This is a genomic window from Mucilaginibacter litoreus (assembly GCF_042676805.1).
GTDB lineage: Bacteria > Bacteroidota > Bacteroidia > Sphingobacteriales > Sphingobacteriaceae > Mucilaginibacter > Mucilaginibacter litoreus.
The window spans coordinates 115,344-230,686 of the sequence record NZ_JBHTHZ010000013.1 but is presented as its reverse complement, the minus strand read 5'-3'; the positions used below and the strand labels follow the sequence as shown (position 1 = coordinate 230,686).

Genomic DNA, 115,343 nt, shown 5'->3' with positions numbered 1-115,343 from the left:
CTTGCATGCTGTTTACGTATATTATTTAAGGCTATTGCTTAAGCATATCCGGCAGCTTAAATTTTATCAACATAAATGAAAATAGGAATAGTTTGTTATCCTACCTTTGGCGGAAGCGGAGTTGTTGCCACAGAGTTGGGTAAGGCCCTTGCCGACAGAGGCCACCAAATACACTTTGTAACTTACAACCAACCGGCCCGGCTCGATTTTTTCTCTGAAAACCTTTTTTACCACGAAGTATCTGTTTCGCAATACCCGTTATTTGATTATCCTCCATACGAACTTGCCCTTGCAAGCCGCCTGGTGGATGTAGTAAGGTTTGAAAAACTGGATATCCTACATGTGCATTATGCTATTCCGCATGCTTCTGCAGCCTTTATGGCTAAGCAGATACTGGCTACTTACGGTATCAACATCCCTGTCATCACTACCTTGCATGGTACCGATATCACACTTGTTGGGCAGGATAGTACTTATAAGCCTGTAGTAACATTCTCCATCAATCAATCTGATGGAGTTACTGCTGTTTCAGACCATTTAAAACAGGATACCTATAAATATTTTAAAATAGAGAAAGACATACGCGTTATATCAAACTTTATTGATATGACCCGCTTTAGCCTTAAACCTAAAGATCACTTCAAAAAGGCAATAGCACCAAACGGCGAAAAAATACTGATACATACTTCAAACTTCCGTAAGGTAAAACGTACTGAAGATGTAATAAAAATGTTTGCTAAAGTCATTGAAAAAATACCGGCCAAACTGCTTATGGTTGGGGATGGTGGAGAAAGGTCGGGCTGCGAAAAGCTAAGCCGCAGCCTTGGTATTACCGAGCATGTGCGTTTTTTGGGTAAACAGGATGCAATAGAAGAAATACTATCTGTTTCAGATTTATTTTTGATGCCCTCTGTTTCAGAAAGTTTTGGCTTGGCCGCTTTAGAGGCAATGGCTTGTAAAGTACCGGTGATCAGCAGTAATGCAGGCGGTTTGCCCGAGTTGAATATTGAAGGGGTTACAGGTTTTTTGCTGGATGTAGGTGATGTAGACGGCATGGCCGAAAAGGCGGTTTACATTCTTGAGGATGAGCAAAGGTTAGAACAGTTTAAAGAAAACGCTCTTGAGCGCGCCAAGGAATTTGAGCTGAGCAAGATAATGCCGATATATGAAAGTTACTATAAAGAGGTTATTGAAAATAATAAACAGTAAATACAATAACCTTTTGGCTTGATTTGTGTTTATAGCCTAAATATTAGTAACAATAACATCTACTATGAAAAAGATATTTCAATCAGCAATTGCGGTTTTAGCTTTTACTTTCATCATTTCTGCCTGTTCAACACCGCAAAACACTACTTCCGGTGGCACATCTGCTGTAAATGTATCACGTGGAAAATTTGTGGGCACCTGGGTATGTAATAATGTAACTTATGATGGCCTTGTCCCCGGAGCTGTACAAAATGTATTTGACCAGGCTGCACCTGCCGCTTTTATAGGCAGTACCTGGAAACTTACTAATAGCGGTAATGGTATATATACACTAACCAACGGACAGTCACAAACCATCTTCTGGTCGGTTTTCAACGGCGGCAGTACCGGTACTCAATTTCAGTTTAAAAAGCTGTATGAAGGCGATAAAGCTAAAAATGTACAGGAAGGTTACCGTTTGAACATTGGCACCATTAGCGATACCAACATGACTTTAATGTCGCCAATTGCAATTGGCAGCGGTACAGGTTACATTGTGTATTCATTTACCAAGCAATAAGATAACTTAATTCAAAAAAAATCCCCTCGTCATAACAAGGGGATTTTTTTATTTATTCGGCCGGTGCAAACTTAATGCAAACCGGGTTGCCTATCTCTGCACGGCTTACCGCCTGTAAAAATCTTCCTGTATCAGGGTTTATCTTAAATACAACAATGCTGTTGCTGTTTTGATTTGCCACTAATATGAACCGCCCGGTGGGGTCTATAGCAAAATTTCGTGGCCCTTTGCCGCCGGTAGTATTCCGCTCAATAAAAGTTAGCTCACCGTTTTCCTGGTTTACAGCAAATACTGAAATATCATTTGCGTCGCCGCGATTACTTGCGTATAAAAATTTACCATTTGGGGATATATGGATATCTGCCGCGCCAGTTTGCCCAGTAAAGCCATCAGGCAACAAGGTAATTTCCTGCCGTTGCTTTAGCTTACCGTTGTCATAATCAAACACTACAACAGAGCTCCCCATCTCGGTTATCAGGTATAAGAACTTTTTATCGTTTGAAAATGCAAGGTGGCGCGGGCCGTCGCCAGGTTTTACAGTTACAAACGGCGGGTTAGCCACTACGATAGGATTATCTTTGCCGCCTTTATATTTGGTGATATTAATCTTATCTGTACCTAGGTCGGTATATAAAACATATTTTTCATCTGGTGATAACACGGCGGTGTGCACATGTGCTTTTTCCTGGCGCTCTTTATTAGGGCCATGGCCATCATCACGCCTTGTCATAGCAGCAGGTGCTATAGAACCATCTTCATTTAATGGCATAACGGCAATATTCCCTCCTGCGTAATTAGCGATAAAAAGATTTTTCCGTCTCTTATCTACCGATATATAGCAGGGTGCCCCACCTAAAGTAGATTGCTTGTTGATGAAATCAAGCTTGCCCGTTTTTGGCTCAAAATGAAATGCACTTACCTCACCCTGGTCATTTTCATTAACAGCGTAAACAAATTTATTGTCACTTGATACTGCTAAATATGATGGATTGCTTACATCATCTATCTGGTTTAAATAAGCAAGCTTTCCAGATTCTGTATAAAACCGGTATACGCTTATTCCTTTACTGGAACCGCTGGTATATGTGCCAACTACAACATCATAGCTTTTAGGATAGTCAGACTTTTTTTGGGCAACGCTCGTCATGGCAGACAGTATAGAAATAAATGTCAGAATTTTTTTCATTAGCTATTTCATTAGTTATATACGCAAGTTAGCAAATATGTTTGAATGAGTAACAGCCATACATTTACAATCAGTACTAAATAATGTTTAACAGAAAAAGCGCCGAAAGGCGCTTTTGGTTAAATGTTTTTAATTTATAATTTATATCAGATGCTTAAGTTGAATAACTTCTTTTTCATCCAAAAATCTCCAACGTCCGCGTGGAAGGTCCTTTTTGGTTAAGTTGGCATATACAGAGCGATCAAGTTTTACTACCTCATAGCCAAGCGATTCAAATATGCGGCGTACAATGCGGTTCTTGCCACTGTGTATCTGTATACCTACTTCCTTTTTGCTGGCACCAGTAACATACGATATACTGTCGGGCTTAATAAAACCGTCTTCCAGTTCCAGGCCAAAACCAATCTTATTCAGGTCACCCTGGGTAAGGCTTTTATTCAGCTCCACATTATACAGTTTTACAATATTATTACGTGGATGCGAAAGCTTATCGGCAAGGTCACCATCGTTGGTCATTAGCAGCAGCCCGGTTGTATTGCGGTCTAAACGGCCTACAGGATAAATACGTTCGCGGCTGGCCTTTTCAACCAGATGCATTACGGTACGGCGTTCCTGCGGGTCATCTGTGGTAGTGATATAATCTTTTGGTTTATTTAAAAGCACATACACCATTTTTTCACGCTTAAGCGGCTCGCCGTTATAACGCACAACATCCTTAAACGGATCAACCTTATGACCAAGCTCAGATACTACTTCGCCATTTACAGATATTACACCTGCTGCGATCAGCTCATCAGCCTTACGGCGGCTACAAATACCGGCGTTAGCTATGTAACGGTTTAATCTTATCAGATCACTTTGAGGTGCTTTTTCTTTAGGATTTTTACGACCGCGCATGGTACGTACAGGTTGCTCTTCTGCCCTGTCATCCCGCCTCTTAAAGCCCGATGTAGTGCTCTTAAAATCCTTTTTGCCTGTACTGTTTGAATAGCCGGAGCCACGCCCCTCACCAAAATTTCTTTTTGGGCTATCTCCGCTTTCAGGCCTGCCGCTGTATGGTTTACCTTTAGGTGCAAATCCCTTTTTGCCGCCTGTTGCCTGTTCACCGTATTTTCCTTTAGGGCGATCATCCCCTTCAGGGCGGCCTGTGTAAGGCTTACCTTTTGGGGCAAATGATTTTTTATCACCAGACGGTGCATTAAAACGCCTGCCCGGCCTTGCATCTTCAGACCCTGATTTTCTTGAAAATGGTTTTGGATTAGTTGGGGATGGCTTCCTGTCGCCATACGGTTTTTGATCGTTATCGCTGTTCCTGAAAGGAGCAGAAGATGATGTTCTTTTTGAGTTTTCGGCCCTGTTGTTTGAGCGGCCTGATGATCTGCCTGGCCTGTCGTCGCGACTACCTGCTGGTCGTTTAAATACCATAATTTTTTGTTTTGCGCTTTCTCAGCGTGAGGGTCAAAATTACAACTTTTAAGCCAAAAAAACAATTTTTTTGAACAGTCTAAAATCGCCGCTTACAGTACTTTAAACGCCGATTTTGCAGGTGTATTTAAATTCTCAAAACACTAAGCCCAAAGTAAGTGTTTGATAATCTGCTTTATATACAGTACCTTTGTGCCACATCTTACCAAATGTTTAATTAATGGATAAAAAGAAATGACTAAAAAACACTTAATTACGTGCTCCGTAATCGTAGTGCTGGTTATCATTTCCACACTTAACATTTTCAGTTCAGCGCCGGCTGCATCACCGGTTAAATACATCGCTTACACACCGCCTGCATTATTGTTACCCAAGCCTGCTGAAACAGGAGAAGCGTATAATTTTGCCGACGAAGCGTTACCGCTGGACGACAAGAAAGTAGATTACAAACTACAAAGATCAATAGCAAAACACCGGTACAAAATCATTCAATCCAATGTACTGCATGCTAAGGCCGATAAATTATTTCCAATTATCGAGCCAATTTTAAAGGCTTACGGCATTCCGGATGATTTTAAGTATGTGCCACTGGTTGAATCCGGCTTGCGCGGAGGCACATCGCCCAAAGGGGCACGTGGAATATGGCAATTTATGCCCGGCACAGCCCGCACTTATGGGCTACGTGTTAATCGTAAGATTGACGAGCGCCTGAATCTAAAAAAATCAACCGTAGCAGCCTGCAAGTACATCAAAGAGCTGTATCAGGAGTTCAATAGCTGGACACTGGCTGCGGCCGCTTACAACAACGGCTCGGTTAAGCTTGAGCGCGCAATTGACAGGCAGAATGAGGATAATTACTTCCGCATGAGCCTTAACCGCGAAACAGGCACCTACGTTTACAAACTTATTGCCATGAAGGAGATCATTAACAATCCCGAAAAATATGGCTATAAAAACTTCTACAGCTACAATCAAAGGCCATTGCCTTTCATGTTAGCATACAATTAGTAATTATATTACGGAGCACATTGAAAAGGCCATCCCGCGGGATGGCCTTTTTGTTTTTTCTTTAGCTAATTATTTTAAAATTATAATATATTGTATATTAGATAAACCTAAACATAATGGCAAACAAAGTTTTCTTAGCAACTTATAGTTTAAAAATAGAACATAAAAAAACGGCCACCATACTTAGCCAATTTGACGGTCAGAAAGATTTTTATGATTTTTTAAAAAAATTCCTGGACGAAGTCTTTGAAAACGTAAAAGCTACACCCTCCATAAATGACCGAAGCGTTTTACACTTGGCATTAGATGAACCGGTTAAGGCAGATTTGAATAAAAGAGCGCTTTATGGCTTTTTATCAAGTGGCGTAAATGAAGATAAGTTTATTGTTCGAGAGGGTGATGAAAAAAAATATATCTCAGATCCTGATAAAGATATTACTTATAGGAATCTCTTTTTTTATATTCAACTACCAATTGGGAAAACATCTGGCTATCTTATCATACAAAAGAAAAGAGACTTAGGTGCAAAGGGCCTACTAACAAAATCTCTTAATCTTTTTTTACGTGAAAAAGGATTTAATGAATACAAATTGAATGCATCAAATCTTTTGAATAAAAGAGTTTACGACACAATGATGTCGAAGGGAAGGTTAAAAAAAATTGACTTTATTAAACATAGTATTCCAGACACCATAGAAGAATTGTATGACAACCGAAATAAAGTCTATACACAACGGGGGACATTAACAACCACACTTAAGTCAAGAACATCTCTTTCTGATTATTGGAAAGTTTTAGTACACAATATTTTTATTGGTAAAAATCAAAATTCAGTTATTGAGTTGAATGATGGTAGCGATCAAGTTGATGAAATTGAGTTTGAATTAGAATTTAATGGGAAAATAAAAACTTTTCACGTTCAACAAAAGAGTAGAACTCAACCAGACATAGATGTTACCAGCGATATAAAATTTCAAAATAATGAGCCAACTATTGAATCATTAGTTGAAGTAGCTGAAGGCTTGATAGAAGAAATCTTAACATTAAAGCCAGTAAATGCTAAATAGAATAAACATCTTAAAAATAATAAGGGACCACTTTAAGACATTACGAAGTGTTAATTCAAATTCGCATTATATGTCAAGAGGAGACCTCATCCTTTTTATTTTGCTTCCTGTTATTCTTTCTATTTTTTTAACAGTTCATAAAATAGACCTTTCAAAACACTTAACTGATTTAATTACTGCCGTTTCAATACTTGGAGGATTTTTGTTTAACTTTTTAGCTATAATCTATGGACTAATGGACAAACTACAAGTAGACTCTCAAAACAACAACTTAAAAACACGATTCGTTAAAGAAATACATATAAACATTTCATTTAATATTTTACTTTCATTTATACTTATAACTTTACTAATTGCCTACTCCTATCATACAAGTGAACAAAAGAATTGGAATATTATAAATTACATTTTTAGTTTAACCATTTACTTCTTGTTGTTCATATTTACGCTCACTATGGTAATGATTTTAAATCGAGTTTATATTATTATGAAAAAGGAAGTTAATAATTAATCAGTTTTCTAAATAGTAACTATTACCTTAAATACTCTCGCCTTCTAACAGATTAACCTTTATAAAACGAATTACAAGCTATTGGTAAATAGGATAAAATTTGTCGATTAATAACTACAGCCATTGCTGCCTTAAGCTGCGCAACTGTTTAAATCACCGTAGGTTTTATGTATATTTGCGAAAATTTTTAGTAAAGATGAACGCTGGCAAACCAAGCCGCGTTTATACTGTTTCCCTGAATAATATATGAGCGAAAAAATAATAGATCTGGGCGAGCAAAGTGAGGTTGAGGTTTATGGCGCCCGGGTACATAATTTAAAAAATATCGATGTATCATTTCCGCGCAACAAACTGGTTGTTATTACCGGTTTAAGCGGCAGCGGCAAATCATCCCTTGCTTTTGATACCATTTATGCCGAAGGCCAGCGCCGTTATATGGAAACATTCTCGGCCTACTCTCGTCAGTTCATGGGCGGGATGGAGCGCCCGGATGTAGATAAAGTATCAGGCCTTAGCCCGGTAATTGCCATCGAACAAAAAACAACCAGCAAAAACCCACGCTCTACCGTTGGTACCATTACCGAGATATATGACTTTATGCGCTTACTTTTTGCCCGAGCAGGGGATGCTTACAGCTACACCACCGGCGAAAAGATGGAACGTATGAGCGAAGACCAGATCTTAAAAACCATCGCTCAGAAGTTTGATGGGCAACCCATAAATATAATGGCCCCTGTGGTAAAAGCCCGTAAAGGCCACTACCGGGAACTGTTTGAGCAGATACGCAAACAGGGCTATCTTAAAGTTTATGTAGACGGCCAGATAATGGACGTGGAACCAAAAATGCAGCTTGACCGTTATAAGATACACGATATTGATGTTGTGGTTGACCGCCTTGTTGTAAGCGAGGCAGACGGTAAACGCCTGTATGATTCTGTGCAATCTGCCCTTAAAATGGCTAAAGGCATTATACGGGTTGCCGACAGGGATAACAATGTAGCTTACTTCAGTAAGTTTTTAATGGACCCGGTATCAGGTATATCTTATGACGAACCGCAGCCCAACACCTTTTCATTTAACTCGCCATACGGCGCCTGCGAAAAGTGCAATGGCCTGGGCTATATTTTTGAGATAGATGAAGCTTCAGTGATCCCAAATCCAAAACTCAGTATAATTAATGGCGGCCTTGCCCCTATTGGCGAATACAGGGAAACCTGGCTATTCCAGGTGCTTAAGGCCCTTGCTAAAAAATATGAGTTTTCGTTATCGGCACCTATAGAAAAGCTTACCCGCGACCAACTGAATATCATTTTGAACGGTGCGCCGGATATGATAACCGTCGCTGTAGAATACAACAAGTGGAACGTACAAAGCTACCAGATAACTTTTGAAGGCATCATCCGTATGCTGGAAGAGCAGCAGGAACGCAGGGGCGACGAGGGCATGGACGACATGGAGAACTACCGTGTTTTACGTACCTGCCCTGTTTGTAATGGCGCACGCCTAAAAAAAGAATCTTTGCACTTTAAGGTTGATGAAAAGAACATCTTTGAGCTGGCCTGCATGGATATTACCACGCTTGATAAGTGGTTCACTAATCTGGAAGACCGGCTTAACGAGCGACAAAATGTTATTGCCAAAGAGATATTAAAAGAAATACGTGCCCGCATTGGCTTTTTGCTGGATGTGGGTTTAAGCTACCTTACCTTAGACCGCACAGCTAAAACTTTATCGGGTGGCGAAGCGCAGCGTATCAGGCTGGCTACACAAATAGGCTCACAACTGATGAATGTGATGTACATTCTGGATGAACCAAGCATCGGCCTGCACCAGCGTGATAATGAGCGACTGATCAACGCTCTTAAAAACCTGCGCGACCTGGGTAATACCGTTTTGGTTGTTGAGCACGACAAGGATATGATCCTGGAGGCCGACCATGTAATTGACATGGGGCCTGCAGCCGGGGTACACGGCGGCACCGTAGTAGCTGAAGGTACACCAGCTCAATTGATGAATGCTACCACCCTTACCACATCATATATCAACGGTAAAAAAGAAATTGCCATTCCCAAAAAAAGGCGCGAGGGCAACGGCAAAACGTTAAGTCTTAAAAAGGCCACCGGCCACAACCTTAAAAAGGTATCAGTTGATTTTCCGTTGGGTAAGCTTATAGGTATAACAGGGGTTTCGGGCAGTGGTAAGTCAAGTTTGATAACCGAGACACTTTATCCAATTCTCAATCATCATTTTTTCCGGGCAAAGAAGCACCCGCTTCCTTATGATAAAATTGAGGGATTGGAACATATTGATAAAGTTATTGAGATAGACCAGACACCTATAGGCCGTACACCCCGATCAAACCCGGCTACTTATACAGGTGTATTCTCAGACATCCGCAATTTGTTTGTTGCCCTTCCCGAGTCACGCATACGTGGTTATAAGCCCGGTCGGTTCTCTTTCAACGTAAAGGGCGGCCGTTGCGAAACTTGCCAGGGAGCCGGCATGAAGGTGATAGAAATGAATTTTTTGCCAGATGTGCAGGTACCATGCGAAGAGTGTCAGGGCCGTCGTTATAACCGCGAAACGCTGGAAGTGCGTTATCGTGGCAAATCCATCAGCGATGTGCTGGATATGAGTATTGAAGATGCTACGCCGTTTTTTGAGCATATACCGTCTATTTACCGTAAGGTTAAAACACTTAATGATGTGGGTTTGGGTTACATTACCTTAGGCCAGGCATCTACCACTTTATCCGGCGGTGAGGCACAACGTGTTAAACTGGCCACAGAACTTTCTAAAAAAGATACCGGTAATACTTTTTATATTTTGGATGAGCCTACAACGGGCCTGCACTTTGAAGACATCAATGTGCTTTTAGGCGTATTAAACCAACTTGTTGAAAAAGGCAATACGGTGCTGGTTATTGAGCACAACCTTGACGTAATTAAAGTAGTTGACCATGTGATTGATCTTGGCCCCGAAGGCGGCTCCGGCGGTGGTAAAATATTGTACAGTGGCACGCCCGAAGGTTTATGCAAAGTAAAGGAAAGCTTTACGGGTAGGTTCTTGAAAAAAGAGATGGGAATTAAGTAAGTACAGCAAGTTGTACAATGCGCTGTAATTTCGACGAGGTGCAATGAAGAAATCTTGTACAAAGCCTGTTTAAACTGGTAGAAGATTCTCTTTACTAAATTTCGTTTCGAAATGGTATTTGTTTTATCAGGCAAGCTCAAACAAAACCCACAAATCCTATCTTTAGGATTATATGCTGCCTTTACTTACATCTAAACAAATACACGAAGCGGACGCGTACACCATAACCCATGAACCCATCAGTTCTATCGATCTGATGGAACGGGCATCAAAGGCTTTTGTGGGCTGGTTTATTAATCACTTTCAGGATAAACAGCAAAGTATTGCTGTTTACTGTGGCACCGGTAATAATGGTGGCGATGGCCTGGCTATCGCCCGTTTACTGCATGAGCATGGCTATAAAAAATTGCAGATTAAAATCACCCGATTTTCAGAAAAGGCAAGTAACGATTTTAACACTAACCTGAAACGCGTAGTAAAAACCAATGTACCGATAGCCGAAATTCAGCCCGGGCAAGAACCATTGAAGGAAAGTGCTGATATAATTATTGATGCTATGCTCGGCAGTGGCTTAAACAAACCTTTGGAAGGCGACTATAAATATCTTGTCGACTACCTGAACAGCATTGATAAAACTGTTGTTGCTGTTGATATACCTACCGGATTTTTTACAGATGGTGAGATAACTAAAGATGCAACCGTCTTAAAGGCCGATCTGGCAATAACCTTTCAACAACCAAAGGTTAACTTTCTACTGCCTGAATCTGGGCAATACATCGGATGTTGTGAGGTAGTAAAGATCGGGCTTGATGAAACATTTCTTAACTCAATTGATACTCCATATTTTTATGTGGAAGAAAAGGATATACGGCGTATTATAAAGCCGCGTAAACGCTTTAGCAATAAAGGCACCTACGGCCATGCGCTTATTGTAGCCGGAAAAGAAAAAACCATGGGAGCTGCTTTGTTATGTGCCTCTGCTTGCGCACATACCGGCGCCGGACTTACAACCGCATGCATACCGCAAAGCGGGCTGATTGCCCTTAACACATCCATGCCCGAAATAATGGCTTTGTTACGTAATGCAGACGAACTTCCTGACATTGAATGGGATAAATTCAGCACAATGGGCATTGGCCCGGGTTTAGGAAAAGGAAATAGTATTTTAAAACTGCTAACGGCTATTTTTGAAAACTTTGATAAACCAGTTATAATAGATGCCGATGCATTAAATGTAATATCTGACAATCATCAATTAGTATCAAAAATAACTAAAGGAAGCATTCTGACACCACACATGAAAGAGTTTGACCGCCTTTTTGGCGAACATACCAGTTGGTGGCAAAGGCTGCAAACAGCAAAATTAAAGGCGAAAGAGCTGGGTATATATATCATTCTGAAAAATGATTATACCATTGTTGCAACGCCCGATGAGAAGCTATACTTTAATTCGACAAGCAATGCTGCAATGGCAAGCGGTGGCATGGGTGATGTGTTGACAGGTGTAATTACATCATTACTTGCACAAAAGTATTCACCGCTTGATGCTTGCCTGTTAGGTGTTTATATACATGGCAAAGCAGGCGATGAGTTGGCCTTACCAAGCCGTCTGCATGTGGTGCTTCCTTCTCGTTTAATCAGCCAAATACCAGTCACAATGGCAAAATTAAAAGCATAAAAAAAGCGAATGCAAGTATCAACATTCGCTTTTTAAACTATTAACTGATCTTATAAAGAACAAAATACTTCTAACTAACTGTATATATGACGCTCAAAATGGTCATTCGTTACAGTTAACAACGCGAAATATTTAATTGTTTGATAATAAGTGGCTCTTTTAACAAATATTTAACATATAAACCGCTTCTCTAATATGAAATGGCTTCTTATAAATATGTAATATTATCAGGAAGTTTATCAGAACTGACCAATAACAACCATTTGATCTAATGTTGGATTGATACTGCCTCCCGCTGGCTCAAGTGTTACAGCAAAACCCTGCGCAGAGGCTATGGTCTTCATTTCCTTTACGCCTGCAGTATCTGCCGTTGGGGTATCAATTACTCCCATATCAACAGGTTTGCCACCTACAAGCGCCCACAACTGATATTGATGCAGTTTATCGTGCCGGGGCAGTTGCATGCTTTTCATGTCTACCATCACTTTTTTATTCACCGAGTTCCAGGCAAGTATCATGGCTGCAGAAGGCGTTTTTGCCGTTCCTTTTAAACGTAATACTTTAAAGGAAGTATCTCGGTACATATCAAGTTGCTCATCCATCAGGTTAACCTGATGCGCAATGCGAATTTTATCAGCTTGCAGGGCAATTAACCTGCTGTTTGAATCCTGTAGCTTGCTATACAAATTAACCAGCCCGTAAATGCTTATAAGCAATAAGGCAAGGCAGGCAACAAAAGCGTATTTGTAAAATTTAGTACGCTGTGGCAGGGTGATTATCTTATCGTCTTCGTACTCTTCTTCGTCGCTATGTTTGCGTTGTTTAGTAAAGATCCGGTCATCACCTAAATTGACAACTACGGTGTTTAATATCTTATTTCTAAGAGATTCTGACGGTTCTATTGCATGTTCTTCGGCAAATTGCTGCATTGATTGTTCCATGTCAGCAATCTCTCCACGCACAGCAGGATATTTTGAAGCCATCTCTTCCACCTGTAACCTTTCTTCTGCGCTTAAATCGCCCAGAACGTAAAGTTCCAGCACCCCGGATTCAATATATGCCTTAACGTCTTCCACTATTCATTAAAATGCTTTCTGAGTTGTTGTATGGCCATTCTTAATCTTGTTTTAATGGTACCTAACGGGATTGCCAATTCTTCGGCAGCCTCCAAATGGGTATAACCCTTAAAATATACCAGGTCAAGAATAGATTTTTGCTCAGGCTTCAAGGTCGAAACCAGGTCCCTTATGCCTAATAACTCCGGATTGTAAACCGTATTCCTTTTTTCGTCAATGAAAGTTACGTTATTTTCAAGCTCATGGTTTTTGCTCTGGTTCTTAAAATCTTTAGACCGTACCTTATCAATAGCCATGTTACGCGCAATGTTCACCATCCACGTAAATAAACGCCCTTTCTCGCTGCTATACCCGTTGAAAGAATTCCATATTTTTACAAAAGTTTCCTGCAATACATCCTCGGCAAGCGTCTCTTCTACCACAATCCTGTAAATAACTCCATAGAGTGATGCAGAATACATATCATAAAGTGCCTCAATCGCAATTTTTTCGCGATTACGTAAGGCAAGGACAAGATCCTCTTCTGATAGTGATATTTTTCTTTTCGGGCTCAAATTATTGTAAGATAGAAAGGAAACATCACATATCAAACAAATGTTTTTCAGCGTGATATGATGAGCGCACAAGGGGCCCGCTTTCTACATATCTAAAGCCCTTTTTCAATCCCCATTCTTTATAGGCAGCAAACTGATCTGGATGTATCCAGTCTACAACCGGATGATGATTACGTGTAGGTTGCAGGTACTGGCCAAGTGTCAAAATATGTACGCCGGCTTCAAGCAAATCGTCCATTGCCTCAAGCACATCTTCTTCTTTTTCACCAAGCCCAAGCATAATGCCTGATTTTGTACGTAAGCCGGCATCAGATATTCTTCTTAATGCTTCAAGGCTTCTATCGTATTTTGCCTGTATACGCACTTCGCGGGTTAAGCGGCGTACAGTTTCCAGATTGTGCGAAACTACTTCAGGGCGAACGGCAATTACACGGTCAAGGTTATCCCAAATACCGCGAAAATCGGGCAATAGCGTTTCAAGTGTGGTTTGAGGGCTTTCCCGGCGGATAGCGTTGATAGTTTCTGCCCAGATAATAGAGCCACCGTCTTTAAGATCATCCCGATCTACAGATGTAATAACGCAGTGTTTAACCTGCATTAATTTAACAGAGTTGGCTACCCTGTTAGGTTCGTCCATATCAACTGCCAGCGGGCGGCCTGTAGCAACGGCACAAAATGAGCAGGAACGAGTGCAGATATTACCCAGTATCATAAAGGTTGCAGTACCTGCGCCCCAACACTCGCCCATGTTAGGGCAATTGCCGCTTTCGCAAATGGTGTGCAATTTATGCGTATCAACCAATCCGCGAACATGAGCATACTCTTTACCCACCGGCAGCTTAACCCTTAGCCAATCAGGTTTGCGTTGTGGTGGGTTTGCTGGTACTACTGGCAAATCTATCATATTACAAAAGTAATTAAAAAGCAATTAACACCCTAAAGGCAGAACAATTGTTATATTATTTTACAGTGAAACGACTGTCAGGGCAGATAGAGAATGGATTAAAGAAGAAAGACAAAAGCACAAAAAGAAAAAAATGGGGAGAAAAGATAATTTTAAGATCTATACAAAAAATCCGCAGCATCAACTCTGCGGATCAAATCTTTATCTTTAGTCTAAAAAATCTTTTATCTGATTACGCCATTACACTCACTGCCTCATCTACAGAGATAGAGCCGTGCGATTGATCTAACACACACTCTCCATCTTTTATAATCAGCATTTGCGGCGACTCGTGGTACACTGCAAAGTCCTGAGCAATTTTATTTGAAAGATCGCGGTGTTTTAGCAAATCTAAAAAATATAAAGGCATGTCTGCAGGCAGGTTATCCCAATCAAGTTCAAAGCGCCTTTTAGCCATCATACTGATAGAGCAACGGGTGCTGTGCTTAAAAATAAGGCTATAGCCCTGGTTCTCTTTTATCTTCTCTATTTGATCAGCCGATTCCAACAATATCCATTCCATAGCACAAAAATAATGTAAAGCGCGTGTTTATAAGTAAAAACAGTGTAAAACTACTTTTAGTTTTAATGAGAAGGCAAAAGGATGTGATACTTAACGGTGGCTTGGGTAGGAGCCGTAAGCCGGGCACAATTTGTTGGAGCATGAGGCCAGGCTTCCTAAAGTAAGCGCTATTACAGCTATTACAAAAATCTTTTTCATTTTGGTTTAAACTTTTATATGAAAACGTTTTAATTAATTAAGGTTTCGTTCAGTTTAGCCATTTTAATGGCCGTAACAGCAGCTTCATCGCCTTTATTGCCATGCTTACCCCCGCTCCTATCAATAGCTTGTTGCTGATTATCTGTTGTTAACACACCAAATATAACAGGTTTTGAATACTTTACAGCAACATTAGTTACTCCATTTGCTACTGCATCGCAAATAAAATCAAAATGCCGTGTTTCGCCCCGTATTACACAGCCTAAACAAATAACCGCATCTACCATTTTATTTTTTAAGATCAGGTCGGCACCGGTGGTTAACTCAAAGCTGCCAGGCACTGTAAAGGAATGAATATTCTCGGGCTTTGCGCCGTACTTTAAAAGAGTGCTGTATGCACCCTGGTAAAGCGCATTGGTTATTTCAGCGTTCCATTCGGCCACAACAATACCAAAGCTAAAACTTTCGGCAGAGGGTATTTCGCTTGCGCTTGAAAAATCAGAAAGGTTTTTTAACTGAGTTGCCATGTACGTATATGTTATAAAAAAATGTCCGGTTTCGGATGCATGAATGAACAAGCACGAAACCGAACATTTTATTATTTTTTATAATATTTATTTTGCCTCAACCCTTGCAATATATTCTTCAATATTTTGCGCTTCAGGGCTTTCCGGGTAATCTGTCTTTATTTTTTTGTAGGTTTCTGCCGCTGCCGCTTTGTCTTTCTTTGCCTCGTAAACCAAACCTAATTTTTTGAGGTAAACCGGGGTTAAAAATTTATTATCGGCTTTATCTGCTGCTTTTTTAAAGTAAGTTTCGGCCTTATCGTAATCTTTAAGCTCAACATAAGCGTCGGCAGTGCAACCAAGGGCCTCTGCTGCAACCATGTGGTCGTCACCGCGATAGTTGGTCAGGTTTTCTATTGCCTGGCGGTACTCACCTTTATTAAGGTAAGCAGTACCCAGGTAGAAATAAGCCAGGTTAGCAACTTTGGTATTACTGTAATCTGATATGATTTTTTTGAACCCAGGATAACCAGCATCACCGTTGATAGCTTTATCCCAATCTTTCTTCGCCCAAAAATCCTGCGCTACGTGCATTTGGTCGGCGGCAGTAACTTCTCTTGGGGCCAGGTACAATTTAAGATAGGCTATGTAAATAATAATCATCACAACAATGGCTGCTGCGATGAATAATAAGCTTTTTTGGTTCTCCTGAATAAAACTACCGCCTTTTACAGCACTGTTTTTCTCTGCTGTAGTTTTAGTATTCACCTCGGTTGCTGACATCTGTATTTAAAAATTAAGTTTGCAAAAATACGGTTTTCAATGCTTTTACCAAATTAAAGTTTTGGGTTTGTTTATTAGCATTTTACCTAACTTACACCTCTTTGCACATAAACAAAAATTATACACTGCCGCAGCCCTGCCAATCCGGTGCAAAAACCTTAAATTTACCCCCCTGAATATGTACCTGCAGCAACTTTCATTTATCAACTTTAAAAACTACACTGAGGCCGAATTATCATTGTCTGACGGTGTAAACGCCTTTGTTGGTAATAACGGAGCCGGCAAAACCAATTTGCTTGATGCAGTGCATTACCTGTCGTTATGCAAAAGCTATTTCAACCCGGTAGATAGCCAGCAGATTAAACAAGGCGCCGACTTTTTTATGATCAACGGCATTTTTGAGAAAAAAGGAAATAAAGAAGTTGTTGCCTGCGGCGTTAAGCGTAACCAAAAAAAACAGTTCAAACGCAACAAAAAGGACTACCAGCGCCTTGCCGACCATATTGGCCTGCTGCCGCTGGTCATGATATCTCCTTATGATATCAGTATTATTATTGAAGGAAGCGAAGAAAGAAGAAAATTTATAGACAACGTCATTTCACAGACCGACGAAAAATATCTTGATGAACTCATAGCTTATAACAAAGTACTGACCAACCGCAATTCGCTTTTAAAGCAGATAGCAGATACGGGGCGTTATGACCCTGAATTGCTAAGCGTTTTTGATGAGCAACTGATTGCATCCGGAACCCGCATCTTTCAAAAACGCCGCAGCTTTATGGATAGCTTTACCCCTATCTTTAATATGCATTATCAATTTATAAGCGGCGATGCGGAACTGGTGGAGCTAAATTATGAGTCGCCATTGCTGACTGATAATTTTGAAAGCCTGCTTAAAAAAAACCATGAGCGCGACCGTATATTAGAACGCACAAGTGCAGGCATACACCGCGACGATTTACAATTCAGCATACATGGCATGGCCATGAAGAAATTTGGCTCACAGGGCCAGCAAAAGTCTTTTTTAATTGCCTTGAAATTAGCCCAATACACGTTTTTAACACAGCAAAAAGGTTTTAAACCCTTGCTTTTGCTTGATGATATATTTGACAAGCTTGATGATAACAGGATCACCAAACTAATGCAAATGGTATCTAACCACGATTTTGGGCAGGTATTTATCACCGACACCAGTATTGAACGTGTGCAGGATATATTTAATAAAATTAATGTTGATGTTAAATTATTTAAAGTAAAGGAAGGGCAAATAGATGCGTAAGGCCAATGACAAATCGCTCAAGGAAGCTATTGAGCAAATGCTTAATGTATACAAGATCAAACGGCGTTATGACGAAACGCATGTTATTGCCGCCTGGCCGCAATTGGTTGGCAAATCGGTTGCTAACCGTACAAAAGAACTTTTTATAAATGATAAAAAACTGTTTTTGCGGATCGAGTCATCAGTTATCAAAAACGAACTGGTAATGATGCGTAACCAGATTATCCAAAAAATTAACGACGAAGCAAATTCAGTACTGGTAGAGGATATAATCTTTTTATGATTACCTACCGCGTGATAAACGTAAACGGGTACTTACTTTTTTAAAGCTATCATCCATTATCTGCGAAAATGCAAGCATGAATATACCCGGGAAGATAAAAGCAAACTGCGCCTCAGGATGATTCCTGAAAATGTCCATAGAAGCCACAATAATACCTACAATTATTACAGAGTAGATGATATACTTAAACAGCAACTTCATAATGGCTAAAGGTTATTACTAATTTTATAAGGTAAAGATATACAAGCACATCAACATTACCAAATTAAAAAATAAATGAGCCCTAAATTGTGGCTCATTTATTTTTAGAGTTAAAATCTTTCAAAAGCTGAGAAAAAGAAATTGCCTTCAATTTCGGCATTTTCATCAGAATCTGAACCATGTACCGCGTTTGCTTCAATTGATTTTGCAAAACGCTGGCGTATGGTACCCTCTTCTGCCTTAGCTGGGTCGGTAGCGCCAATCAGTTTACGAAAATCTGCAACAGCGTTATCTTTTTCTAAAATAGCAGCTACGATAGGCCCCGATGTCATGAAGCCAACTAAATCGTTAAAAAAGCCGCGTTCGCTGTGTACAGCATAAAACTCGCCTGCTTTTTGAGTACTTAATGAGGTGTATTTAAGCGCAATAATCTTAAAACCTGCCTTGGTTATCTGATCTAATATTGCACCGATGTGGCCGTTTGCAACAGCATCGGGCTTTATCATTGTAAAAGTTCTGTTAGTTGCCATTATAATATGCTTTATATTAAGAGGCGCAAAATTAGCGTTTATAACTGAAAACTAAAGCTTTTACGTTAAATATAGTGTTTGTATTTAATTAATTTATTTAGCTTTGCAGCTCTTTAAAAATTGATGTTGGATTTAACCTCGCTTACTGAACTTTTAGCTCAGCCCTGTAAAATAGTAATTACCACTCATCATAAACCGGATGGTGATGCCATGGGGTCTTCTTTAGGACTATATAATTACCTTATACAGCAGGGGCATCACGTTAAGGTTATTACACCTACCGATTATCCGGAGTTTTTAACCTGGATGCCAGGTAACGAAGAAGTTATTATTTATACAGACAATACCGAACTATCCGCACAACTTGTTGCTGATGCCGCACTGATCTTTTGTTTAGACTTTAACGCGCTTAGCCGTATCAACGAGTTAGGCGTGCTTGTTGGCCAAAGCAGTGCATATAAGGTAATGATAGATCATCACCTGGAACCCGAAGATTTTGACGACTACCGCCACTGGGACATCAATGCCTGTGCAGCAGCGCAGCTGGTTTATGATTTTATTGTGAATGTGCTGCAAAAGCCTGAGTATATTAATAAAGATGTGGCAACCTGTTTGTACACAGGCATCATGACAGACTCTGCATCTTTCAGGTTACCAAATACAACATCTGATGTACACCGCATAGTTGCCAACCTTATTGATGCAGGTGCCAACAATTCGCGGATACACGAGCTGGTTTACAATAGCGCGTCTGAAAACCGACTACGCTTTTTAGGCCACTGCCTTGCTAACTGCCTGGAAATTTTGCCCGAATACCATACCGCTATAATTGCTGTTAATAAAGCCGACCTGCAACGGTTTGATATTAATACCGGCGATACCGAAGGAATTGTAAACTATGCACTTTCTATTGCCACTATACGGCTTGCCGCTTTTATTGTTGAAAGGACCGACAGAGTAAAACTTTCATTACGTTCAAAAGCAGAGTTTCCGGCAAATGAAATCTGCAAAAAATATTTTAACGGTGGGGGCCATCGTAATGCAGCCGGAGGTCACTCAGAAACATCGCTTGAAGAAACCGTTCAGAAATTTAAAAACATATTACCCGAGTATAAAAAACTATTAGTACAATAAGAATTAAACAAAACATGAGAAAGAACTTAATGATCATAGCAGTTGCTGCATTAGGGCTGGCAAGCTGCAAGGGCGGATTTAAACAGGGAGAAGGTGGCCTGTTATATAACATCCGTACAGATAAATCAACTCCCAACATCAAAATAGGCGATTTCATCAGCCTTAACCTGATATTGAAAACTGAAAGCGACTCAGTTATCGGCAGTACTTATGATATGGGCCGTCCTATACCACAGATAGTTGAAAAAGCGCCTAAAAAAGGTGATATAACTTCAGTTTTCCCTTTATTGAGCGAAGGCGACAGCGCAACCATCAAATTAAATATCGACTCGATGTTTAAAAAAGGCGCGCCTAAGCCTCCCGGAATAAAAGGTAAATACATTATCTACGAAGTTAAAATTGAGAAGGTAATTGCAAAAGGCAACGCTACTGATGCCGTTTTTCAGGCGCATATAACTGATTACTTTAAAGCACAGACTGACGCCATAAAAAAACAGGAGCCAGCTAAGATTGACAAATTTGTTGCTGATAAAAAACTGAATGTTACCACAACCAAATCTGGCCTTAAATACCAGATCACTAAACCCGGCAGCGGACCTAACCTGGTTCCAGGCGACACTGCAGTATTGAACTATACTGGAAAGTTACTTGACGGAAAAGTATTTGACAGCAGTTTCCAGGATGAAGCAAAAAAATCAAAAGCATTTAACCCGGGCCGTAAATATGAGCCTATTAAAATTGCTGTAGCACAAAGCCCGGTTATACAAGGCTGGACCGAAGGTTTACAATTATTAAACAAAGGATCTAAAGCGACCTTTATTATCCCATCAGCATTGGGTTATGGCGAGCAGGGCGCAGGCGGTTTGATACCTGCATTTGCACCACTTCAGTTTGATATTGAAATACTTAATATAATTAAACCTAACCCTAACGCGCCAAAAACTGCACAACCTGCAGCGCCGGCCGTTAGATAATAAAAGATTAAAACTTAGCCTCCCGGTAAATTCGGGGGGCTTTTTTATGATGAAAAATACTATTTATATACTATTAGCCTTATGCCTGCCATCCTTAAAAGCAGCAGCACAGGTGCAAACCACAGGCAAGGGCGTACAATGCCAAATTTTTTCGGCCAATCCGGGCAAAAAGCTGTCCCCAAATGATGTGATCACCTTTCAGGCTGTTCAAAAAACTGAAAAGGATTCGGTATTGTTCAGTACTTATGAGCAGGGTCAGCCTATTAGAACACAGATAAGGCCATCAACTAATCCGGCCGATCTGATGGATGTTTTTCCGTTATTAAGCGTTAATGACAGCGCGGTTATAAAAGTACCTGTTGATACCGTATTTAAAGGCCATGAAACCGAAATGCCCGCAATGTTCACCAAAGGCGGATATATGGTGTTCAACATAAAAGTATTAAAGGCGCAAACATTAGAAGAGGCTATGGCCGAACGGAATGCAGCAATGGCTAAATTACAGGCTGAAGCTACCAAACTGAAAACTGCCGAATCTGCTTCGCTTGCAGAGTATTTAAAAACAAATAAATTAGCGCCAAGAATTACCCCCTCCGGGTTAAGATATATTGTTAAAACTGCAGGAAAAAAACCAAAGCCTCTTTCCGGAGATACGGTATATGTAAACTATACCGGCCGCACCCTTGACGGCAAAGTGTTTGACAGCAGCATAGAGGAAGATGCTAAAGCAGCCGGCCTAAACCAGCCGGGCCGCACTTACGAGCCTATTAGCTTTGCAGTAGGCACCAGCAGGGTAATTAAAGGCTGGGACGAAGGACTGTTGCTGTTGAATGAAGGCAGCAAAGCAACGTTTATCATTCCGTCTAACCTGGCTTACGGTGAACACGGCGCCGGTGAAGATATTAAGCCCTTCTCGCCGCTTGTTTTCGATCTGGAGCTGGTAAAAGTTGTAAGAGTTCCGCATAAAACGGTTACAACTCCGTTAAAGAAAAAAACCGCAGTAAGAAAACGGTCGACCATTAAAAAGAAAAATTAAATGACAATATAAAAGCCTTCCGAAACGAGGGCTTTTTTATTTTTGCGCCATGGTGCTAACTGATACCCATACACACCTGTATTATGAGGCCGATATTACCAAACGCTCCGAACTGATGGAGCGTTGCAAGGCCAGCAATGTTGATAGATTATTCCTCCCAAATGTCGACGCGGCTTCAGTACCTATGATGTTTGATCTGCTGGAGGCTTATCCGGACAATTGTTACCCGATGCTGGGGCTTCATCCCTGTTCGGTAAAAGATAATTGGGAAGAGGAACTGGCAGTAATTCAGCCGGCGCTGCACCAGCATAAGATTTATGCGATTGGCGAAATAGGTATAGACCTGTATTGGGATAAAACACTTTTGACTGAGCAGATACAAGCATTCAGATTACAGATCAAATGGGCCAAACAGCTCAGGTTACCGATAGTGATACACTGCCGCGACGCTTTTGATGAAGTATATACGGTGTTAGTTGAAGAACAGGACAAGCTGTTACGTGGCATATTCCATTGTTTTACCGGAACGCTTGAACAGGCGCACAAAATAACAGAACTTGGTTTTTACCTAGGTATTGGCGGTGTGGTTACCTATAAAAACAGCGGGATGGATAAGGTAGTTCCGCACATCAGCCTGAATCATATAGTTTTGGAAACTGATTCACCCTACCTCACACCTGTACCTTTTCGTGGTAAGCCAAACGAAAGCTCCTATTTAACTTATATCGCCCAGAAAGTTGCCGACCTTCACCAGATATCTATTGAGCAGGTGGCAAATGTCACCACAGAAAATTCAAAAAAGATATTTGGTATATAATTAACTACTATTTTTACAAGCATAAACCCCAATAACCTAAATGAGCCAAATACTGATCATCTATACCGGAGGGACAATAGGTATGATGAGCGATCCTGTTACCAAGGTGCTGGTACCCATTAATTTTGAACAGATAATGGATAATGTGCCTGAACTGGAGAAGCTTAACTGCAAAATAAAGGTTCACTCGTTTGAACAAATTATCGATTCATCAAACATGAACCCCGAGATATGGGGAGAGCTTGCAGCACTTATAGAAGCGAATTACGATCAGGTTGATGGGTTTGTTATCCTGCACGGTTCAGATACCATGGCTTTTACCGCTTCGGCATTAAGCTTTATGCTTCAAAACCTCAATAAGCCGGTTATTTTTACAGGCTCACAATTGCCCATTAGCGCAGTACGTACAGACGCTAAGGAAAACCTGATGACCGCTATTGAAATAGCCAAAGCAAAAAAGAACGACCGCTCACGCGTGCCTGAAGTTTGTATCTATTTTGATTATAAGCTTTTCAGGGGCAACCGTGCGTTTAAATACAACTCATCAAAGTTCGAGGCTTTCCGCTCACCAAATTATCCTATCCTTGCTGAGTCTGGAGTACATTTGCGTTTTAGTATTAATGATATACGTGAACCCGGAGAAGGCCCGTTAAAGGTGCATAATAACCTGGTTAGCGATGTTGCCGTGTTAAAGCTTTACCCTGGCATAAGCCCTAAAGTGGTTAAAACCATATTGGATGCCGATGTAAGGGGCATTGTAATGGAAACCTTTGGAGCCGGCAATACCACTACCGAGCAATGGTTTGTAGACCTGTTAAAAGAAGCGATTGACAATGGCAAGGTAATATTAGATATTTCGCAATGTAAGGTGGGTACTGTAGAACTTGGCCGTTACGAAACCAGCAAGCAATTAAAAGATATCGGCGTAGCCAATGGCTACGATATGACCTATGAGGCAGCAGTTACCAAGATGATGTACCTGCTTGGTGAAATTGATGACCCTAAAGAAGTTAAACGCTGCCTTGAGATGGATTTAAGGGGCGAGTTAACAGAGTCCTGATCAAAATAAAAGAGCCGCATAAAGCGGCTTTTTATTTGAATGAATATATATTGCTATTCTTTGTTACTCCTCCACAACCTCGCTGTTAGGGTTGCTAACCTCGGGCACCTGGTGTTTAAAATAGCGCTTTTGGTTAATTAGTATCATTATAACCCCTACTGATATGGCAGCATCAGCCAGGTTAAATACCGGCCGGAAAAAGATAAATTCTTCGCCTCCCCACATGGGTACCCAGGTTGGGAAATGCCCTGTTAGCAGCGGAAAATAAAACATATCCACTACCCTGCCATGAAACAGCCCGGCATAATTGTAAATGATACCGTAAAATGTAGAGTCGATAATATTGCCCAGTGCACCTGCCAGGATCAATGCCACCATCATGATCAGCCCCCGGTGATATTTATGTTTGATAAGGTGTACCAGTGCATAGCCAATACCGCATACGGCCACAATCCTGAAAAGCGTAAGGGCAAGTTTACCAAATTCTCCACCCAACTCCATGCCAAACGCCATACCATTGTTTTCGGTATAATGCAGCATACCCCTATCACCCAGAAAGTGGATCTCTTCCTGAAGGACCATGTGTTTTCTTACCCATATCTTGATGATCTGGTCAAGTAGTACAATAAAAGCAGCAGTTAAAAAAGGTTTTGTATAAGCTGCCTTCATTTACTGCTTCATTTTAGCTTCCATTGTCAGCGTAGTATGCGGCACAGCACGCAAACGTTCCTTAGGAATAAGCTTACCGGTTTCGCGGCAGATACCGTAGGTTTTGTTTTCTATACGTACCAAAGCGGCTTCCAACTGCTCGATGAATTTTTTCTGACGGGCAGCCAACTGGTTGATCTGTTCTTTTTCCAAAGTAGCCGAGCCATCTTCAAGCGTTTTGTATGTACCAGCTGTATCGTCTGTACCGTTAGCGTTTGGTGAGCTTAATGATGAAGCAAGCGAATTCAACTCTTCTTTAGAGCTGCGTAGCTTATCTAACAGTAACTCTTTAAATTCCTTTAATTCTGCGTCAGAATACCTTGTTTTTTCGTTTTCCATTTAACTTTTAGTTATAGCCATCAATATCTCAAATTCGTCAATTACAACTTTATCGCCTTCGGTTAGCGCATTATGGTGTATAATGCTATCTGCTAAAACCTCGGCACAAATATAATTAAGGTTATTTTCTACCGCTTTCCATACCTGTTCGCCACAATTTACCTTTACGCCTATCCTATCGGTAACCTCAAAGCCTTTAGTTTTGCGCAGGTTTTGCACGCGGTTGATAAATTCGCGGGCGTAACCTTCCTCTTTCAATTGTTCGGTTATCGTAACATCTAAAGCCACGGTTAGTTTTCCTAAATTTGCAACTTGCCATCCTGGTACGTCTTCGGCTATTATTTCTACATCTGAAGGCTGTATAGCATATTTACCATCGAGTATCCAGATGGTTCCTTCACTTTCCAGTTTGGTGATATCTTCCTGACTTAAAGCATTTATAGCCGCAGCCACATCTTTCATGTCCTTACCTACTTTAGCGCCAAGGGCTTTAAAATTCGGCTTTATTTTCTTTTTAATAAAACCTGCGGTATCTGTAATGTATTCTATTCCTTTTATATTGGTCTCAGAAAGTATAAGCTCCTTTACCAGCTCAACCTGCTGTTTAAAGTTACTATCCAATATAGGCAGTAATATCTTGCTAAGCGGGCGCCTTACAGGTATCTCAACCTTCTTACGTAATGATAATACCAATGATGAAACATCCTGCGCCAGTTGCATCCGCTCCTCAAGGGCCTTATCAACTAACTCGGTATGATATTCAGGAAAGTAAGCCAGGTGAACCGATTCAAATTCTTCTTTGCCGGTAACATTGTTAAGGTCATTGTATAAACGCTCTGCAAAGAACGGCGCTATAGGCGACATCAACTTGCTGATAGTAATTAAGCAAGTATATAACGTTTGATAAGCCGATAACTTATCTTCAGAGTTATCTGATTTCCAGAAACGGCGACGGCCTAAACGTACATACCAGTTACTTAAATGCTCGTCTACAAACTCCTGTACCGCACGGGCTGCTTTGGTCGGCTCGAAATCGGCGTAATATCCGTCAACCTCCTGGCTTAGCGTATTCAACAGCGAAAGTATCCAGCGGTCAAGCTCAGGGCGGCTTTCAATAGCGATATCGGCCTCTTCATATTTAAACTTATCTATGTTAGCGTAAAGCACAAAGAACGAGTAAGTATTATAAAGCGTACCAAAGAACTTACGGCGTACCTCGTCTAAACCCTCCGTATTAAATTTAAGGTTATCCCACGGCGATGCGTTGCTGATCATGTACCAGCGGGCGGCATCGGCTCCAACCTGCTCTATAGTAGCAAACGGATCCACACCATTACCCAAACGCTTAGACATTTTGTTACCGTTTTTATCCAACACCAAACCGTTCGAGATAACGTTCTTGAACGCGATACCACGGTTGCCAACCTTCTCATTAACGGCTTTTACTTCGTCGCTTGCTTCGCTTAGCATTACGGCTATGGCGTGCAGGGTAAAGAACCAGCCGCGGGTTTGGTCAACGCCTTCCGCAATGAAATCAGCTGGGTAGGCTGCTTCAAATTCTTCTTTATTCTCAAAAGGGAAATGCCATTGCGCATACGGCATTGCACCGCTATCAAACCAAACGTCAATAAGGTCTGGTTCTCTATAATAAAAAATATTTCCAGCAGTCTCGCTTTGCTTTATAATTACTATATTATCTACGTAAGGCCTATGAAGGTCTATTTCATTGTTTGAAAAATATTGATTTAAGTCTTCAGAATAATCTTCAATAAAAGATTCAAATTCAGGAAGTCCGTTTAAAGTCGTCAACAAACTCTTAAGTTCATCCAACGATATCTCACCACTTATTGCAGTTTTTTTTATCCTTTCTCTGAAAGAATTCTCATGTATAATACGCGAATTGGCAAAAGCACCTTCAAAAGTTTCCCCTAAAGACAAAATATCATTGTCACCAATGATCGAATGGTATTTTTTGAAAAAAGCCTCTGAATTATCATTTATATCAGAAGCAATTCTATTTAAATGAAAATATCGCGATCTGAAATTCTCTCCGCAATTGATTAATTCTTTTTGGCTACCAATACATAGATCCTTAAACTCTTCGACTTTTGTATTAGCACCAACAGTCGAAGTTACAGCGCGAACTGTTGGACGCCAGATAGGCAGTGGGGTACCCCAGTAGCGTGAGCGCGAAAGGTTCCAGTCCACCAGGTTTTCCAGCCAGTTGCCAAAGCGGCCCGTGCCGGTGCTTTCCGGTTTCCAGTTGATGGTTTTGTTTAGCTCCACCATCTTATCCTTAACGGCAGTGGTACGGATGAACCAGCTATCCAGCGGATAGTATAATATAGGTTCATCAGAACGCCAGGAGTGGGGGTAACTGTGCTCGTACTTTTGTACGTTAAAGGCTTTGTTTTCTTCTTTTAATTTTATAGAGATCAAAACGTCGGTCGCTTTAAAATCAGCAGCCGAGCGCTCAGCATCAGTATAATATTCTTCCTTAACGTAACGGCCGGCAAAGTCGGTCACCTCGTTTACAAAACGGCCTTGCTTATCAACCAGTGGTACATCCTTGCCAAACTCGTCCTTCACCATTACCGATGGCACGTTGTTTTCCTTACATGCCCTAAAGTCATCTGCGCCGAAAACAGATGCGGTATGTACAATACCTGTACCATCACCTGTGGTAACAAAATCAGCAGGAATAACGCGGAAAGCATTTTTCTCCAGATCTTCGTTTGTTACATAAGGCATTAACTGGTAATAATGGATGCCAACCAGGTCAGTGCCTTTAAATTCGCCTGCCACCTTCCATGGGATGATCTTATCGCCACCTTTGTAATCATCAAAAGAGGCATTTTCACCATCTGCTTTAAAGTATTTGCCAACCAGTTCTTTGGCCAGCACCACACAAACCGGCTTATAGGTATAAGGGTTAAAGGTATTTATCTTAACATAAGTAATGTCTTCACCAACAGCTAATGCGCAATTTGATGGCAGTGTCCATGGGGTAGTTGTCCATGCCAGGATGAAAACATCCGTATCAACTCCATCAAACAAAAACTCCGAGTCGCTATCGCGTTTTACCTTAAACTGGGCGGTAATGGTAGTGTCCTTTACCATTTTATAAGTACCCGGCTGGTTCAGCTCGTGCGAGCTAAGGCCGGTGCCCGATTTTGGAGAATATGGTTGTACGGTATAACCCTTGTATAAAAGATTTTTATTGTAAAGTTCTTTTAAGATCCACCAAAGGGTTTCAATGTACTCGTTTTCGTAAGTAACATAAGGGTTTTCAAGATCAACCCAGTAACCCATCTTTTCGGTAAGGTCATTCCATACGTCGGTATATTTCATTACCTCCTTACGGCAGGCGTCGTTATATTCTTTAACGGATATCTTTTTGCCGATATCGTCTTTTGTAATGCCCAAACCTTTTTCAACTGCCAGCTCTATGGGCAGGCCGTGGGTATCCCAACCGCCTTTACGTTTAACCTGGTAACCTTTAAGGGTTTTATAACGGCAAAAAATATCCTTGATAGAGCGGGCCATTACATGGTGGATACCCGGCATACCGTTAGCGCTTGGCGGACCCTCGTAAAATGTATAAGGGTTAGTTGCCGGGCGGCTGCTGATACTTTTCTCAAAGATGTTGTTCTGTTTCCAGAAATCAAGTACTTCCTTGCCTGTTTTCGATAGATCTAATTGCTTATATTCCTTGTACATCAATATGTTCGCCTCGAATTTTAAAGGTTGCAAAAATAGGTATTTTAATTGGTAAAACTAAGAGTAATGCTTATAGCAACCTAAGCTTTACCTACTGATAACATAAGAACCAGTATCAATTCCGTGCTATAAAAGTGGAATACATTTCTTCTGCTTTTATTCGCAGTAAAGAAATAGAGTTATTCAAGGACCGGAGGCAGATGATAGAAATTGTCCGTTAATGATACTGAATTTCCTATTTCTCGTAAACCGAAGCTTTTAAGGTTACAGAAAGGCTTGGTGATGGCGGAGCAACAAGTATCTGAGGTACAGAAATCGCTATCTTTCCATCTTTTTGTATAGTTACATCAATAAAGTAATCTTTATCATGGTAAGCATCATAATATCCTCTACCGCTTTCATCAAATGCATCAATATAACATTCATCTGCTGCAGGTGCTTCACTATTTTCCCGGGCAAATTTATACTTACCTGCAGTAGTAGGGTACTCTTTAAACATAATAAATAAGGCGGCTTTACTTCCTTCTTTACCGTCTTTAAACAAAATACCTTTTTTTTGAGGAACTAAACTGTAATGACTGCTGCTTCCTACCGTGTATGTTTTGCCGTCGAGTGTCCAAGTGTTATCTGCTACAGGGTTAGGATTGTTTTCCGCGCTTTTTTTGCAACTCAAAAAAGTTAACAGGCAAATAGCCAATGCGGCTATAGAAATTTTATAATTATGCATAAGGTTTATTTATTAGCAATATTACATTTTTCGTGATCAGATATCAACTTTAACTTAAATAAACCCTATAATAAAAATTAAATGCGCCTTTCCTATATTTGAAGTCAAACACATCTCAACCATGAAAATAAACGCATTAGTTGCCATAGCTGCTGCTGCCCTGTTTGCGGGATGCACAAGTAATAGTGATAAAGCTACAGCACTCAACGCCGTTGATACCGGCCTTTCTGCAGATATCAAGCACCATATAGCCGTTTTAGCCAACGACTCGCTGCTTGGCCGTAAACCTTTCAGCAAAGGCGAAGAAAAAACCATAGCTTACATCGCCTCAGAGTATAAAAAGCTCGGACTTGAGCCTGGAAATAATGGCAGTTATTTTCAGGAAGTACCAATGGTAGAGATAACCTCAACTTCCGGCAATATGAAAGTGGGCGGTAAGGCAAGTATGGATCTAAAACCTGGTACCGACTTTGTTGCAGCCACCCGCCGCGAGCAGGATACACTGACGCTGAAAAATTCGCCGCTGGTTTTTGCCGGCTTTGGCGTTGTAGCGCCAGAATTTGGCTGGAATGATTACAAAGGCCTTGATGTAAAGGGCAAAACTGTTGTTGTACTGGTGAACGACCCGGGCTTTAAAGCACCTGAGAAACTATTTAAAGGTGATACCATGAGCTATTATGGCCGCTGGACCTATAAGTATGAGGAAGCTGCGCGACAGGGGGCAGCAGGTGTACTTATTGTTCACCAAACGGAACCTGCAAGCTACGGATGGCAGGTGATCCAAAACAGTTTTACGGGTTCTAAATTATATTTACAGCAAGCCGATAAACACATGAACCGCTGCAAGGTAGAAGGGTGGATAAGCGAAGAAGCGGCCACCAAGCTGCTTGCCAGCGCAGGCATCAGCGGTAATATCCGTGATTATGCCCGCAGCAAGGCTTTTAAGGCTGTACCACTGAACAGTACAGTTTCCATATCGATTAAAAACACGCTTAAATATGCAAAATCCAACAATGTAATCGGTATTCTGAAGGGAACAGAAAGGCCTGATGAAACTGTACTTTACACGGCACACTGGGACCACTTTGGCATTGGTAAACCTGATGCAAAAGGCGACAGCATTTACAACGGCGCTATTGATAATGCCAGCGGTGTGGCAGCGGTGTTGGCTGTAGCTAAAAAGTTTTCGCAGCAAAAAGAAAAACCCAAACGCTCTATAGTTTTCCTGGCAGTTACCGCAGAGGAACAGGGGTTATTAGGATCTGAATATTATGCCACGCATCCCATCTACTCCCTAAATAAAACCGTTGCCGACCTCAACCTCGATGCCTTGTCTGATTTTGGCGAAACCAGCAATTTTTCTATCACCGGCAAAGGACAAAACGATCTTGACGATTACGTGATTGCACTTACCAAGCCAAAAGGCTGGGATGTTGTGGGCGATGAAAATCCCGGTTCGGGCAGTTACTACCGGTCTGACCATTTTAACTTTGCCAAAGTAGGGGTACCGGCGCTCGACTTGCATAACGGCGCCAAAAGCATACAGCGCGGCGAAGATTTTGGCAAGGAAAAGCTTAAAGAGTATAACGATCAGCGCTATCACCAGCCATCAGACCAATACAGTGATGATATGGATACTAAGGGTATGGCGCAAACCGCTAACCTCATGTACCGGTTAGGTGTCAAACTTAGCAATGAGACAACTTTTCCGGGTTGGAAAAAAGGTTCGGAGTTTAAAGCCGTAAGGGATAAGATGATGAATAAGTAAGTTTGTTTTTCCTGTCCGGGTATATTAATCTGGATAAAGGTATTGTAAACATCGACGCTTACATTTACAAACGTTTAAGTGCAATACTTAAACCCGCGCAGGTAATAGTTTACGATGCGATGGACGTTTAATAATGTTCACGAACACACAAGTGAACACCGTGAACACGGTTAAATAGCTGTTAATCAGACCTATGAAAATTCAGGTGACAAAGCGTTGTCATTAACACATTTCGGCGTAGGCGAAAGGCAACGAGTTTCACATCATTGCAAAGGAATAAGCAATCTACAACTGAACTGTCATGGTGAGCCTGTCGAACAATTAAATAGCGTACAAGTCTTCGACAGCTCAGACTGACTCAATACAAGTGACGTCATTGCTGTAAGGAACGACGAAACAATCTCAGTGTATTCTCTTGTCCTATAAGATTGCCGCGGTATCGCTCGCAATGACACTTTATCAAAGAGCGGCGGTGGTCGAAAGATACCCAGGGCTATATTACTGACACAACTATTACGCAGGAAACACAACAGAGTGATATTAACTGCAATTAAACCTTATCAATCCTTACCCATTGCATACCAGCAGCAATAGCAGCCTGCACACCTGGCTCGCCATCTTCAAAAACAAGGCAATGCTGTGGTTCAACACCAAGCTTTTCGGCGGCGGCTAAAAACGGGTCGGCATAAGGTTTACCGTTGGGCGTTTCACCCGCGCAAACCAATACTTCTACCAAATGATCAATCCCTAATACTTTTAATGTTTTTTCAACTGAATTGCGGCTGCCGCCGGATACTACGCCAATGCGCACCTTCCCAGCATGGTTAATGAGGTGGTTAACCACATAATCAATGGGCTGAGTTTGCTCAATAAACTCATTAAAAAATATTTGGTGCTTTTTAGCCGTAAACTTTACCGGGTCGAAATTGGTATTATAGCGTTTATTGATTTCGCCAATCACGTTAAGAATAGGCAAACCGGCAAACTCATCAATAATATCGCCCTCAATCACCACCCCTTCATCGGCTGCCACACGGATATAACTTTGCTTATGAGCACCCATGTTATCGGCAAGGGTACCGTCGCAGTCGTACAAAAACGCTTTAAAATCACCTGTTGAAAGCTTGGTAAGCGCCTTATATTTTTTTGATGATATAGTTTCCATTTTCGGCTGCAATTATACCAAAACTTAAAACATGCGGAAGTCAAAAGATGGCTGCTGATTATATCAATAAATATTACGTCCGGCGCCACCATCAACTTGTATAGTTTGCCCGCTAATATATGATGCCTGTTCCGATGCCAGGAAAGTCACTAAAGCAGCCAGTTCCTGCGGCTGGCCAATGCGGCCCAAAGGTATGGCTTTAGCCTTTTCTTTAACCGCTTCATCCGGATCAACATCCTTCGGAAGCGTGTGTTTGATTCTGTCAGTCAGTATCAAGCCTGGGGCTACATTGTTTACAGTGATATTGTAAGGCCCAAACTCATCAGCCATCAATTTGGCCATACCTACAACCCCCATTCGCATAGCGGTGGATAATACGGAGTTAGCAAGTATAGATTTAACCGAGCCGCTGATGATATTGATGATCCGCCCGCTTCCGGTTGATCTCATATAAGGCAATACCAGGCGGCTTGTACGCGCCATGCTGAGCAGATTAAGTTCAAATGCTTTTTGCCACTGCTCGTCATCAAAGTTTTCAAACTTATCAAAAGGCGGCCCGCCGGCATTATTCAGCAGGATATCTATACGGCCATGAGTTTCCGCAACTTTATGTATAAAGCTGCCTACTTCTGCAGCATTGGCTACATCAACAGCTATAGCGGTTACCTGGTTACCGGTAGCCTGTTCAATCTCCTCAGCGGTTTTATTTAATTCTGTCTGGCTGCGCGAACCAATGACAACCCTCGCTCCTTCGGCCGCTAAGGCTAAAGCTATTGCTTTACCTAATCCTTTACTGGCTGCCAGTACAATGGCAACTTTGTTGGTTAGTTTTAAATCCATAATACGTTACAATGCATTGCTAACATAAATAAAATATATTTGTGTGCTGTTAACAATGCTTTTAAAGGCTGCTATAAAAGAATATTTTAAAATGAAAAATCAGGTTAGGCGTACGGTGATATTGCTGGCCGTAGCATGTGTTTTGTATTGGATAGAATTTTTCTTTGCCAACAAGCAGAATAACGATATGATGAATATTGTACGTGGTGCCACTGCCGGTTTTGGCTTAGCAGGGTGCATCAGTTTCCTGATCTTAATTTTCAACCAGTTTAAACAAAGCCGCGTAAAGTAAATCATGAAAAAGCTTATCCTTAGTTTTGGCTATGCGTTTAAAGGCTTAAAATACGCTTTTACAACCCAGCAAAATTTTAGGATACATGTAACAGCAGCCATTGTGGCTATTGTGTTTGGCTGGTGGCTAAATGTAAGTGCCGACGAATGGCAATGGATAATGTTATGCGTTATGCTGATGCTGGTAACCGAATTATTAAATACCGGCATTGAGACCCTTACCGACCTGGTATCGCCCAACTATAATAAACTTGCCGGCCATGTTAAAGATATAAGTGCCGCTGCGGTATTGCTGGTCGCTTTTTTTTCGTTGGGTACCGGCGCTGTTATTTTTATACCAAAAATTATAAAACTGTTACATGCTGCATAAAACCCGCGGAATAGTTTTCAAAACAACAGACTATAGTGAAAGCAGCGTGGTAGTACAGATTTTTACCGAAAAGTTCGGGCTGCAATCTTACATTATCAATGGGGCTAAAAAACCCAAGGCTAAAATTGGCCGCAATATGCTGCAACCGCTTTCGCTTGTTGATATGGTAGTTTACCACAAAAGCAATGGTAACGTGCAGCGCATAACAGAGTTAAAGAATGTACCTTTATTACAAAGCGTCCCTTACCATGTAATTAAAAGCTGCATTGCCATGTTTCTGAATGAGGTATTGTACAAGGCCATCAAGCAACAAAGCGCTGATGACGCTCTTTTTGATTTTGTATTTAACGCCATCGAGCTGCTTGATCATAAAACTACCGGTCTGGCAAACTTCCACCTATTATTTTTATTACAGCTAAGCAGATACCTTGGCTTTTACCCGCATGGCAAACAAGGCGATTATTTTGATATGAAAGACGGTATTTTCAGCAATTACAAACCGGAGAGCTTGAATTATCTGTCACCACCTCACACTAAAAATTTTTATGCCTTGCTGCAAAGTAACTTCAGTAATGTTGATGCTGTAAAACTAAGTAATGACGAACGCCGTTATCTCATCAGCAAATTACTGGAATATTTTGCGCTGCATGTAGAAGGGTTTGGAAACATCCGGTCGCATGAAGTGCTGGAAGATGTTCTGGGATGATTAATTACAAATATTACATATTTTAGCTGCATGTACGCCACAACAAAAGTAGCCCTACGTAACATTGCTTTTTCGACAGCCTTCTTAACAACATTTATTGCCTGTAAATACAGGCCTAACACTCCCGGTCATGGCGAAAAACCAACCGTCTCGTTCAAGAGTGTAGAAGGCATCACCTTCATAGAAGTATCGCGCAGGCAAACAAACGGCTTGTCGTTTAATGAATATGGTTATCATTTAACCCCCGACTGGAAACTGCGCTTCGTATCAGCAGATTCGGCGGCTTTATACAGCCCCGTAAAAGACGCGTTTTTTAATTTCCCACTGGCTTTGGGTACCGATTCAGTATTCAATATTGCCCATGCTTTCCTGAAATTGAAGAAGATGAGCAAGGATAGCCTGGTAATTAACCTGCTAGAAGCTCAGGGCGATTCCATAGACATCAACAAATCCAGGGTGGTGATGAAATTGTATTCTGAAGATTTTATCAAGAATAAATTACATACCGATGCATCCGTGCTGCAGCGCGCCACCCCGCAGGACAGCGCTTTTGTACGCAAGCTTGTAGCTAAAGCCAATACTGATATCAAAAAGGCTTTTTCCGCGTCGCAGCCTGTTCAGTTGATCAGCAAAATCCCTAATGTTAATGTGGTAAAACGGAAAACCAAACCCAGCCTGCTGGATAATAAATATAGTACAGATGATGATTATCTGACCCCAACTTATGATATTACCATTAACAAGGCTTACCAGGATTTCGAATATTCTTTCGAGGCAACGGTAGACTCTGCCGGCGTATGGCATTACAACAAACCGCTTGTACCCTTTATGGGAGACGCAGATGCCGAAAAGAATTATATCAAGGTATCAACAGCTATCATGAATACTTATTTAAAGCTTTACCTGACCACCAAACCAGGTGAAACTTTGGGCATGAAACATGCCAGCACCATATCGGTAAACGTTAAAGGCATGGTTGCGCCGCGTAAACCTGATTGATTAACGGGGCAAGGTTGTTATATTTGTAAATTATTACTAACAGGAGTTTTTGGTAATTACCAGCCTCCCGACTAAAAACAGATAATGATACAACTGCTGACGCCAACCTACTGGGAAGACTACGAACTGATTGATTGCGGCAACTTTGAAAAGCTGGAGCGTTTTGGCAACATCATTTTGATACGCCCCGAGCCACAGGCAGTGTGGGACAAAGCACTAAGCGAAGCCGAATGGCAAAAACTGCATCACATTAAATTCAGAGGGCGGTCTGCCACCGCGGGCGATTGGCTAAAAAAGTCACCAAAAACGCCAGACAGATGGCACATTGAATACAAGAACAAGGACGTTGCCATTAAATTCCGTCTGGGGCTTACTTCATTCAAGCATGTGGGTATTTTTCCCGAACAGGCTGTAAACTGGGATTATATATCAGATAATATCCGCAAGTTTAAAACGCCATCACCTAAGGTACTTAACCTGTTTGCCTACACCGGCGGTGCATCATTAATTGCCAAAGCAGCAGGTGCCGATACCACGCACGTCGACTCGATAAAGCAGGTGGTTACCTGGGCTAATGAAAACCAGGAAATCTCTGGCCTCAAAGATATTCGATGGATGGTTGAGGATGCGCTCAAATTTGTTAAACGTGAAGTAAAACGTGGTAAAACATACAATGGCATTATCCTGGACCCACCCGCCTACGGCAACGGCCCTAATGGTGAAAAGTGGAAGCTGGAAGATAACATCAATGAGATGATACAGGATGTTATTAAACTGCTTGACCCTGAAGAGCACTTCTTGATATTAAATACCTACTCGCTCGGGTTTTCATCGGTGATCATTGAAAACCTAATCAGGAATGCTTTCCCGCAGGTGCAAAACCTCGAGATAGGCGAACTTTATCTGCAGGCCACTGCCGGCCCTAAGCTACCGTTAGGGGTATTCGGAAAATTTTTTAAAAATAAGGGTGCTTAACTCTTCTATTTCTATATTTATACCCGGTATATTTAACCAACATTAAATCACTCAAACAAACACACAAGCACAATTGCTGCCCCCTACCCTATGAAATTAAAAAGCATATTAATCCCCGGCTTTGCATTGATTTTTTCTGTAATATTATTTACCAATTGCAGCCAAAGTAACGGCAACCAAAAAACCAGCAATGCTGCCGATACCACAAAAAAAGATAAGACTAAGAACGATGCTGATACCTTAAGTGTCGTTAAATCAAGCTATCCGCCAACTGACAAAGCCCTGTACGATTCGTTGATGAAGCGCCTGGCCAATGGTGACACTACCGGCAGATGGCCTGTTAAAGGGCAGCCTTACCCGCTGGGCGGCGCTATTTTACCTTTTAAAAGGGTAGTGGCGTTTTATGGTAACCTGTACTCAAAAAAGATGGGAATACTCGGCGAATTGCCGCCTAATGAAATGATTGCCAAACTTAAGGGAGAGGTAAAAAACTGGGAGAAGGCAGATCCTAAAACACCGGTACAACCTGCCTTGCACTACATTGCCGTTGTAGCACAGGGTGACGGCGGTAAAGACGGTAAATACCGCTACCGTATGCCGTTTAAACAGATTGACAGCGTGCTTACTTTAGCTAAGAAAGCTCATGCAATAGTTTTCCTTGATGTACAGGTGGCCTTAAGCACTATAAAAGACGAATTGCCTTTACTGGAACCTTATTTAAAAATGCCACAGGTACATTTTGGTATGGACCCTGAGTTCTCTATGAAAGATGGTACCCGCCCCGGCAAAAAAATAGGCACTTATGATGCTGCTGATGTTAACTATGTAAGCAATTACCTGGCTAACCTGGTAAAGAAAAACGGACTGCCACCTAAAATATTGATCGTGCACCGCTTTACACGTAAAATGGTTACTAACTATAAGAACATTAAATTACACCCCGAAGTACAGGTTGTAATGGATATGGATGGCTGGGGCGAACCAGATCTGAAATTAGGCACTTACCGTAACTTTATATTCCCCGAGCCGGTACAATTTACAGGGTTTAAGCTGTTTTATAAAAACGACTTAAAGAAAGCCCCTCACCACATGCTTACACCGCAGGAAGTACTTAAATATAAACCTGCGCCTATATACATACAGTATCAGTAAACTACTTTAAAAGGGAAGGCCTTAAGTGAAAATACTTAAGGCCTTCCCTTTTAAAGTATGGATAATAACCGGCTTCGTACCGTAGTGTAAATAAGGCGTAACAATAGTAATATAATGTTCGTTATAAGTTATGTACCGATCAGTTAACCAGTTATGAACCCATCTGTCAGGACCGTTTTTAACCAAAATTTTACTGAAGAAAAATATGCTGATTTTTTGGTTGACCTTAATACAGGCCTTAAAAGGCCGCTTGAATTTAGGGTAGCAGAGACCCCGGTTTTTCTTACTGATGATTTTAGGGACAGGCTTATTGAGGCAGGGACCGACATTATTAAAGTTATTTGTCAGGATAATTTTAAACAACTAAGCGAACGCGCTATACCTGATAAATGGCGCGTTGCCAATGAGAATGAGCACCCGCATTTTCTAGCCCTTGATTTTGGCGTTTGTAAGGATGAGGCCGGCAACATTGTGCCTAAGCTCATAGAGATGCAGGGATTCCCATCATTATACGGTTTTCAGTTACACCTGTGCGAGAATTACCGGCACTCTTTTAACATCGCAGGTAATCAAACGATTTTTTTTAACGGCCTGACCAAAAGCAGTTATATTGATTTGCTTCGTAAAACCATAATTGGCCCTTATAAGCCCGATGAAGTAGTACTGATGGATGTAGATGCGCCTAACCAAAAAACCGCTGTTGATTTTTACCTTACTGAGAAATACATAGGTACACTGGTAGTATCACTGGCTGATCTGATACAGAAAGGGAACAAACTTTATTATAAAACATCATTAGGCGATGAAAAGCAGGTAAAGCGCATATACAACCGCCTGATATTTGATAAAATAGAAAACGACCCTGACGTATTTAGCAAAGTGGTTGATATACGCCAGCCGCTTGATGTAGAATGGATAACCCACCCCAACTGGTTTTACCGCATCAGTAAGTTTACCATGCCCTTTTTAAAAGGTGAGTATGTGCCTGACACACATTTTTTAAACGATATAAAACAAGTCCCTCAGGACTTACATAATTATGTGCTAAAACCGCTTTTCAGTTTTGCAGGGCAGGGTGTTATCATTGATATTATGGACGATGACATTGCAAAAATCCCTGATCCAGAAAATTGGATATTACAGGAAAAGGTTGATTATGTGCCCGTTTTAGAGTCGCCTGATGGTGGAGTAAAGATAGAAATACGCCTGCTGTACCTCTGGCCTGACGGAGATACAGCACCTACACTGGCTGTAAACCTGGCGAGATTAAGTCGTGGCAAGATGATAGGCGTGCGTTATAATCAAAACTTTGATTGGGTAGGTGGTACGGTAGCATTTATGCATAAATAAATGGCTAATACTATTTTGCTTATCCGTTCGTATATATTTAATATTAATTTTGCTGATATGAATATCCAGATAATCATTATAGCTGTTTTATTTATTGCAGCCCTTTTTTATATAAGCCGGATTTTATATAAAAGCCTGTTTGCAAAAAAAGGCTGTGGCACAAACTGCAAATGCGGTGTAGACTTTTCTGCAATTGAACCCGGCAAACAAAGCAGGTAATTGCATGGTTTCAATACTTATTACCTTACCTGATCTTTATACTTAGTACCCCTTCATGTCCTCAAACAACAGGCAGATATTTCAGGCCGATAACCCCGAACGCTGGAACCGCTTCAAATGGATCAGCCGCATATTATTAATAGTTTTTGTTGTTGGCGTAGTAGCCGCAGTAATTACGGTTACCTCCAAAGAATATCCCGAGCTGCCTAACCTTGATCCGGCCCCAAAAAAGCTTTCTCACGAAAAACTGGAGTCGCTCAAAAAATCAAAGAAATATGAAGATTTTAAAATAGAAAAAGCTGAGATAGAAGTGCTGGCCAAAGCCCGTCATTTACACCAGCTTAAACACCCTAATAATGAAAACCGCATAAACGCCGGTTTTTACAAAGCATGGGAACCACAGGCATATAACTCGCTGGTTGATCATATGCCCAGGTTGGATATGGTGGTTACCGAAGGTTTTGCCTTTTCACCCAAAGCCGATACCTTAAAGACCAGCCTGGATACCGGCCTCATCAATCTTAACAAAAAGTACAAAAAACAAGTACTGGTTACCCTGTCTAATTACGTAAACCTGGATAATGTAAGGGGCGAATATGACCGCAAAGATGTACTGCGCATTTTTAAAAGCAAAAAGTTGCGCACGAACTTTATTAACAGCATGGCCGCTGTTTTAAAGCATTACAACTTTAACGGTGTCAACCTGGATATTGAAGATCTGCCGGACCGTAATGGCCCGGAGTACGTAGCTTTCCAGAAGGACCTTTACAACATCTTTCACGCTCAGGACCTGCTGGTTACTACTAATGTTACCCCTAATGACGAAGAATACGATCTTAAGCGATTACAGCATGTAAATGATTACCTGTTTGTAATGGCCATAGACCAGCATTGGGACCAAAGCAACGCCGGCGATGTATCTCACCAGCATTGGGTAGAGGAAATTTTGGATAATGTTTGCGCGCAGATCCCCAGCGAAAAGGTGATCCTGACAATTGCCGGCGGTGGTTTCGACTGGCCGCAAGGCAGCATTGGTACAGCCATAGGCTATGCGCAGGCTATTAGCCAGGCCAAGCAGTACAATAAACAGATAGCGTACAATCCGGAGTCGGCCAACTTGAACTATAGTTACTTGGGCCCCGATAGCCTTAACCACACTGTTTACTTTGCCGATGCCGCCACTAATTTCAACATTATCCGTATGGCCGATGATTGGGCTACCGGAGGTGTTGCCTTGTGGCGTTTAGGTTTTGAAGACCCTCGTTTGTGGACATTTTTTCAGAAAAACTTATCGCTCGACTCGCTTAAGAAAACCGGTTTCGATCTTAAAAGGCTGGATACAGTTGGCTCTAATAATAAAATAGATTATGCAGGCGAAGGCGGTGAGGTACTTGACCTGGTAACAGTACCGCATACCGGCAAGATCAACGTATCTATGGATACCAACTCTTATACAATTACTAATCAAAAGTATATAGAGCTGCCTACCAAGTATGTAATACGCCGCTATGGTTACAAACCCGGTAAAGTGGTTTTAACTTTTGATGACGGCCCCGATCCTGATTATACCCCCCGTATATTAGATATTCTGAAAAAGGAAAAAGTACCGGCATCATTTTTTGTGGTGGGTTCAATGGTCGAGAAAAACATTCCTATACTTAAACGTATTTATGACGAAGGCTACGAAATTGGCAATCACACCTTTTTTCACCCGGATATATCAACCATCAGTTTAGACAGGGTAAAGCTCGAACTGAACTCTACCCGTAAACTTATCGAATCGATAACCGGGCGTAGCACCATTCTGTTCCGCCCGCCGTTTAACGCCGATGCAGAGCCTCAAACACTGGCCGAGGTTATACCCGTTGCCGAAAGCCGAAAACAAAGTTACATCACCATTGGTGAGTCCATCGACCCGTGGGACTGGTACCCCGGCGTTACTGCTGATAGTATAGTAGCCCGAACCATCCGCCAAAAAGACAACGGCAGTATGATCTTGCTGCATGATGCCGGCGGCGACACCCGCGAAGAAACCGTAAAAGCCTTGCCGGAAATTATACATTACTTTAAAAGCCACGGCTACCAGTTTACCACCATAGCTGATATTTTAGATAAAAGCAAGGACGAGCTGATGCCGCCCGCCAAAGAGGAACAAACCTTTTGGGGCAAATATTATGACATTGTAGTAATGGGATTTTTTGTAGGCAATAAGTTTTTCTTTTACCTGTTCCTTACGGCAATTTTTCTGGCTGTAGGGCGTATTGTGCTGATAGGTATCTTAGCTTCAAGGCAATTTTCAGCAAATAAAAAGATACAGAATATTTCTCAGGAACTGCCGCCGATAAGCATAATCGTACCGGCATATAACGAAGAAGTTACCGCCATTAAAACAATAGAAAGCCTGCTGCAAACGGAGTATCCGGCATTCAATATCATTTTTGTTGATGATGGTTCTAAGGATAACACTTATAAAGTTGTATCAGAAGCTTATGCCAGCCATCCGCTGGTAAAAGTGCTTACTAAACCAAACGGTGGAAAAGCGTCTGCACTTAACTTTGGCATAAGCCATTGCGAGCATAATTTTGTGGTTTGTATCGATGCAGATACCCAACTGCAAACCAATGCCATTTATCACCTGATGACTTACTTTACTGACGAGGAGATCGGCGCCGTTGCAGGTACCGTTAAAGTGGGTAACGAGAATAATATTATTACCAAATGGCAGTCGATAGAGTACATTACGGCCCAAAACATGGACCGCCGTGCATTTGATATCATCAACAGCATTACAGTAGTGCCGGGCGCTATAGGGGCATTCCGCAAATCGGCCATATTCCGTGCCGGTGGCTTCACGTACGATACCCTTGCTGAAGATTGCGACCTTACTATGCGCATCCTTAAACAAGGATATGTGATAAAAAACTGCGCCGAGGCCGTTGCTTATACTGAAGCGCCCGAAACCATCAGCGCGCTGCTTAAACAGCGTTTTAGGTGGAGCTTTGGGGTTATGCAGAGCTTCTGGAAAAACCGCGATGCTTTATTCAACAAAAAATACAGTTATTTTGGTATGGTGGGGATGCCTAACATCCTAATCTTTCAGATCATTTTGCCGCTGTTCTCGCCACTGGCCGATTTAATTATGATAATGGGCATATTCGGTAGCCACCCGGAGAAAATGTTTATCTACTACGGCGTATTCCTGCTGGTTGATTTCCTTGTAGGCGTGCTGGCCTTCAGGATGGAGAAAGAGCGTTATAGCAAGCTGATTTATCTTATACCTCAACGCTTTTTATGGCGGCAACTGATGTATTACATCCTTTTTAAATCAATTCGTAAGGCGTTAAAAGGTGAGCTAAGCACCTGGGGTGTACTTAAGCGCACGGGCAACGTAAAGCTAAACAAAGATGAACTGGTAGGAGAAGGCAACGAGCCGCCAATGTAATGCGGTAAAAGATGAGTAAAGAGCAGCGATTGTGATAGTGAATAGTAAGTAATCGGTGATAGGTAAACAATTGCTGATTATAGTATTAAATCTTTTGCATCAGCTCTGTAGCGGTGCTGAAAGCAAACCTGAAAATATCTAAGCGTACTATCTTCAAAACCAAACTTATGGTAAGTAAAAACAAAGGCCCCGCTATCAGCGAGGCCTTTATGCTATTTCTAATAACTAAGTTTTAGTGGATACCCATAAACAGGCGGCTCCAGCGTATTTTGTGCAAAAATGATGCGTTTGAGTCCCAGCTCATCCATACAAACAGTGCTTTACCTACTATGTGGTCTTCGGGTACAAAGCCCCAGTAGCGCGAGTCTAACGAGTCGTGGCGGTTATCACCCATCATCCAGTAATAATTCATTTTAAAGGTGTAAGTGTTTGTTTCCTTATCGTTGATAAATATCTTACCATTTACAATTTGTAGCTTATTACCTTCATATACTTCAATTGCACGGCCATAAACAGGCAGGGTAAGGCTGTCTAAAGTAACGGTCCAGCCCTTTTTGGGTATAATGATAGGCCCGTAGTTATCTACATTCCAATCAAAATCTTTATTCTTCGGGTCGAGCTTATATTTAGGTGTCGAGGCAGGAAATACAGGGTTAAACGGATCGGCCTGGCCCGGAGGTTTAATATTTGGTGTTACCGCTTTGATATTAGAGTACGTTTTTAATTGCGCAGCCGCTCCTTTGGTCATGGTTGGTGCGCCAACATTATCATAGTTAGAAATCTCTAACTGATCATATATCTCGGGGTTTACATCCATGCCGGTAGTAGTAACCGTATAATCTGTTTGCTCGCCGGGCGGGTTTGGCGCTGCCTTGCCATTTACATACACCTGCGCGTTGATCAGCCGTAAGGTATCTCCAGGCGCACCCTGGCAGCGTTTAATATAATTTTCGCGTTTATCAACCGGGCGATAATAGGGAGAATCGGCCTCCATTGGATAGTTAAACACAACTACATCGCCTTTCTTTACATCACTTAAGCCTGGCAGGCGGTAATAAGGCAGCTTTACCCCATCCCAATATGCTTTTGTACCAATAACCGGCATGGTATGGTGCGCAAACGGGAATGCAATCGGCGTCATGGGTGTACGGGCACCATAGTTAACCTTACTTACAAATAAAAAGTCGCCCACTAATAAAGAGCGCTCCATTGACGGAGTAGGTATAGTATAGGCTTCAATAAATAGTGTACGTATCAGGGTAGCGGCAACTACGGCAAATATGATCGCCTCGGTCCACTCCCTGGTGGTAGATTTTTTTTTGGTTTTGTCTTTATCTTTTTTCCAGAATTTCCAGTTCATTATTATGAAATATGTGCAGTATTTAATTACTGTTTATTAAAATCAAACATTTCCTCTATCGAGTGGAACCCTTTTCTATCTTTTATCCACTCGGCGGCCAAAACAGCCCCCAAGGCAAAGCCATTACGGTTATGTGCCGTATGCTTAAACTCAATGGTATCTACTTCGGAGTCGTAAATAACGGTATGCGTTCCAGGGACATTTTCTATCCGCAAAGACTCAATAAGCAACTCGTCTGTTGCAATGGTTTCGTTATTGGGATGATCGTCGCTGACCAGCACATTTTTCCATTGTGCTTTTGCATCAAGGTTACTGATGATGCCATCGGCAATGGTAATGGCCGTGCCACTTGGCGAATCCAGCTTTTGGGTATGGTGTATCTCTTCTACCTGTACCTCGTAATAAGGATAGCTATTCATGATCATGGCAAGCATCTTATTTAGATGGAAAAAGATGTTTACGCCAACGCTAAAGTTAGTGCCGTAGATCATGGATGCGTTATAGTGGCCGCACTGTTGCTGTATCTGAGTCATTTCGTTATGCCAGCCTGTTGTGCCTACAACAACCGGTGTACCGGCCTTAAAACAAAGCTCAATATTTTGCAGAACGGTTGAGGGTGTACTGAATTCAATGGCAACATCTGCCTTTTGCAGGTTTTCGGCAGTTAATTCATCCGCATTGTCCCTATCAATTTTCAGTACAATTTCGTGCTTACGGTCAAGGGCTATTTTTTCTATCATCTTGCCCATTTTACCATAACCTAACAGTGCGATTTTCATCTGTTTAATATTTATAGCCCAAAGGTAACTTTTAAACCCGGAATATAAGCACCGCTAAAGTTACCGGCATACAAAGGATTGTTTATTAACGTGGGCGATACTTTCATAGACAGGTTATTATCTACAGTGTAAGCATTAATAAATTTAGCGGTAACATAAGCTTCTACCACCTGTACCCCCCAAACCAGTATCACGCTGCCAATACTTATCTGAAAATTGCGCTGATAATTGCTGGCTGCTTCCTGCAACTGCGTAAATGTTGCGTTGCTGTACTGCGCGTATTCTGTTTTATACTTCTGGTACTCGGCATAAAAAGGCTTGCCCTCTGTTGGTATGCCGCCTGTATTTTTTATGCGTGCTAACGCCAAAAACATTTTATAATTTTTATGACTGTCAATTATCGAATATCCAAGGGCGCCTAAACCGGCATATATGGCCGGCACCTTCCACCACCAGCCCTGGCGGTTGTACAACTGGCCCCAACCCGGTATAAATAACGAACGTTTTACCGCAAGGCTTGGGCTATGGGTACTATCCGGGTGATACTCCGGCTCGTTGGTGATCTTTGGCTTAAAATATGGCCGCTTTACAGTATCAGCACTTTTACCAGCCGTATCTGCCTTTGGTTTTGCCAGCGAGTCAGGCCGTTGGGCCATCGCAAAAAGTGCAAAGGCTGTAAACAATACGGTTAATAAAGTTTTTTTAAGCATGTTTTACCAATCCAGCATTTCAAGTATACGGCCCAGATCGTCTTCGGATAAGAACGGAATTTCTATCGATCCATTGCCCTGGCTGTTAACTTTAAGCTTAACCTTAGTACTGAATTTTGATGCAAGGTCGTCCTGTATCTTTTGCAGCTGGTAGGTAAGTAGCTCAGGTTGCTTACCTTCCTTTTTTACGGGCGTTTTTTGCACCTCGCGGGCCAGCTCTTCGGCCTTACGTACCGATAGCTCATTTTTGATGATCTGCTGATGGATGTAAAGCTGCGCTGCAGGATCTTCTACAGCAAGCAGGGCTTTGGCATGGCCCATGCTTATCTCACCGTCTCGTAAGGAAGCCTGTATGCTTGGCGGCAGCTTAAGCAATCGCAGATAATTGGTTACGGTAGAGCGGTTTTTGCTTACACGGTCGCCCAGTTCTTCCTGTTTAAGGCTGCACTCATCTATCATTCGCTGAAAGCTCAAGGCAACCTCAATAGCATTAAGGTTTTCGCGCTGTATGTTTTCAATAAGCGCCATCTCCAGCATCTGCTGATCGTTGGCGGTACGTACATAGGCAGGAATTTGTGTAAGCCCGGCTAATTTAGAAGCACGCAGCCTGCGCTCCCCCGAAATCAGCTGATACGCATTAGTGCTTACACGCCTTACTGTTATAGGCTGTATCAGGCCCTGCAGTTTAATAGATGCCGAAAGATCGGCCAAGGCCTGTTCATCAAATTCGGTACGGGGCTGAAACGGGTTAACCTCTATTTCACTTATCTTAATCTCATTAATACTGCCCAGGCTGTCTACCTCAGATACAGGCCTTGTCGCAGTAGCAGTATTGTTATTATTTTTATTCGGAAGCACACTTGGGCTGTCGTTAAGCAGGGCGCTTAACCCTTTGCCCAAAGCGTTTCTTTTCTCTGTACTCATAAATCTTATTAAGCTGTTACTGTAGTAGCCAGTTCTTCATCTTTAACCAAGCCGTTTTTGCGGATGATCTCGCGGGCAAGGTTCAAATAGTTAACGGCCCCCTTACAGGTTGCATCGTGCATAATTACCGATACGCCAAAGCTTGGCGCCTCGCTTAAGCGGGTATTACGTTGTATAATGGTATCAAAAACCATATCCTCAAAATGGGTGCGCACCTCATCTACCACCTGGTTAGACAGCCTTAACCTTACATCATACATGGTAAGCAATATCCCTTCTATCTGTAACTGAGTATTCAGGCGCGATTGTACAATTTTAATGGTATTCAGCAATTTACCCAATCCCTCCAATGCAAAGTACTCGCATTGCACCGGGATGATAACGGAGTCGGCAGCGGTAAGGGCGTTAATAGTAATTAAACCCAGGGATGGCGAACAATCAATAATAATAAAATCATACTCGTTGCGCACACTGTCTAAAACCGCTTTCATTTTATACTCACGGCTCTCCAGGTTAATCATCTCTATTTCGGCACCAACCAGGTCTATATGTGCAGGCAACAGGTCCAGGTTAGGCGTATCTGTTTTTTGTATGGCCTCGCGTGCATCTATCCCGTTAATTATGCACTCGTATATACTATTTTTAATATTGCGTGGATCAAAACCAATGCCCGATGTAGAGTTAGCTTGCGGGTCGGCATCAACAAGTAATGTCCTATATTCCAGCACCGCTAAACTTGCGGCCAGGTTTATAGATGATGTAGTTTTACCAACGCCGCCCTTTTGATTGGCTAAAGCAATAATTTTACTCATTCTGTATCTCCAAAAATTTTATAAACTGCGGTTTATTATAAACGAAAAACAGGAACAGAAATTTCTATGTTTGTACTGTTTTTTATCCGCCGCTAAAGATACGGATTAAAAACTATTGAGAAATTAACAGTTTTGCCAACTTACAAACATTTAGTAAGGGGAAGAATGGTGAGTGGATAGTGGTGAGTAGTTAAGAGAGAAAGATAATACCATTAAAATTACAGGTAACTCAATTACTATTTATAATCGACTCTGATCATTCCACTAACCACTCACTATTCTCCATTCACTACTTACCACACACAACATGGTTACTATCATAGCATCTACCAACCGCCCCGGGAGTTCAACCCTTAAACTTGCCAGCTATTATCAAAAGCAGTTGGCAGAGAAAGGACTTGAAACCACCTTATTTCCGTTGACCGATCTCCCTGCAAACCTAATCCAGACTGATCTGTATGGCAAACGGAGCGAGGAGTTTAAACCAGTACAGGAACTTATAACCAATACTGATAAATTTCTTTTTATTATACCCGAATATAACGGCAGTTTCCCCGGCGTACTAAAGGTTTTTGTAGATGCCTGCAGTTTCCCTGAAAGCTTTTATGATAAAAAAGCCGCGTTGGTGGGGCTGTCTTCGGGCAAATATGGTAATATTAGGGGCGTTGACCATTTTACCGGGGTATGCCATTACCTTAACCTGCATGTTATGCCGCTTAAATTACATATTGCCTCTATTCGTAGTGAAATGGATGCCGATGGTAACCTTATAAAAGAAGACACCCTGCGTTATACCAACGAGCAGATGGATAAATTTATCCGGTTTTAATTACTTCAGGATCATTACCCAGCCAGACATTTTAGGAGTACCATTTTTCAGATCGATAACATAATAATACGTGCCGGCAGGCAGCGCTTGCCCGCTGCTTTTACCATCCCATGGCCTGCTATATCCCCTGCTCTGGAAAACCTGCTTACCATTGCGTGTGTAAACTGCCAGTACACTTTCGGGATAGGTTTCAAGCGCCTCTATATTCCATAGATCATTTACACCATCGCTGTTGGGTGTAAAGGTTGAAGGAATTACTATTTTTTTAAACACACGTATAAACACATCACTATCATCAATACCGCAACCGTTTGCAGATGTTACTGTGAGTTTATATGTAATATCATTTGGTGGGTTTGCCGTTGGGGTGAGTGAGTTTGGGTTGTCCAGGTAACTGGCCGGCGACCATGAGTAACCCGCCACATCGCCCGTGGCGCTGCCATTTAGCACAACCGATTGCCCCTCAAATATCTTTTTATCGTCACCGGCATTTGCCACAGGCACATCACGCACTTCTATCTGCACCTGCGCTGTATTAATGCATTGGCTGGCATTGGTTACCGTCACTGTATAGGTAGTGGTTTGCGCCGGCGATGCAACCGGGTTTGCCGATGTAGCATCAGATAATCCTTCGGCGGGCGCCCATTGGTAAGAAACTGCGCCGGGCGAATTTACAGTAAGCACAGTACTGCTGCCCTTACAAATGCTTGTTTCACCTACAGTGATCTGTGGCTGGGGTTTGGCAATAACGTTTACCTGTGTTGTTGCCTCGGTTGAGCATCCCTGCGCGGATATTACTTTTACGTTATACTGCCCTTTATTGGCAAGAGTCAACGCTGCAATGGTTAAGGGGTTTGCGGTGTTTTTGCTGCCATCAGGCAATGTCCACTCATAATTAACTCCACCGCCGGCCGTCAGCACCAACGGGTCTCCTTCGCATTTGGTTTGTGCCGCAATGGTTGGTATTACCGGGTAAGCCGTAACGCCAACGGTAACCTCATTAGAGTATACACGGCAATTTACAGACGATATATTGCCAGCCTCTGCCGTGCCCAATCTGTACTGATAAGAACCCAGCTGCGCATTTGTTAAAGTAATATTGAGCATCAGTCCATTTTCTCCGGATATATCAACCCACCCGTTACCATCATTGTAGTTTTTTTGCCACTGATATTCAGGTTGATCATACCCTGAACTTGGCGTTGCAGTAATTGTATACGAACCAGTTTCCCCTACGCATAAATCTTCCTGGGTCGAGGGGGCTGAACCGCCGGTAAAATTTGCCTGCACAATAGGGCCGCATGCCCTGAATGCGATATCATCAAGTAAAAGGTCGTTACCCGCGCCCCCGGGAGCGTTATTAATCATCCGGACAACCACTTTTGCGCCACCGGCGGGTGTGGTAAAATAGGTGCCATACTTCACCCATTCATCGGCACTTGTTGTTTCATATATAGGGCCGGTAGAATATGATTTTAACTGTGCGCCGTTAACCGTTTCAATAACAAAGGTAATATTTGGCTTATTGTGGGTACTTGCTGCAGATGGCAATACAAGGTTTTTTATGTAAGCTGAAAACTCATAAGTAGTTTCTCCGCAAAGTTCAATATCGGTGCTTTTGCGATAAAATTCCCCGGTGTCGTAAGACGCATTAACCAGCATCATGTATCCTCCATTGCCGGTATGGTCCTTTAGTACAGAATACCACGTATCCGGATGGCAGCCTGATTCCTGCTTCACCAGGGCGTATTGACCATCCTCTGGGCATGATGTGCCTACGTAAGTATAAGTAGTATTGGGAAATTGTGGAGAGACGGCGCCAAAGTCCTCTTTGATGATAGGATCGCCCAGACTACCGTTACAAACCTGCGCAGATAACTTAAAGGTCATCAGCATGAACAAACACAGCAGGGTAAATTTAAAAAGGGTTGGCACCTTCAAATATAATCTTTTAGGTAACAAATGCACATATTATAATATCTCCACTGATTACTGGCAAACAAATTTTTTAATTTTTAAGTTATTTATTTACTTATTGATTCTATGAAAACATATCCCATCCTTATAGCAGCCGCAATACTTATAGTAAGCTGCAAACAAAAAAAACCAGACCCGGCTAAAGCCGATAGTGTGTCAACACCAGTTGCACAAGGTGTAAAACTCCCGGCTCCTTATGAAAGCAAATCAGTAAAAAACTACTGTAAGGTTATTGGCTGGCCGGCAGGTAAAACGCCCATAGCCCCCCAAGGCTTTAATGTAAGCCTGTTTGCCGATACCCTTAAAAATCCGCGCAATATTTACATTGGGCCTAATGGCGACATATTTGTATCTGAAGCTAATACCGAGGCTAAAGGGGTTAAGAAGATAGGTGCCAAAATTATCGGTGCGGCGGCATCGCAAAACATGGGTAAAAGCGCTAACCGCATTACTTTGTTACGCGATACGGATGGTGATGGCAAAATAGATTACCGCAATGTATTTTTAGAAAATTTAAACCAGCCCTTTGGGATGCTGATATTGGGTAATGCATTTTACGTAGCCAATACCGATGGTTTGGTGAAATTTGATTACAAGGCCGGACAAAATAAGATCAGCACGCCAGGCAAAATGGTACTTTCTTTACCGGCAGGAGGTTACAACAATCATTGGACACGTAATATACGTGCTAACAGCACCGATACAAAAATATATGTCGCGGTAGGTTCTGGTAGTAACGTTGGTGAACATGGCCTCGAAAATGAAGTTCGGCGGGCAGACATTATTGAAATAAATCCGGACGGCAGCGGCGAACGCATTTATGCAAGCGGCTTACGCAACCCTGCCGGTATCGCTTTTCAGCCGGGCACCGGAGTACTTTACGCAGCTGTTAATGAACGGGATGACCTGGGCGACAATTTAGTGCCCGATTACCTTACCAGTGTAAAAGAAGGTGGGTTTTATGGCTGGCCCTGGGCTTACTTTGGCCAGCATGAAGATCCGCGCCTTGAAGTAAAACGCCCGGATATGGTTAAGAAAACCCTTACTCCCGACCTGTCATTAGGCCCGCATACCGCATCGCTCGGGCTTGCCTTTTATACCGGTAATATGTTTCCTGATCAGTATAAAAATGGCGCTTTTATTGGCCAGCACGGCTCATGGAACCGCTCGGTCTTAAGTGGCTACAAAGTTGGATTTGTACCGTTTAGCGGCAATAAAATAAGCGGACAGATGCAGGATTTCCTGACCGGCTTTATAGCCAATGCTGATAAGAAAGAAGTTTATGGCCGACCGGTAGGCGTTACTGTTGCCAAAGATGGATCATTATTGGTAGCCGACGATGCCAGCAACCGTATATGGCGGGTAAGTAACAAATAAATTTAATAATTAAACGAAATAACATATAGCCCCTTACTATCATGAGGGGCTATTTTGTTAGCTTCGCCGTTGCCATGAGTAAACATTTCCTTAGCGTCCTCATTTATGTAACTATAGCAGGTAATGCCCTCGCACAAAACAAACCTGCAACCAGGCCGGATACGCTTAAGCAACTTAAATCAGTAACCGTTAAAGGTTATTTGAGTGAGCAGCCGGTATTAAGCGTACCAGCTTCTGTAAGCGTTTTGGGGGCAGCACAGCTGAGGGTACAGCCGGATAATTCATTTGTTACTGCGCTGAATACCCTTCCGGGAGTAAGGGCGGAAGAACGTTCTCCGGGCAGCTACAGGCTATCCATTAGAGGTAGTTTGTTACGCTCGCCCTTTGGGGTTAGGGATGTTAAAGTTTATTTGGATGAGATACCGCTAACCGATGCCGGTGGCAATACCTACCTTAACGCGCTTGATATTAGCAACATTCGCCACATAGAAGTGCTCAAGGGACCAGATGGCAGCTTATTCGGCGCAAACTCGGGCGGGGTAGTTTTACTTAGTCCGGTAAGTCGTGCCGACAGCACCTATCTTAACGCAGGTATCAATGGCGGCTCGTATGGTTTGTTCCATCAGAAGGTGTCGTTGCAAAAAACAAGCGGTAACAACCGGTTCAATTTTAATCAATCTTATCAAAATTATGACGGCTACCGGCAGAACAGCCGCATGCACCGCACCTATATACAAGCCGGCGACGCATGGCAATACGGCCGCAACAGTGAGTTAAGGGCAATAGCGCTATACTCTGACCTGGATTATCAAACTCCCGGCGGTTTAACCCTTGCCCAGATGCAGGCCAACCCACGCTCGGCACGTTTACCAACGCCTACCTTACCGGGCGCCATAGAGCAAAAGATACGTATCAACACCAAAATGCTTTTAGGCGGGCTGATAAATGATGCACAACTCACTGATCGTGTTAGCAACGTGCTTGCGCTATATGGCAACCATGTTGATTTTGCTAATCCTTTTATAACCAACTACGAGCAGCGTCATGAAAACACGTATGGTTTGCGCAGTTACTTTACATTGGCGGCCATACCGAAGGAAAATTTTGACTGGAAACTTAACTTAGGTGTAGAATGGCAGCAAACCAACTCGCTCATTAGCAACTATGATAATAATGCCGGCAAAAAGGGTGACGTGCAGAAGATCGATAAGATAAAAACTGGTCAGCATTTCTTTTTTGCGCGTTACGCCGCAGATATTTTTAAACGCCTGCATGCCGAAGCAGCCCTGAGCCTTAATTATTACGGCTATAAATTCCGGAACCTGGAACCCTTAAATGAAGCCACCTTTACTAAACGCGATTTTGATGCAGTGATGATGCCAAGGCTGGCGCTTTCTTACCAAATCACCAATAACTTTATCTGGCGGGCATCTGTAAGCCGGGGATACTCCACCCCTACAACCGCCGAGGTAAGGCCAACCGATAATATCATTAATACTAATCTGCAGGCACAATTGGGTTGGAACTATGAAACCGGCTTCCGTTTGCGCAATGCTGATGAAAGCCTGTTGCTGGATGCCTCTGTATTTTATTACCGGCTGAACAATTCTATTGTAAGGCAGCTTAACCCCAACGAAACAGAATTTTACCTTAATGCTGGAGGTACTAATCAGCCCGGCGCCGAACTGGCCTTCAGTTACTGGCTGTTACGCCGTAACCATACACGGTTTATTCGTGGGTTGCAGTTTAATACCGCTGCAACAATGAGCCGCTTTAAATTCAGAGATTATAATGTAGCCGGTACAAGCTACTCGGGCAACCGCTTAACCGGCGTGCCTCGCGAGGTAATTGTATCGTCCATACAAACACTTTTCCCGCAAAACCTGGCACTGTTTGTTCAGCATAACTATACTTCCAATATTCCCTTGAATGATGCCAATACGGTATATGCGGCCAAATATCACCTGCTGCAGGCAAAGGCATCATGGCAGTACAACATCAGCCGCAAAACCAGGCTGGAGATTTATGCCGGTGCCGATAATCTGCTTAACCAAAAGTATAGCCTGGGTAATGACCTAAACGCGGTTGGTAATCGTTATTATAACCCCGCACCGTTAAGAAATTACTTTTTTGGGGTGAATGTGGGGATGTGAGGTTAACTCACCCCGACTTCGCTCCGCTGGTCGACCCTCTCTGCTGCGCAAAGAGGATAGTAAGGAAAAGAAAGTAAATTTAAACCCTCTTTCCGCGTTGCGGAGAGAGGGTGGTCGAGCAACAGCGATGACCGGGTGAGTCAAATTACAACACCGGGTTATTATTCTCAGTGCCCGATGCTACGTTTCCTCCTCTTCCTTTTGCATCAAACACACGGAACCTTACCGTGCCTGTTGCATTGACAGGCCCATTGTAAACCGGACTATCGGCTGTTGGTTCGCTGCCATTGGTGGTGTAACGGATAACCATCCCCGGAAACTGTACATTAGCGTAATATTTGCCATCCTGCAGCATCACCCCCGGTTTTGGTATCCTGAAATTATAACCGCCACCTTCATAAGCAAGGCGCGGCAGTTCGCGCTTGCCTAAAATGTTCACAAACTTGCTCCAGTCGGCGTTGTACATATCCTTAGCCTTTGCGGGGTCAAGTTCGGTGGTCCATGCAGGGTCTTTAGCCCAGGCACGTTCCCCTAACGCTATGAGTTTTGGAAAGATCATATAATCCATCCGTTCCGCAGTCTTAACGGTTTCGCTCCAAAGCGCCCCTTGCAGGCCGATGATGTTTTCCTTGCCATAATCGGTAAGGCGCTGCTTACCTACAAATATCTGCCGGTTTATAGGCTGGCCGTTCTTATCTACGTCTGCGTTTTTAAAATAGTCGAACGGAATAAAAGAGAAAAACTTGTCTATACCCAGGTAAGCGCCCCAATAGTATCCCGGTTCGTCCCATGATTTATAGTTGGCCATATCAAAGTACAGGTTGGTAACGCAGGTAAGCACCGTTTTATAGCCGCCGTTTGCCAGCTTGTAGGCCAGGTCTTCCTGTCCATCGCCCAAAACGTTGTTCCATACGTCCACACGCATATCCTCGTTTACAAACTGTGGATTTGGCAGGTAAGTAGGATGTCCGTCTACAGTGGTTTTGCGTAAGGCCATTTCTTCCCATCCGGCCAGTTTAATATTTTTCTTTTTCAGGATATCGTTCACACGGCCATAAAAGTAATACCACAGGTCGCCGGTGTTTTTAATTTCAGGATGAGTTTTCTTTAAAGCCTCGTACGCAGGCGATTTTTCCCAAACGTGCGCAGGCACCTCGTCACCTCCGAAATGTATAGCTGGCAAAGGCGCACCAGCTTCCTTGTATATGGCTATCAGATCATCAATTACCCGTTCCACATAGTTATAGGTAGATGGCAGGGATACGTCGATCACATTATCATTCCAGTACTGTACCGAGCGATAATCGGATTTATCTTTGGCATCGCTCAGCAGGTAACGGCTTGCACCTGCTTTATCGCCCGCTGCCATCAAACGCCTGTAACGCGCCTCCATCGCTTTGATAGATGCACGGGCATGGCCCGGGGTTTCAATCTCGGGCAGTACGGTTATGTGGCGATCACTGGCATATTTCAATATCTCGATATAATCAGCTTTAGTATAATACCCTGTGCCGGCGGTGTTGCTGAAATCCGGGCCGGAACCGTGCGATGGGGGCAAAAAGCTTTTGCTATCGAGGGTATGCCCACGTTTGGAACCAACAGATGTAAGTTCGGGTAGCGAAGGTATTTCTATACGCCAGCCTTCGTCATCCGTAAGGTGCAAATGCAGCGTATTGAGTTTGTACAATCCCATCAGGTTAATCAGTTTCATCACCTGCTGCTTGCTTTGGAAATTGCGGGCAACATCAAGCATTACGGCACGGTAGCCAAAACGCGGAGAGTCTTTTACCTCAAGGCAAGGGATAGTGATTGATGCCTGCTTTTGCTGCCATGCAGAGGGGGGCATCAGGCTTTTTAATGATTGTATGCCGTAAAACATTCCTGCAGCCGCAGATGCGTTTATCTGTATACCTGATGGTTTTACACTCAGCTCGTAACCTTCGGTACCAAAACCAGGGGCATAGCCAAGCGTAATGCTGCCGCCGCTTTGCACTGAGGAACTTTTATCTAATACCTTAGCCAACTCCATGTTAAGTTTCGCCTTTTCCTGTGCAAAACGTGCATCTGTACTTATAACGTTAACATTTGGTAAAAGCGTAAAGCTTCCGCTTGTTTCCTGGTAGCTTATAGGCGTGGGGATGATCTTTTGCAGTTGATCAGTTGGGATATCTGTAATGGTTTTGTTTTGGTTGTAAATTACTTCGGGGGTAACCAATCCGGGATATTTAGGGTCGAGTGGTTTAATGATAAAGTCGCCGGGAAGGTAGCCTTTACCGGGCGTAGCATCCCAAACAAAATATGGCCCTTCAATAGCATCTGTAAAGTTTACTACTATCGCCTCGCACACATATTCAATTCGTGCGCTTTCGCCGGGCTTAATGGCTTTAAAACTTTGATTAGGCGTAATGCTGTATAAGTCGCCGTTTATGGGCAAAATTTTTGCGTTACCGCTCACGGCATCAGCAGTAAAGTTGCGCGATGAGTTGAAATAGATTTTCCAGCCGGTAGCAGGTAACGTTTCAGTACCGTTGTTGGTTATAATAAGCGCTGTAAGGGCTTCCTGTTTATTTTTATAATTGTTATCAACTACCTCCCAGCTAAGTGTAATATTTTTCACATCAAACAAAAGCTTCGCTGCAAAAGAATTCACAGTGACAAATGTAGCCAGGAGAAATGTAAGAATATGGCGCATGGTTAACTCAGGTTTATATACCGTAAATATAACCAATTGAAAAGTTTAAATAACTTTTTAAAATATTTTTTAAAGTGAAAATTTTATCCAGCCGTTCCCTTCATTACCGAATATGAATTGTTTAGGATGGATAATCTCGGCCAGCATTTCTAAAGAATCTACTATGTGTGGCCCCGGGCGGTTAAAATAATGGTTACCATCTGCAATATAAATACGGTTATTTTTTACTGCCTTTAATTCGGCAAAGCCCGGTTGTTCAAGCAGCAAGTTAATTTCGCGCATGGTGCGCTCGATCGAAAAACCGCAAGGCATTAACAGGATAACATCCGGATCTGTCAACTGGATATCAGTCCACTCTACGAAAGGCGAACGCTGCCCTGCCTGAACTAATATTGGTGTTCCACCCGCAAGGCTTACCAGTTCAGGGATCCAATTGCCTGATATCATCAATGGCTGCAGCCATTCTATGCAGGCAACAGTAGGCTTATTCTCCATAAATTTAAGTTTATGGCGAATAATATCTATACGCTCCTGCAAATCCTCCAACAACCTTTCGCCCGCCTGTACAGCACCTAATGCTTCAGCAACAAGCATTATATCATTTAAAATACCATTCAGGCTGTTTGGCTGTAACGAAATAATGTGTGCCGGTTTATCAAGATAATCGCTTAAGGCCTGCTCAACATCGTTAAGGCTCACAGCGCAAACTTCGCACTGCGCCTGGGTAAGTACTACATCGGGCTGCAAACTTTTAATTACATCACGTTTTACAGTGTAAACAGATAGCGCATCTGCCAACAGCTCTTTTACTTTAGTATCTATTTCAGAACTGCTCAGGTTATCGGGAAAATTAGCCTCAGAACACACCGGTAAATGAGTAATGCTCTCGGGATAATCACATTCATGCGACCGGCCAACCAGGCGGCTTTCTAACCCTAAGGCACAAATTATCTCGGTAGCGGCGGGTAAAAGGGATACAATTCTATCAGCAGGCATCTTCAGCACAATTATTTAATGTGCAAATATGCAAAATTGCCTATTATCTTTGTGCCGATGATTTTCCTGACCTTTTTCATCGGCATTATTGCCAATTTTATCGGATACATTCCTCCCGGCAATATTAACCTTACGCTGGTGCAGATCACTATAAACCGGGGGATGAAACAGGCACTGCAATTCATCATCGCCTTTTCATGCGTTGAGTTGTTTTTTACTTTCTTTGTGATGCTCGGCGCCAAATGGCTGGCCGAACAGGTAAGGCTCGATACCGTTATCGATTGGGTGATGGTAGTACTATTCAGTGTATTGGGATATGTTGCCTGGCAGGCGCGCAACAAGCCCCCTAAAACTACCTACAGTGAGCACGCCAGTATAAAATATGGTATCTTGCTTGGCTTTCTCAACCCCATGCAAATTCCGTTCTGGATGGTTACAGGTACCTACCTCATAACTCACGAGTGGATTGAAGACCGGATATTCCCATTGATCATATTCAGTATAGGATCGGCGGCGGGCGCTTTTATAGCACTGTTTTTATATGCCAGGTTTGCCGGATACATTAAAAAGCGTTTTGAGCTGAGTACCCGGTTTATTGACACCGGCGTTGCCATACTTTTTTTCGCACTGGCAGCATACCACGTAGTTAAACAAGTATATTTAACCTGGTTTAAACATTAAAACCCTCTATTATTCAGAATAAGGCGCTTCAAGATCAATCTGCTGTAACAGATGAATTTTTGTTTGATTTTGTATTAATGTTCCAGATCTTTTCTGCCTTTCGACCTATGAGCCAGAAGGACAAGGCGAGGATGGCAAAAAAGAGCGTTTTGTTGGTATGGTCCCAAAAGTACTCGAAGTATTTGGTGTAAAGGAATATGATAAGGAAGGTAATGCCAAACTCGCGTGACACGACATCCTTGTTTTTTAAACCATACAACAGGAATAAGCCTGCCACAACCGCCGAGATGATACCCCAATAATAAAGGCTTATTTGTTTGATCTGCCACCAGGCATCCAGGCTGCCGTAGTTGCCAAAAATACTAAGCAGCCACAGCGACATGAACAGGTACAACATACCTACCACATAGGTGAGTTCCCAAAAGTAAGTAAACCACTTTTTACCTTTTAACAGATGGCATGCGCCTACCAGTAACAACCCAAACACCACAAAGCGCAGGGGGTAATTCATACCTAAAAAGTATAGTGCCCAATTGGTTTGGTAGCCTGTTTCGGTACCAAACCAACTCCCTAAGGATACCAGCGCAAATAGCCATATCAGCCTTGATTGCATACGGTATGCCAGGAAAGCGTACACGAAAACGGATATCAGAAACAAGACAGGGTAATGGCCTGAGCCATTATCAAACGTTTTACCCAGATAAGCTATACAGCTTGCAGTAAAAAACACACCCAGAAATATGGTTGCCTCATTACTGAATATCTTTTCTGGATATTGCTTTTCACGCCGCCGGCCAATGTAATATAATCCTGCCGCTGCCGCACCAGAAAGTATACTGATTATAATATCAGGCGTATCATACAAGCTTTTTATCCAGTTGATAACCGCATCATCAACTATGAAAGAGCCTATGGCAATAGCACCGCAGAAAAGCGCTACCCAAATGCTGTATTTGGCAAGGCGCATCCAGTCGAAACCCTTAACCTCGTAGCTGTTGCGCAGCTTTTCAGCCTGTTCTGCATTCAGCAGGTTCTCCTTTTGCCAATGCGCAATGGTATCGTTCAAAAAATCACTTTCCTGCCTGTCGAGGTTTAACTTGGCCATACATCACTAATGCACTAATATATATCAAATACAGTAATTATTGGTAACAATATACAGTCAGTGTAAAATAAGTAAAAACCTTTCGGCATTTTGCTTTGTCGTTATACATTTGCCGTGGCTATGAAAATTTACCATCACATTGATGAATTTAAACCTATTAAAAATGCCGTTGTTACCATCGGCACCTTCGACGGCGTGCATATAGGCCATCGTAAAATCATAGCTCACATTAAGGACCTGGCTACAAAAATAAACGGAGAAACAGTTATACTGACCTTCTTTCCGCACCCACGAATGATCCTTCAACCCGAGGATGAAAGCCTTAAACTCATTAATACCATAAATGAGAAGGCTGAGCTTTTGGAGCGGCTGGGTGTAGATCACCTGATCATAACCCCATTTTCAAGGGATTTTTCGAACCAAACTGCAGAAGGTTACATACGGGATGTATTAGTAAAAAATATCGGCACCCGTACTATTGTGATAGGTTATGATCATCGCTTCGGGAAAGACAGGCAGGGAGGCTTGCAGGACCTGCTCCGGTTATCTCCTCAGTACGGCTTTGATGTAGTTGAGATACCTGAACAAGATATAAACGATGTAGCTATCAGCTCCACCCGTATTCGCAATGCCTTGCTGATGAATGAGATCAACATTGCAAACGAGTGTTTGGGCTATCCATTTTTTATCACAGGGAAAGTTATCCGCGGCGATCAGTTAGGGCGTGAGTTAGGATACCCCACAGCGAACCTGGTGATTGAAGAAAGCTATAAGCTGATACCTGCCGACGGTATATTTGCAGTACGTGTAAAAGTTGAGGGTAAGCAATATACCGGGATGGCATATATTGGCCACCGCCCTACCGTTAACGGCATGACAAGAAATATAGAGGTAAACATCTTTGATTTTAGCGCCGACATTTATAACCAAACTTTACGAATGGAGTTTTTGCACTTTATACGCGGTGATATAAAGTTTGCGTCTCTTGAAGAATTAGTAGCTCAACTGGGTAAAGACAAAGAAGATGTGCAGGCACTAATGATACTTGATAGTCCGCAGTTTAATACTTAACAGTTTTTTATCCGCTTTGCGAAAAAGTATTTCCAAGCGCTGTCCTTTGGAGAGGATTTAGGAAAGGCTATTGTTCCGGAGCCTTTAGCTCCCGTATCTGATTAACCAGTTCCATTACTTCATAAGCATCCTCTATACGATAGTTGCCGCTCCGGGTACGCCTTAAGCGCGACATGTAAGCTCCATTATTTAAGGCTATACCAAAATCATTAACCAGCGAGCGGATATAAGTACCTTTACTGCATACTACCCTAAAATCAACTTCAGGCAGCTCTATTCGGGTTATTTCAAACTCGGTAATGGTTACGCTACGGGCACGTAATTCAACCTCTTCACCTCTCCGGGCTTTTTCGTAAAGGCGCTCACCGTCAATTTTTATAGCTGAATGGGCTGGCGGATACTGCTGAATCTCGCCTATAAATTGCTGGCAAACAGCTTTGATTTGTTCATCGGTAAGATGGCTTGTTTCAAATTTTTGTTCCGGCTCGCTTTCCAGGTCATAAGTTGGGGTAGTTGAGCCGAGTACCATGGTACCTGTGTACTCTTTTTCCTCTGCCTGAAAAGTATCGATCTGCTTGGTCATCTTACCAGTGCAGATAACCAGCAGGCCGGTGGCCAAAGGATCTAAAGTGCCGGCGTGCCCAACTTTTAACTTAAGCGGTTTAAAGGCATTGCGTATTTTACCAACCACATCAAAGCTGGTCCATTTATATGGTTTGTTAACCAGCAGTAATTGTCCGTCGGCAAAGTCCTGAATAGAGTTGAACATAGTTGTGTGAACCGTAATTGATCAGATATTATCTGATCATACGATCAATTTATAAATAATTCTGCTGCGATGTTATATCACTTCCAGGTTATGCCCTGTCAGGTATAAGATAATAATGATACCACCTACTAAAATCCGGTACCACCCAAACAGCTTAAAGCCGCGTTTTTCTAAAAAGGTAATGAATGTTTTGATAGCCAGCAGGGCTACTATAAAAGCAATAGCATTACCCACAGCTAAAAGTTTAATTTCATCACCGGTAAAGCTATGGCCTTCTTTATAAAAATCATACAGCTTTTTGCCGGTTGCAGCAAACATGGTAGGTACGGCTAAAAAGAAAGAAAACTCTGCTGCGGCTTTGCGGCTAAGCTTTTGTGCCATACCGCCAACTATTGTAGCTGCCGACCGCGAAGTACCGGGTATCATGGCCAGGCACTGGAAAAATCCGATTTTTAAAGCAGTAAGATAACTGAGGTTTTTTTCTTCCTTAACATCCGGCTGATTGAACCACTTATCAACAAACAGCAGTATGATGCCACCTACAAAAAGGGTAATGCCTACTGTTAAAGCGCTTTCCAATAAAGCATCTATCTTTTTACTGAACAGTAAACCGAAAACAGCTGCAGGGATAAAGGCAACAACCAGTTTCAGGTAAAAATCTATCGATTGCAGGAAACGTTTATAGTATAAAACAATTACCGATAAAATAGCTCCTAACTGAATAGCAATTGTAAAAAGTTTAACAAAGTCGTTAGCGGCGATGCCCATCACTGATGAAGCAATGATCATGTGACCGGTAGATGATACAGGCAAAAATTCGGTAAGGCCCTCGATGATAGCAAGGACTATTACATGGATAATATTCATGGTTTAGTGGCAGGCTTTTTCAGGATAGCGTAAAAACCTAAACCAAAGCCGGCAAGCACCACAATAGGCGCTATAACAATTTTTGTAGTGCTGTATATATCGGTAGTACCACTCATTAAAACAAAACCGAAAGCTACTATTGCAATACTGATTACTAACCATATATAATTATCTCTGCCAAATACAAATTGTACCGGCACGGTATTTACAGGTTTTTCGGCCGTTTTTACCGAAGGGGCTGGTTTACCTGCGGACGGTTTTGTTTCTCTTAATGCCATCTTGTATTATTTGTAATTAATGAGGGATTGAATGAAATTCGCTCAATACACATCAATTTATCTGTATAAATTATAAATTTTTAAACGTAAGTATTTATTTACTGCCAGGAATGTGCTGAAGCCGGATATAAATATACCAATGGCTATTATACCTAAAAATACAAAGCCAAATTCTACAGGGCTTTGCAGTATCACCAGATCAGGAATTTGTTTATTGGCCAAGTATAAAGTACCTATCAATATTACAATAGCTATTAAAGCACCAAGTAAGCCATGCCATATACCATACAGTAAAAATGGCTTACGAATAAATCCTTTAGTTGCGCCTACCAGTTGCATAGACTTGATCAAAAACCTTTGCGAATAGATAGCCAGGCGGATAGTATTATTAATAAGCGCTACCGAAAGTATTACAAATATACCCGCGAAACCTAAAATGATCAGGCTGATTGATGTAAGATTTGAGTTCATCTGGTCAACAAGTGATTGCTGATATTTAACTTCTTTTACCAATGGGTTTTTTAACAGCTGCGCTTTGAATTTTTCGATACCGGCATTGTTGGCATAATCAGCTTTCAAATATATATCCAGCGATTGAGAAAGTGGGTTGTAACCTAAGAACTTCACAAAATCTTCACCCAGATCTTTTTGAAGGTTACGGGCTGCCAGCTCTTTACTTACATACTGGGTTTGCTTTACCATTGGGTTGGCATCCAGTTGTTTCTGCAGTTGCAATACATCAGTTTCATGAGCCGAGTCGTCCATGAAGATGTTCAGTACAATATTTTCCTTTACATAGCGCGACAGGTTATTGGCATGCACTAATATCAGTCCTAACAGGCCTATCATCAGTAAAACCATGGCAATACCAAAAACGGTAGATATGTATATCGTTTTAGTTTTTTTTGCTGCCGAGCTCGCTTCAAATTCTTCCATGTGCCTTTCTTAGATATGCGATACAGACTAAAACTTCCGCCTGTATTATACAATGTTGCGAAATTAACAAACCAGCCCTAAAGGTAAAAGTTTCTGCCTTATAATTAACAATAATTAACGCCTGCAATTAACACCGGCGCATAATTATAAACAAATACAGGCAACACCTGTTGTTTATTACATGACAAAGCCAGCAAATAACCACGATAAACCGTCACCATCAGACACTCCTACCCAGCGCCCCAATGATGAAGGGCACGAAAGCGTTGTACGTAAAGAGGACGAGCAATACCATGCCGACGAACCACAACAGGAAAACGTAGCCAAATACTACGAAAACCGCGAACAGCCCGTGCAGACCATTAAAACGCCCCCGTCTGAAGATCAGCCCGATGCTACTGATGATGACGCGAGGCGACTGGAATCCAAGTAAACTATAGCGGTTTGGCTATCCCTGCCGAATTGAACTGCAGATCGTACAATTTGCGGTAATAACCGTTTTCTATACGCAGCAACTCCTGGTGGGTGCCCAATTCCATTATCTCACCATGATCAAGCACTATAATCTTATCGGCGTTTTGTATGGTTGAGAGACGGTGAGCAATTACAATGGCCGTACGGCCCTGCATCAATTTGTTTATAGCGTTCTGGATAAGTAACTCGGTTTCGGTATCTACAGATGAAGTTGCTTCATCTAAAACTAAAATAGCCGGATCATAAACCAGCGCCCTGATAAAAGATATTAACTGCGCCTGCCCTGCAGAAAGCGTAGCCCCACGCTCCATAACATTGTAATCATAACCGCCGGGCAACCTTTCAATAAAGTCATGCGCTCCAACATCTTTTGCAGCAGTAATAATTTGCTCGCGGGTAATACTTTCATTATTCAGGCTGATGTTGTTTGCAATGGTATCGGTAAACAGAAAAACGTCCTGAATCACCGTTGCTATCTTTGAGCGCAGGTACTTAACATCATAGTCATGTATATCCACACCATCAACCTTTACGTTGCCTTTGCCAATATCATAAAAGCGGTTAAGTATATTAATGGTTGATGATTTGCCTGCACCTGTAGCGCCAACAAGGGCAAGTGTTTCTCCTGGCCGTATATGAAAATTGATATTTTTCAGCACCCAGTTTTCATCGTTATAGGCAAACCACACGTTATTGAATTGTATGTCGCCTTTGAGTATCGCAGGTGCAAGGCTACCTTGATTTGGCGCAACATCAGCAGTATCAAGTACAGTAAAAATACGGTCGGCGCCAACCATACCCATTTGCAAGGTATTGAATTTATCGGCCAGTTGCCGTATAGGCCTGAAAAGCATGTTAAGCAATACAATGAAGCCGGTTATCACCCCTGGGGTAATACCATGCGGTGATGCCGATAGAGTATGCATCTGCCCGTCGCTCAGTATACGTTTACAGCCATACCAAACCAGTAATGCTATGCATATAGCAAATAAAACTTCAACCACCGGGAAAAAGATTGAGTAATACCAGTTAGAACGAATGTTGGCATCGCGGTACTTTTTATTTACCGCTACAAACTTGCGCATCTCCTGCTCCTCACGGGCAAAGTATTGGATGATGCTGATACCACTGATGTGCTCTGCCAGGAAAGTGTTCAGCTGAGCAACCTGCGTACGTACTTCCTGAAAGGACGATTTAATGGCTTCTTTAAACACATAGGTAGATGCAAAAAGCAGCGGCATAGGTATAAGTGTAATCAGGGCGAGTTTCCAATCCTGCCAAAGCATATAACCTATTACTGCTACTACAAGCAGCAGATCGCCCATAATGGATATCAATCCCTCGGAAAAAATATCGGCTATGGTTTCCAGGTCAGACACCGTACGCGTGATCAGCATACCGATAGGTGTACGGTCAAAATATCGTAACCGTAAACTTGTAATATGGTTAAATACATCAATCCGCAGATCGCGTATTACCGATTGGCCGAGTGAGTTAGTAAGATAGGTTTGATAATATTGGGCAACGGTTTGCACAACCAACTGGAAAAGCATCAGGCCTACCATAAATACCAGCCCGTTATAATTATTGCCCAATATATATTTATCCAGGGTTATTTGTATGAGTATAGGCTGTACCAGCGCAACAGCAGCTAAAAAAACAGTCAGGAACGCCGCGATTATAAAAACACTTTTGTAAGGTTTTACATAGTGCATTATCCGCTTTAATAATCGCCAGTCGAACGCCTTGCCGGTAACTTCTGCCATTTTTTAATTATTGAAATCCTAATTGCTAAATACTAAGTTCTAAGTTTAAATTCTAATGCTAAATCCAGATTTGTTGTTTACTAATCTTAATATTTTAGAATTCAGCTCTTGGTATTTAGAGTTTCATAAACTACTTCCGTTAAATACAACCCACAGGCAGGCACGCTGGTGCCGGCATTGCTTCGTTTTTTACTTTCTATGATGGTGCGCACATCTTCCGGCCCAATCTCCTTACGGCCTACCATCATCAGTGTACCAACAATTGCCCGTACCATGTTGCGTAAAAACCGGTCGGCGGATATTTTAAATACAATGCCGGTGGATGTTTGTTGCCATTCGGCATTTACAATTTTACAATTATTGGTTTTAACCTGCGTATTACTTTTACTAAACGAGCTAAAATCTGAATATTGCATGATCATAGCGGCAGCCTGATTCATCAATTGCAGGTTAGGCATATCGCGCAGCAACCACGACCGGTTATGTAAAAAAGGGTCCTTATGAAAATGTATATGATACTCATACGATCGCTTTACCGCATCAAAGCGTGAATGCGCGTCAGGATGCACCTCAAATATCCGCTTTACCGCAATATCATAAGGCAACAGCGCATTGAGTCTCTTTTTGTCCATGGTCCATGGCCTATGGTCCATGATATTCATGTCAAAATGCGCGAAATATTGAGTAGCATGTACGCCGGTGTCTGTTCGCCCGCAGCCAATAGTTTCTACAGGCTGGCGCAACAAGGTTGATAAAGCTTTATTGAGCAACTCCTGAACGGTTATGGCATTGGGCTGTATCTGCCATCCGTGATAATTGGTACCCGCGTAACTTAGCTCTATAAAATATCGTTGCATTTGTGACACAGCACAAAGTTAGCATCATTTAGCATTTTAGATTTACGATTTGCCATTCTATCTTTGCTGGCAATTCCATACCATAAAAAATGCTACAAAGAATACAATCTATATATCTGCTGTTTGCCTCATTGGTGTTATTTGCTCTTTACATTTTCCCGCTGGCGCACGGTCTGTATGTTGATGGCCGGCTGGTGAACATATCTGTAACCGGTGTTTACGAAAATATAAACGGGCAGGATAAGGTTGTACAATCTTTCCTGGCCCTTACTGTAGTTACCGCTATCGTGGCGTTAATACCATTGATCATTATTTTCCTTTTCCGCAACCGTAAGCAGCAGATCGCGCTTTGCTATAGCACCATTCTTGTTTTAATTGGCTATAGTTTTTGGATGGCCCAAACAGTTAAAGCTGTTGTAGGCCCCATCACACTGGCTTATAAAAATATGGGCATTGGCTTGTTCCTTACATCTCTAAGCATCATCCTGCTAATATTTGCTGTAAAAGCGATTCAACGGGATGAAAAACTGGTAAAATCTGCCGACAGACTGAGGTAACCACGGTTTACATAAACCTGCCATATCCGCTGATTTTCCTGAACGGCTTAGCTAAAAAGTCGGCTACTACCTGGTTAAACATGTCTTTATACACCAATGGAGTTGCATGGCCCGAGTTTGGCAATATCCATAAGTAAGCATCCGGAATATTTTCAAATATCTCTAAAGTATGCCGGGTGGTAATTACATCATGGTCGCCGCCTATAACAAGTGTAGGGCATTTTATTTTTTTCAGGTCTGACGTTTTAATGTGCGGCTCGTAAGATAAAAGGTGCATCAGCTTAAGCTGGTTTTTCATCTCTGGCGTAGGGTTTTTCATCCGCCGCAAAGAGTCGGCTCCTTTGATATTGGTGGCCAGGACCGCCTTTTGCACAAACGGATCTACAGCGCTGGTGTCCGGCCGAAGGTTAGCACCTGTTACCGCCAGCTTTTTTACCTTATCGGGATGGTTAATGGCTAACAGCAAACCTTCAATACCTCCATCGCTCCAGCCAATTACATTTACATTCTTAAGTTTAAGATGCTCCAGCAAGGCATTCAGATCATCGGTGATCATTTCATAACTGAGCGAATCGGCATGATCTACCGTTTTCCCCTGCGCGCGGCTATCAGCTAATATCACCTGATATTTCTTGGCAAAGTAGGGTATCTGATACACAAAATTATTGATTGAGCCGCCATTGCCATGAATGATCAGCAATGGTTCACCCTTGCCATAAACCTCATAATACATCTTAATACCCCTCAATTCTGCATACTTACCAACAGCTTTATTACGGCCATACATAGTAGTGTCCATATCTTTCTCAAAGTTTTGAGCGAACACCGGCAAAGCTATCAGTAAAAAAAGGAATGCGATAAGAGCGTGCAGGGTTTTCATTTTTATATCAGTTAATGTTTAAAGATATAAAATTATTTTCCTGTTCATTATTGATAAATCTGGTGTTATAAATCCGTAATTACACCGGGCATCAATAGTGTTAAATTAACACTAAGCAAACACACTTTTAACTTCATTGAATTTCAATCAATTATAATTTCAATTGCCATTATTTTGTAATCAAACATTAAAACGTCATTAGCATTTGAATTACTAATAAATAATTGTACCTTTGCAGCCGCTTTGGCGATGTTGCCGAAGACGTTATTTTAATTCATGAACAACCCATTTATTCAACTGGGAATCCGTCATGATATTGTTAATGCCATCTCTGAATTAGGATTTGAAAATCCTACTCCAATCCAGGAACAGTCAATCCCGGTATTGTTAACAGGCAGCAACGATTTTGTCGGATTAGCCCAAACCGGGACCGGTAAAACAGCTGCCTTTGGACTGCCGTTATTAGAACTATTAGATTTCGAAGAAAATCATCCGCAGGCGCTTGTTTTATGCCCAACTCGTGAACTTTGTTTACAGATCACGAACGACATTAATAACTACGCCAAAAAAATGAACAACGTACATGTTGTTGCCGTTTATGGCGGTGCAAGCATCAGCGATCAGCTACGCCAGATACGTCGTGGTGTGCAGATTGTTGTAGCTACGCCAGGCCGTATGCTGGACATTATTAACCGTAAAGCGATAGACTTTTCGCAGGTTAAGTACGTAGTGTTAGATGAGGCGGACGAAATGCTCAATATGGGCTTTCAGGAAGATATTGACAATATTTTATCTACCACTCCCGACGAGAAAAAGACCTGGCTGTTTTCGGCCACTATGCCTGCAGAGGTAAGAAGAATTGCTAAAAAATACATGGATAACCCTTACGAGTTAACCATGGGCACAAAAAATACCGGCAATGCAAACATCGAGCATGAGTACTATGTAGTACGTGCCCGTGACAAGTATGCCGCCTTTAAACGTATTGTTGACTTTAACCCAGAGATTTTTGGTATTGTATTTTGCCGTACCAAGGTAGAAACTCAGGACATTGCCGAGGCGCTGATAAAGGACGGTTATAATGCCGACTCGTTACACGGCGACTTGTCTCAACAACAGCGAGATAAAGTAATGAAACGCTATCGCGAGCGCAGCCTGCAGCTGTTAATTGCTACAGATGTTGCAGCACGAGGTATTGATGTTAATGATGTTACACACGTTATCAACTACTCGTTACCTGATGAGATTGAAAATTACACTCACCGTAGCGGCCGTACAGCCCGTGCCGGTAAAACAGGTGTATCTATATCTATTGTAAATAGCAAAGAGCTTGGCAAAATACGCCAGATTGAACGTGTTATTGGCAAAAAGTTTGTGAAGGCTGAAATACCTACCGGCTTTGATGTTTGCGAAAAACAACTCTTTGCGCTTGTACACAAAGTACACAACGTAGAAGTTAACGAAGCGCAGATAGAGCAATACATCCCGCGTATTATGGATGAGTTTGCCGAGCTGAGCAAAGAAGAGGTTATTAAGCGTTTTGCCTCATTAGAGTTTAACCGCTTTTTAGATTATTACAAGAACGCACCTGATCTAAATGCCCCGGCAGACGATTTCCGCCGTGCAGAAGGCCAGGGGGATCGCTTCAACCGCGATGGCATGCGATCCGAATACACACGGTTGTTCATTAACCTGGGCAGTGTAGATGAGTTTAACCGCGGCGAATTGTTAGGTTACATTTGCAACAATGCAAAAATAAGTGGCCGCAACGTTGGCAAGATAGACGTTAAGGGTGTTTACTCTTTCTTTGAGGTAGTTAACGCCGATGTTGACCACGTAATGAATGGCTTCAAAGGCATCGACTTTAAAGGCCGCCCTGTACGTATAGAAATATCAGGCGAAGGCGTTAGCAGTAACCGTGGTGGCGGTGGCCGTCGCGATGGTGGCTATCCAAAACGTGATGGCGGTTACCGTGGCGACAGGCGCGAAGGTAGCGAACGCCGCGAGAAAAGCTATGCTGGTGGTGGCAACAGCGGTGGTTTCCGCGACTTTAGCGGCAAACGCCGTGAAGAACGCCCCGAGCGCCGCAGAAGGTCTTAATTTTGTTAGTTAGTTAGTTTTCATAGAGCTGCGGAGTAGTTAACCACAGCAAAGTTTTAGTTTAGTTTTGTTTTAAGCCCCGCGTTTGCCAAGCATCGCGGGGCTTTTTTATTTATGAAACTCTACTGCTACAGTATCATCAGGCAACAGAAGCGTCATACTGTTATCTTTCAGCTTTTTAATTACAAACTTGGTATATGGCTGGTTACCTTCAAACGAGGTGAAAATGGTATCATCTTTTACAAAATAATCCTCTGGTATGGGCGAATCTGTACCCATCATGAAATGCTTATCGGTTATTTCAATTACAACAGATCCGTCTTTTGATTTCCAGGTACCCTGCACCTTTTTTCCTGCTGTGTTACTATGGCAGGCTGCCGAAACTAACATAGCAGCCACTATGACATGTATAAATACTAATGCGTACGTTTTCACCTTACACTTACATTGTTTAATTACAAAAGCACCTTTTTGTAAGGTGCTTTTGTAATTTGTTATTAATTGGCGGGTTTATCTACCAGTTGCGCTTTGGGCACATATACGTGGTGACCCTTTTTATTTACGTAATAGTACGCCGAGTTTTTGTCGATATAAATGGTTTGCCCCTGTGGCCCAACCTTTCCATCATATTTTTTATCGGCAACAGCAGATGCACCCTTCGACGCTACTTCTGCAGTTTTATTTCCTACTTTACTGGCCGTTTTTTTAGTTGCCTTCCAGCCCTTTTTAGCGGTAGAACCTACCTTTTGGCCTAACGTAGTATCCTGATTAGTTTGAGCAAATGCAGATGATGCAGCAAATAATACAGCTGCAAACAGAGTGGTTTTAAAAAGCTTCTTCATGGTAAATATAAATTAACAGTAATGTTAACTCAATTTCTCTGCCAGTTTTTGCATTTCAAATACAGGGGAGCTTTTCTTATACAAAATAGCGTAAACTGCTTCACAGATAGGCATTTCAACCTGGTATTGTTTATTAACCTGGTGTAGGCAATTTACTGCATAATAGCCTTCCGCAATCATATTCATCTCCAACTGGGCCGACTTAACGGTGTAGCCCTTCCCTATCATGTTACCAAATGTACGGTTACGGCTAAACTGTGAATATGCCGTTACCAGCAGATCGCCCAGGTAGGCAGATTCCTTTATATCCCTGTCTATTGGGTGCACAACGGCAACAAAACGTTCCAGCTCGCGTATGGCATTAGATATTAATACAGATTGAAAGTTGTCTCCATATCCAACCCCATGGCAAATGCCGCTGGCTATGGCATAAACGTTTTTTAATACCGCGCCGTACTCGGTGCCGTAAATATCATCAGACACTACGGTTTTAATATATCGGGTATTTAGCATACCGGCAAACTCTGTTGCCAACTCAACATTTTGCGATGCTATGGTTAAGTACGACAGCTTTTCCAGAGCCACTTCTTCGGCATGGCAGGGGCCGCTTATCACCAGTATGTTTTGAAGCGGTACCCTAAATGTATCATGCATAAATTCGGCTATGATCTTATTTTCATCGGGCACAATACCCTTAATGGCCGATACGATGTATTTGCCTTCAAGGTCTGCCGGTTCAACACCCTGCAATGCTTCCTTTAAAAAAGCGGCCGGGACGTTTAGCAGTACAAAATCGGCTGCTTTGATGGTTGTTTTAAGATCAGTAGAAATGTTTTGCGCCGGTATCTTGATTTCTACCGAGCTAAGGTAATTGGGATTATGCCCATAATTACGAATATATTCTGCTGCATCGCCGTTACGCATCCACCAAAAAATCTCTTTTTCAATGATGTTATCGGCAAGCATTTTAATGTTAGCTGTGGCCCAGCTTCCGCCGCCGGCAACAGCAATCTTTTTTGAGTGCTTTAGCATTTAATAGAGTAAATGTCCCTACCGGCCAATTGGTTTGCCGGTGCCGCAAATTAATAAAATATTATGCAGAAGCTGAAAGCTAAAAGCGGAAAGCTTACAGTTGGGGAAGTGGTTAAAAACAAAAAAGGACAAAAGTCTTTCATCTTTTGTCCTTTATCTATTATCTATTTTAAGATTACTTCTTCGCTTCGGTATTGAACAGCTTTGATTTATCAACCTTTTCTACCTGCATACCATCTTTAAGCGTTTTAGAGATAGCTGCAAATGGCGCAGAAACCACCTGCTCACCGCCTTTCAGGCCCGATATGATCTGGATGTTGGTATCATCCTGTATACCGGTTTTAACTTCTACCTGTTTAACCTTTGTGCCCTCCAAAACAAAAACGTATTCCTTCACAGGTGCTTCAGAAGCTGTTTTCTTATCATCGTCCTTTTTAGCTTCTGCCGCAGGTGCAGCCTTTTTATCCTCCCTTGTAGTAACCGATTGTATAGGAACAGATAATGCCCTTACATGATTGGTATTGATATCAACCGTAGCAGTTAAACCCGGGCGGAAAGGCGAATGGTTCTCAGCATTCTTTTTAAGCAGGTCGGTATATGATTGTGCGGTGATGCGTACCTTAACTGTAAAGTTGGTCACCTGGTCGGCATTAGTACCCACTACGTTTGCCGAACTGCCAATCTCTATAACCTTGCCTGTAAATTTTTTGCCTAAAAATGCGTCAACTTCAATCTGCGCGTCGTTACCTACTGTTATACGGTTGATGTCATTTTCGTTAACATCAACGTTTACATCCATCTTGCTGAGGTCTGATATGGTCATGATCTCGGTACCGGCAAATTGCTGTGTACCTAAAACCCGCTCACCTTGTTCAATTGATAATTTGGATACTACACCATCAACCGGCGAATAGATAGTTGTTTTTGCCAAGTTATCCTGCGCTTCTTTAACAGATGCCTGCGATTGCTCTAAACCGAATTTGGCACCCACCACATTCTGGCGGGCAGCCTCTAACGAAGCTTTTGCACCTTCGTAATTCGCTTTTGCCTGCTCAAACTCTGCAGTGGTCAGTACTTTTTTATTGTAAAGCTCCTTACTGCGTTTGTAGATCGACTCCTGGTTAGCAAAGGTAGCCTCAGATTGTTTAAGCATTTGGGCGGAGTTACCTACACTTGCCCTTTGAGTATTGTAAGATGCCACAGCACGCTCATATCCCGATTTCAATATATCCGGGCGTATGCGGCATAAAAGCTGTCCTTTTTTTACAACGTCACCTTCTTTAATTGGCAAATCAACCACCTCTCCGGATACCTCCGGGCTTATCTTTACTTCTATATGCGGTTTAATTTTACCGCTGGCAGATACGGTTTCGTTAATATCCCGGCTTTCGGCTTTTTCAACCGCCACCTGCGTAAGCTGCGGTTTGCCGATGATGCCTGTGACTTTGCCAATGATAAGAAAGGCTATCAGCACTGCAAGCCCTATCAAAATATATTTAGTAGTTTTTCCCATGATGTTCTTATGGATTTTTTAATTAAAGGGTTATTGGGTTTCCGAGATAGTAATCAATGATCTTGCTTCTGAACACAACCTCGTATTGCGCCTGTATCAGATCAAACTGCGATTTATTTAAATTAGTTAAAGATGTGTTATAATCAAGCGAGTTTACCAACCCTACGTTAAACCTTTGTTGTATAGCGTTAAAGGCTTCTTTATTGGCATTGTACGTTTGCAATGCCGATTGATATTTTTTATTGGCTGCCTTAACATCCCACACCGCCTGGTAGATGATCTTACTTAAATTATTACGGGCAAGTTGTACGCCTACCACGGCGTTTTCATTATTGATCTTTGCTTTACGAACAGCAGTGCGGGCACTGAACCTGTTAAAGATCGGTATTTGTAAGCTGATGCCTACCGATTGATTGAAGTTGTCGCTGAGCTGAGTAAAAAACGGATAATTTGAATAAATAGGGTCAATTCCGTTTGGCGCTAAAGTAACTATCTTACGGGCATCTGAGTAGTTAGAACCCGCTTGCCCAAACAGTACCACGCTTGGAAAGTAATTGCCGCGTGCCACCTTTATATCCTGTTCAGCAGCCTTTTGCCGTGCTTCTGCCAGGCCAACATCGGGGTTAATGGCCAAAGCTGTTTTCAGCACCACTTCCGGATCATACAGGGCGTTGAGATCTTTAAATTTGCTGATATCGGGTTTTTCAAACGTTATTTCTGTTGCCGGTGGCATCTCCATATACTGTTTCAGTGTAAGTATAGAAAGCTCCAGCTGATTTTCGGCATTGGTATAGTTCAAATCGGCGGTTGACTGCTGTGATTTGGCCTGAGACAGATCGGCAAGCGTCTGGTTGCCTACATCAAAGCTTTTCTGTGCGCGGTCAAGCGTTATTTTTGCGATATTGATCTGCTGCTGAGCCGCTGTTACCAGGTCCTGGTTAGTCAGTATCTGCAGGTACTGGGTCACTACATTTAAAATCAGGTCGTTTTTTATCTTGGCTGTATTGCTGCGGTCGGCATTAAGCAATAACTTATTTTCAATAACCTGGTTGCGCAATTGCCCGCCCTGAAAAAGCGTAACCTGCGATGTAACATTCCCGCTTAAGGCAAATATACGCTGGTTGATGAACTGGTTGGTAGATGGGTCGATATTACGGCCAAAATTAAATGAAGCCTGCGGGCCAGCGGTAAGGTTTGGAAGCTGATTGTACCTTGATTGCTTCAGGTTCTCTTCTGAAAGTGCCTCACTTAACTGAGCCTGTTTAATATTAAGGTTACGTTCAAGTGTCAGGTCAATAGCGTGCTGCAGCGTTATAACCTCCTGGGCTTTTGCTTTATTTGTAAATGCAGCAAGTAATATAAGGCAGGCAATGGTTACTTTTGTTGCGGGTAAATATATTTTCATAATGTTTATATGCAATGGTAAGTAACTGGTAATTACTTTGCAAGCTCTTTTATTAAGTTTAAATTTTAGTATCCAACTCCTTTAAGAATGTACCTGGTTAAAACTCCCTGGTGGCTTAAAAAGCTTTATCCTCAATTAATATGGAAAGCTGAACCCGGCACCCGCTCTATTTTTTTGACTTTTGACGACGGCCCCATACCCATTGTTACAGCCTATGTATTAAATATTTTAAAAAAGTACGATGCTAAAGCCACCTTTTTCTGCATAGGCGACAATGTACGAAAGCATCCGGACATCTTTGAAGATGTGAAAAAAAGCGGCCATACTATCGGCAATCATACTTTTAATCATCTGAAGGGATGGGCAACCGAGGACGACATCTATCTCGACAATTTTATAAAAGCCGATAAATTATTGGATACGCCATTTTTTCGGCCTCCTTACGGGCGCATAAAGCGCTCACAGATCAAGCTGCTTAAACAAGCCCGGCCAGACCTTGAAATAATTATGTGGGATGTACTAAGCGGCGATTTTGACATGGCGCTTAAACCGCAGGAGGCCCTGAAAAATGTGGTAGACAACGCCGCAGACGGCTCTATTGTGCTTTTTCATGATAGCATAAAAGCTTTTCACAAAATGGAGTATGCCTTGCCGCTTGTTTTAGAGCACTTTAGCAAACTTGGCTATACATTTAAGGGGCTATCCCCTTCTGCCGGAGCTGGTTTTGGCAAAGCCATTAAAAGCAACGGATAAGGCTTACCTACCCCGTCAAGTTCTGTTCTGCCCGTAACTTCAAACCCTAACCGCTCGTAAAAACCTAATGCCTGGGTATTTTGCTCGTTAACATCAACGCGTTTCATGCCTTTTTGGTTTATAGCAAATAGCATCAGTTGTTTCCCTATCCCTTTGCCCCTTGCCTGCGGATGTATAAATAAAGCCTGTATCATCTCATCACCAAGGCCAATAAACCCCTGTATGATGCTATCACTTTCTGCATAATAAACATCCAGTAAGGGCAAAGCCGCGGTTACCATCGGGCGGTAAAAATCAATATCTTCTTCGCGTAAAAAGTGATGTGTAGCCCTCACGGATGATTCCCACAGATCAATAAGCGCTGGATAATCTGATAGCTGTGGCTGGCTGATATTTATTTGCATCGATAAGTATTTTACAGTAGAACTAAAAACATCCGTCAAACTTTTCACAATATCAGCAAGTTATATAGTTGTAACCCTTATAAATTTAAAGATATGAGCAGATGGATTAAATTAACCGTATTAATTGGGTTTTTGTTTGGCTCTCAGTTTTTCACCGGTTGTAAAAAGTCATCCAATGACGGCAGCAATAACAACCCGCAAACCGGCGACGCATCCAAACTTACCGATAGAGTAATCACAGATAAACTATCTTTCCCCTGGGAAATTTTATGGGCGCCTAACGGCCAGCTATGGGTTACCGAACGGGGTGGCAAGATCAGCAGTATCGACCCCGCGACAGGTGTAATATTACCTATAACCACTATAAGCGAGGTGGTTTCGAGGGGAGAGGGCGGGCTGCTGGGCATGGTATTGCATCCGCAATTTGATACCCAGCCTTACGTTTACATAGCATATAATTATGACAAGGCAGGTACTTATACCGGGAAAATAGTGAGATACACCTATATGGGTGGCATGCTTACTAAACCTGTTACTTTGTTAGATAATATTTCGGCTTCAAACATTCACAATGGCTGCCGTTTGGCTATATCACCGGATAAAAAACTTTTTATTACCAGTGGAGACGCATCAGTAAACACACGGGCGCAGGATAAGACCAACCTGTCTGGAAAGATAATGCGTATTAACCTGGATGGCACCATCCCTGCAGATAACCCAATCGCGGGCAGCCCGGTTTGGAGTTATGGCCACCGCAATGCGCAGGGTTTGGTGTTTGTAGCTGATCGTCTTTACAGCTCAGAACATGGGAATACCACCGACGACGAGATCAACATCATACAAAAAGGCCGCAATTTTGGCTGGCCTAATGTAGAAGGTTATTGTAACAACGATAGCGAAAAAAGTTTTTGCAACCTCAACAATGTAGCGGAGCCCATACAAGCCTGGACGCCTACCATCGCCCCATCCGGGATTGATTATTATGATAAAGACACCATACCGCAATGGAAAAACTCCCTGCTACTTGCCGTACTAAAGGATAGCGAATTACTGCAGATCAAACTAAATGCAACAGGAACCGGTGTTGAGCAGGTAAATACATTCTATAAGAACAAATACGGACGCATGCGCGATGTAGCCATATCCCCCGGTGGAAAGGTTTATATCATAACAAGTAATGGCAATAATGATAAGGTAATTGAGGTGAGGGGTAATTAGTTTGCAGTGGGCAGTTAGCAGTTAGCAGTTAGCAGTAGACAGTTAGGAGTAGACAGTTTTAATTATAATTATCAACGCACCCGTGTATTGTAAACTTTTAATATTTGCCAACTGCTAACTGCAAACCGCATACTGCAAACTTCAAATAACCGCCCACTGCTAACTGCCAACTGCCCACGGCCCACCGCTTTCTTATTTAGAACATATCCAAATAAGAATTGTACAAACCCCTGACTGTGAATAACTGTTATATTTTGTAAATTCGCGGCTGTCAGCCAGTAACAGGTTTCGACATCTTTTTACTACATAAAGATCAATTATTATGGCCTTTGATATAGACATGATCAAAAAGGTTTATGATCGCTACAGCACCCGTGTGGATGCTGCCCGCAAAGCGACCGGTAAACCTCTTACATTAACCGAAAAAATATTATATGCTCACCTTTCTGCGGGTGATGCTCAAAAAGCTTTTGAACGTGGTACCGACTATGTAGATTTTGCACCAGACCGCGTAGCTATGCAGGATGCTACCGCACAAATGGCACTTTTGCAGTTTATGCAGGCAGGCCGCCCGCAGGTTGCTGTTCCATCAACCGTACACTGCGACCACCTTATACAGGCTAAAGTAGGCGCCGTTGCCGATTTAAATACAGCAGTTGATATTAACCGCGAAGTTTACGATTTCTTATCATCTGTATCTGATAAATATGGTATAGGTTTCTGGAAAGCCGGCGCTGGTATCATTCACCAGGTAGTGTTAGAAAACTACGCTTTCCCGGGTGGTATGATGATTGGTACCGACTCGCACACACCTAATGCCGGTGGTTTAGGTATGGTTGCTATTGGTGTTGGCGGTGCCGATGCCTGCGACGTTATGGCGGGTTTACCCTGGGAGCTTAAATTCCCTAAGTTGCTGGGTGTTAAATTAACCGGTAAACTTTCCGGATGGACATCAGCTAAAGACGTTATTTTGCGTGTTGCAGGTATCCTTACTGTTAAAGGCGGTACCGGCTTCATTGTTGAATATTTCGGCGAGGGCGCACGCTCTATGTCGGCCACCGGTAAAGCCACCATCTGTAACATGGGTGCAGAGATCGGTGCTACCACTTCCATCTTTGGGTATGATGAAAAAGCCGCTGATTACCTGCGCGGTACTAAACGCGGGGACATTGCTGACATGGCCGATGCTATTGCAGAACACCTAACCGGTGACGAAGATGTTTATGCAAACCCTGAACAATATTTCGACCAGGTGATCGAGATCAACCTGAGCGAATTGGAACCGCACGTAAACGGCCCGTTCACTCCGGATTTGGCATGGCCTATCTCTAAATTTGCGCAGGCAGTTAAAGAAAATAACTGGCCGGAAAAATTAGAGGTTGGTTTAATTGGTTCTTGTACCAACTCATCTTACGAAGACATTACCCGCTCCGCATCTATTGCACAGCAGGCTATTGATAAAGATCTGGTTACTAAAGCCGAGTTTACTATCACCCCTGGCTCTGAGCAGGTACGTTACACTGTAGAGCGTGATGGTTACTTAGATACTTTTGCCCAAATGGGTGGTGTAGTATTAGCAAATGCCTGCGGCCCTTGTATTGGCCAGTGGGCGCGCCATACCGATGACCCTACACGCAAAAACTCTATCATCACCTCGTTCAACCGTAACTTTGCTAAACGCCAGGATGGTAACCCAAATACACACGCGTTTGTAGCATCTCCGGAAATTGTTACAGCGTTTGCAATTGCAGGCGACTTAACGTTTAACCCGCTTACCGATACTTTAACCAACAAGAACGGCGAACAGGTAAAACTTGATGAGCCGCAAGGTATTGAAATGCCCGTACGTGGTTACGCGGTAGAAGATGCCGGTTACCAGGCACCTGCAGAGGACGGCAGCCAGGTACAGGTTATTGTAAGCCCTACTTCATCGCGCTTGCAGCTATTAGAGCCGTTTACCCCTTGGGAAGGTACTGATATTACCGGTTTAAGATTACTGATAAAAGCTAAAGGTAAATGTACTACCGACCATATTTCTATGGCAGGCCCATGGTTGAAATTCCGCGGACACCTGGACAACATATCTAACAATATGCTGATAGGTGCTATTAACTACTTCAACAATACAGCTGATAGCGTTAAGAACGAACTTACCGGCGAATACGGACCTGTACCGGCCACCCAGCGCGATTATAAAGCCGCTGGTATAGGTACTGTGGTAGTAGGCGACGAAAACTACGGTGAAGGTTCATCACGCGAGCACGCGGCAATGGAACCACGCCACCTTGGTGTACGTGCCATATTGGTAAAATCATTTGCCCGTATCCACGAAACCAACCTTAAAAAACAAGGCATGCTGGCTATCACTTTTGCTGATTCAAACGATTACGATAAGATACAGGAGGACGATGTTATCGACATCACCGGTTTAACAACCTTTGCCCCCGGTCAGCAGCTTACTGTTGTATTGCATCATAAAGATGGCTCTACCGAATCATTCCCGGTTAACCATACTTACAACGCGCAGCAAATTGAATGGTTTAAAGCAGGCGGTGCATTAAATATTATCCGCAGGCAAATGGCTTCTTAATGAGCTGAAAGCCAAAAAATAGTTCAAAAGCCTTTCCTATTGGAGAGGCTTTTTTGTTGAAGAATATCGATTGTTTTATTTATAATGTTAATTTTATAGTTGATATTTATACCAACCTGGAACCAGACAACAAGTGACTTTCAAAAATTACTTCCTAACACATAGAATAATTTTTCTATTCGCTATTATCCTCTGCTTTTTTTCATGTGATGTAGATGAAGGAGGTAAGGAAAAAAATACGGCAAAAGATAGCACTGGACAATTTTCTTTGTCCGAAGAAAAAAAATGGGAATACAATACTGATGTGGATGAAATGACTTCTGAGAAAAAGTATTCTGCCACACTTGATTCTGACGATAAGCTCAGACTTCCGTATGCTTTTAATCACCCTGTATTTCCACAGATCGGTATTGATAAAGATGGAACCAGGGTATGGGTTGCTGCTCCGGCTATAGCAAGTCACATATACGATGGTATATTTGATTCTGATGACAATGAAGCGAGCATTGAAGCAAAGTTTGATGATGAAAAAGCCATAACATTTAAAGGATATACACCTCAAGGCGACGACAAATACTATATTATTATAAATAAGTCAGATTTTTTTATCTCCAAATTAAAAAAAGCAAAAAAATTGAAGGTACGGGCAACGTTTGTAATAACGGAGCCGGCCGTTGTCAAATCAACTGAAAAACCAAAATTCTATACAAAATATAGCCGCATGAGAAGTACCATACGAGAAGGCAGACACTCGCTTAAAAAAGAAATAATGGACTTTAATGTTGCTGGACTAAAATGGGATTGACTTGAATATCGTTTCTCCCGTTCATAAAAGCTAACCGACTGAAGATGGTTATGCCAACCAAACACAGTTCCTGCTGTGAAACGAAGCATCTGATCTATGGTTTGCATAGCGTACATTAGTTTCTTCGCTATCGCTCAGAATGACAGAGTAATTTGTCTTATTGTCAGCAAAAAAGCTTCGGGCGGAAACAGGCAAATCGATGGTGGTCTTATGCGTTAGCAGGGGTATAGAAATACTTGATGGCATTTATTAACTTAGCTATCAATTATCCAAAACACTTCATGAAAACCTTTAATGCCCTTATCATTCTCATACTTTCCACCTCAACCCTATTCGCCCAAACCAATAAAAAGCTTGTTGCAGAAATAGCAGCAATCGGCAAGGCCGATCAGCAGTATCGGGTTGCAGCCATTGCGGCCGCTAAAAAATATGGATCTGGCTCAAAACAAGACAATGAGCTAATGAACAGGCAAGCGGCAATTGATAAAACTAACCTTGGCAAAGTAGAGCAGATCATAGCCAACTATGGTTATCCTGGTAAAACTTTAGTGGGAAAGGAACTTAGTAATGTAGCCTTTATGGTTATACAACATAACGACCTGGAATCCCAGGAAAAGTACCTGACGACTTTTATGCAGGCGGCCGACAAGGGCGAATTAGATGCATCGCTTTTACCCCTGATGATAGACCGTGTAAGAACCGCCAAAGGTAAACCACAGGTATACGGCACCCAACTGCATGAAATCAAAGGCGGCGGCGTACAAATATATCCCATAGAAGATGAAGCCTTTGTAAACGAACGGCGCAAAAAAGCCGGCTTGCCGCCATTACAAGACTATTTAAATAAATGGGGTATCAAATATATTTTACCGGGCAGTGTGGGCAACCCTAATCCTAAAAGCTTGTATTATGTACGAGTCGAACAAGCATTACCGGCTATTGAACCAGTAGGCGGCGAGGATGCCATTTACAGTAAGCTTGCGTACCCCGAACAGGCTAAATCCAACAATATAACCGGTTTCGTGACTGTAGAGTTAACCGTAACAAGCAGTGGAGATACAAAAAATTTATCGGTAGCCAAAGGGCTTGGTTATGGCTGCGATGAAGAAGCGTTAAGAGTGATGAAAGAAGCTAAGTTTAACAACAAAGCGGGTGAAGAGGCCGAAATACGCATGAAGTTGCCTTTTCCATATAAAACGAAAAAGTAATTTTGAGGACTAAATCTTGTCGTAAATAACCCTTTGTTTGTCCCTTTTAGCCCCTAAAGAAATATATTAATCAGTTTAACTTTGCTTATACAAAACCATAAGTTATGCGTACAAAGATCACACCTTTCCTGCTGTTTAAAAACGAGGCTGAAGAAGCGGCAAATTTTTATGTATCAGTATTCAACGGTAAACTATTGAATGTTACCAGATATCCGGATAATGGACCTATGGCGAGCGGTACGGTACTTACAGCTACCTTTGAAATATTGGGGATGACATTTACAGCATTAAACTGGGGGCAGGAAGCAAAATATACTGAAACCATCTCATTTGCTATTGAACCAGATACCCAGGAAGAGGTAGATTATTACTGGAACGCACTAATAGCGGACAGTGGTCAGGAAGGGCCATGCAGCTGGCTTAAAGACAAGTACGGCGTTTCGTGGCAGGTAGCTCCGGAAATATTACCGCGGTTGATGAGCGACCCGGATCCAAAAAAGTCCACCGCTGTGATGCAGGCTATGATGAAGATGAAAAAAATTATAATTAAAGACATCCAGGCGGCTTACGATAACGCCTGAGCAAGGCTATAATACTAAAGGCGATATAAACTATCGCCTTTAGTATTATATATAGTGTTTACCCTATGAACCTTTCTTTCAAAAACTGTCCTGTATAACTATCCTCTTTTTTAATCAGATCTTCGGGCACACCTTCAAACACAACATTACCGCCGCGTTCGCCACCCTCCGGGCCAATGTCTATCACCCAGTCGGCGCATTTAATAACATCCATATTGTGCTCAATGACTAATATAGTATTGCCGTTCTCGATCAATGCGTCAAAAGATTTAAGCAGCTTTTTGATGTCCGCAAAGTGCAGTCCGGTGGTAGGCTCGTCAAAAATGAACAACGTTTTATTGGTATTATTACCCTTTACCAGGAAGCTTGCCAGTTTTATACGCTGTGCCTCGCCACCCGATAATGTGTTTGACGACTGCCCCAACTGCACATAACCCAGGCCCACATCAACCAGTGGTTTTATTTTAGCTACTATCTTAGCTTCTTTTGCAAAGAAAACCACCGCTTCATCTATGGTCATATCCAACACCTCTGCAACGTTTTTCTCGTTGTAAGTAATATCCAGTATATGCTGCTTAAACCGTTTACCTTCGCAGGCTTCACAGGTCAGGAAGATATCGGCCATAAACTGCATCTCAATTTTAACCTCACCTTCGCCCTGGCAAACATCGCAGCGCCCACCTTCTACATTAAACGAGAATGCTGACGGTTTTAATCCCGCAGCCTTAGCACGTGGCTGTGCAGCATACAAGTTGCGTATCTCGTCCCAGGCCTTAACGTAGGTAACCGGGTTTGATCGCGACGACCGGCCTATCGGATTTTGGTCAACCAGTTCTACCTGTTCAATCTTATTGTAATCGCCCTCGATGCTGTCAAAGGCGCCGCTTTGGTCGCCGGTATAGTTGCCTAAGGTTTTTTGCAGGGCAGGTGCCAGTATGCGTTTCACCAAACTGGTTTTACCGGAACCAGATACCCCTGTAACTACCGTTAATACCCCCAATGGGAATTTAGCGCTGGCATGTTTAAGATTGTTCTCACGTGCGCCTTTAATTTCAATATAATCGCTCCATTTACGGCGGCTTTTCGGGATAGCGATTTCTTCCCGACCGCTAAGATATTTGCCTGTTAAGCTATTATCATCGGTGATGATCTGATCATAGGTGCCTGTAAATATGAGGTTACCGCCATGCGTACCAGCCTCGGGGCCAATATCAATGATATGGTCGGCAGCCTTCATAATTTCTTCCTCATGCTCTACCACCAGCACAGTATTGCCAACATCGCGGAGCGAACGCAAAACCGAGATCAACCTTTCGGTATCCCGTGGATGCAAGCCTATACTTGGCTCATCCAGCACATACACAGAGCCCACCAAGCTACTTCCCAACGATGTTGCCAGATTAATACGTTGCGACTCGCCGCCCGAAAGGGTGTTCGACAGGCGGTTGAGCGTAAGATAACTCAGGCCTACATCATTTAAAAACCGCAGGCGGTTGGCAATTTCTACCAGCAGGCGCTTGCCTATTTTTTCCTCGGTTTCGTTAAGTTTAAGGTTGCCAAAAAAATCAAATGCTTTGTCCAATGGCATCAACACAACGTCGGTGATCGACATATCGTTGATTTTAACATAAGCAGCATCTTTGCGCAGCCTGCTGCCTTTACACTCGGGGCAGGTAGTTTTACCACGGTAACGCGATAGCAGCACCCTGTATTGTATCTTATAGGTCTGCTCTTCCATTTCCTTAAAAAAGGCATCCAACCCGCGGAAGTATTGATTACCTGTCCACAGTAAACGCTGCTGCGCCTCTGTAAGCTGGTTGTATTGGCGATGTATAGGAAAGTCGAATTTAATAGCGCTTTTCACCAGCACGTCGTTCCATTCGCGCATTTTCTCGCCGCGCCACGGCGCAATTGCACCTTCGTATACAGTTTTGCTCTTATCGGGTATAACCAGGTCCTCATCAATGCCTATCACCTTTCCATAGCCCTCGCAGCGTTTACAGGCGCCATATGGATTATTGAAGCTGAAAAAGTTTGGCGTAGGTTCTTCAAACCGCATACCGTCAAGCTCAAAACGGTCGCAAAAAAAGCGTTCGGTAGTCTCACCCGAACCCTCCCCGTCAGTGAGGATTTCGTATCGCACAAAACAATCGCCTTTGCCTTCAAAAAATGCGGTCTGTACCGAATCAGCCAGGCGGCTTATGGTTTCATCTTCCATGTTTTTAGTAACACGGTCGATAACTATACGCACATGCTCATCATTAGCGTCAGCAGGTTCATGATCGGTGCTTTTGGCTTTTCCTTTTTTTGGTTTTATCTCGGTATCGGCAGCAATGCTTTCATCATCAAGCAGGCTTTCTATGCGCGATAACTGGCCGTTGTATTCAACCCTTACAAATCCCTTCTGCATCAATACGGCAAGTTCCTCTTTTAAACTGCGGTTATTATGCGGATGCAAGGGGCAAAGTATGGTAACCTGTGTTTCATCAGGCAAGGCGGATACAAAGTTTACCACATCGGTAACGGTATCACGCTTTACCACGCCGCCTGATATTGGCGATATGGTTTTACCTATTCGCGAAAAAAGCAGCTTCAGGTAGTCGTATATTTCGGTAGACGTACCTACTGTTGAGCGCGGATTACTGGTAATTACTTTTTGCTCTATCGCAATAGCCGGCGCAATTCCTTTTATATAATCTACATCGGGCTTATTCATGCGGCCCAAAAACTGACGCGCGTATGATGACAGGCTTTCTACGTAACGGCGCTGCCCCTCGGCATACAAAGTATCAAATGCCAACGACGATTTACCTGAACCAGACATGCCCGTTACCACCACCAGCTTGTTTTTAGGTATGGCCACATCAAGGTTTTTAAGATTGTGAACCCTTGCGCCTTTAATAATAATATGTTTTTGCGGATCTTTTTCTGCTTCTTTGATCATTTTGATTGGTAGTAGCACATGGCTTATAGTAATACTTGCATGTACGTTAAACTTATTATACAACTTATAGTCTAACTGATAGTTTGCAATTAATCATCATCTATAAACCGTAAATTTTATACTGCAAAAATCCTAAAATTTTTAGCCTTTTGCAAATTGGTTTTTATCTTGATGTTTTGGTATTAAGGCAATTAACAAATGCTTTGTTTTGATGTCCGCACAAATAATATTTGGGAAAGACATAAAATGCCCTGTTAAAAAATATTTGTTTTTATTTTTTAAGATTATTATATTTGAAGGTAAGATTATTTCACCCCTAAAAACGAAACGCTATAGATAGAATTCTACTTTTAATAACGACAAAAAATTTAATTTAGTTTATTAGTAGCTTTCTATGGATTTTCAATTGAAAAGTGATCAGGATTTAATCCATCTATATATTGCCGGTGAAGAAGCAGGGCTTGTTGAACTGATACGGCGATATCAAACAAAAATTTACACCTCTATTTATTTATTGGTTAAGGACGAAGCCCTTGCCGAGGATATTTTTCAGGACACGTTTATTAAAGTTATTAATACGCTAAAAGCCGGAAAATACAACGAAGAAGGTAAATTTTTACCCTGGGTAACCCGTATTGGCCATAACCTTGTGATCGACCATTTCCGCCGCGAAAAACGTGCGCCTATGGTTAGCAACGGCGACGACTTTGACATCTTTGAAGTACTTGGGCATTATGATGAAAGTGCTGAAGACCGTATGGTGCGCGAGCAAACGCATAGGGACCTTAAGACCTTGATTCAATTATTACCTGCCGAACAAAAAGAAGTTTTGATTATGCGCCATTTTGGCGATATGAGCTTTAAAGAAATTGCTGATGTTACTGATGTTAGTATCAATACAGCCCTTGGCCGTATGCGTTACGCGCTTAACAATCTGCGAAAGATGATGCAAAATAAAGAGCTAAGCTTGAAAAATTAAAACTTGCTGCCCGCTCTTCACTTTCTTTAAACTAAAATTTGTTGATAAAATAAAGGCCTGGATATATAATATATCCGGGCCTTTTTAGTTTAAACAGTGATAGCAAAAAGGAATAAATTAACTGATTGAAAAAATTTCATTTAATTTTCATCTTTATAAAATATTCTCTGCAAACTATCGTTATTTTCATATTCAACTAAACATGATAGCTTATGGGTGAAACCTTTACATCAACAATTAATGCGTTCACTAATCCTACCCAGGTGAAAGAAGGAGATGTACATGAAAATCTTGAAGCGGATGATGTGATATTTTATCACTCTATCCGTGCCGAACTGGACCTTTTAAAGAAAGTGCCGAGCGCGCAAACAATTCATCAAATTCTTAATTATTCAAAAAGCCTGCGTTAATTAGGACGCAAAATCTGACACTGGTTCATAGGTCAAACATGCGATAGCAATATCAAACGTTTAATCTATGAACCTTTCTATTTTACACTATCGTTCATTAGTTCACTTGCTCATTAGTTGATTAGTGCATAGTTGAAAAATTTGGGTGCCTTAAAACTTAAAAAGTTACCAATGAACAATTGAACTGATTTATACCATGTTTCATTTGTTGATTAGTGTATAGTTGTAAATTTGCGCCATCAACTTAAGAAGTTACCAATAAACAATTGAACTAATAAATAAGTGAACTAATGCATCAATCAACCAACAAATGCTTAAAGCCGAACGCTATCGTCATTTTGTAGATTATTTTTCCAAACATCAACCCAACGCAGTTACCGAACTGCACTATAATAATCCTTATCAGCTGCTGATTGCAGTTGTATTATCGGCACAGTGCACTGATAAACGCATCAACCAGATTACGCCGGCACTATTTGAGCGCTTTCCGGATGCCGCCGCGCTGGCCGCATCTGATGCTGACGAGATTTTTACTTACATCCGCAGTGTAAGCTATCCCAATAATAAGGCAAAGCATTTGGCCGGACTTGGAAAAATGCTGGTTGAGAAATTTAATGGCGAGGTACCATCTGCCATGGAAGATCTGCAGCAACTACCGGGAGTAGGCCGCAAAACTGCTAATGTTATTACATCTGTAGTATTTGATGCACCTGCAATAGCCGTAGATACACATGTATTCCGTGTGGCAAACCGCATTGGCCTTACCAACCGGGCCACCACCCCTCTGGCTGTTGAAAAACAACTGATGGAACATCTGCCTAAAGAAACCCTTAGTATTGCGCATCATTGGCTCATTTTACATGGCCGGTATATTTGTGTAGCACGAAACCCTAAATGCGATATATGCCCCCTAACCTGGTTTTGTAAATATTACCAACAGCACAACACAGAAACTGCCTTACTTAAAGCTGAAGCCGCCAGAATAAAAAAAGCTAAAGACGCTAAAAAGAAAAAGGCAGCAAACGTGCTCAGCACCCAATTTAAAAAGCGCATTGTTGATAAAGATATTTGATAAGTGCTGATACTATAATTAAGTTTACCAATAATCAGTTGATATTTTTTTGCTAAAAAAATTAGTATTAATAAAATATTTATTATATTTGTTTTACATTAAATAAAAATGAGCAATACAGATAAATTGAAAGCATTACAGCTTACACTTGATAAGCTGGAAAAATCATACGGTAAAGGCACAATCATGAAACTGGGGGAATCTGTTGTAGAACAGACCGAAGCCATTTCAACCGGTTCATTAGGCCTTGACATTGCTTTGGGTGTAAACGGTTTACCAAAAGGCCGTATCATTGAAATATACGGCCCGGAATCTTCTGGTAAAACTACCCTGGCCATACATGCTATTGCCGAGTCGCAGCGCAAAGGCGGCATTGCAGCATTTATTGATGCGGAGCATGCGTTTGACCGCTTTTATGCAAAAAAACTGGGCGTTGATGTAGAAAACCTTTTAATATCCCAGCCGGATAATGGTGAACAGGCTTTGGAAATTGCAGATAATCTGATCCGGTCAGGCGCTATAGATATCCTGGTTATTGACTCTGTTGCGGCGCTTGTACCCAAAGCCGAGATAGAAGGTGAAATGGGCGACTCAAAAATGGGCTTACATGCCCGCCTGATGTCGCAGGCATTGCGTAAGCTAACCGGTACAATCAGCAAAACCGGATGCTGCTGTATATTTATCAACCAGTTGCGCGATAAGATTGGCGTAATGTTTGGCAATCCTGAGACAACTACCGGTGGTAATGCATTGAAATTTTACGCGTCTGTACGTTTGGATGTTCGCCGTATATCTCAAATCAAAGATACCGACGAAGTATCAGGTAACCGAGTTAAAGTTAAAATTGTAAAAAATAAGGTTGCACCTCCGTTCCGTGTGGCTGAATTTGACATTATGTTTGGCGAAGGTATTTCAAAAGCAGGTGAGATTATTGACTTGGGTGTTGATTACAATATCATCAAAAAAGCAGGCTCGTGGTTTAGCTATGGTGAAACCCGCCTTGGTCAGGGCCGCGATGCAGTTAAGCAATTGATTGCAGATAACCCTGAATTAGCCGAAGAACTGGAAGCTAAAATTAAACAAACAGTAACCGGCGAAAGCATGGTTGAAGAATAAGAGCTTATTAAAGCTGATTATCGAAGCCTCTGTGTTTAAAAGCATAGAGGCTTTTTTGTTTAGTGCAAAATACCGTTTTGATGTTTTGCTTACGGATTAATTATATTAGACAAGTAATACCTACATCTAAATTATTCTACCTGTTATACTTATGAATATTGTACAAACGTTTTGGAGCGGCCCAACTGTTACAGATAGGCAAACCGTTTTAAGCAACAGAGGCGGTTGGCTATCATGCGAATACAATTGGATGAGCTGGGCATTAAGCTGCCTGCAGGCCAAAGATGTTTTTGGAGCCGTTAACTTGGTAACAGACGATATAGGTAAAGAAATTCTGATAAATAAACTGCAGCTACCTTATGCAACCGTATCAACTCCATTACAAGGAATACTTGATCAATACCCGGCAAGTTTATGGGCGCTGGCCAAAATTTATACTTACAGCATACAAACCGGCCCTTTTTTACATCTGGATGGTGATTTATATTTATGGCAAAAACCTTCGCCAGATGTATTGAACGGTCAGCTAATAGCGCAAAACCTGGATAAGAACCTGCCTTTTTACGCAGAGATTCTAAATATTGTTCATGATAACTTTAGTTTCATTCCTGATGTAATTTCGAGAAACCGGTTTGAGAACGAAGATCTGTATGCCAGTAATGCAGGCATATTGGGGGGTAGCAATCTGCCTTTTTTTAAAGAATACTGCCGGCAGGCATTCGAATTTGTCAACAAAAACAAATCAGCTCTATCCAAAGTAAAGGGCGGTGGCCTGAATTTCATATTCGAACAATATTTGTTTTGCCGGCTTGCATCAGAATACAATATTCCTGTTACCTATTATAAAGGGGTTGTTGATAACCCTGTATTTAAAGACTTTATTCGTTTTGAGGATTACCCTAACGTGCAAATGGTACATCCCGTTGGTGGGTTTAAACAGTATCCGCATGTGTGCGATCATCTTGCAAAAAAGCTACGTCGCGATTATCCTGAATATTACTACCGGGTCATCAACCTATTGCAGGATGCCGGCGTTAAAATACGATCAGCCATATATACGCTGCCTGACCTGGATATTGATGCTTTACCCGGGCTACAAGCACGTTCAAAAAAAAGTATCACAAATCACCAGTCGTTCTTACGTACTCAAGCAGTTATCGATTATTTGAATAAAAATTACTTTGCCGCACAAGAAGTTACTGTAGATAAAAATGTAACGCGTACTGAGATAAATGAGCAAGTACTTTCGAGGTTAGATAAAGCTATTGATAAAAAACGCTTATTAGAAATATACACGCTTGAAACCAAACACAATTCTTTATTAAAAGCAACATATAAGGATGCAATCAGTATCAATAAGTTATATAAATCAGGCGTAGATGCGTATGAGCAAATTCAAGACACCTTTTCGAAACCAATAGACCAATTGAGCCAAATCACGGTAAGCGTGCAACCTGGTTATCTGCAATCAAAGGCTGGATGGGATTGGAAATATGATTATATAAAAGATATTCCCACAATTATTGAAAGAAACTTTAACTTAAAAAGAGTGCCACAAAATGTCATTCTCCTGCCCGATATTTTGCAGGCAGGCATAAAGGAATATTACCCCGACGACCTTGACCTTATATTGTTTGAAACGCTAAAAACGCCACTTAAGTTATGTGAACTATTAACTGAAATGAAACAATACTTTTCTGATGAGGACATAAACGATAGCATTGCAAAATTTGAAAACCTGATAATAAGCACTGTTAAACGGCTGCTTTACTTTGGTTTGCTTAAAATTAATTTGGAGTAATCATTTGTATATTGCTATATTTAATTAAACCAATAATTAAATTATGAAAACGCTAAAATCTACTGGCAAACTAAGCCTCAAGAAAGAATTATCCAGAAATGAGCAAAAAGAGATCAGGGGCGGAGCAAGTGGTACCCAAACCTATTGCGACGGTGTAGGTGGTACTCCATTCCCAAATTCGGGTAGTACCGCAATTGGCTGCCAGCCCGCTTATTGTACCTCAGCAGGCCATGGTCATTTTTTGTATTGCGCTTAATCTAAAAAAAGCAGCAACACTTATTATTAACAACCCTCCGCGCAGGGGGTTGTTAATTTACTTCCCACCGGTTTTCCAATACATATAAAAAATACAGATAATTACCGTAAGGGCCAGTACAATAAGTCCGGTTACTCCTTTACGTTTATCCTGACGCATAACCCAAACTAAAAAAGCAACAAGAGGTAACACAAATATCACCCAAAAGATCAGAGAAGGAAGTGGCATTTCAATTTGAATTAGTAAGTAAATTCTGTTGTTGAATTAATGGATTATTTAAATGATTGAATGATTAAATCCCAAATCTATAATTCAATCATCAGCTATTAAATAATTAAACTAAAAAGGCATCCGGGCCATAGGAGCTACATCCTGGCCTATAAATTCGCCCTTTAAATATTTATAATATCCGGCAATGGCAATCATTGCAGCGTTATCAGTACAATACTCAAATTTGGGTATAAATGTATTCCAGCCATTATCTATACCCAATTTAGTAAAACCCTCCCGCAGACCAGTATTAGCAGATACCCCACCTGCCAGGGCTAAATCTTTAATGCCATATTGCTCTGCAGCGCGCTTAAGCTTGTTCAGCAAAATGGTAGCGATCCTTTTTTCTACAGATGCACAAATATCGTTCATATTTTGCTGTATAAAATCAGGGTTCTTAGCTACATTATCTCTTATGAAATACAGTATGGATGTTTTTAAGCCACTAAAGCTAAAATCAAACCCAGGTATCTGCGGCTCGGGGAAGGTGTAGGCATCAGGGTTTCCATTACGTGCATTTTTATCAATTAAAGGCCCACCCGGGTAAGGTAAGCCCAATATCTTGCTGGTTTTATCCATAGCCTCGCCGGCAGCATCATCAAGTGTCTGGCCTATTATTTCCATATCAAAATAATCTTTAATCAAAACTATTTGCGTGTGGCCACCAGATACGGTAAGACATAAAAATGGAAAAGACGGCTTTTTATCAGCAATAAAGTGCGCTAATATGTGGGCCTGCATGTGGTTAACCTCAATAAGCGGTATGTTTTTAGCCAGCGCGAAAGCTTTTGCAAAGGACACGCCTACCAATAATGAACCTAAAAGGCCGGGGCCTCTTGTAAATGCTACCGCATCAATATCATTTTTATCTATTTTTGCGTTAAATAGTGCCTGCTGTACGGCCGGGACAATATTTTGCTGATGTACCCTTGAGGCAAGCTCAGGTACAACGCCGCCATAAGCCTCATGAATGGTTTGGTTGGCAATCACATTGCTTAGTATTGCCCCGTCAACACATACAGAGGCAGAGGTTTCGTCGCAGGATGATTCGATAGCTAATATTACAGGCACCTTTTAATTGTTGAATTAATTATTTATTGAATTACTTATTATTTAAAACTTTAAAAAGAAAAAAATTGTATAGCGATATACGATATTTGTCGATCAGTAATTCAACGAGTTAAACATCAGTAAAACGCAAAGTTATTAAAAAAGTACTCAAAATAGCGTTAAGCATTGTATTGATCCTACTGCTGCTGGTAAGCATAGCGCTTTTACTGTTTCAGTATAAACCGGTGCAAACATGGGCTGCAAAAAAAGCCACCAAATATCTGTCTGAAGAATTACATACTACAGTAGATGTGAAAAGCCTTTACATTAAACCATTTTCATCGGTTGTATTGGAGGGCCTTTATATTCTTGATAAACAACAGGATACTTTACTAAATACACCAAAGCTCTCGGTAGAACTTAGCGGCTTTTCGGTTTTTAACAGCATTAAACAAAAACGGCTGGATTTTGAGTCGATACAATTAGACAATGGCTCTTTTTATTTGAAAAAACTTAAGGACAGTACTACTAATCTTAAGTTTGTTATTGACTATTTTAATTCCGGGGATACCACTAAAACCAAAAGCAAACCCTGGACGCTGAATTTTGAAAAGATAGGTATTAATAACTTCCATTTTCGTTATAAAAATTATTTAAAACCTGCATTTGTTAAAGGCGTAAACTTTGATGATATCGATGTAAGCCATTTTACTACTACAATTTATAATATGGACCTTAAAAATCACCTTTTTAAGGCCCGTATTGCTGGCTTAACCCTGAAAGAGAAAAGTGGATTCTATGTGCGGTCGCTCAATTCCAATGCTACTATCGACACTAACCAGATACTATTACAAAACCTGGGCATACAAACCGCCAACTCTAACGTAAAAAACTATTTCAGGATGCGGTTCAAATCATTTAATGATTTTGAAGATTTTGAAAACAAGGTGAATATGGATGCTGATTTTAAAACGTCGCACTTGTCATCAAAAGATATAGCTTACTTTACCAACACCCTGGGCAAAATTAATTTTGAGCTGGGTATAGATGGGCGAATTAAGGGCTTAGTAAATAATCTTAGGGCTAAAGCGCTTACCGTTAAAGCGGCACAGGCAACCTTTATTAAAGGCGACTTTAACCTTACAGGCCTGCCCGACTGGGAAAATACTTTCCTGCAGCTAAGATTTGACCAGATAGCTACCAATAAAAAGGATTTAGACTATTTATACACCCACTTTACCGGCAAAACCAATGCAAAAGTGCCCGATATAGTTGGCAAGTTTGGCAATATCAATTTTACTGGGAGATTTACAGGTTTACAAAACGATTTTGTTGCATTTGGCACATTCAAAACCAGGCTGGGCCGATTTGATCCGGATATCAATTTAAAAATAGATAAGGCCGGCACACCAAGCTATAGCGGCAAGGTAAGTACAAGCAATTTTGATTTAGGCTCATTACTTGATGAAAGTACACTTGGCCGCACAACGCTTTCGGCAAATGTTATTGGCCGCGGGGACGATATGAAAACCCTTAATGCACGGGGCGATGCTAAAATAACTTACCTGCAATTTAAAGGTTACCGGTACAATAACCTTACATCCAGCGGTACCTTTGCAAACAGAAAGGCAACGGGCAAACTTGTTGTAAATGACAGGAACATCAAGCTTAATATCAACGGAAGCGTAGATCTTAACCCTAAGTTGCCTGTATACAATATTGCCGGCAATGTAACAAATGCACATTTGCAACAACTTAAGTTGCTAAAAGATACCATTACTTTTACAACCGATATCAACACCAATTTTTCAGGAACTAATTTGGATAACCTTGACGGAAGTATATTGCTGACAAAGATCAGGCTTACCGATCCAAAAAATAACTACGTAGTTGATTCTGTAAGCCTTACTGCAACAGGTAAAGGCAATCAGCGATTGATCTCATTACGTTCTGATATGGCCGATGGCAGTATAAAAGGTAATTATGACCTTGCTACATTGCCATCATATTATAAAACAATAGCTAAAAAATATATTCCTTCGCTTAAAACAAATATTACTCCTCCAAAGCCTCAAAACTTTGAGTTTAATCTGACCCTTAAAAACATGGATCCTGTGACAGCTATGTTTATGCCTGACCTTAAAATACCTGATCAGGGGTCATTTGTGGGGAGGTTTAACTCTGATGAGAAAACAGCGACCTTAAACGGATATATCAAAACCATTAAGCTGGGCAAAATCGTGTTGCATGATTTTATTATTGATGAAAGCACAACCAATGAATTTTTAGGCCTCAACCTATCGTTGAACAGGGTTGACCTTACCGACAGCCTTTTTATCAAAAACATCACAGTTACCAATTTCCTTAAAAATGATAGCCTGAATTTTAACGTTAAATTATCTGATAAGGATGCTACAAACCAGCTGGACTTATACGGGTTAGTTGAGTTTGGCCGAGATACAACTGCCAAACTGAAGATACTACCCTCAGATGTAATACTTGAACGGCAGAACTGGAAAATACAGGAACAAGCCAATATACGACTGCTTGACGGTAAGACACAAATATCAGGCTTTGAACTTTCTAACGGGCAACAAAAGGTTCGTATAAACGGGTTTGTTTCTGATAGTCCGGAAGACAAACTTAAGCTGACGTTTGACCAATTCAGCATGTCAACCCTTAACCAATTGACAAAACCATCGGGCATATTGCTAAAAGGGGAGTTAAATGGTGATGTAGAACTGAATGCTATTACTAAAAAGCCCGGTGTTGAAGCGGGCCTCACCATTGATTCATTAACCATGAACCAAACCCTTGTTGGAGATGTAAAAATTACATCTGCACTTGATAATGAAAAAGGCCAGGCCAATGCTAAGCTTAACATCACAAACCATGGTAAAGAAACTATGAATGTTGATGGTGCTTATATTATAGGAAAGAAGGATGCCGAAGATCAGTTAGATTTTGATATAAAAATGGACCATACGGAGGCCATCATTTTCGAGCCATTCATAAAAGAGCTTGTTTCAGACCTTAAAGGCACCATATCCGCTAATGTTAAGATGACCGGGCCTCCGTCTAAACCGGAATTAAACGGCGACATCAGCCTTAATAATACCGGCCTTACTGTCAATTACCTTAAAACGCCGTATATCGTAAACAATAAGCTTACAGTAAGTAACAGTATAGTCAACCTGGATGGCATGGTAATAAAAGACAGTAAAAAAGGCAAGGCTGATGTAAAAGGCAAGGTCGATCTGAACAATATTGCTAACCCAACCCTTGATGTTACTTTAGAGGCACATAACCTACTTGCTCTTAATACTACATTTAAAGATAATCATCTTTATTACGGCACCGCCTACGGCAGCGGCACGTTCAATTTTAGCGGCCCGATAGATAATATGAAAATTGATATTAAAGCAAGCACAGAAGAAGGTACTATATTTAATATCCCGCTAAATACTTCTGCTACTGCCAGCGAGTATGATTTTATAAGGTATGTTAACCACAACGATACCACACAGAAAGTAATTGATAAAAAAAATCCGTTTAACGGGGTAACGCTTAATTTTGATCTTACTGTTGATGAAACTACAATTGTAAGGATAAGCACCGACTATGGCGTGCTTGAAGGTACCGGCCAGGCACGCAACCTGAAACTGAACATCAACAGCCTTGGAGACTTTGAAATGTTCGGCGACTTTTTGATCACCTCGGGTAAGTTCGAGTTTACCGCTAAAGATTTCATCAGCAAAAACTTCACCGTTAACCAGGGTGGCACCATAAAGTGGACAGGTAATCCATCAAACGCGGAGATCAATCTTAAGGCCATTTATGAGGTACGGACAGATATTGCTCCATTATATACAGCAGCGGGCTTGCAATCACCCTATGGTTCCAGGCAGGTATTGGTACAGGCCGAATTGATATTAACCAAATCCCTGTTACAACCAAATATCGATTTTAACTTCACTTTCCCTGTCGACCCATCAATTATAGACGATTTGGGTACCTATCTGGCAGATAATGCTAACCGCAGCCAGCAAGCGCTGAGTATTATTGTAAGGCGCAGCTTTGCATCAGGCACGGGCAGTAATTTAAGCAACCAGGTTTTAGGTACTGCGCAACAGGCAGTAAGCGAATTTGCTTTCAATAAACTTAACAACTTTATCTCACAATCAAACATTAAGTATTTTGACTTGAACATACGCTCGTTCAATGATGCCAGCGCTTCTTTAAGGTTTTGGGACGACCGGTTGGTCATCAACGGCAACTTATACTCAAACAGCGGCACCAGCGATTTATTTAACACGCGTCAAAGCCTCTTAAATACCGATTTTAGGACACTTACCAAAGACTTTGAAATACAATACCTTATACGTAAGGATGGCAACCTGAGAGCGCGTTACTCATACAGGGCTCTTAACAGTACAACCCTGAATACACTTAACGACCAGTTACAGCAACAATATGTGAATGGTTTAGGATTGGTTTACCAGCGCGACTTTGATACGTTTGGCGAGTTTATACGCAACATTTTCAGACGGGGACGTAACCGCAAACCAGTTTCGCCGGCACCTATTCCTGCCACGGATATCAACACACCTACCCCATCCCAGCCAAAAGATGACAGCCCTAACGATGATAACGACAGTGACGATTAATGATCGCGCATAATTGCATGATCCATTTTATCGCGCTTGGTACGCAGATAAGCCTCGTTGTGCGGATTGGCAGCAATCTCTATAGGCAGGTTTTCAACTACCTCAAGCCCGTAACCAATCAGGCCAGCACGCTTTTTGGGGTTATTGGTAAGCAGGCGCATTTTTGATATGCCAAGGCTGCGTAAGATCTGCGCGCCTATACCATAATCGCGCTGATCCATCTTGAAGCCAAGTTTTATATTAGCTTCAACCGTATCCAGGCCGCTTTCCTGCAGATGATAAGCTTTTAATTTGTTGATCAGGCCAATGCCCCGGCCCTCCTGGTTCATGTATACAATTACCCCTTTGCCTTCATTGCTGATGATTTCCATAGCTTTATGCAGCTGTGGCCCGCAATCGCAACGGCATGACCCGAATATATCGCCGGTAACACATGAGCTATGCACGCGGACCAATACTGGCTCGTTAGGTTCCCACTCGCCTTTTACCAGCGCTAAATGGTTTTCCCCGGTATCTAACTGTGTGTACGCTATCATATCAAAATCGCCCCACTCGGTAGGCATCTTAACCGAAACCTCTTTATGCACCAGCGACTCGGTATGTAAGCGGTAAGCTATCAGATCTTTTATAGAAATGATTTTAAGATCAAACTCCCTGGCCATTGCTAAAAGTTCCGGCAGGCGGGCCATTTCGCCGTCTTCGCGCATGATCTCGCATATAACGCCTGCAGGTTCAAAACCGGCTAATACAGAAAGATCGATAGCAGCCTCGGTATGGCCCGAACGGCGCAATACGCCACCGTCCTTAGCAATCAAGGGAAAGATATGTCCGGGGCGGCCTAAATCGGCCGGTTTTGTTGCAGGGTCTATCAAAGCCAGCGTAGTCTTTGAGCGATCTGATGCAGAAATACCTGTAGTACAGCCGTTACCAAGCAGATCAACCGATACGGTAAAGTTAGTTTCGTGCGAAGTGGTATTATTACTTACCATAGGCTCCAGTTCAAGCTCGCGTGCACGTTGCTGCGTTATTGGTGCACACACCAAACCCCGCCCGTATTTAACCATAAAATTGATGGTTTCGGGTGTTGCATTGCGGGCAGCCGTTAAAAAATCACCTTCATTTTCACGGTCCTCATCATCTACAACAATTATAGTTTTACCTGCTTTTATGGCCTCAATAGCTTCCGGTATGGTATTTAGCATTTACTTAATATTTAGTGGCAATGCTGTTTATTGCCTAAACAAATTTAGATGATATTTGAATGAATACAGTCGTAATTGTGTAAAAGTATGCTTACGCTTTTTTATGAGCCTTACGTAGCTTAAACCTGCCAAAAAAACGTTTATATAATTCCATATCGAATAAAGCCGAGTCGGTAGCCGATTTATACGTTAAAAACAGCCCAACCGGAAACAATATCACAATTGCAACCCAGGCGCCAACCACTGGCGACAGATCACCCTCTTTTGCAAATTTTTCGCTGATGGTATTAATAATATAGTAGATGAGGAAGAAAATTACCGATATAACTACAGGCAAACCCAGGCCACCCTTACGTATGATAGCTCCAAGCGGCGCCCCAATTAAAAAGAGCACAATGCATGCAGCACCAAGTGTAAACTTTTTTTGATACTCCATTACATACCTCCTTATGGTTTTGGATGTATCCTTATGACGGTCTACCCGGTTGCGTAATACATCCTGTACCTGATGCACTTCGCTCAATGCATTATTAAACGAATTTACTTTATCGCTTATCGTTTTTACCTTAATGCTATCTGCGGGTAGTGCCTTTACTTTTGCCTTTAAAGGAACGGCTGAATATCTTAAATACGGTGAAACCAGTTTATAGTTTAAATAACGGTTACTGTCTACATCCTGCCTGGCCGAATCAACAAAGCGCTTTAACTGGCGCAGGTTCATCATCATAGACGCGCTGCGAAATTCATTTTCGTCTGTACGTTGCAGTTTAAATCCAGACAGATCAAACTTTTGCTCGGTTTCTTTAAACCGGAAACGCGTAAAGCGGCGCCTTGGGTCGTACGTATTTTCCCCCTTGCTTTCTTCGTACTGTATACCATCTTTTAAACGCAATACTAAATACAGGTCATCTTTGGTACGGTACATCAAACCCGTTTTAGCAAAAGTTACTGTTTGATTGACTTCCTGCTGATCCAATTTGTATATCATGATATCATGCAGGGTTTGCCCGTCAGGATCTTTCCTTTTAACACGGATTGAGTAACCGGGGAAACGGTTACTGAAAATATTCTCGGGCAGCAGGTCGGCCGATTTTTGTTTACGCGCGTCGTAAAGCAGCGAGTAATATTTGAGGTTTGCTACAGGCAGCATATAATCAGAGAAAGCAAAGGCCGCAATGCTGAGCAATACCACCACTACCATCATCGGGTACATGGCCCTGCGCAACGAAATACCTGCAGATTTGATAGCTACCAGTTCGTAATTCTCGCCCAGGTTACCATAAGTCATGATAGATGACAACAATACCGACAAAGGCAGCGCCATAGCAACGTTGGTGGCCGAGTTGTATAGCATTAGCTCTAAAATGATATACCACTGAAATCCCTTACCTATCAGATCATCGATGTATTTAAATAAAAATAGCATCAGCAGCACAAACATTACAATTACAAGGGTAACTATAAAAGGCCTTATAAATGATTTGAGCAATAACAGATGTATCTTTTTCATTCAGAAGCAAAATTGCATACAGGGATGAAACGGTGGTAATGGCAAATAATTGTTTGGCCATTAAACCGTTTTTAAGATGCGAAAGTATAAATATTTTATGCCCCGAGGGTGCTTACCAGATAATCGATCTGGTTATTCCAGATCAGCTTACGCTCTGCTATGGTTTCTTCTGTAGCAAAATCGGTTATATTAAGGGCAACATCATTGGTTAGCTCGTCTTGTATGATTTCCATTTCAAAATAACACTGAGGGTCATCGTCGAGCCACCTGAAACGTACAAGTTTATTTTCTTTAGCGGCTATTAACCTGGCTTTTTGCTGCTCATCATCCCATGTGAAGGTGTACACCTGATCGCGCACTGTAACATCATCTGCAAACCACTGGGTTAACCCATTTGCTTCATTCAGGAAAGAGTATAATATACGGGGAGATGACTTTATCTCGTATTCTAAATTAAATTTCTTCTTCTCGGACATAGGGGTTTAATCGTTTCAAAAAACTATCAGGGGCTAAAAGTTAACATTTTTTCTAAAGAAAGTGAAATTCTACTATATTTGCAAACCTTTTTAAGGCAGTCCATTTATATAGACTTGCAAAAGGCCCTAAAGTAAAATTTAGGTAGAATTATTTTTATGGCGGGGTAGCTCAGATGGTTAGAGCGTAGGATTCATAACCCTAAGGTCGGCAGTTCGATCCTGCTCCCCGCTACTTGAAGATGAGCCTGTTACGGATTCCGTAGCAGGCTTTTTCATTTCTTGTTAACAGTTTTCTTAGCTGCTCTTTCTATTTAAAGATACAAAAAGCCATCAATGCTTGCAAGCAAAAGACTTAGACGAAAGAAGTTGGAGGTGAAATTAAATGCAGCGTCCAGTATATCTAAAACTCATAACCCAAAGGTCGTAGGTTCGAGTTCTGCTCCCGCTACCTTAGAATAAGACAGTATGGCAAATCGTGACTGCCTTTCTTTTTTCTGTTAACGCATTGTTAGCGGTTTTTAGATTGCGATTGGTTTATTTAAAAATACGATATTTTGATACAATGTAAAATGATCAGTTACTCATTTCAAGAGCCGTGTTGTTTTATCTGGAAGAATAAATTGATTGAGGGATTACTTGCTTTTAAAAATTTACCAGGTACAGAAAATCTTGCGCTTTGAAAGTGGAAGATAAGTAGCTAAGGAGAGTTATGCAGTTTGCTTTAACAGCATTCATTTCTAAATTTAAAAAGAAGCCTTACCACTTCTACTCGGTTAGCTTGTTTCTTGTTCTTAAATACCTCGTTGATGTATCTATTTATTTTAAAAGAGATAAATGTCTTTAAGTCTTTGAATGCGATTCGATTTCGGAGCAATAGCCTGACTGCGGTAGAGACGGCTGTCACATAATAGGTATTAAAGTAAGCAATATCTTCAGCAGACAAATTCATGAAGTGGCCCGTGTATTCTACTTCTGCCGCTGATTCTTCGCCTGAACTAATGATATTACTAGATCCTATGACATTGTTATAACTTTGGAGACTGGAGAGAATTCTGACGATTTCAAATAACATCATGGCCTGAAAAAGAAGCGGCCCCGCTATCGCTGCCAATAAATATCCTTTTTTCGTACCCTGCGGATTGTGGTGAATATATCCCGAGCGAGTGACCATGCCCTAAAAATATAAAGAGTGATTTTGGTGTAAGCGATTTTACTATTTCTATCGCACCAGCCAATGATTCATCATTGCAGTCCGTCACAACGTAATTATCAGAAAGCACATCCTTGAAGGCACTCAAAAAGGCAGTCGATTAGTCTAACGAGTGGACACAATAGACCTGTTGGTATAGTTCAGGCATTTAATTCTTAATAATTAGCAATAGACAATGCAATGAAATCGGGTATAAATTTTAGGCCTAGGTCGTTGTCTTTAGAAATTAAGTCTACTAACTCACCAAAAGTTCTAACATCAAACACCTCGTTAACTGTATTTATCACCGTGTTTTTGTCAAACCTTTCAAGCGAATTCAACACTATTTGTGATATGGTCTTCTGTCCTTTGGCTAGCGTAACTATTTCTTCAAACCTCGAAGTCCGGGCGCAAAATTTAATCCTCCAATCCAATCTGCTCCAGATAGGCTGCCGCTATCTGTTTAAGCAGTTTTTTCGAAGGCTTTCCGACGGATGAAAGTTCAGCGACACGTGCAGCGTATTGAACCTTTGTTTGCTGGTTCAATTCCGTCAGCATTTCCAGCCGCCGTAGCTTCTAGTGAAAGGTCAGTTCGTCCGCATCACCAGATAGAAGTTTGCCTCCAGACAGAACACCACATCTGCTTTTACCTTGTGCTCAGCTTGAAGGAGCCTGCCAGCATTCATAATTTTTTGATTTATGTCAGCCAATTGCTTAATCAATAGAATCACCTTTCAGTTAACAATTTCATTATTATTAACTATTAGTTGTTGCTTTGTATAAGGAATCAATTAAGATCTTAAAACTTCGAAAAATTAAATTATGATTGCTATGAAGGAAGCTGTTTACCCATTTGATCACCCTCGTCCAGCTAATTGAAAGCACACTTAATCTGTTGATCAGCCAGCAAACCTCTAAAGCTAACTTACAAAAACTGGCTGCAGGCTTACAAACTGAAATTGCTGACGTTTACAGTCAACTAAAAAAGAGGTTTTAAACGATTGTCCGTAAAAATCCGAGCTGCTGATTACCGATACCTTCGGAATATCGAATACCTGGAAAGTGCAGCACAAAACCATCTCACCGCCCAGATCGATAACCTGGTGGCTGCAAACTTTTGCCGCCAGGCCATTACCGCATTAAGCGATCTTGCGCGTCACATCCGGGAAAGGTATCTTGATCTGCTGCCTCAGACCAATAGGCAGCCATTACCGTCAAACCCCACCAGCGCCCCCGATAAGGTCTTGTGCAACCCTCAGAGTCGACTAAATCGCCATCCTGCTAAAGGCGGCCGATGATGTCAAAGTGCTGTCCGCCCTTTCCTTCAGCCAGGTCCTGCAAGGGATCACGCCTCATCTTACAAGCGCAGAAAAGGAGAATTTCTCCTGGAAAAGCGCTAGGACCAGCACCTATAAAATCGAAAACCATGACAAGCGAAACGCATTGAATGTACTGGAAGCACTCATTAAAAAGATCAATGATTACAAATGATAACCTACCCTTTTACCGGTTAATGCGTCCCTTTGTAACAATTATGAAAGTAATATTTGCTATGACTGTAGGTAAGCTTAAGACAACAAGTCTATGTTTGCTATTCCTTAGCCTCTTACTTATCAATTTAATTCATACTCTTTTCCTAGCGGATTTGCTCCAATACGCTTTTTAACGCATCTGACTGGCCGATGCTCAAATCGAATTCCAATGAACCTCCACTGTACTGCAGTTGAATGTTACTGACTGCATCAACTTTAAAAAAATCCAGATCGTAAACAGATAGGGCATAATCTGCTGCAAGGTAATTACCGTAGCCCATACCACCGAAAGTAGAAAAGGCCGTGCTTTGTGCGTTCAATTGAACAGTGGAGCCATTATTCACATAAATATACACCTTTTGTCCTGACTGAATAAAAAATTCGCCGGTTTTCACGTTTTGAATAATAAAGGTCAGAAGTCTCCGGCTTCCCTGCCGTACACCCTGGACCAACAGTTGCGAGGAATCCTTGCTATCTTCTCCGCTTGAAACAAAAAGCTTAACTAAAGGCGTTTTAACAAAACGGTAAGTTGTGTCGCTGTCAGGTCTTTGGTTTTCCTGAGCAGCCACCTTACCGGGAACGCAAAAGAAGCACATGAGCAATAACGTAAATATAAAATTCCGGAGTTTTAATACCATTTTAGTCTCGGTTATTTTGGTCATTAAAATTCTTAATTAGTTAGATTAAAATTGCTTTGGCTCAGATAAGTAAAAGTGTAGCCGTCACTTTGCGAGGGGGACAGCCCATAATTGGCAACACGTAATGTAAAATTTCCTGACACCGGTAGCAAGCCGCAATCAACCGGCGTTCCGGTTAACTGTCCGGCGTTAATAATTACTGTTTTTGATTTCCACAAAATACTGGTACCGTTCAAAAACATCTCCAGATAAATATAGATATTTTGTGAATGCGTATGTTGAACCGACCCATTGATAAACAAGTGACCGCCAGAAACGTAAGGTACCGGTATCAGGGTAAACGCATCGTTTGCCGCTCCTGTATTGGCATTTCCGGTGAGCGGGATACTTGTGTTGGCTATATAAGTAAAATTCTTACCATCGCTTGATGCCGGAGCCGGCGTATATCCCGACATAGTTAATGTAAAACTTGCATTGACGCCAACATTTAACCTGCCAAAATTAATAGTACCCTGAAGTTCTCCTGTTTCGATCACAATCTGCTTACTGCCCATGTAATTATTACCCCCATTTTGCTGAATGTACAGGTCATAATAAAGATAAATACGCTGTGTATAAATATCATGAACTGTCGCCTTGATGATTAACTCTCCGGCACTATTAACTTCTGCGGACGCTACTACCGCATCCGTGGGTACCGGCACTGTACTGCCAGTACTCCCTACATTAAAATTATAGGTACTTCCTCCCGTGAATCCCCAGTGATCTGTTACATTCATAGAAAAAGTATAATTTCCTGATGTGGTTGGCGTACCTGAAAGTGTACGGGTTGAAGCATTATAAGTCAGTCCGGGCGGCAAAGTGCCCGACCTGCTCAACGTATACTTTCCGTATCCTCGCGCGCCCCTGAATTTGACACTGTAAGCAGCTCCCACCTTTCCGCCCGCAATGATGGCTGGTGCCGCGATAACTGTCGGAACCGGCTTGACGATAAGCGTATAATCTGCATATGCCGTGGCACCGTAAGCATCTGTTACCATTACACGAATGGGGAAACTGCCGTCTTCCGTCGCCGTGCCTTTAAAAATCCCATTCTGTAAAAAGGTTAAACCGGCAGGCAAAGTGCCGCTGCCAAAAACAATAGCAAATGTATATGGAGCGCCCCCTCCTTTAGCCGTCACAGCCGCCACATTTTCAACGTTGCGCACAAACTGACGCAAGGTGGCGCGGTTCATGGCCAAAGATGGGGCAGGCAAGATATTACCCAATAGCGTACTACGCTGACGAATCCCCCCTGCATACAACTCATTCCCTTTATCCGTCGGGTGTATCCCATCCGCAAGATTGTCAATCGTGGCAGGAAATAAGTCCGCAAAATCCACAAAACGGCAATAAGAATGTGAAGGCGCTGTAGCAATCGCCCGCTGTATATCCCGGAAATCATTGCCGGTAGGACCCGTCGTAGCCCGCTCGTCATCCGCGTAGGTTTCAGCATTTGGCCCGTCATAATTGACCGGGCCAATACTTTGAATATAAATAACCGCGTTCGGCCGCAACACTTTCAACCTTTCTACCAGGGTATTCAGTTCATTGTAAAATGCCGGCAATGATATATAATTGGCATAATCGTTTACGCCCAGTTGGAACCAGAAATTATCCACGTTATAAGCCGCCAGCTTTTGAGCGAACGCCTCAAGTGCCGCAGCATTATAAGTGTCCGTATGCAAAATGCGGCCGGCATAACCTTCCGAAAACACATCCCCGGTAAACCCATAAGTGGAATCTCGCATGATTTTCATCATCCACACATTATTTTGGGCATCAGACGATATATTAAAGCCCGACAGAATAGAATCGTGAATAAAGAGGACACTTCCCGGGGCAACCGTTGTGCCTGGTGATTGGGTAGTCGCAGCATTGGGCAAATAAACCGCCCTGAGATAATTACCGCTCCTGCGCGTATGCGGGTCTGCCAGCACACCATTAACAGAATAAGTTCCCTGTCCCGGCATCATGACCTCGACAGTTTTTGTTCCGGGCGGAAGCACATCAGACACGTATTGCACGTTCTTGGCTACATCATTCCCCTCTACCTGATAATAGTTATATAATTTGCCGTCAATAAAAACAGCCGGGCCTGAAATTCTTGATCCTATCGTTCCCGTATACGGTGTATAGGCGGTAGGTACGGTACCTATGCCCGGTACAGACGCCCCGTAGGCACCTTCTTCAATCATGGCATTAGCATTTACAAGGTACGTATCATTTACCGGGTTGTTGAAATTGACCGTATCCGTTGTTCGCTGTACAAGCAAGCCAAGATTAGCCGCTTCGGCAGGTGCCGTGACACTGTAAACCGTATCCGGCCCGTTACCGCTGCCGTGAGCAAGGCTCAGGACGCCGCTAATCGGCTGCATAGACGCATTGTACCAAACATACTTTGGGTTCGTAGTATACAAGCGGGATATCGTATAGGTTTTCCCTGGCGTCACCTTAGTAGCCAGGTTGATGCCATGCCATCCTTTGGTGGTGTCACCGTTTGCTTTAAAATCTTTGTTATAATAGGTCTGTGAAAAGGGATAAAGGTTACGGACGGTTTTGTCATAGCTGTCGCGTACGTATTCTATGGCGATCTGGCTGGCATCGGTCTGGAAGCGCATCCGGGAGAACGCCGAGTGCTGCAGGTACTTTTTACGGCTGGCACTGAACTGGTCACTGTAACCCGCCCAATCTGTTTCTTTATTGCCGATCAGGGAGCCGGCATCAGCTCTGAAACGGGTAAAGTTTCCGGTCATGCCGGCCTGTTGCAGGTTAAGGCAAATATTCTTCTTAAACGTTGCACTGGCGTTCGGCGAGGAATTGCCGCCGTTAACAATTACAGCCAAAATATACTCCTGCTGCGGGTAAAGGCTCAGGTTCCAGCCGAAATCCTGGTAACTGGATGTCAGGGCAAACGTTTTGCGCTGATTAATACCAGCGTTCCAGGTGGTGATTAGCTGTACCTCAATGGTTCCAGAACCTTTAGCACTGAACGTCAGTGCGCCTTTAACCGGCACCATGGGTGTAATGTTGCCTTGCGAAGCGAAATAGACAAAACGCCCTGCATTAGCCGTCGTCCCGCTCACTACATCGTTACTCACCCCTGCTATAGTATAACCCGGCGGAGCCTCCTGCCCCCATTCAGAATCAGTAATATCGACATTCACAAAGCTGCCGAGGCTGACCGAAGCCGAAGACTCGGGAAAACCGGCCGGCACTTGTGTCGCGTTATAGTTGTGAAGTACAGATATAGTGTTATCAATGTCATTCGCGGTGACCATATCCGGCTTGCCATCCAGGTCGAGGTCAGCAATTGCAAGAGCAAGCGGCGTATTACCCGCAGAAAAATCGACTTTCGCTGTTATTGTAGAGGTTGATATTGATGTTCCGGTAGAGATATTCCGGTATACAGACACCGTTTTGTTGTTGTAATTCGCGGCTGCTATATCGGCCGTACCGTCGCCGTCAATATCGCCCATACCAATAGCGACAGGCTGACTGCCGGCAGCAATGGTAATAGCCGGGCTAAAAGAACTCTCGGTAAATATTCCTACAGTCGTCATCGCGTTGCGCCGGATAAGAATATTGTGCGTGTTGGAAGAAGCTACATAAGAGCCGATGATCAGATCCGGCCGTGCATCACTATCAATCTGTTTTAGAAAAATATGAGCCGGTTGCCCAGGTACTGCCAGGTCGACCTTATCCTGAAAGCCCGAAAGCGTGAATGTTCCACCGGTCGTTACCCGGCAACGCAAAAGTGAAACCGTATTGTCAGCAAAATTGCCGGTTACGATATCATCTTTACCGTCTCCGTTAATGTCGCCAATAGCAATCGACGCCGGATTTGGGCCGGTTGGAATGTCCACCTTGGCGGCAAACGAAGTACTACCGCTAGTAGAAACATTATTGCGTATGATGGAAACCGTGTTAGCGTTAAAATTGGCGACGATCAGCTCCCGACGGCCATCATTGTTCAGGTCAGCTGCCGCAAGCGCAAGTGAACCGCTACTACAAGCATAATTTTTACCGGATGCAAAAAGCACATCAGCAGTGGTGGTTGTGTTTTGCAATACGGTTACCCATGCGTTGGTTTGATACGCAATCGCCAGATCCGGCTTACCATCCTCGTTAAAGTCAGCCGCTATCAGAGTTGACGGATTATCTCCTACCGCAAAATCTTTTTTTGTAAAAGAAGCCGCACTGATGCCATTAGATGCCGTAGCACCGTTAGTTAAAATGGAAACTGTACCGGCCGTTGCATTCAGTACAGCGATATCCGGCTTGCCATCCGCGTTAAAATCAGCAACGGCTACAGATACCGGATTGCTGCCGGCCCCAAAATCCATGTTACTGTCAATATCCGAAGCAACTATACTGTTCTTTGTAGGAAAAGTCTGCCTGAACGGCAACGGGGAAAAAGCCGTTCGCTTTAATTCCGTATTGGTTACACTCACTAAGGTATACGTTGCCCCGGCGGGTACGGTAACGGACAAGGAGGTCGCCGTAGCCGCGGACACTGTAGCCTTAACCGGCCCGAAAAACACCACGTTATTCGTTGCCGTGGTGTTAAAGTTGGTACCCGTTATAGTCAACGCGGTGCCAACCTGCCCAGTATAAGTGGATAAGGAAGTGACAGTAGGTACTTGTCCATAAAGGTTTAGGCTTAAGGTTACTAATAGATAAATTAAAAGTATCCTGTGATTTTTATTCATTTTAGTTTATAGGTAAGGTTTAAGTCGGGTATATTCTAAATTATTTTTACAAGTTCAATGTCAGGATATGCATTAACATAAATATGTTCGTCAAAATCGATAAGCACTTCGAAGAACACTTGTAACTTTTTAGCATCTATGCTTTTTACATCTTTAACAATAAGATGATATTTTTGAGTTTGCTGCACAAATTGATCTATAAATTAATCGGTAACTATTAATGCTGCATATTTGCGCCAGTTACCGGAAAAAGCTGCCTTGCTTAAAGGCAAAGTTAATTAGGCACAAGTTCGCCACGCTTTGTCAACGCTGCATATTTGCGGCAGTGAGTGACTTCGAATATATAAAGTTGTTTAAAACTTTTTGACTTTGTCTGCATTTCGCTTATATATGGCTTATAAATTTTTATAGTCGCAACAAGCTAAATTGTAGATGTTACAAACCTTATCAAAAAATAAAACCAATTTCTACCGACGACAGGCCAATAATTTTGATAATAAATTTTATTTTTATGATTTATCATAACCTAATCAAATGGAAACCTTTTCACCCTTCGCAAGAAAAGCTTATTTGTACATATTTATATTGTACTCTGTTGTAACATTTATAGTTATTCTACTTGTTAACGCCGGTAAAATATCTTACGGCATGGACGTTCAAAATGCTTTGATGCCTATCATATACTTTATAATTTGGCTAATAGTTTGCTTATTTCGCTGGCTTTCATCTAAAGCGACAGGACCTCTTTATCTATCATTATCCGTGTTGTTATTTGCATTTATGTTTTTTATGATGGGCTATTACTTTTTGCAAGATGGCACTTACTATCATTAAGGTTTCTTTTTAAGATTTTGATTATTGGGATTTTCCCTCACTTGCCTAATAAAATCAGCCATATGATTATTATCAAAAGAATGAGCACCAATACCTTGATACCATTTATAGAATTTGGTGGCATCAACTTCAATTCTGGATACTTTAGAGTTTGGTCCTACCGGATAAAAATCATCTGATCCAGGAGCTATTTGACCAGACACCCAATCGTTTCTGTTCCAAACATTGATAAGCCTTCTTACCCCTCTAGCATTTGCTGGATTTTCGGGGTCATTCTTTCCATTAAAAGCCGGTACAGCTATGGCTATTAAATCTGATTGCACTTTAAATTTGTCATATAATATATTAGCTGCACGTATACCGACATTTCCTCCATGACTATGAGTTATGAATGTAATAGGTTCATCGCCCATCTTTATCAATTGACCTTTGTCATTATAAGTGTCGATTCCATGTATTCTTCTATATGACATTACATGATCAACCAGATCTCTGGCAGCTATAGCCCTTGATACATTATTATTAGTAAGATGATTTATAGAGTGATTATCGTCTCCAAAAATATTGTCGTTATTAACAAAACCATTAAACACGTTTCTATTCCAATTAAAAGATGCATCTGCTACTGTATTTCTAGTCATTGGAAGCAGGCCATTTATTAATGTGAAGTCTGTTTGACTCTTATCATTTGGATGGAACCAACGCTTATTCGATGATTCTGTGCCATGAACAAAAAAAGCTTCTAAACCATCCTGATCAATTGCCTGAATTGGCGTGTTACTTGCAAACTGATAAGGCGTTAATTCCGGATATTGAGGACTTATTGGGTCCACACTCAAAAATCTTCCGGCCCTCGGATCGTAAATCCGCATGCCATAATCCTGCTGTGCACCGGCTATCTGGTTACCATTAGCATCCAGCTTTACCTCATTATCATTTTCCTTACCGTTAAAGCCATAACGGTATTTAGCGGCCGCAGTGGCTGTAAACTGCCGTGTTGGTTGTATCATCCCAAAGCTGTAATAATCCTGCGCGTTGATAATATCGGGTAGGTAAGCGACCGGCATGCCGCTGCCGGTTTGTAAGCGCTTGTCGCTGATCGTCGCGATAACATTTCCCAAATGATTGCTTAGCTCGTAATATTTGCGTCCGGTGATACCATATTCTGAAACAGGATTGGATGTATTACCCGTACCCGTATTCAGGTTCGGTGTCCACATGCCCAGCCTGCTGCTGCCATACAAGTGCTGCTCCCGCCAGTTTTGCGTGCCGCCGGCATTATCGTAAACCGCTATGGTATTGCCCTGTGCATCGCGCACGTACCAGGTAGTGGTTCCTGAGAGTGTTTTACTCACCCGGTTACCCGAAGCATCATAAGTGTAACTGATATTACCCGTAGCCTTACTGATAGAAAGGATCTTTCCGTACACACTCCAATTGATCGACGTCAGTTTCTCCGTCGTGCTTTTGCTAAGGTTACCAATCACATCGTAACCGTAGTTGCCGGAAGATTGTGTTGTAAGATCGCCGGTATAATTACTTGTAGTTATCCTGTCAGCTATGTAACTCAATCGGTTGTTGATCAGCTTCCCATTGATGTCCTTATTGTAATTGTATACCAGAGAATCGATGGTACCGGCCGTAGCTGCCGAGCCATGGCGGTTCAATGTAAGGATATTACCATTGCCGTCATAGGTCAGCTGTTCACCAAACAGCTGCGTAATGCTGCTTTTATCCCAGTTACCGCTAATGCCCGTGTGCTGGCGCGCCATCTTAAGCCTGTTCAACTGGTCGTAATGGTAAGTATAACCTGTCATCGCACCATTGCCAAGTTGTGCCTGCCGCACAGCCAGCGTTGCACTGCTAATATTGCCATTGTACAGATTCTGACCTGTATATTCACCGGTTGTTGGCAAGTAAGGATAAGCGAAAGCGCCTGCACTTGCACCCGCAACCGGGCTATAATCGCCGCCATAGTAACCAAGCGAAAAACCTATAGCATCCTTTGCCACACTAACGTGCACACCTGTACTGCCATCGGCCCCCATGTCTGCATTGGCACCAGTAGCATTTAAATTTTGGTTGTTGATTCCCTTTAACCAGCCCTGTAACGTATAGGCATAATCGGTACCCTGTACTTTCCCGTTCTCCGGCCCAAGTTCCACACGGGCAAGGGGGCCATGCAGGTAATATTCATAATGCGCGTCCTGCGCCCTGGTTTCCTGCAGCAGATCACTGGTACCAAACGGACGCAGGCTGGCCAGCGGTGCACTGTAAGCGTCGGTCAAACGGTTTTCCGCATCGTAACTGTATTTATAAAAAAACTGATCTGTTTTTCCTTCCTGGTAGCGTACAAAATTTACCTTCCCGCTGATCAGATCATACTCATACCCAATTTGCTTTATCCCTAACGTCCCTATCTGCTGATAAAGATTGGCCACGTTACCATCCAGGTCATAATCATAATAGGTAGCGTTGATAACGTTACCGGTTCGCGTGTCACGATAGGTGCTCGCAACCACCCTTTTCCTCAAATTGCGTTGCGAAAGGCCGGTATTTAAACTGCCTAAACCGGTTAGGTTATCCTTACTGTCATAAAAAGTTCGGGTGATCTGCGTATTGTTGGTGCCACTATTAAACGTAGTGAGATCATTCACATATCCCGGAGAGGGCAATCCCGGATTAGTGATCGTTTTTTGACCAACTTCTATGATCCGGCCAAGCGCATCATATTGTGTATAGCTGTAATTATTAGCTGCCAGTTGCTTATCATTTTGTGAAACCATCAGGCGGCTTAACTGATCGTACCAGAACCGGTTTGTACCTCCGTCCGGCGAATTCTGGAGTACCACCTGATTAGTAGCGTTATACTGATAATCGGTAACCAACCTGTGTGAAGGGTAGATGCCTTTGAGGTTGGTTTCCTGCGTGCTGTTGGTACCTACTGTCGTCTCACTGCCTGCAGCAGGCACATTAAACCTTGCCCAGTAAGCATCGGTATTCAGCGGCATAAAACAATTATTGCCGGCATTATTCATAATCTCGGCCGGGTACAATAAATGCCCGTAGATGCGCATGTGTTTTAGCGTAACCAGCTTATCCGGATAGATTGCAGGCAAAGGATTGTTAACCGCAGGCGCTTTTACACCGTTAATGTATACCAACAGCTTACCTTTCAGCAAATCAGTAGATTGGATAACAACATGGATCCATGCCTCAAGTGCCGGAAGCGTAGATAGGCTGACCGTTATCCTGTTCGCGTTGTTAAACTGACCATAAGCCGGGCTGCTGAAAATATCTATACCGAGCGTATTGTTATTGATATTAAGTTGGAAAAGGTATTTGCCATCTTGCGTAACCTTTGCCAGCTGATTACCGCTGTTATCGGTATTATACAACCAAAGCTCAATGGCGGCATTCTGGCCGGAAGCTAGCTTTGTCTCCAGGTTATTGAAAGCCGTATTGACATCCGTGTTGGACGTAGGACCAGTATAGGCTGTTCCGCAGGAAGCCGCATCATTGCCGTTTCGTAATTGTTGCACCTGGGCTACCTCAGCATCGCTTAGCAACGCTACACCTTCCGGCGGAACGGTTCGCATCAGGTTATCAGCCTGATCGTAATAGTACAAGGTGAAGTGGTAGTTTCCGGCCTGGGCCTTGTTAGTAACCACCGGACCGGCCGCAGCACAGGTCGTAATGTAACCATTCCTGATTAAGTTCTTCTGGTCGGTAACATAAGTAGCATATATTGAAAGGCCGTCGCTTACCGCAGCTTCCATACGACTTTGCACCTCCGCATAGGGATCTATCGGCGCCTCGGTATTCACTGTAGCGTTACACAGCAAGGTAGTATGGTTCGCTTCGAATGCCTGAAAATCAGCATAACTGAGCGTAAATCCATATTGCTGGTTCATATAATTCGTCAGGATTGTGCTGTAATTGGTGCTGGCACTCGTCAAACCAGGAATGCTGTTTATCAGCGCAGCTTTTTTATTGCTGTAATCAGTCCAAGTTATACAACCGCCGTTCCCTGGCTGTAAAAAAGAGGGCAGCGTAATCGGCTGTGGCAGTACCCAGTTACAGGAAGCAGAGGCCGACAGGAGCATGCCCAACTCCGCCTGGGTCAGTGTCATTGCGCTGCCATACTTGCTCTGCAAATAAAGGAACTGGGCCTCGGTACCGGTCGCGGCTGCCTGTTCCGTTGCCAGCAGTTGTGCAATAGCGGCACTGCTGTTATAAACCGTTGACGAAACTGCACCTGTAACCGGCTTGTCATACCGGTCCGCGCCCTCCAATAACCACGGATTTAGTGTTGGCGTAAAATCGCCCCCATTTAAAGCAATCATTTTAATGATCGCCGAAAAATCCGCGTAAGCATTGGTGACACCTGGTTTCGCAGTGCTTGAACCATAGATATGGTTCATGTCTCCATTGGCCGCGCAATAAGTGATCAGCGCATTCCTTAAGCTGTCGATCGTAGCCTGTGGCTTACCCACAAGTCCTGGTGCAAGGCTCGCCATCCAGCGTTCCGCGTTGGCTTCGCAGTTGGCTTGGATAATGCCTTTAACTTGTTGAATAACCCTACTGTTGGCAGCGGTTGTATCCTGTGGTTGAAAAAATGTGGGCAACTCAGCATCGAACCGCGAAGATTTTGTTAACAAAGTCGATGCGCATCCGTTAACCGTTCCTAATGGTAGCGTACATGTCGGCAAAGCTGTAGACCAACTTGTTGTCACGCCATTAATGTATTCAGTGGTATTACCAACAGTTACTTCTACCGTTGCACTCAGGTAAACCGGATCTATGTCGATTCTTTTATAATATTGATGAGTGATTGGAGGGCCTCCGTTTTGTTTAGATTCAGCAATAAGCCAAACTTTGATTCCGTTTCGTTGACAATATACGCGGTCCGGTTTTATTTTAATGACCACAATTGCGGTATTTAAACTCCAAGGCTGATAGGAGTATATATAGAAGTCTGATCCCGTTTCATTGCCATTGGGTGTCATGCTACTCGACGAATTGCTGTTAGTCAGCGTCTGATTTGCTATAGGCGTTGGCAATGGATTTTGAGGAATGTACACTGTAGGGACATTGCCCGTTGTATTAGCTTCAGTGATAGTAATACTACTCAGTGGAATGTTTTTCGGTATACAAAGAAAAGTTTTTTGTGCCCCTGAAGGCAGTGTCACCGCTGCCGGCAAATTCAGGGCATAGATATCAGGAAAATGTAAAAACACGTAAGTATTAGCCGCTACGTTGCCCACCTTTTTTGCGATAGTAATGAATTTTCCTGCAGTTGTGCAATTCCCCGATCCTTGCGCCGCAGCTATATCAGCGGCAATGGTTTCTGAAACACTGAAGTCAGCGGCGTTAACGCCGCTTGGATCTGAAGGAATCGCAATGTTTGCAACACCTACTGGACATTTACCTGCACAACTGGTACTGTCCCTTAGCTTTGTATAGTACTTTTCTTTTAATTGCAGGTAAAATGCCCGATAACTGGACCAGTCCCTGTCAGGCACGCGGCAGCTAACCGGGGCAGGATCATTCCATTTGCCTTCGCCCTGATACAAGTTAAAGTCTACATATTGCGAAAGGCTTTTTACCGTTGCCGTCGTCAACCCCAGCACTCTTTTACTGTATTGGTTCAGATCGGCCTGCATGCTGGTAAGAAAGCTGTTACCAAGTCCTCCAGCCTTAAAAAACGGATCGGCGGTAAGCAGCCAGGCTCCATTCGTATAGCTGTAAGACAACCCGGACTGGATTTTAAAAATATCCGATGCCTTATCAATTTCAGAGATCATCCCGTCCCAATTACCCGAAACTGCGTTCAGCTCACAAAACTGCAACTTGCAATACTCAGGATGATATTGCAGAAAGCCAGAAGCCCATTCCTCGTCCCAGTAAGTCACCAGATCTGTCAGCGTAAAGGCTGCATCATTGACAGATAGCACAGAACCATCCGAACGCGTGATCTTGTTCGCAATGTAGGTGGCATTTGTCGCAGGCAATACTGGAAACACCAACCTCCATTTACTATAAAGCACATTGATATCGCTTTCTAGCGCTGCTCCTGAACTATCGAACAAAGCGTATTGCCCCCCTGGCGAAACATCCTTCAGCATCAACTTTTGTTTTTCCAAACATGGAGATATATCGCAGTCGAGGCTATTGATATGTGCATCGATGCTACTATAAGCTTGCTGGACAATGCTGTGGTATTGCGCTTGTTCACCTGAACTAAAAATAGTCGTATCTATACCCAAAGCACTTATACGGGCACCATACATCGCTGAAAAAGCAGCCAGCGTTCCCAACTGTGCCCTTGATGTTTTACAATCGCTGAATAAACCCGTCAGATCCAGCGCCTGAAGACGCGTTTTAACAAAGCTCCATTGACTGTTAATGACCCCTGCCCTTTGCCCGCGGTTAAATAAGGTGTCTGTATAAGCTTCTACATCCTGCCGGTTCAAAGCAAACTCAAAAGATATGTTGTACTCCCCTATCGTCGTTATATCCAGCGGGATACTGTTGGTGTAAGTCCCATCCGGTGTACAGGTAGTCGCCACATTTGATTTTTTACCGACCTCGTAATTCAGGTTGGCCAGCGGTAAAGCCGCATTACAGGGATCGGTTACCTTTACATTCACATTATAATAACACTTACCACATAGCCCTGCTGTTTCGGAGAACGTATATACCAATTGCGGCAGGTCGAACCTAATCGTATCTTTTCCGGTAACGGTAGCCATGTAGGTGGTCGAAGCAGTTAATTTCAGCGCCCCGCCGTCAAATTTGAATTGCTCGGGCTTCAGTATTGTGCTGGTTTGCCATCTAACCGGTATTTTGGACGTAAGTGTGTCCATGCCCGCCGGCGCCGCTCCCGTCAGAGCGGTAGCAATCGTTTTACCGCTGGCGTTCTGGTAGCTGATGCTGAT

91 protein-coding genes and 1 tRNA gene (1 of these 92 only partly in view) are annotated in these 115,343 nt (G+C 42.4%); 44 read left to right on the top strand and 48 right to left on the bottom strand.

Going from position 1 to position 115,343, the window contains the following annotated elements; all coding sequences use genetic code 11:
- Window positions 1-75: 75 nt before the first annotated feature.
- Both bshA and ACFQZX_RS14415 read left to right on the top strand, forming a co-directional pair.
- Window positions 76-1,209 carry an N-acetyl-alpha-D-glucosaminyl L-malate synthase BshA gene (gene bshA / locus ACFQZX_RS14420; protein ID WP_377116600.1) on the top strand — a complete coding sequence of 378 codons (1,134 nt, stop codon included), beginning with the start codon at window positions 76-78 and terminating at the stop codon, window positions 1,207-1,209.
- Between the two features lie 64 nt (window positions 1,210-1,273).
- Window positions 1,274-1,768 carry a hypothetical protein gene (locus ACFQZX_RS14415; RefSeq protein WP_377116598.1) on the top strand — a complete coding sequence of 165 codons (495 nt, stop codon included), beginning with the start codon at window positions 1,274-1,276 and terminating at the stop codon, window positions 1,766-1,768.
- A 52-nt stretch (window positions 1,769-1,820) separates the two neighbouring features.
- Here ACFQZX_RS14415 and ACFQZX_RS14410 read toward each other — a convergent pair whose 3' ends face one another.
- Window positions 1,821-2,954, bottom strand: a complete 1,134-nt coding sequence (locus tag ACFQZX_RS14410) for a lactonase family protein (RefSeq protein ID WP_377116596.1) — start codon at window positions 2,952-2,954, stop codon at window positions 1,821-1,823.
- 141 nt (window positions 2,955-3,095) lie between these two features.
- Window positions 3,096-4,379 carry a pseudouridine synthase gene (locus tag ACFQZX_RS14405; RefSeq protein ID WP_377116594.1) on the bottom strand — a complete coding sequence of 428 codons (1,284 nt, stop codon included), beginning with the start codon at window positions 4,377-4,379 and terminating at the stop codon, window positions 3,096-3,098.
- Window positions 4,380-4,613: 234 nt separating this feature from the next.
- Between ACFQZX_RS14405 and ACFQZX_RS14400 the strand changes: the two genes are divergently transcribed.
- From ACFQZX_RS14400 to ACFQZX_RS14385, 4 genes are all read left to right on the top strand, one after another.
- A complete protein-coding gene (locus ACFQZX_RS14400) occupies window positions 4,614-5,387 on the top strand; it encodes a lytic transglycosylase domain-containing protein (protein WP_377116592.1) in 774 nt (257 codons plus the stop codon).
- A 116-nt stretch (window positions 5,388-5,503) separates the two neighbouring features.
- Window positions 5,504-6,454, top strand: coding sequence for a hypothetical protein (locus ACFQZX_RS14395; protein ID WP_377116590.1), 951 nt, complete (start codon window positions 5,504-5,506; stop codon window positions 6,452-6,454).
- A gap of 757 nt (window positions 6,455-7,211) precedes the next feature.
- Window positions 7,212-10,058 (top strand): excinuclease ABC subunit UvrA, encoded by a 2,847-nt coding sequence (gene uvrA, locus ACFQZX_RS14390; RefSeq protein ID WP_377116588.1) that lies wholly within the window; start codon window positions 7,212-7,214, stop codon window positions 10,056-10,058.
- A gap of 172 nt (window positions 10,059-10,230) precedes the next feature.
- Entirely contained in the window at window positions 10,231-11,736 is a 1,506-nt protein-coding gene (locus ACFQZX_RS14385) for an NAD(P)H-hydrate dehydratase (protein WP_377116585.1), read from the top strand.
- 239 nt (window positions 11,737-11,975) lie between these two features.
- Here ACFQZX_RS14385 and ACFQZX_RS14380 read toward each other — a convergent pair whose 3' ends face one another.
- The 6 genes from ACFQZX_RS14380 to ACFQZX_RS14355 all read right to left on the bottom strand — a co-directional run bounded on the left by ACFQZX_RS14380 (window position 11,976) and on the right by ACFQZX_RS14355 (window position 16,319).
- On the bottom strand, window positions 11,976-12,812 hold the full coding sequence (locus ACFQZX_RS14380; protein WP_377116583.1) for an anti-sigma factor: 837 nt from the start codon (window positions 12,810-12,812) through the stop codon (window positions 11,976-11,978).
- Window positions 12,812-13,366 (bottom strand): RNA polymerase sigma factor, encoded by a 555-nt coding sequence (locus ACFQZX_RS14375; RefSeq protein WP_377116581.1) that lies wholly within the window; start codon window positions 13,364-13,366, stop codon window positions 12,812-12,814. Before ACFQZX_RS14375 ends, ACFQZX_RS14380 begins: the two co-directional genes overlap by 1 nt.
- A 25-nt stretch (window positions 13,367-13,391) precedes the next feature.
- The gene (gene lipA / locus ACFQZX_RS14370) at window positions 13,392-14,270 is read right to left on the bottom strand and encodes a lipoyl synthase (protein WP_377116579.1); all 879 of its coding nucleotides are present in this window, start codon (window positions 14,268-14,270) and stop codon (window positions 13,392-13,394) included.
- Window positions 14,271-14,502: 232 nt separating this feature from the next.
- Entirely contained in the window at window positions 14,503-14,832 is a 330-nt protein-coding gene (ytxJ, locus tag ACFQZX_RS14365; protein ID WP_377116577.1) for a bacillithiol system redox-active protein YtxJ, read from the bottom strand.
- Between the two features lie 227 nt (window positions 14,833-15,059).
- Window positions 15,060-15,557, bottom strand: coding sequence for a 6,7-dimethyl-8-ribityllumazine synthase (ribH, locus tag ACFQZX_RS14360; RefSeq protein ID WP_377116575.1), 498 nt, complete (start codon window positions 15,555-15,557; stop codon window positions 15,060-15,062).
- An 87-nt stretch (window positions 15,558-15,644) separates the two neighbouring features.
- Entirely contained in the window at window positions 15,645-16,319 is a 675-nt protein-coding gene (locus ACFQZX_RS14355; RefSeq protein ID WP_377116572.1) for a tetratricopeptide repeat protein, read from the bottom strand.
- Between the two features lie 178 nt (window positions 16,320-16,497).
- On the opposite strand from ACFQZX_RS14355, the gene recF reads away from it, so the two are divergent.
- Both recF and ACFQZX_RS14345 read left to right on the top strand, forming a co-directional pair.
- Window positions 16,498-17,598, top strand: coding sequence for a DNA replication/repair protein RecF (gene recF, locus ACFQZX_RS14350; RefSeq protein ID WP_377116570.1), 1,101 nt, complete (start codon window positions 16,498-16,500; stop codon window positions 17,596-17,598).
- Entirely contained in the window at window positions 17,591-17,881 is a 291-nt protein-coding gene (locus tag ACFQZX_RS14345) for a DUF721 domain-containing protein (RefSeq protein WP_377116568.1), read from the top strand. The genes recF and ACFQZX_RS14345 overlap by 8 nt, the downstream gene beginning before the upstream one ends.
- On the opposite strand, the gene ACFQZX_RS14340 is transcribed toward ACFQZX_RS14345, so the two are convergent.
- On the bottom strand, window positions 17,882-18,082 hold the full coding sequence (locus tag ACFQZX_RS14340) for a hypothetical protein (RefSeq protein ID WP_377116566.1): 201 nt from the start codon (window positions 18,080-18,082) through the stop codon (window positions 17,882-17,884).
- 110 nt (window positions 18,083-18,192) lie between these two features.
- The gene (locus ACFQZX_RS14335) at window positions 18,193-18,612 is read right to left on the bottom strand and encodes a nucleoside-diphosphate kinase (RefSeq protein ID WP_377116564.1); all 420 of its coding nucleotides are present in this window, start codon (window positions 18,610-18,612) and stop codon (window positions 18,193-18,195) included.
- 123 nt (window positions 18,613-18,735) lie between these two features.
- Between ACFQZX_RS14335 and ACFQZX_RS14330 the strand changes: the two genes are divergently transcribed.
- Genes ACFQZX_RS14330 through ACFQZX_RS14310 form a run of 5 tightly spaced genes read left to right on the top strand, consistent with a single transcriptional unit; the run spans window position 18,736 to window position 23,633 of the window.
- On the top strand, window positions 18,736-19,746 hold the full coding sequence (locus ACFQZX_RS14330; RefSeq protein ID WP_377116562.1) for a DHH family phosphoesterase: 1,011 nt from the start codon (window positions 18,736-18,738) through the stop codon (window positions 19,744-19,746).
- Between the two features lie 14 nt (window positions 19,747-19,760).
- Window positions 19,761-20,720, top strand: coding sequence for an FKBP-type peptidyl-prolyl cis-trans isomerase (locus ACFQZX_RS14325; protein ID WP_377116560.1), 960 nt, complete (start codon window positions 19,761-19,763; stop codon window positions 20,718-20,720).
- A 46-nt stretch (window positions 20,721-20,766) separates the two neighbouring features.
- The gene (locus ACFQZX_RS14320; protein ID WP_377116558.1) at window positions 20,767-21,756 is read left to right on the top strand and encodes an FKBP-type peptidyl-prolyl cis-trans isomerase; all 990 of its coding nucleotides are present in this window, start codon (window positions 20,767-20,769) and stop codon (window positions 21,754-21,756) included.
- 49 nt (window positions 21,757-21,805) lie between these two features.
- Window positions 21,806-22,573, top strand: a complete 768-nt coding sequence (locus ACFQZX_RS14315) for a TatD family hydrolase (protein WP_377116556.1) — start codon at window positions 21,806-21,808, stop codon at window positions 22,571-22,573.
- Between the two features lie 40 nt (window positions 22,574-22,613).
- Window positions 22,614-23,633 (top strand): asparaginase, encoded by a 1,020-nt coding sequence (locus ACFQZX_RS14310; RefSeq protein ID WP_377116554.1) that lies wholly within the window; start codon window positions 22,614-22,616, stop codon window positions 23,631-23,633.
- 63 nt (window positions 23,634-23,696) lie between these two features.
- Here ACFQZX_RS14310 and ACFQZX_RS14305 read toward each other — a convergent pair whose 3' ends face one another.
- From ACFQZX_RS14305 to ACFQZX_RS14290, 4 genes are all read right to left on the bottom strand, one after another.
- The gene (locus ACFQZX_RS14305; RefSeq protein WP_377116552.1) at window positions 23,697-24,302 is read right to left on the bottom strand and encodes a lipoprotein signal peptidase; all 606 of its coding nucleotides are present in this window, start codon (window positions 24,300-24,302) and stop codon (window positions 23,697-23,699) included.
- Window positions 24,303-24,680, bottom strand: coding sequence for a TraR/DksA family transcriptional regulator (locus ACFQZX_RS14300; protein ID WP_377116549.1), 378 nt, complete (start codon window positions 24,678-24,680; stop codon window positions 24,303-24,305).
- Complete coding sequence (locus ACFQZX_RS14295; protein WP_377117080.1) at window positions 24,681-28,400, bottom strand: isoleucine--tRNA ligase; 3,720 nt, start codon at window positions 28,398-28,400, stop codon at window positions 24,681-24,683.
- A gap of 235 nt (window positions 28,401-28,635) precedes the next feature.
- A complete protein-coding gene (locus tag ACFQZX_RS14290) occupies window positions 28,636-29,127 on the bottom strand; it encodes a hypothetical protein (RefSeq protein WP_377116547.1) in 492 nt (163 codons plus the stop codon).
- Window positions 29,128-29,248: 121 nt separating this feature from the next.
- On the opposite strand from ACFQZX_RS14290, the gene ACFQZX_RS14285 reads away from it, so the two are divergent.
- Window positions 29,249-30,895, top strand: coding sequence for a M28 family metallopeptidase (locus ACFQZX_RS14285; protein ID WP_377116544.1), 1,647 nt, complete (start codon window positions 29,249-29,251; stop codon window positions 30,893-30,895).
- Window positions 30,896-31,445: 550 nt separating this feature from the next.
- Here ACFQZX_RS14285 and ACFQZX_RS14280 read toward each other — a convergent pair.
- Together ACFQZX_RS14280 and ACFQZX_RS14275 are read right to left on the bottom strand one after the other, a co-directional pair.
- Window positions 31,446-32,060 carry an HAD family hydrolase gene (locus tag ACFQZX_RS14280; protein ID WP_377116542.1) on the bottom strand — a complete coding sequence of 205 codons (615 nt, stop codon included), beginning with the start codon at window positions 32,058-32,060 and terminating at the stop codon, window positions 31,446-31,448.
- 63 nt (window positions 32,061-32,123) lie between these two features.
- Complete coding sequence (locus ACFQZX_RS14275) at window positions 32,124-32,900, bottom strand: SDR family NAD(P)-dependent oxidoreductase (protein ID WP_377116540.1); 777 nt, start codon at window positions 32,898-32,900, stop codon at window positions 32,124-32,126.
- A 91-nt stretch (window positions 32,901-32,991) separates the two neighbouring features.
- On the opposite strand from ACFQZX_RS14275, the gene ACFQZX_RS14270 reads away from it, so the two are divergent.
- The 8 genes from ACFQZX_RS14270 to ACFQZX_RS14235 all read left to right on the top strand — a co-directional run bounded on the left by ACFQZX_RS14270 (window position 32,992) and on the right by ACFQZX_RS14235 (window position 42,404).
- On the top strand, window positions 32,992-33,192 hold the full coding sequence (locus ACFQZX_RS14270; protein WP_377116537.1) for a hypothetical protein: 201 nt from the start codon (window positions 32,992-32,994) through the stop codon (window positions 33,190-33,192).
- Between the two features lie 3 nt (window positions 33,193-33,195).
- Window positions 33,196-33,561 carry a diacylglycerol kinase family protein gene (locus ACFQZX_RS14265; protein ID WP_377116534.1) on the top strand — a complete coding sequence of 122 codons (366 nt, stop codon included), beginning with the start codon at window positions 33,196-33,198 and terminating at the stop codon, window positions 33,559-33,561.
- Complete coding sequence (recO, locus tag ACFQZX_RS14260) at window positions 33,551-34,267, top strand: DNA repair protein RecO (protein ID WP_377116532.1); 717 nt, start codon at window positions 33,551-33,553, stop codon at window positions 34,265-34,267. The genes ACFQZX_RS14265 and recO overlap by 11 nt, the downstream gene beginning before the upstream one ends.
- 30 nt (window positions 34,268-34,297) lie before the next feature.
- Window positions 34,298-35,266: a hypothetical protein gene (locus ACFQZX_RS14255; RefSeq protein WP_377116529.1), complete on the top strand. Its 969-nt coding sequence runs from the start codon at window positions 34,298-34,300 to the stop codon at window positions 35,264-35,266.
- A gap of 84 nt (window positions 35,267-35,350) precedes the next feature.
- Window positions 35,351-36,241, top strand: coding sequence for a class I SAM-dependent methyltransferase (locus ACFQZX_RS14250; RefSeq protein WP_377116526.1), 891 nt, complete (start codon window positions 35,351-35,353; stop codon window positions 36,239-36,241).
- A 90-nt stretch (window positions 36,242-36,331) separates the two neighbouring features.
- Window positions 36,332-37,393 (top strand): hypothetical protein, encoded by a 1,062-nt coding sequence (locus ACFQZX_RS14245; RefSeq protein WP_377116523.1) that lies wholly within the window; start codon window positions 36,332-36,334, stop codon window positions 37,391-37,393.
- 153 nt (window positions 37,394-37,546) lie between these two features.
- Window positions 37,547-38,743, top strand: a complete 1,197-nt coding sequence (locus ACFQZX_RS14240) for a hypothetical protein (RefSeq protein WP_377116520.1) — start codon at window positions 37,547-37,549, stop codon at window positions 38,741-38,743.
- Window positions 38,744-39,017: 274 nt separating this feature from the next.
- Window positions 39,018-42,404, top strand: a complete 3,387-nt coding sequence (locus ACFQZX_RS14235) for a glycosyltransferase (protein WP_377116517.1) — start codon at window positions 39,018-39,020, stop codon at window positions 42,402-42,404.
- 232 nt (window positions 42,405-42,636) lie between these two features.
- On the opposite strand, the gene lepB is transcribed toward ACFQZX_RS14235, so the two are convergent.
- From lepB to ACFQZX_RS14210, 5 genes are read right to left on the bottom strand one after another with little or no spacing between them, the layout of a single operon-like run.
- The gene (lepB, locus tag ACFQZX_RS14230; protein WP_377116515.1) at window positions 42,637-43,764 is read right to left on the bottom strand and encodes a signal peptidase I; all 1,128 of its coding nucleotides are present in this window, start codon (window positions 43,762-43,764) and stop codon (window positions 42,637-42,639) included.
- Between the two features lie 26 nt (window positions 43,765-43,790).
- Window positions 43,791-44,543 (bottom strand): 4-hydroxy-tetrahydrodipicolinate reductase, encoded by a 753-nt coding sequence (dapB, locus tag ACFQZX_RS14225; protein WP_377116512.1) that lies wholly within the window; start codon window positions 44,541-44,543, stop codon window positions 43,791-43,793.
- An 11-nt stretch (window positions 44,544-44,554) separates the two neighbouring features.
- A complete protein-coding gene (locus ACFQZX_RS14220; protein ID WP_377116509.1) occupies window positions 44,555-45,253 on the bottom strand; it encodes a DUF5683 domain-containing protein in 699 nt (232 codons plus the stop codon).
- 3 nt (window positions 45,254-45,256) lie between these two features.
- Complete coding sequence (locus ACFQZX_RS14215; RefSeq protein ID WP_377116506.1) at window positions 45,257-46,177, bottom strand: ParB/RepB/Spo0J family partition protein; 921 nt, start codon at window positions 46,175-46,177, stop codon at window positions 45,257-45,259.
- A gap of 8 nt (window positions 46,178-46,185) precedes the next feature.
- Complete coding sequence (locus tag ACFQZX_RS14210) at window positions 46,186-46,989, bottom strand: ParA family protein (protein ID WP_377116504.1); 804 nt, start codon at window positions 46,987-46,989, stop codon at window positions 46,186-46,188.
- A gap of 307 nt (window positions 46,990-47,296) precedes the next feature.
- Between ACFQZX_RS14210 and ACFQZX_RS14205 the strand changes: the two genes are divergently transcribed.
- On the top strand, window positions 47,297-47,818 hold the full coding sequence (locus tag ACFQZX_RS14205) for an NADPH-dependent FMN reductase (protein WP_377116501.1): 522 nt from the start codon (window positions 47,297-47,299) through the stop codon (window positions 47,816-47,818).
- Here ACFQZX_RS14205 and ACFQZX_RS14200 read toward each other — a convergent pair whose 3' ends face one another.
- A complete protein-coding gene (locus tag ACFQZX_RS14200; RefSeq protein WP_377116498.1) occupies window positions 47,819-49,708 on the bottom strand; it encodes a gliding motility-associated C-terminal domain-containing protein in 1,890 nt (629 codons plus the stop codon).
- Between the two features lie 153 nt (window positions 49,709-49,861).
- Here ACFQZX_RS14200 and ACFQZX_RS14195 point away from each other — a divergent pair, with 153 nt between their 5' ends.
- On the top strand, window positions 49,862-51,172 hold the full coding sequence (locus ACFQZX_RS14195) for a PQQ-dependent sugar dehydrogenase (RefSeq protein ID WP_377116495.1): 1,311 nt from the start codon (window positions 49,862-49,864) through the stop codon (window positions 51,170-51,172).
- Between the two features lie 74 nt (window positions 51,173-51,246).
- The gene (locus tag ACFQZX_RS14190; RefSeq protein ID WP_377116492.1) at window positions 51,247-53,325 is read left to right on the top strand and encodes a TonB-dependent receptor; all 2,079 of its coding nucleotides are present in this window, start codon (window positions 51,247-51,249) and stop codon (window positions 53,323-53,325) included.
- A gap of 145 nt (window positions 53,326-53,470) precedes the next feature.
- On the opposite strand, the gene ACFQZX_RS14185 is transcribed toward ACFQZX_RS14190, so the two are convergent.
- Both ACFQZX_RS14185 and ACFQZX_RS14180 read right to left on the bottom strand, forming a co-directional pair.
- Window positions 53,471-56,017, bottom strand: coding sequence for a family 20 glycosylhydrolase (locus ACFQZX_RS14185; protein ID WP_377116489.1), 2,547 nt, complete (start codon window positions 56,015-56,017; stop codon window positions 53,471-53,473).
- Window positions 56,018-56,086: 69 nt separating this feature from the next.
- Window positions 56,087-57,013 carry a cobalamin-binding protein gene (locus ACFQZX_RS14180; RefSeq protein ID WP_377116486.1) on the bottom strand — a complete coding sequence of 309 codons (927 nt, stop codon included), beginning with the start codon at window positions 57,011-57,013 and terminating at the stop codon, window positions 56,087-56,089.
- An 18-nt stretch (window positions 57,014-57,031) separates the two neighbouring features.
- On the opposite strand from ACFQZX_RS14180, the gene ACFQZX_RS14175 reads away from it, so the two are divergent.
- Window positions 57,032-57,694 carry a LysE family translocator gene (locus tag ACFQZX_RS14175; RefSeq protein WP_377116483.1) on the top strand — a complete coding sequence of 221 codons (663 nt, stop codon included), beginning with the start codon at window positions 57,032-57,034 and terminating at the stop codon, window positions 57,692-57,694.
- 34 nt (window positions 57,695-57,728) lie between these two features.
- Here the strand turns inward: ACFQZX_RS14175 and ACFQZX_RS14170 are convergent, their stop codons facing one another.
- Window positions 57,729-58,799: a DUF2157 domain-containing protein gene (locus ACFQZX_RS14170; RefSeq protein WP_377116480.1), complete on the bottom strand. Its 1,071-nt coding sequence runs from the start codon at window positions 58,797-58,799 to the stop codon at window positions 57,729-57,731.
- A gap of 120 nt (window positions 58,800-58,919) precedes the next feature.
- On the opposite strand from ACFQZX_RS14170, the gene ACFQZX_RS14165 reads away from it, so the two are divergent.
- Complete coding sequence (locus ACFQZX_RS14165; protein WP_377116478.1) at window positions 58,920-59,870, top strand: bifunctional riboflavin kinase/FAD synthetase; 951 nt, start codon at window positions 58,920-58,922, stop codon at window positions 59,868-59,870.
- A 67-nt stretch (window positions 59,871-59,937) separates the two neighbouring features.
- On the opposite strand, the gene truB is transcribed toward ACFQZX_RS14165, so the two are convergent.
- The 4 genes from truB to ACFQZX_RS14145 form a co-directional block, all read right to left on the bottom strand.
- Window positions 59,938-60,639, bottom strand: a complete 702-nt coding sequence (truB, locus tag ACFQZX_RS14160) for a tRNA pseudouridine(55) synthase TruB (protein ID WP_377116475.1) — start codon at window positions 60,637-60,639, stop codon at window positions 59,938-59,940.
- Window positions 60,640-60,711: 72 nt separating this feature from the next.
- Entirely contained in the window at window positions 60,712-61,506 is a 795-nt protein-coding gene (locus ACFQZX_RS14155; RefSeq protein WP_377116473.1) for an undecaprenyl-diphosphate phosphatase, read from the bottom strand.
- Window positions 61,503-61,784 (bottom strand): DUF3098 domain-containing protein, encoded by a 282-nt coding sequence (locus ACFQZX_RS14150; RefSeq protein WP_377116470.1) that lies wholly within the window; start codon window positions 61,782-61,784, stop codon window positions 61,503-61,505. The genes ACFQZX_RS14155 and ACFQZX_RS14150 overlap by 4 nt, the downstream gene beginning before the upstream one ends.
- Window positions 61,785-61,841: 57 nt before the next feature.
- Window positions 61,842-62,720 (bottom strand): cell division protein FtsX, encoded by an 879-nt coding sequence (locus ACFQZX_RS14145; RefSeq protein WP_377116467.1) that lies wholly within the window; start codon window positions 62,718-62,720, stop codon window positions 61,842-61,844.
- A gap of 181 nt (window positions 62,721-62,901) precedes the next feature.
- On the opposite strand from ACFQZX_RS14145, the gene ACFQZX_RS14140 reads away from it, so the two are divergent.
- Window positions 62,902-63,153, top strand: a complete 252-nt coding sequence (locus tag ACFQZX_RS14140) for a hypothetical protein (RefSeq protein ID WP_377116464.1) — start codon at window positions 62,902-62,904, stop codon at window positions 63,151-63,153.
- Window position 63,154: 1 nt separating this feature from the next.
- Here ACFQZX_RS14140 and ACFQZX_RS14135 read toward each other — a convergent pair whose 3' ends face one another.
- Together ACFQZX_RS14135 and truA are read right to left on the bottom strand one after the other, a co-directional pair.
- Window positions 63,155-64,960, bottom strand: coding sequence for an ABC transporter ATP-binding protein (locus ACFQZX_RS14135; RefSeq protein ID WP_377116461.1), 1,806 nt, complete (start codon window positions 64,958-64,960; stop codon window positions 63,155-63,157).
- 101 nt (window positions 64,961-65,061) lie between these two features.
- Window positions 65,062-65,817, bottom strand: coding sequence for a tRNA pseudouridine(38-40) synthase TruA (gene truA / locus ACFQZX_RS14130; RefSeq protein WP_377116459.1), 756 nt, complete (start codon window positions 65,815-65,817; stop codon window positions 65,062-65,064).
- A gap of 89 nt (window positions 65,818-65,906) precedes the next feature.
- Between truA and ACFQZX_RS14125 the strand changes: the two genes are divergently transcribed.
- Window positions 65,907-66,374: a DUF4293 domain-containing protein gene (locus ACFQZX_RS14125; protein WP_377116456.1), complete on the top strand. Its 468-nt coding sequence runs from the start codon at window positions 65,907-65,909 to the stop codon at window positions 66,372-66,374.
- Window positions 66,375-66,381: 7 nt separating this feature from the next.
- Here ACFQZX_RS14125 and ACFQZX_RS14120 read toward each other — a convergent pair whose 3' ends face one another.
- Window positions 66,382-67,254, bottom strand: coding sequence for an alpha/beta fold hydrolase (locus ACFQZX_RS14120; protein ID WP_377116454.1), 873 nt, complete (start codon window positions 67,252-67,254; stop codon window positions 66,382-66,384).
- Window positions 67,255-67,530: 276 nt separating this feature from the next.
- On the opposite strand from ACFQZX_RS14120, the gene ACFQZX_RS14115 reads away from it, so the two are divergent.
- Window positions 67,531-69,354, top strand: a complete 1,824-nt coding sequence (locus ACFQZX_RS14115) for a DEAD/DEAH box helicase (RefSeq protein ID WP_377116452.1) — start codon at window positions 67,531-67,533, stop codon at window positions 69,352-69,354.
- 108 nt (window positions 69,355-69,462) lie between these two features.
- On the opposite strand, the gene ACFQZX_RS14110 is transcribed toward ACFQZX_RS14115, so the two are convergent.
- The 5 genes from ACFQZX_RS14110 to ACFQZX_RS14090 all read right to left on the bottom strand — a co-directional run bounded on the left by ACFQZX_RS14110 (window position 69,463) and on the right by ACFQZX_RS14090 (window position 74,146).
- Window positions 69,463-69,789, bottom strand: a complete 327-nt coding sequence (locus tag ACFQZX_RS14110) for a hypothetical protein (protein WP_377116449.1) — start codon at window positions 69,787-69,789, stop codon at window positions 69,463-69,465.
- A gap of 62 nt (window positions 69,790-69,851) precedes the next feature.
- Entirely contained in the window at window positions 69,852-70,196 is a 345-nt protein-coding gene (locus ACFQZX_RS14105; RefSeq protein WP_377116446.1) for a hypothetical protein, read from the bottom strand.
- Between the two features lie 24 nt (window positions 70,197-70,220).
- Window positions 70,221-71,228 (bottom strand): NAD(P)H-dependent glycerol-3-phosphate dehydrogenase, encoded by a 1,008-nt coding sequence (locus tag ACFQZX_RS14100; RefSeq protein WP_377116443.1) that lies wholly within the window; start codon window positions 71,226-71,228, stop codon window positions 70,221-70,223.
- 175 nt (window positions 71,229-71,403) lie between these two features.
- Window positions 71,404-72,741: an efflux RND transporter periplasmic adaptor subunit gene (locus ACFQZX_RS14095; protein ID WP_377116440.1), complete on the bottom strand. Its 1,338-nt coding sequence runs from the start codon at window positions 72,739-72,741 to the stop codon at window positions 71,404-71,406.
- A 22-nt stretch (window positions 72,742-72,763) separates the two neighbouring features.
- A complete protein-coding gene (locus tag ACFQZX_RS14090) occupies window positions 72,764-74,146 on the bottom strand; it encodes a TolC family protein (protein WP_377116437.1) in 1,383 nt (460 codons plus the stop codon).
- 87 nt (window positions 74,147-74,233) lie between these two features.
- On the opposite strand from ACFQZX_RS14090, the gene ACFQZX_RS14085 reads away from it, so the two are divergent.
- Window positions 74,234-74,899, top strand: coding sequence for a polysaccharide deacetylase family protein (locus tag ACFQZX_RS14085; RefSeq protein WP_377116434.1), 666 nt, complete (start codon window positions 74,234-74,236; stop codon window positions 74,897-74,899).
- On the opposite strand, the gene ACFQZX_RS14080 is transcribed toward ACFQZX_RS14085, so the two are convergent.
- A complete protein-coding gene (locus tag ACFQZX_RS14080) occupies window positions 74,830-75,303 on the bottom strand; it encodes a GNAT family N-acetyltransferase (RefSeq protein WP_377116431.1) in 474 nt (157 codons plus the stop codon). The two genes, ACFQZX_RS14085 and ACFQZX_RS14080, sit on opposite strands and share 70 nt — an antisense overlap.
- Before the next feature lie 93 nt (window positions 75,304-75,396).
- Between ACFQZX_RS14080 and ACFQZX_RS14075 the strand changes: the two genes are divergently transcribed.
- The 5 genes from ACFQZX_RS14075 to ACFQZX_RS14055 all read left to right on the top strand — a co-directional run bounded on the left by ACFQZX_RS14075 (window position 75,397) and on the right by ACFQZX_RS14055 (window position 81,705).
- Window positions 75,397-76,521, top strand: a complete 1,125-nt coding sequence (locus ACFQZX_RS14075; protein WP_377116428.1) for a PQQ-dependent sugar dehydrogenase — start codon at window positions 75,397-75,399, stop codon at window positions 76,519-76,521.
- A gap of 322 nt (window positions 76,522-76,843) precedes the next feature.
- Window positions 76,844-79,111: an aconitate hydratase gene (locus ACFQZX_RS14070; RefSeq protein ID WP_377116425.1), complete on the top strand. Its 2,268-nt coding sequence runs from the start codon at window positions 76,844-76,846 to the stop codon at window positions 79,109-79,111.
- 133 nt (window positions 79,112-79,244) lie between these two features.
- Window positions 79,245-79,916: a hypothetical protein gene (locus ACFQZX_RS14065; protein ID WP_377116422.1), complete on the top strand. Its 672-nt coding sequence runs from the start codon at window positions 79,245-79,247 to the stop codon at window positions 79,914-79,916.
- Window positions 79,917-80,155: 239 nt separating this feature from the next.
- The gene (locus ACFQZX_RS14060; protein ID WP_377116419.1) at window positions 80,156-81,124 is read left to right on the top strand and encodes a TonB family protein; all 969 of its coding nucleotides are present in this window, start codon (window positions 80,156-80,158) and stop codon (window positions 81,122-81,124) included.
- 104 nt (window positions 81,125-81,228) lie between these two features.
- The gene (locus tag ACFQZX_RS14055) at window positions 81,229-81,705 is read left to right on the top strand and encodes a VOC family protein (RefSeq protein WP_377116416.1); all 477 of its coding nucleotides are present in this window, start codon (window positions 81,229-81,231) and stop codon (window positions 81,703-81,705) included.
- A 58-nt stretch (window positions 81,706-81,763) separates the two neighbouring features.
- On the opposite strand, the gene uvrA (ACFQZX_RS14050) is transcribed toward ACFQZX_RS14055, so the two are convergent.
- Window positions 81,764-84,649, bottom strand: coding sequence for an excinuclease ABC subunit UvrA (gene uvrA / locus ACFQZX_RS14050; protein ID WP_377116413.1), 2,886 nt, complete (start codon window positions 84,647-84,649; stop codon window positions 81,764-81,766).
- A gap of 394 nt (window positions 84,650-85,043) precedes the next feature.
- Between uvrA (ACFQZX_RS14050) and ACFQZX_RS14045 the strand changes: the two genes are divergently transcribed.
- The 6 genes from ACFQZX_RS14045 to ACFQZX_RS14020 all read left to right on the top strand — a co-directional run bounded on the left by ACFQZX_RS14045 (window position 85,044) and on the right by ACFQZX_RS14020 (window position 90,283).
- Window positions 85,044-85,628: an RNA polymerase sigma factor gene (locus ACFQZX_RS14045; protein ID WP_377116410.1), complete on the top strand. Its 585-nt coding sequence runs from the start codon at window positions 85,044-85,046 to the stop codon at window positions 85,626-85,628.
- Between the two features lie 212 nt (window positions 85,629-85,840).
- Window positions 85,841-86,038 (top strand): hypothetical protein, encoded by a 198-nt coding sequence (locus ACFQZX_RS14040; protein ID WP_377116407.1) that lies wholly within the window; start codon window positions 85,841-85,843, stop codon window positions 86,036-86,038.
- A gap of 310 nt (window positions 86,039-86,348) precedes the next feature.
- A complete protein-coding gene (nth, locus tag ACFQZX_RS14035; protein WP_377116404.1) occupies window positions 86,349-87,110 on the top strand; it encodes an endonuclease III in 762 nt (253 codons plus the stop codon).
- Window positions 87,111-87,218: 108 nt separating this feature from the next.
- Window positions 87,219-88,226, top strand: coding sequence for a recombinase RecA (recA, locus tag ACFQZX_RS14030; protein WP_377116401.1), 1,008 nt, complete (start codon window positions 87,219-87,221; stop codon window positions 88,224-88,226).
- 151 nt (window positions 88,227-88,377) lie between these two features.
- Window positions 88,378-90,027, top strand: a complete 1,650-nt coding sequence (locus ACFQZX_RS14025; protein WP_377116398.1) for a DUF6734 family protein — start codon at window positions 88,378-88,380, stop codon at window positions 90,025-90,027.
- 43 nt (window positions 90,028-90,070) lie between these two features.
- On the top strand, window positions 90,071-90,283 hold the full coding sequence (locus tag ACFQZX_RS14020; protein ID WP_377116395.1) for a hypothetical protein: 213 nt from the start codon (window positions 90,071-90,073) through the stop codon (window positions 90,281-90,283).
- Window positions 90,284-90,622: 339 nt separating this feature from the next.
- On the opposite strand, the gene tsaD is transcribed toward ACFQZX_RS14020, so the two are convergent.
- Window positions 90,623-91,624: a tRNA (adenosine(37)-N6)-threonylcarbamoyltransferase complex transferase subunit TsaD gene (gene tsaD / locus ACFQZX_RS14015; protein ID WP_377116392.1), complete on the bottom strand. Its 1,002-nt coding sequence runs from the start codon at window positions 91,622-91,624 to the stop codon at window positions 90,623-90,625.
- Between the two features lie 170 nt (window positions 91,625-91,794).
- Here tsaD and ACFQZX_RS14010 point away from each other — a divergent pair, with 170 nt between their 5' ends.
- A complete protein-coding gene (locus ACFQZX_RS14010) occupies window positions 91,795-96,270 on the top strand; it encodes a translocation/assembly module TamB domain-containing protein (RefSeq protein WP_377116389.1) in 4,476 nt (1,491 codons plus the stop codon).
- Here ACFQZX_RS14010 and ACFQZX_RS14005 read toward each other — a convergent pair.
- From ACFQZX_RS14005 to ACFQZX_RS13995, 3 genes are all read right to left on the bottom strand, one after another.
- Window positions 96,267-97,472: a bifunctional 3,4-dihydroxy-2-butanone-4-phosphate synthase/GTP cyclohydrolase II gene (locus ACFQZX_RS14005; RefSeq protein ID WP_377116386.1), complete on the bottom strand. Its 1,206-nt coding sequence runs from the start codon at window positions 97,470-97,472 to the stop codon at window positions 96,267-96,269. The two genes, ACFQZX_RS14010 and ACFQZX_RS14005, sit on opposite strands and share 4 nt — an antisense overlap.
- A gap of 91 nt (window positions 97,473-97,563) precedes the next feature.
- On the bottom strand, window positions 97,564-98,982 hold the full coding sequence (locus ACFQZX_RS14000; protein WP_377116384.1) for an LptF/LptG family permease: 1,419 nt from the start codon (window positions 98,980-98,982) through the stop codon (window positions 97,564-97,566).
- A 95-nt stretch (window positions 98,983-99,077) separates the two neighbouring features.
- On the bottom strand, window positions 99,078-99,458 hold the full coding sequence (locus tag ACFQZX_RS13995) for an START-like domain-containing protein (RefSeq protein WP_377116381.1): 381 nt from the start codon (window positions 99,456-99,458) through the stop codon (window positions 99,078-99,080).
- A gap of 158 nt (window positions 99,459-99,616) precedes the next feature.
- On the opposite strand from ACFQZX_RS13995, the gene ACFQZX_RS13990 reads away from it, so the two are divergent.
- Window positions 99,617-99,690: transfer RNA gene (locus ACFQZX_RS13990), tRNA-Met, on the top strand.
- 829 nt (window positions 99,691-100,519) lie between these two features.
- Here the strand turns inward: ACFQZX_RS13990 and ACFQZX_RS13985 are convergent.
- The 5 genes from ACFQZX_RS13985 to ACFQZX_RS13965 all read right to left on the bottom strand — a co-directional run.
- On the bottom strand, window positions 100,520-100,756 hold the full coding sequence (locus ACFQZX_RS13985) for a hypothetical protein (RefSeq protein ID WP_377116379.1): 237 nt from the start codon (window positions 100,754-100,756) through the stop codon (window positions 100,520-100,522).
- A gap of 308 nt (window positions 100,757-101,064) precedes the next feature.
- On the bottom strand, window positions 101,065-101,205 hold the full coding sequence (locus ACFQZX_RS13980) for a hypothetical protein (protein WP_377116376.1): 141 nt from the start codon (window positions 101,203-101,205) through the stop codon (window positions 101,065-101,067).
- Window positions 101,206-102,283: 1,078 nt separating this feature from the next.
- Window positions 102,284-102,841, bottom strand: a complete 558-nt coding sequence (locus tag ACFQZX_RS13975) for a hypothetical protein (protein WP_377116373.1) — start codon at window positions 102,839-102,841, stop codon at window positions 102,284-102,286.
- 8 nt (window positions 102,842-102,849) lie between these two features.
- A complete protein-coding gene (locus ACFQZX_RS13970) occupies window positions 102,850-107,568 on the bottom strand; it encodes an FG-GAP-like repeat-containing protein (RefSeq protein ID WP_377116370.1) in 4,719 nt (1,572 codons plus the stop codon).
- Between the two features lie 830 nt (window positions 107,569-108,398).
- Window positions 108,399-115,343: the 3' portion of an RHS repeat-associated core domain-containing protein gene (locus tag ACFQZX_RS13965; RefSeq protein WP_377116367.1), read on the bottom strand. Its footprint extends 1,557 nt past the window's final position; only the last 6,945 of its 8,502 coding nucleotides appear in the window; the start codon falls outside the window, past its right edge; its stop codon occupies window positions 108,399-108,401.

Coding starts and splice junctions, on each gene's coding strand:
- bshA (WP_377116600.1), top strand. CDS start 76: ATGAAAATAGGAATAGTTTGTTATCCTACCTTTGGCGGAAGCGGAGTT.
- ACFQZX_RS14415 (WP_377116598.1), top strand. CDS start 1,274: ATGAAAAAGATATTTCAATCAGCAATTGCGGTTTTAGCTTTTACTTTC.
- ACFQZX_RS14410 (WP_377116596.1), bottom strand. CDS start 2,954: ATGAAAAAAATTCTGACATTTATTTCTATACTGTCTGCCATGACGAGC.
- ACFQZX_RS14405 (WP_377116594.1), bottom strand. CDS start 4,379: ATGGTATTTAAACGACCAGCAGGTAGTCGCGACGACAGGCCAGGCAGA.
- ACFQZX_RS14400 (WP_377116592.1), top strand. CDS start 4,614: ATGACTAAAAAACACTTAATTACGTGCTCCGTAATCGTAGTGCTGGTT.
- ACFQZX_RS14395 (WP_377116590.1), top strand. CDS start 5,504: ATGGCAAACAAAGTTTTCTTAGCAACTTATAGTTTAAAAATAGAACAT.
- uvrA (WP_377116588.1), top strand. CDS start 7,212: ATGAGCGAAAAAATAATAGATCTGGGCGAGCAAAGTGAGGTTGAGGTT.
- ACFQZX_RS14385 (WP_377116585.1), top strand. CDS start 10,231: ATGCTGCCTTTACTTACATCTAAACAAATACACGAAGCGGACGCGTAC.
- lipA (WP_377116579.1), bottom strand. CDS start 14,270: ATGATAGATTTGCCAGTAGTACCAGCAAACCCACCACAACGCAAACCT.
- ytxJ (WP_377116577.1), bottom strand. CDS start 14,832: ATGGAATGGATATTGTTGGAATCGGCTGATCAAATAGAGAAGATAAAA.
- ribH (WP_377116575.1), bottom strand. CDS start 15,557: ATGGCAACTCAGTTAAAAAACCTTTCTGATTTTTCAAGCGCAAGCGAA.
- ACFQZX_RS14355 (WP_377116572.1), bottom strand. CDS start 16,319: ATGTCAGCAACCGAGGTGAATACTAAAACTACAGCAGAGAAAAACAGT.
- recF (WP_377116570.1), top strand. CDS start 16,498: ATGTACCTGCAGCAACTTTCATTTATCAACTTTAAAAACTACACTGAG.
- ACFQZX_RS14345 (WP_377116568.1), top strand. CDS start 17,591: ATGCGTAAGGCCAATGACAAATCGCTCAAGGAAGCTATTGAGCAAATG.
- ACFQZX_RS14340 (WP_377116566.1), bottom strand. CDS start 18,082: ATGAAGTTGCTGTTTAAGTATATCATCTACTCTGTAATAATTGTAGGT.
- ACFQZX_RS14335 (WP_377116564.1), bottom strand. CDS start 18,612: ATGGCAACTAACAGAACTTTTACAATGATAAAGCCCGATGCTGTTGCA.
- ACFQZX_RS14330 (WP_377116562.1), top strand. CDS start 18,736: ATGTTGGATTTAACCTCGCTTACTGAACTTTTAGCTCAGCCCTGTAAA.
- ACFQZX_RS14325 (WP_377116560.1), top strand. CDS start 19,761: ATGAGAAAGAACTTAATGATCATAGCAGTTGCTGCATTAGGGCTGGCA.
- ACFQZX_RS14320 (WP_377116558.1), top strand. CDS start 20,767: ATGATGAAAAATACTATTTATATACTATTAGCCTTATGCCTGCCATCC.
- ACFQZX_RS14315 (WP_377116556.1), top strand. CDS start 21,806: ATGGTGCTAACTGATACCCATACACACCTGTATTATGAGGCCGATATT.
- ACFQZX_RS14310 (WP_377116554.1), top strand. CDS start 22,614: ATGAGCCAAATACTGATCATCTATACCGGAGGGACAATAGGTATGATG.
- ACFQZX_RS14305 (WP_377116552.1), bottom strand. CDS start 24,302: ATGAAGGCAGCTTATACAAAACCTTTTTTAACTGCTGCTTTTATTGTA.
- ACFQZX_RS14300 (WP_377116549.1), bottom strand. CDS start 24,680: ATGGAAAACGAAAAAACAAGGTATTCTGACGCAGAATTAAAGGAATTT.
- ACFQZX_RS14295 (WP_377117080.1), bottom strand. CDS start 28,400: ATGTACAAGGAATATAAGCAATTAGATCTATCGAAAACAGGCAAGGAA.
- ACFQZX_RS14290 (WP_377116547.1), bottom strand. CDS start 29,127: ATGCATAATTATAAAATTTCTATAGCCGCATTGGCTATTTGCCTGTTA.
- ACFQZX_RS14285 (WP_377116544.1), top strand. CDS start 29,249: ATGAAAATAAACGCATTAGTTGCCATAGCTGCTGCTGCCCTGTTTGCG.
- ACFQZX_RS14280 (WP_377116542.1), bottom strand. CDS start 32,060: ATGGAAACTATATCATCAAAAAAATATAAGGCGCTTACCAAGCTTTCA.
- ACFQZX_RS14275 (WP_377116540.1), bottom strand. CDS start 32,900: ATGGATTTAAAACTAACCAACAAAGTTGCCATTGTACTGGCAGCCAGT.
- ACFQZX_RS14270 (WP_377116537.1), top strand. CDS start 32,992: ATGAAAAATCAGGTTAGGCGTACGGTGATATTGCTGGCCGTAGCATGT.
- ACFQZX_RS14265 (WP_377116534.1), top strand. CDS start 33,196: ATGAAAAAGCTTATCCTTAGTTTTGGCTATGCGTTTAAAGGCTTAAAA.
- recO (WP_377116532.1), top strand. CDS start 33,551: ATGCTGCATAAAACCCGCGGAATAGTTTTCAAAACAACAGACTATAGT.
- ACFQZX_RS14255 (WP_377116529.1), top strand. CDS start 34,298: ATGTACGCCACAACAAAAGTAGCCCTACGTAACATTGCTTTTTCGACA.
- ACFQZX_RS14250 (WP_377116526.1), top strand. CDS start 35,351: ATGATACAACTGCTGACGCCAACCTACTGGGAAGACTACGAACTGATT.
- ACFQZX_RS14245 (WP_377116523.1), top strand. CDS start 36,332: ATGAAATTAAAAAGCATATTAATCCCCGGCTTTGCATTGATTTTTTCT.
- ACFQZX_RS14240 (WP_377116520.1), top strand. CDS start 37,547: ATGAACCCATCTGTCAGGACCGTTTTTAACCAAAATTTTACTGAAGAA.
- ACFQZX_RS14235 (WP_377116517.1), top strand. CDS start 39,018: ATGTCCTCAAACAACAGGCAGATATTTCAGGCCGATAACCCCGAACGC.
- lepB (WP_377116515.1), bottom strand. CDS start 43,764: ATGAACTGGAAATTCTGGAAAAAAGATAAAGACAAAACCAAAAAAAAA.
- dapB (WP_377116512.1), bottom strand. CDS start 44,543: ATGAAAATCGCACTGTTAGGTTATGGTAAAATGGGCAAGATGATAGAA.
- ACFQZX_RS14220 (WP_377116509.1), bottom strand. CDS start 45,253: ATGCTTAAAAAAACTTTATTAACCGTATTGTTTACAGCCTTTGCACTT.
- ACFQZX_RS14215 (WP_377116506.1), bottom strand. CDS start 46,177: ATGAGTACAGAGAAAAGAAACGCTTTGGGCAAAGGGTTAAGCGCCCTG.
- ACFQZX_RS14210 (WP_377116504.1), bottom strand. CDS start 46,989: ATGAGTAAAATTATTGCTTTAGCCAATCAAAAGGGCGGCGTTGGTAAA.
- ACFQZX_RS14205 (WP_377116501.1), top strand. CDS start 47,297: ATGGTTACTATCATAGCATCTACCAACCGCCCCGGGAGTTCAACCCTT.
- ACFQZX_RS14200 (WP_377116498.1), bottom strand. CDS start 49,708: ATGACCTTTAAGTTATCTGCGCAGGTTTGTAACGGTAGTCTGGGCGAT.
- ACFQZX_RS14195 (WP_377116495.1), top strand. CDS start 49,862: ATGAAAACATATCCCATCCTTATAGCAGCCGCAATACTTATAGTAAGC.
- ACFQZX_RS14190 (WP_377116492.1), top strand. CDS start 51,247: ATGAGTAAACATTTCCTTAGCGTCCTCATTTATGTAACTATAGCAGGT.
- ACFQZX_RS14185 (WP_377116489.1), bottom strand. CDS start 56,017: ATGCGCCATATTCTTACATTTCTCCTGGCTACATTTGTCACTGTGAAT.
- ACFQZX_RS14180 (WP_377116486.1), bottom strand. CDS start 57,013: ATGCCTGCTGATAGAATTGTATCCCTTTTACCCGCCGCTACCGAGATA.
- ACFQZX_RS14175 (WP_377116483.1), top strand. CDS start 57,032: ATGTGCAAATATGCAAAATTGCCTATTATCTTTGTGCCGATGATTTTC.
- ACFQZX_RS14170 (WP_377116480.1), bottom strand. CDS start 58,799: ATGGCCAAGTTAAACCTCGACAGGCAGGAAAGTGATTTTTTGAACGAT.
- ACFQZX_RS14165 (WP_377116478.1), top strand. CDS start 58,920: ATGAAAATTTACCATCACATTGATGAATTTAAACCTATTAAAAATGCC.
- truB (WP_377116475.1), bottom strand. CDS start 60,639: ATGTTCAACTCTATTCAGGACTTTGCCGACGGACAATTACTGCTGGTT.
- ACFQZX_RS14155 (WP_377116473.1), bottom strand. CDS start 61,506: ATGAATATTATCCATGTAATAGTCCTTGCTATCATCGAGGGCCTTACC.
- ACFQZX_RS14150 (WP_377116470.1), bottom strand. CDS start 61,784: ATGGCATTAAGAGAAACAAAACCGTCCGCAGGTAAACCAGCCCCTTCG.
- ACFQZX_RS14145 (WP_377116467.1), bottom strand. CDS start 62,720: ATGGAAGAATTTGAAGCGAGCTCGGCAGCAAAAAAAACTAAAACGATA.
- ACFQZX_RS14140 (WP_377116464.1), top strand. CDS start 62,902: ATGACAAAGCCAGCAAATAACCACGATAAACCGTCACCATCAGACACT.
- ACFQZX_RS14135 (WP_377116461.1), bottom strand. CDS start 64,960: ATGGCAGAAGTTACCGGCAAGGCGTTCGACTGGCGATTATTAAAGCGG.
- truA (WP_377116459.1), bottom strand. CDS start 65,817: ATGCAACGATATTTTATAGAGCTAAGTTACGCGGGTACCAATTATCAC.
- ACFQZX_RS14125 (WP_377116456.1), top strand. CDS start 65,907: ATGCTACAAAGAATACAATCTATATATCTGCTGTTTGCCTCATTGGTG.
- ACFQZX_RS14120 (WP_377116454.1), bottom strand. CDS start 67,254: ATGAAAACCCTGCACGCTCTTATCGCATTCCTTTTTTTACTGATAGCT.
- ACFQZX_RS14115 (WP_377116452.1), top strand. CDS start 67,531: ATGAACAACCCATTTATTCAACTGGGAATCCGTCATGATATTGTTAAT.
- ACFQZX_RS14105 (WP_377116446.1), bottom strand. CDS start 70,196: ATGAAGAAGCTTTTTAAAACCACTCTGTTTGCAGCTGTATTATTTGCT.
- ACFQZX_RS14100 (WP_377116443.1), bottom strand. CDS start 71,228: ATGCTAAAGCACTCAAAAAAGATTGCTGTTGCCGGCGGCGGAAGCTGG.
- ACFQZX_RS14095 (WP_377116440.1), bottom strand. CDS start 72,741: ATGGGAAAAACTACTAAATATATTTTGATAGGGCTTGCAGTGCTGATA.
- ACFQZX_RS14090 (WP_377116437.1), bottom strand. CDS start 74,146: ATGAAAATATATTTACCCGCAACAAAAGTAACCATTGCCTGCCTTATA.
- ACFQZX_RS14085 (WP_377116434.1), top strand. CDS start 74,234: ATGTACCTGGTTAAAACTCCCTGGTGGCTTAAAAAGCTTTATCCTCAA.
- ACFQZX_RS14080 (WP_377116431.1), bottom strand. CDS start 75,303: ATGCAAATAAATATCAGCCAGCCACAGCTATCAGATTATCCAGCGCTT.
- ACFQZX_RS14075 (WP_377116428.1), top strand. CDS start 75,397: ATGAGCAGATGGATTAAATTAACCGTATTAATTGGGTTTTTGTTTGGC.
- ACFQZX_RS14070 (WP_377116425.1), top strand. CDS start 76,844: ATGGCCTTTGATATAGACATGATCAAAAAGGTTTATGATCGCTACAGC.
- ACFQZX_RS14060 (WP_377116419.1), top strand. CDS start 80,156: ATGGCATTTATTAACTTAGCTATCAATTATCCAAAACACTTCATGAAA.
- ACFQZX_RS14055 (WP_377116416.1), top strand. CDS start 81,229: ATGCGTACAAAGATCACACCTTTCCTGCTGTTTAAAAACGAGGCTGAA.
- uvrA (WP_377116413.1), bottom strand. CDS start 84,649: ATGATCAAAGAAGCAGAAAAAGATCCGCAAAAACATATTATTATTAAA.
- ACFQZX_RS14045 (WP_377116410.1), top strand. CDS start 85,044: ATGGATTTTCAATTGAAAAGTGATCAGGATTTAATCCATCTATATATT.
- ACFQZX_RS14040 (WP_377116407.1), top strand. CDS start 85,841: ATGGGTGAAACCTTTACATCAACAATTAATGCGTTCACTAATCCTACC.
- nth (WP_377116404.1), top strand. CDS start 86,349: ATGCTTAAAGCCGAACGCTATCGTCATTTTGTAGATTATTTTTCCAAA.
- recA (WP_377116401.1), top strand. CDS start 87,219: ATGAGCAATACAGATAAATTGAAAGCATTACAGCTTACACTTGATAAG.
- ACFQZX_RS14025 (WP_377116398.1), top strand. CDS start 88,378: ATGAATATTGTACAAACGTTTTGGAGCGGCCCAACTGTTACAGATAGG.
- ACFQZX_RS14020 (WP_377116395.1), top strand. CDS start 90,071: ATGAAAACGCTAAAATCTACTGGCAAACTAAGCCTCAAGAAAGAATTA.
- ACFQZX_RS14005 (WP_377116386.1), bottom strand. CDS start 97,472: ATGCTAAATACCATACCGGAAGCTATTGAGGCCATAAAAGCAGGTAAA.
- ACFQZX_RS14000 (WP_377116384.1), bottom strand. CDS start 98,982: ATGAAAAAGATACATCTGTTATTGCTCAAATCATTTATAAGGCCTTTT.
- ACFQZX_RS13995 (WP_377116381.1), bottom strand. CDS start 99,458: ATGTCCGAGAAGAAGAAATTTAATTTAGAATACGAGATAAAGTCATCT.
- ACFQZX_RS13980 (WP_377116376.1), bottom strand. CDS start 101,205: ATGCTGACGGAATTGAACCAGCAAACAAAGGTTCAATACGCTGCACGT.
- ACFQZX_RS13975 (WP_377116373.1), bottom strand. CDS start 102,841: ATGACCAAAATAACCGAGACTAAAATGGTATTAAAACTCCGGAATTTT.
- ACFQZX_RS13970 (WP_377116370.1), bottom strand. CDS start 107,568: ATGAATAAAAATCACAGGATACTTTTAATTTATCTATTAGTAACCTTA.